This window comes from Escherichia sp. WS1450, from assembly GCF_046487395.1.
In the GTDB taxonomy this organism is placed as follows: Bacteria; Pseudomonadota; Gammaproteobacteria; order Enterobacterales; family Enterobacteriaceae; genus Escherichia; species Escherichia coli.
This window is the reverse complement of sequence record NZ_JBJQJO010000010.1, coordinates 57672-173014: the sequence shown is the minus strand read 5'-3', so window position 1 is coordinate 173014 and position 115343 is coordinate 57672. Positions and strand designations below refer to the sequence as shown.

At 49.9% G+C, this 115343-nt stretch carries 97 protein-coding genes, 1 pseudogene and 2 riboswitches (2 of these 100 cut by a window edge); of the genes and pseudogenes, 47 read left to right on the top strand and 51 right to left on the bottom strand.

Annotated features, from left to right (window positions below; translation table 11 throughout):
- The 3 genes in view from ACJHYR_RS14430 to ACJHYR_RS14420 are tightly spaced (each overlapping or abutting the next) and all read left to right on the top strand, a layout consistent with a single transcriptional unit that may run on beyond the window.
- Positions 1-1205, top strand: the 3' portion of a protein-coding gene (locus tag ACJHYR_RS14430; RefSeq protein WP_137489344.1) for a nucleoside permease. It extends 73 nt beyond the left edge of the window; the window shows 1205 of its 1278 coding nt (coding positions 74-1278); the start codon falls outside the window, past its left edge; its stop codon occupies positions 1203-1205.
- Complete coding sequence (locus tag ACJHYR_RS14425; protein WP_410233114.1) at positions 1202-2206, top strand: ADP-ribosylglycohydrolase family protein; 1005 nt, start codon at positions 1202-1204, stop codon at positions 2204-2206. The genes ACJHYR_RS14430 and ACJHYR_RS14425 overlap by 4 nt, the downstream gene beginning before the upstream one ends.
- Positions 2203-3168 carry a carbohydrate kinase family protein gene (locus ACJHYR_RS14420; protein ID WP_000011940.1) on the top strand — a complete coding sequence of 322 codons (966 nt, stop codon included), beginning with the start codon at positions 2203-2205 and terminating at the stop codon, positions 3166-3168. The genes ACJHYR_RS14425 and ACJHYR_RS14420 overlap by 4 nt, the downstream gene beginning before the upstream one ends.
- Here ACJHYR_RS14420 and ACJHYR_RS14415 read toward each other — a convergent pair.
- The 4 genes from ACJHYR_RS14415 to thiM all read right to left on the bottom strand — a co-directional run bounded on the left by ACJHYR_RS14415 (position 3142) and on the right by thiM (position 6408).
- Positions 3142-3888, bottom strand: coding sequence for a GntR family transcriptional regulator (locus ACJHYR_RS14415; protein WP_000434044.1), 747 nt, complete (start codon positions 3886-3888; stop codon positions 3142-3144). The genes ACJHYR_RS14420 and ACJHYR_RS14415 overlap by 27 nt on opposite strands.
- Positions 3889-3939: 51 nt before the next feature.
- Complete coding sequence (locus ACJHYR_RS14410) at positions 3940-4758, bottom strand: glycoside hydrolase family 25 protein (RefSeq protein ID WP_001314863.1); 819 nt, start codon at positions 4756-4758, stop codon at positions 3940-3942.
- Positions 4759-4822: 64 nt separating this feature from the next.
- Positions 4823-5623 (bottom strand): bifunctional hydroxymethylpyrimidine kinase/phosphomethylpyrimidine kinase, encoded by an 801-nt coding sequence (thiD, locus tag ACJHYR_RS14405; protein ID WP_000822274.1) that lies wholly within the window; start codon positions 5621-5623, stop codon positions 4823-4825.
- Positions 5620-6408: a hydroxyethylthiazole kinase gene (gene thiM, locus ACJHYR_RS14400; protein WP_059327987.1), complete on the bottom strand. Its 789-nt coding sequence runs from the start codon at positions 6406-6408 to the stop codon at positions 5620-5622. The genes thiD and thiM overlap by 4 nt, the downstream gene beginning before the upstream one ends.
- Before the next feature lie 34 nt (positions 6409-6442).
- A riboswitch (TPP riboswitch) is annotated at positions 6443-6539 on the bottom strand.
- A gap of 215 nt (positions 6540-6754) precedes the next feature.
- Between thiM and ACJHYR_RS14395 the strand changes: the two genes are divergently transcribed.
- On the top strand, positions 6755-6994 hold the full coding sequence (locus ACJHYR_RS14395) for a hypothetical protein (RefSeq protein WP_059327986.1): 240 nt from the start codon (positions 6755-6757) through the stop codon (positions 6992-6994).
- A gap of 195 nt (positions 6995-7189) precedes the next feature.
- Here ACJHYR_RS14395 and ACJHYR_RS14390 read toward each other — a convergent pair whose 3' ends face one another.
- The 3 genes from ACJHYR_RS14390 to ACJHYR_RS14380 are packed head-to-tail and all read right to left on the bottom strand — an operon-like array spanning position 7190 to position 8379.
- Positions 7190-7939 (bottom strand): hypothetical protein, encoded by a 750-nt coding sequence (locus ACJHYR_RS14390; RefSeq protein WP_059327985.1) that lies wholly within the window; start codon positions 7937-7939, stop codon positions 7190-7192.
- Positions 7940-7976: 37 nt separating this feature from the next.
- On the bottom strand, positions 7977-8159 hold the full coding sequence (locus ACJHYR_RS14385) for a hypothetical protein (protein WP_000894473.1): 183 nt from the start codon (positions 8157-8159) through the stop codon (positions 7977-7979).
- Between the two features lie 19 nt (positions 8160-8178).
- Positions 8179-8379: a hypothetical protein gene (locus ACJHYR_RS14380; RefSeq protein ID WP_000873437.1), complete on the bottom strand. Its 201-nt coding sequence runs from the start codon at positions 8377-8379 to the stop codon at positions 8179-8181.
- Positions 8380-10395: 2016 nt separating this feature from the next.
- Here ACJHYR_RS14380 and ACJHYR_RS14375 point away from each other — a divergent pair.
- The gene (locus ACJHYR_RS14375; protein WP_000065228.1) at positions 10396-10935 is read left to right on the top strand and encodes a recombinase family protein; all 540 of its coding nucleotides are present in this window, start codon (positions 10396-10398) and stop codon (positions 10933-10935) included.
- 166 nt (positions 10936-11101) lie between these two features.
- Here the strand turns inward: ACJHYR_RS14375 and ACJHYR_RS14370 are convergent, their stop codons facing one another.
- Complete coding sequence (locus ACJHYR_RS14370) at positions 11102-11566, bottom strand: helix-turn-helix domain-containing protein (RefSeq protein WP_024190854.1); 465 nt, start codon at positions 11564-11566, stop codon at positions 11102-11104.
- A 110-nt stretch (positions 11567-11676) separates the two neighbouring features.
- Here ACJHYR_RS14370 and ACJHYR_RS14365 point away from each other — a divergent pair, with 110 nt between their 5' ends.
- Complete coding sequence (locus ACJHYR_RS14365; RefSeq protein ID WP_000737404.1) at positions 11677-12024, top strand: hypothetical protein; 348 nt, start codon at positions 11677-11679, stop codon at positions 12022-12024.
- A gap of 388 nt (positions 12025-12412) precedes the next feature.
- Here the strand turns inward: ACJHYR_RS14365 and ACJHYR_RS14360 are convergent, their stop codons facing one another.
- The 3 genes from ACJHYR_RS14360 to rcnR form a co-directional block, all read right to left on the bottom strand.
- The gene (locus ACJHYR_RS14360; protein WP_021293132.1) at positions 12413-13984 is read right to left on the bottom strand and encodes a DUF262 domain-containing protein; all 1572 of its coding nucleotides are present in this window, start codon (positions 13982-13984) and stop codon (positions 12413-12415) included.
- Between the two features lie 99 nt (positions 13985-14083).
- Positions 14084-15391, bottom strand: a complete 1308-nt coding sequence (locus tag ACJHYR_RS14355; protein WP_059327984.1) for a tyrosine-type recombinase/integrase — start codon at positions 15389-15391, stop codon at positions 14084-14086.
- A 66-nt stretch (positions 15392-15457) separates the two neighbouring features.
- A riboswitch (TPP riboswitch) is annotated at positions 15458-15553 on the bottom strand.
- A 91-nt stretch (positions 15554-15644) separates the two neighbouring features.
- On the bottom strand, positions 15645-15917 hold the full coding sequence (gene rcnR, locus ACJHYR_RS14350) for a Ni(II)/Co(II)-binding transcriptional repressor RcnR (RefSeq protein ID WP_000019944.1): 273 nt from the start codon (positions 15915-15917) through the stop codon (positions 15645-15647).
- Positions 15918-16037: 120 nt separating this feature from the next.
- Between rcnR and rcnA the strand changes: the two genes are divergently transcribed.
- A complete protein-coding gene (gene rcnA, locus ACJHYR_RS14345) occupies positions 16038-16862 on the top strand; it encodes a nickel/cobalt efflux protein RcnA (protein WP_000134572.1) in 825 nt (274 codons plus the stop codon).
- A gap of 218 nt (positions 16863-17080) precedes the next feature.
- Positions 17081-17419, top strand: coding sequence for a Ni(II)/Co(II) efflux transporter accessory subunit RcnB (rcnB, locus tag ACJHYR_RS14340; RefSeq protein WP_001587198.1), 339 nt, complete (start codon positions 17081-17083; stop codon positions 17417-17419).
- Between the two features lie 80 nt (positions 17420-17499).
- Here rcnB and ACJHYR_RS14335 read toward each other — a convergent pair whose 3' ends face one another.
- The 6 genes from ACJHYR_RS14335 to apbC form a co-directional block, all read right to left on the bottom strand.
- Complete coding sequence (locus tag ACJHYR_RS14335; protein ID WP_000702202.1) at positions 17500-18534, bottom strand: putative fimbrial-like adhesin protein; 1035 nt, start codon at positions 18532-18534, stop codon at positions 17500-17502.
- A 15-nt stretch (positions 18535-18549) separates the two neighbouring features.
- Entirely contained in the window at positions 18550-21030 is a 2481-nt protein-coding gene (locus ACJHYR_RS14330) for a fimbrial biogenesis outer membrane usher protein (protein WP_072837465.1), read from the bottom strand.
- Between the two features lie 15 nt (positions 21031-21045).
- Positions 21046-21720 carry a fimbria/pilus periplasmic chaperone gene (locus ACJHYR_RS14325; RefSeq protein WP_000677328.1) on the bottom strand — a complete coding sequence of 225 codons (675 nt, stop codon included), beginning with the start codon at positions 21718-21720 and terminating at the stop codon, positions 21046-21048.
- A gap of 80 nt (positions 21721-21800) precedes the next feature.
- Positions 21801-22343 (bottom strand): fimbrial protein, encoded by a 543-nt coding sequence (locus ACJHYR_RS14320; RefSeq protein ID WP_000830468.1) that lies wholly within the window; start codon positions 22341-22343, stop codon positions 21801-21803.
- A gap of 294 nt (positions 22344-22637) precedes the next feature.
- Positions 22638-22919 (bottom strand): YehE family protein, encoded by a 282-nt coding sequence (locus tag ACJHYR_RS14315; RefSeq protein ID WP_001046488.1) that lies wholly within the window; start codon positions 22917-22919, stop codon positions 22638-22640.
- A gap of 262 nt (positions 22920-23181) precedes the next feature.
- Positions 23182-24291: an iron-sulfur cluster carrier protein ApbC gene (gene apbC, locus ACJHYR_RS14310; RefSeq protein ID WP_001005448.1), complete on the bottom strand. Its 1110-nt coding sequence runs from the start codon at positions 24289-24291 to the stop codon at positions 23182-23184.
- A 131-nt stretch (positions 24292-24422) separates the two neighbouring features.
- On the opposite strand from apbC, the gene metG reads away from it, so the two are divergent.
- The 10 genes and pseudogenes from metG to ACJHYR_RS14260 all read left to right on the top strand — a co-directional run bounded on the left by metG (position 24423) and on the right by ACJHYR_RS14260 (position 46449).
- Entirely contained in the window at positions 24423-26456 is a 2034-nt protein-coding gene (gene metG / locus ACJHYR_RS14305) for a methionine--tRNA ligase (protein WP_001306372.1), read from the top strand.
- A 140-nt stretch (positions 26457-26596) separates the two neighbouring features.
- Positions 26597-30394, top strand: coding sequence for a DUF4132 domain-containing protein (locus ACJHYR_RS14300; protein ID WP_072837466.1), 3798 nt, complete (start codon positions 26597-26599; stop codon positions 30392-30394).
- A 12-nt stretch (positions 30395-30406) separates the two neighbouring features.
- Positions 30407-34168 (top strand): DUF4132 domain-containing protein, encoded by a 3762-nt coding sequence (locus ACJHYR_RS14295; protein ID WP_001587200.1) that lies wholly within the window; start codon positions 30407-30409, stop codon positions 34166-34168.
- Between the two features lie 9 nt (positions 34169-34177).
- Positions 34178-37809: pseudogene (locus ACJHYR_RS14290) on the top strand (DUF4132 domain-containing protein).
- A 60-nt stretch (positions 37810-37869) separates the two neighbouring features.
- On the top strand, positions 37870-38175 hold the full coding sequence (locus ACJHYR_RS14285) for a hypothetical protein (RefSeq protein ID WP_000116029.1): 306 nt from the start codon (positions 37870-37872) through the stop codon (positions 38173-38175).
- Between the two features lie 1183 nt (positions 38176-39358).
- Positions 39359-40447 (top strand): ATP-binding protein, encoded by a 1089-nt coding sequence (locus ACJHYR_RS14280; RefSeq protein ID WP_072837467.1) that lies wholly within the window; start codon positions 39359-39361, stop codon positions 40445-40447.
- Positions 40448-40457: 10 nt separating this feature from the next.
- A complete protein-coding gene (locus ACJHYR_RS14275) occupies positions 40458-42737 on the top strand; it encodes a DUF5682 family protein (RefSeq protein WP_001294443.1) in 2280 nt (759 codons plus the stop codon).
- On the top strand, positions 42730-43866 hold the full coding sequence (locus ACJHYR_RS14270; protein WP_001615307.1) for a vWA domain-containing protein: 1137 nt from the start codon (positions 42730-42732) through the stop codon (positions 43864-43866). Before ACJHYR_RS14275 ends, ACJHYR_RS14270 begins: the two co-directional genes overlap by 8 nt.
- A complete protein-coding gene (locus ACJHYR_RS14265; protein WP_014639242.1) occupies positions 43863-45863 on the top strand; it encodes an SWIM zinc finger family protein in 2001 nt (666 codons plus the stop codon). Before ACJHYR_RS14270 ends, ACJHYR_RS14265 begins: the two co-directional genes overlap by 4 nt.
- Positions 45864-45987: 124 nt before the next feature.
- On the top strand, positions 45988-46449 hold the full coding sequence (locus ACJHYR_RS14260; RefSeq protein WP_001295429.1) for a YehR family lipoprotein: 462 nt from the start codon (positions 45988-45990) through the stop codon (positions 46447-46449).
- 41 nt (positions 46450-46490) lie between these two features.
- Here the strand turns inward: ACJHYR_RS14260 and ACJHYR_RS14255 are convergent, their stop codons facing one another.
- Genes ACJHYR_RS14255 through btsS form a run of 3 tightly spaced genes read right to left on the bottom strand, consistent with a single transcriptional unit; the run spans position 46491 to position 49409 of the window.
- A complete protein-coding gene (locus ACJHYR_RS14255) occupies positions 46491-46961 on the bottom strand; it encodes a DUF1456 family protein (RefSeq protein ID WP_001295430.1) in 471 nt (156 codons plus the stop codon).
- A 46-nt stretch (positions 46962-47007) separates the two neighbouring features.
- Positions 47008-47727, bottom strand: coding sequence for a two-component system response regulator BtsR (gene btsR / locus ACJHYR_RS14250; RefSeq protein ID WP_000598641.1), 720 nt, complete (start codon positions 47725-47727; stop codon positions 47008-47010).
- Complete coding sequence (gene btsS, locus ACJHYR_RS14245) at positions 47724-49409, bottom strand: two-component regulatory system sensor histidine kinase BtsS (RefSeq protein ID WP_072837468.1); 1686 nt, start codon at positions 49407-49409, stop codon at positions 47724-47726. Before btsS ends, btsR begins: the two co-directional genes overlap by 4 nt.
- A 221-nt stretch (positions 49410-49630) precedes the next feature.
- On the opposite strand from btsS, the gene mlrA reads away from it, so the two are divergent.
- Together mlrA and ACJHYR_RS14235 are read left to right on the top strand one after the other, a co-directional pair.
- Entirely contained in the window at positions 49631-50362 is a 732-nt protein-coding gene (gene mlrA / locus ACJHYR_RS14240) for an HTH-type transcriptional regulator MlrA (RefSeq protein ID WP_001240398.1), read from the top strand.
- A gap of 59 nt (positions 50363-50421) precedes the next feature.
- Positions 50422-50529 (top strand): protein YohO, encoded by a 108-nt coding sequence (locus ACJHYR_RS14235; protein WP_001216963.1) that lies wholly within the window; start codon positions 50422-50424, stop codon positions 50527-50529.
- Here ACJHYR_RS14235 and yehW read toward each other — a convergent pair.
- From yehW to bglX, 5 genes are all read right to left on the bottom strand, one after another.
- Positions 50510-51241 carry a glycine betaine ABC transporter permease YehW gene (yehW, locus tag ACJHYR_RS14230; RefSeq protein ID WP_000783137.1) on the bottom strand — a complete coding sequence of 244 codons (732 nt, stop codon included), beginning with the start codon at positions 51239-51241 and terminating at the stop codon, positions 50510-50512. The two genes, ACJHYR_RS14235 and yehW, sit on opposite strands and share 20 nt — an antisense overlap.
- 4 nt (positions 51242-51245) lie before the next feature.
- On the bottom strand, positions 51246-52172 hold the full coding sequence (yehX, locus tag ACJHYR_RS14225; RefSeq protein ID WP_000569373.1) for a glycine betaine ABC transporter ATP binding protein YehX: 927 nt from the start codon (positions 52170-52172) through the stop codon (positions 51246-51248).
- A complete protein-coding gene (yehY, locus tag ACJHYR_RS14220; protein WP_000220845.1) occupies positions 52165-53322 on the bottom strand; it encodes a glycine betaine ABC transporter permease YehY in 1158 nt (385 codons plus the stop codon). The genes yehX and yehY overlap by 8 nt, the downstream gene beginning before the upstream one ends.
- A 6-nt stretch (positions 53323-53328) precedes the next feature.
- Positions 53329-54246 (bottom strand): glycine betaine ABC transporter substrate-binding protein OsmF, encoded by a 918-nt coding sequence (osmF, locus tag ACJHYR_RS14215; RefSeq protein WP_001131232.1) that lies wholly within the window; start codon positions 54244-54246, stop codon positions 53329-53331.
- A 148-nt stretch (positions 54247-54394) separates the two neighbouring features.
- Positions 54395-56692 (bottom strand): beta-glucosidase BglX, encoded by a 2298-nt coding sequence (gene bglX, locus ACJHYR_RS14210; RefSeq protein WP_000871518.1) that lies wholly within the window; start codon positions 56690-56692, stop codon positions 54395-54397.
- Positions 56693-56887: 195 nt separating this feature from the next.
- Here bglX and dld point away from each other — a divergent pair, with 195 nt between their 5' ends.
- A complete protein-coding gene (gene dld / locus ACJHYR_RS14205; protein ID WP_000097398.1) occupies positions 56888-58603 on the top strand; it encodes a D-lactate dehydrogenase in 1716 nt (571 codons plus the stop codon).
- Positions 58604-58640: 37 nt separating this feature from the next.
- Here the strand turns inward: dld and pbpG are convergent, their stop codons facing one another.
- Together pbpG and ACJHYR_RS14195 are read right to left on the bottom strand one after the other, a co-directional pair.
- Positions 58641-59573, bottom strand: coding sequence for a D-alanyl-D-alanine endopeptidase (gene pbpG / locus ACJHYR_RS14200; RefSeq protein ID WP_001295432.1), 933 nt, complete (start codon positions 59571-59573; stop codon positions 58641-58643).
- Positions 59574-59746: 173 nt separating this feature from the next.
- Positions 59747-60334 carry a Yip1 family protein gene (locus ACJHYR_RS14195; RefSeq protein WP_001295454.1) on the bottom strand — a complete coding sequence of 196 codons (588 nt, stop codon included), beginning with the start codon at positions 60332-60334 and terminating at the stop codon, positions 59747-59749.
- Positions 60335-60503: 169 nt separating this feature from the next.
- Between ACJHYR_RS14195 and ACJHYR_RS14190 the strand changes: the two genes are divergently transcribed.
- Positions 60504-61082, top strand: a complete 579-nt coding sequence (locus tag ACJHYR_RS14190) for a DedA family protein (protein WP_000365433.1) — start codon at positions 60504-60506, stop codon at positions 61080-61082.
- 118 nt (positions 61083-61200) lie between these two features.
- On the opposite strand, the gene ACJHYR_RS14185 is transcribed toward ACJHYR_RS14190, so the two are convergent.
- Both ACJHYR_RS14185 and mdtQ read right to left on the bottom strand, forming a co-directional pair.
- A complete protein-coding gene (locus tag ACJHYR_RS14185) occupies positions 61201-61962 on the bottom strand; it encodes an SDR family oxidoreductase (protein WP_000079537.1) in 762 nt (253 codons plus the stop codon).
- A gap of 52 nt (positions 61963-62014) precedes the next feature.
- Entirely contained in the window at positions 62015-63451 is a 1437-nt protein-coding gene (gene mdtQ / locus ACJHYR_RS14180; protein ID WP_072837469.1) for a multidrug resistance outer membrane protein MdtQ, read from the bottom strand.
- Positions 63452-63674: 223 nt separating this feature from the next.
- On the opposite strand from mdtQ, the gene yohP reads away from it, so the two are divergent.
- Positions 63675-63758 carry a small membrane protein YohP gene (gene yohP / locus ACJHYR_RS14175; protein WP_000691708.1) on the top strand — a complete coding sequence of 28 codons (84 nt, stop codon included), beginning with the start codon at positions 63675-63677 and terminating at the stop codon, positions 63756-63758.
- 372 nt (positions 63759-64130) lie between these two features.
- Here the strand turns inward: yohP and dusC are convergent, their stop codons facing one another.
- Entirely contained in the window at positions 64131-65078 is a 948-nt protein-coding gene (gene dusC / locus ACJHYR_RS14170) for a tRNA dihydrouridine(16) synthase DusC (RefSeq protein ID WP_001264851.1), read from the bottom strand.
- A 238-nt stretch (positions 65079-65316) separates the two neighbouring features.
- On the opposite strand from dusC, the gene ACJHYR_RS14165 reads away from it, so the two are divergent.
- The 7 genes from ACJHYR_RS14165 (at position 65317) to preA (ending at position 71193) form a co-directional block, all read left to right on the top strand.
- Positions 65317-65715, top strand: coding sequence for a CidA/LrgA family protein (locus ACJHYR_RS14165; protein WP_001295452.1), 399 nt, complete (start codon positions 65317-65319; stop codon positions 65713-65715).
- Positions 65712-66407, top strand: a complete 696-nt coding sequence (locus tag ACJHYR_RS14160; protein WP_000968208.1) for a CidB/LrgB family autolysis modulator — start codon at positions 65712-65714, stop codon at positions 66405-66407. The genes ACJHYR_RS14165 and ACJHYR_RS14160 overlap by 4 nt, the downstream gene beginning before the upstream one ends.
- A 129-nt stretch (positions 66408-66536) precedes the next feature.
- Positions 66537-67421, top strand: a complete 885-nt coding sequence (cdd, locus tag ACJHYR_RS14155; RefSeq protein ID WP_000553553.1) for a cytidine deaminase — start codon at positions 66537-66539, stop codon at positions 67419-67421.
- Positions 67422-67570: 149 nt separating this feature from the next.
- Positions 67571-68290, top strand: coding sequence for an outer membrane permeability protein SanA (sanA, locus tag ACJHYR_RS14150; RefSeq protein ID WP_000920064.1), 720 nt, complete (start codon positions 67571-67573; stop codon positions 68288-68290).
- A 2-nt stretch (positions 68291-68292) separates the two neighbouring features.
- Positions 68293-68532 (top strand): DUF2542 family protein, encoded by a 240-nt coding sequence (locus ACJHYR_RS14145; protein WP_000383096.1) that lies wholly within the window; start codon positions 68293-68295, stop codon positions 68530-68532.
- A gap of 193 nt (positions 68533-68725) precedes the next feature.
- On the top strand, positions 68726-69964 hold the full coding sequence (preT, locus tag ACJHYR_RS14140) for an NAD-dependent dihydropyrimidine dehydrogenase subunit PreT (RefSeq protein WP_059327979.1): 1239 nt from the start codon (positions 68726-68728) through the stop codon (positions 69962-69964).
- Entirely contained in the window at positions 69958-71193 is a 1236-nt protein-coding gene (preA, locus tag ACJHYR_RS14135) for an NAD-dependent dihydropyrimidine dehydrogenase subunit PreA (protein WP_000956034.1), read from the top strand. The genes preT and preA overlap by 7 nt, the downstream gene beginning before the upstream one ends.
- A gap of 70 nt (positions 71194-71263) precedes the next feature.
- Here the strand turns inward: preA and mglC are convergent, their stop codons facing one another.
- The 6 genes from mglC to folE all read right to left on the bottom strand — a co-directional run bounded on the left by mglC (position 71264) and on the right by folE (position 78173).
- Positions 71264-72274, bottom strand: coding sequence for a galactose/methyl galactoside ABC transporter permease MglC (gene mglC, locus ACJHYR_RS14130; protein WP_001275118.1), 1011 nt, complete (start codon positions 72272-72274; stop codon positions 71264-71266).
- Between the two features lie 15 nt (positions 72275-72289).
- Entirely contained in the window at positions 72290-73810 is a 1521-nt protein-coding gene (gene mglA / locus ACJHYR_RS14125) for a galactose/methyl galactoside ABC transporter ATP-binding protein MglA (RefSeq protein ID WP_000255032.1), read from the bottom strand.
- A gap of 60 nt (positions 73811-73870) precedes the next feature.
- Positions 73871-74869: a galactose/glucose ABC transporter substrate-binding protein MglB gene (mglB, locus tag ACJHYR_RS14120; RefSeq protein ID WP_001036964.1), complete on the bottom strand. Its 999-nt coding sequence runs from the start codon at positions 74867-74869 to the stop codon at positions 73871-73873.
- A 279-nt stretch (positions 74870-75148) separates the two neighbouring features.
- Positions 75149-76189 (bottom strand): HTH-type transcriptional regulator GalS, encoded by a 1041-nt coding sequence (gene galS, locus ACJHYR_RS14115; protein WP_000628679.1) that lies wholly within the window; start codon positions 76187-76189, stop codon positions 75149-75151.
- Positions 76190-76330: 141 nt separating this feature from the next.
- On the bottom strand, positions 76331-77488 hold the full coding sequence (gene yeiB / locus ACJHYR_RS14110; protein ID WP_000440913.1) for a DUF418 domain-containing protein YeiB: 1158 nt from the start codon (positions 77486-77488) through the stop codon (positions 76331-76333).
- A 16-nt stretch (positions 77489-77504) separates the two neighbouring features.
- Positions 77505-78173 (bottom strand): GTP cyclohydrolase I FolE, encoded by a 669-nt coding sequence (gene folE, locus ACJHYR_RS14105; RefSeq protein WP_001139615.1) that lies wholly within the window; start codon positions 78171-78173, stop codon positions 77505-77507.
- A 257-nt stretch (positions 78174-78430) separates the two neighbouring features.
- Here folE and yeiG point away from each other — a divergent pair, with 257 nt between their 5' ends.
- Positions 78431-79267 (top strand): S-formylglutathione hydrolase, encoded by an 837-nt coding sequence (gene yeiG / locus ACJHYR_RS14100; RefSeq protein ID WP_000425427.1) that lies wholly within the window; start codon positions 78431-78433, stop codon positions 79265-79267.
- A 31-nt stretch (positions 79268-79298) separates the two neighbouring features.
- On the opposite strand, the gene cirA is transcribed toward yeiG, so the two are convergent.
- The 3 genes from cirA to yieE form a co-directional block, all read right to left on the bottom strand.
- Positions 79299-81290 (bottom strand): catecholate siderophore receptor CirA, encoded by a 1992-nt coding sequence (gene cirA, locus ACJHYR_RS14095; protein ID WP_000489293.1) that lies wholly within the window; start codon positions 81288-81290, stop codon positions 79299-79301.
- Between the two features lie 291 nt (positions 81291-81581).
- Entirely contained in the window at positions 81582-83051 is a 1470-nt protein-coding gene (lysP, locus tag ACJHYR_RS14090) for a lysine-specific permease (RefSeq protein WP_000534384.1), read from the bottom strand.
- A gap of 204 nt (positions 83052-83255) precedes the next feature.
- On the bottom strand, positions 83256-84137 hold the full coding sequence (yieE, locus tag ACJHYR_RS14085) for a DNA-binding transcriptional regulator YeiE (RefSeq protein ID WP_000548286.1): 882 nt from the start codon (positions 84135-84137) through the stop codon (positions 83256-83258).
- 98 nt (positions 84138-84235) lie between these two features.
- Here yieE and ACJHYR_RS14080 point away from each other — a divergent pair, with 98 nt between their 5' ends.
- From ACJHYR_RS14080 to ACJHYR_RS14070, 3 genes are all read left to right on the top strand, one after another.
- Complete coding sequence (locus ACJHYR_RS14080) at positions 84236-85285, top strand: YeiH family protein (protein ID WP_000182053.1); 1050 nt, start codon at positions 84236-84238, stop codon at positions 85283-85285.
- Positions 85286-85358: 73 nt separating this feature from the next.
- The gene (gene nfo / locus ACJHYR_RS14075; RefSeq protein ID WP_000873880.1) at positions 85359-86216 is read left to right on the top strand and encodes a deoxyribonuclease IV; all 858 of its coding nucleotides are present in this window, start codon (positions 85359-85361) and stop codon (positions 86214-86216) included.
- A gap of 2 nt (positions 86217-86218) precedes the next feature.
- Positions 86219-87307, top strand: a complete 1089-nt coding sequence (locus ACJHYR_RS14070; RefSeq protein ID WP_001615318.1) for a sugar kinase — start codon at positions 86219-86221, stop codon at positions 87305-87307.
- Positions 87308-87362: 55 nt separating this feature from the next.
- Here ACJHYR_RS14070 and ACJHYR_RS14065 read toward each other — a convergent pair whose 3' ends face one another.
- Together ACJHYR_RS14065 and rihB are read right to left on the bottom strand one after the other, a co-directional pair.
- Positions 87363-88613: a NupC/NupG family nucleoside CNT transporter gene (locus tag ACJHYR_RS14065; RefSeq protein ID WP_072837470.1), complete on the bottom strand. Its 1251-nt coding sequence runs from the start codon at positions 88611-88613 to the stop codon at positions 87363-87365.
- 99 nt (positions 88614-88712) lie between these two features.
- The gene (gene rihB / locus ACJHYR_RS14060) at positions 88713-89654 is read right to left on the bottom strand and encodes a ribosylpyrimidine nucleosidase (RefSeq protein WP_000415473.1); all 942 of its coding nucleotides are present in this window, start codon (positions 89652-89654) and stop codon (positions 88713-88715) included.
- 129 nt (positions 89655-89783) lie between these two features.
- Between rihB and ACJHYR_RS14055 the strand changes: the two genes are divergently transcribed.
- Positions 89784-90482 carry a transcriptional regulator YeiL gene (locus ACJHYR_RS14055; RefSeq protein WP_000658596.1) on the top strand — a complete coding sequence of 233 codons (699 nt, stop codon included), beginning with the start codon at positions 89784-89786 and terminating at the stop codon, positions 90480-90482.
- Between the two features lie 67 nt (positions 90483-90549).
- Here ACJHYR_RS14055 and ACJHYR_RS14050 read toward each other — a convergent pair whose 3' ends face one another.
- From ACJHYR_RS14050 to fruB, 6 genes are all read right to left on the bottom strand, one after another.
- Complete coding sequence (locus ACJHYR_RS14050; protein ID WP_000353878.1) at positions 90550-91800, bottom strand: NupC/NupG family nucleoside CNT transporter; 1251 nt, start codon at positions 91798-91800, stop codon at positions 90550-90552.
- A 93-nt stretch (positions 91801-91893) separates the two neighbouring features.
- Entirely contained in the window at positions 91894-92832 is a 939-nt protein-coding gene (gene psuG, locus ACJHYR_RS14045) for a pseudouridine-5'-phosphate glycosidase (RefSeq protein WP_001292477.1), read from the bottom strand.
- A complete protein-coding gene (locus ACJHYR_RS14040) occupies positions 92820-93761 on the bottom strand; it encodes a pseudouridine kinase (protein ID WP_001587220.1) in 942 nt (313 codons plus the stop codon). Before ACJHYR_RS14040 ends, psuG begins: the two co-directional genes overlap by 13 nt.
- 423 nt (positions 93762-94184) lie before the next feature.
- Positions 94185-95876, bottom strand: a complete 1692-nt coding sequence (gene fruA, locus ACJHYR_RS14035; protein ID WP_000854453.1) for a PTS fructose transporter subunit IIBC — start codon at positions 95874-95876, stop codon at positions 94185-94187.
- Positions 95877-95892: 16 nt separating this feature from the next.
- Positions 95893-96831, bottom strand: a complete 939-nt coding sequence (gene fruK / locus ACJHYR_RS14030; RefSeq protein WP_000091263.1) for a 1-phosphofructokinase — start codon at positions 96829-96831, stop codon at positions 95893-95895.
- Positions 96831-97961, bottom strand: a complete 1131-nt coding sequence (gene fruB / locus ACJHYR_RS14025) for a fused PTS fructose transporter subunit IIA/HPr protein (RefSeq protein WP_000487246.1) — start codon at positions 97959-97961, stop codon at positions 96831-96833. The genes fruK and fruB overlap by 1 nt, the downstream gene beginning before the upstream one ends.
- Before the next feature lie 367 nt (positions 97962-98328).
- Here fruB and setB point away from each other — a divergent pair, with 367 nt between their 5' ends.
- Positions 98329-99510 carry a sugar efflux transporter SetB gene (gene setB, locus ACJHYR_RS14020; RefSeq protein WP_000551977.1) on the top strand — a complete coding sequence of 394 codons (1182 nt, stop codon included), beginning with the start codon at positions 98329-98331 and terminating at the stop codon, positions 99508-99510.
- Here setB and ACJHYR_RS14015 read toward each other — a convergent pair.
- Positions 99507-99761, bottom strand: a complete 255-nt coding sequence (locus ACJHYR_RS14015) for a YkgJ family cysteine cluster protein (protein ID WP_000389030.1) — start codon at positions 99759-99761, stop codon at positions 99507-99509. The genes setB and ACJHYR_RS14015 overlap by 4 nt on opposite strands.
- Before the next feature lie 154 nt (positions 99762-99915).
- On the opposite strand from ACJHYR_RS14015, the gene yeiP reads away from it, so the two are divergent.
- The 10 genes from yeiP to yejF all read left to right on the top strand — a co-directional run bounded on the left by yeiP (position 99916) and on the right by yejF (position 112355).
- Positions 99916-100488: an elongation factor P-like protein YeiP gene (gene yeiP / locus ACJHYR_RS14010; protein ID WP_001136827.1), complete on the top strand. Its 573-nt coding sequence runs from the start codon at positions 99916-99918 to the stop codon at positions 100486-100488.
- Positions 100489-100710: 222 nt separating this feature from the next.
- Positions 100711-102177, top strand: coding sequence for a mannitol dehydrogenase family protein (locus tag ACJHYR_RS14005; RefSeq protein WP_021564471.1), 1467 nt, complete (start codon positions 100711-100713; stop codon positions 102175-102177).
- 117 nt (positions 102178-102294) lie between these two features.
- Positions 102295-103281, top strand: coding sequence for a zinc-binding GTPase YeiR (yeiR, locus tag ACJHYR_RS14000; protein WP_072837471.1), 987 nt, complete (start codon positions 102295-102297; stop codon positions 103279-103281).
- 38 nt (positions 103282-103319) lie between these two features.
- Positions 103320-104033 (top strand): Kdo(2)-lipid A phosphotransferase, encoded by a 714-nt coding sequence (lpxT, locus tag ACJHYR_RS13995; RefSeq protein WP_001297918.1) that lies wholly within the window; start codon positions 103320-103322, stop codon positions 104031-104033.
- Between the two features lie 411 nt (positions 104034-104444).
- Positions 104445-105011 (top strand): bifunctional murein DD-endopeptidase/murein LD-carboxypeptidase, encoded by a 567-nt coding sequence (mepS, locus tag ACJHYR_RS13990; RefSeq protein ID WP_000241011.1) that lies wholly within the window; start codon positions 104445-104447, stop codon positions 105009-105011.
- A 180-nt stretch (positions 105012-105191) separates the two neighbouring features.
- The gene (locus tag ACJHYR_RS13985; RefSeq protein WP_039720150.1) at positions 105192-106748 is read left to right on the top strand and encodes a cyclic di-GMP phosphodiesterase; all 1557 of its coding nucleotides are present in this window, start codon (positions 105192-105194) and stop codon (positions 106746-106748) included.
- A gap of 81 nt (positions 106749-106829) precedes the next feature.
- Positions 106830-108644, top strand: a complete 1815-nt coding sequence (locus ACJHYR_RS13980; protein WP_059327975.1) for an extracellular solute-binding protein — start codon at positions 106830-106832, stop codon at positions 108642-108644.
- Positions 108645-109739, top strand: a complete 1095-nt coding sequence (locus tag ACJHYR_RS13975) for a microcin C ABC transporter permease YejB (RefSeq protein ID WP_000501604.1) — start codon at positions 108645-108647, stop codon at positions 109737-109739.
- A complete protein-coding gene (locus ACJHYR_RS13970; protein ID WP_001590366.1) occupies positions 109739-110764 on the top strand; it encodes an ABC transporter permease in 1026 nt (341 codons plus the stop codon). Before ACJHYR_RS13975 ends, ACJHYR_RS13970 begins: the two co-directional genes overlap by 1 nt.
- 1 nt (position 110765) lies before the next feature.
- Positions 110766-112355 carry a microcin C ABC transporter ATP-binding protein YejF gene (gene yejF, locus ACJHYR_RS13965; protein ID WP_000194914.1) on the top strand — a complete coding sequence of 530 codons (1590 nt, stop codon included), beginning with the start codon at positions 110766-110768 and terminating at the stop codon, positions 112353-112355.
- 3 nt (positions 112356-112358) lie between these two features.
- Here the strand turns inward: yejF and ACJHYR_RS13960 are convergent, their stop codons facing one another.
- From ACJHYR_RS13960 to rsuA, 3 genes are all read right to left on the bottom strand, one after another.
- A complete protein-coding gene (locus tag ACJHYR_RS13960) occupies positions 112359-112703 on the bottom strand; it encodes a YejG family protein (RefSeq protein WP_000202798.1) in 345 nt (114 codons plus the stop codon).
- A gap of 332 nt (positions 112704-113035) precedes the next feature.
- The gene (gene bcr / locus ACJHYR_RS13955) at positions 113036-114226 is read right to left on the bottom strand and encodes a multidrug efflux MFS transporter Bcr (RefSeq protein WP_000213361.1); all 1191 of its coding nucleotides are present in this window, start codon (positions 114224-114226) and stop codon (positions 113036-113038) included.
- 27 nt (positions 114227-114253) lie between these two features.
- Positions 114254-114949, bottom strand: coding sequence for a 16S rRNA pseudouridine(516) synthase RsuA (rsuA, locus tag ACJHYR_RS13950; RefSeq protein ID WP_001234850.1), 696 nt, complete (start codon positions 114947-114949; stop codon positions 114254-114256).
- 148 nt (positions 114950-115097) lie between these two features.
- Between rsuA and ACJHYR_RS13945 the strand changes: the two genes are divergently transcribed.
- Positions 115098-115343, top strand: partial view of a DEAD/DEAH box helicase gene (locus ACJHYR_RS13945; RefSeq protein WP_000578075.1) — the 5' end (the start) only. It continues 1515 nt past the right edge of the window; only the first 246 of its 1761 coding nucleotides appear in the window; it begins with the start codon at positions 115098-115100; its stop codon lies beyond the right edge, outside the window.

Below are 115343 nucleotides of genomic sequence, written 5' to 3'. Positions count from 1 at the left end.
TGTGGTTGTGGTTAAGTAAAAGCGGTTTTAGTGCCGGAGAAATTGGCTGGTCGTATGCCTGTACCGCCATTGCGGCGATCCTGTCGCCAATTCTGGTTGGCTCCATCACTGACCGCTTTTTCTCGGCGCAGAAAGTGCTGGCGGTATTGATGTTCGCTGGTGCGGCGCTGATGTATTTCGCTGCGCAACAGACCACTTTTGCCGGGTTCTTCCCGTTACTGCTGGCCTACTCGCTAACCTATATGCCGACCATTGCGCTGACTAACAGTATCGCTTTTGCCAACGTGCCGGATGTGGAGCGTGATTTCCCACGCATTCGTGTGATGGGCACTATCGGCTGGATTGCCTCTGGTCTGGCATGTGGATTTTTGCCGCAAATGCTGGGTTATGCCGATATCTCTCCGACTAACATCCCGCTGCTGATTACTGCCGGAAGTTCTGCTCTGCTCGGTGTGTTTGCGTTTTTCCTGCCCGACACGCCGCCAAAAAGCACCGGCAAAATGGACATTAAAGTCATGCTCGGCCTGGATGCGCTGATCCTGCTGCGCGATAAAAACTTCCTCGTCTTTTTCTTCTGTTCATTCCTGTTTGCGATGCCACTGGCGTTCTATTACATCTTTGCCAACGGTTATCTGACCGAAGTCGGTATGAAAAACGCCACTGGCTGGATGACGCTCGGCCAGTTCTCTGAAATCTTCTTTATGCTGGCATTGCCGTTTTTCACCAAACGCTTTGGTATCAAAAAGGTATTATTACTTGGTCTGGTCACCGCTGCGATCCGCTATGGCTTCTTTATTTACGGTAGTGCGGATGAATATTTCACCTACGCGTTACTGTTCCTCGGTATTTTGCTTCACGGCGTAAGTTACGATTTTTACTACGTTACCGCTTACATCTATGTCGATAAAAAAGCCCCCGTGCATATGCGTACCGCCGCGCAGGGGCTGATCACGCTCTGCTGCCAGGGCTTCGGCAGTTTGCTCGGCTATCGTCTTGGCGGTGTGATGATGGAAAAGATGTTCGCTTATCAGGAACCGGTAAACGGACTGACTTTCAACTGGTCCGGGATGTGGATTTTTGGCGCGGTGATGATTGCCATTATCGCCGTGCTGTTCATGATTTTTTTCCGCGAATCCGACAACGAAATTACGGCTATCAAGGTCGATGATCGCGATATTGCGTTGACACAAGGGGAAGTTAAATGAAAACAGAACGTATTCTCGGTGCTCTTTATGGGCAGGCGTTAGGGGATGCGATGGGGATGCCCTCCGAGCTTTGGCCACGCAGCCGCGTTAAAGCACACTTTGGCTGGATTGATCGTTTTCTGCCTGGACCAAAGGAGAATAACGCAGCCTGTTATTTTAACCGCGCCGAATTCACCGACGATACCTCGATGGCGCTGTGTCTGGCGGATGCGTTACTGGAACGTGAAGGCAAGATCGATCCAGATCTGATTGGGCGTAATATTCTCGACTGGGCGCTGCGTTTCGACGCCTTTAACAAAAACGTACTAGGTCCGACCTCGAAGATTGCGCTTAACGCCATTCGCGACGGTAAACCCGTTGCTGAACTGGAAAATAACGGCGTGACCAACGGCGCAGCGATGCGCGTCTCGCCATTAGGTTGTTTGCTTCCAGCGCGTGATGTTGATTCCTTTATTGATGATGTGGCGCTGGCCTCCAGCCCGACACATAAATCCGATCTGGCGGTTGCGGGGGCGGTAGTCATCGCATGGGCGATTTCTCGTGCCATTGACGGAGAAAGCTGGTCAGCAATTGTTGATTCACTGCCTTCAATTGCGCGACATGCTCAACAAAAACGCATCACTACCTTCAGCGCCTCACTGGCAGCACGTCTGGAGATTGCGCTGAAAATTGTGCGCAATGCCGACGGCATCGAATCCGCCAGCGAACAGCTTTACCAGGTCGTTGGCGCAGGTACCAGCACTATTGAGTCCGTTCCGTGCGCCATTGCGCTGGTTGAACTGGCACAAACCGACCCGAACCGTTGCGCCGTCCTGTGCGCTAACCTTGGCGGCGACACAGACACCATCGGTGCTATGGCGACGGCAATTTGCGGCGCATTGCATGGCGTTAACGCAATCGATCCTGCGTTAAAGACGGAACTGGATGCGGTAAATCAGCTTGATTTCAACCGCTATGCCACGGCGCTGGCGAAGTATCGCCAACAACAGGAGGCGATATGAGCGGCGCTCGATTACACACGCTGCTGCCTGAATTAGCCACGCGTCAGCCGGTGATGGTCGTCGGCGCGGCGGTCATTGATGTGATCGCCGACGCTTATGCCCTCCCCTGGCGTGGGTGCGATATCGAACTGAAACAGCAGAGCGTTAACGTTGGCGGCTGCGCACTGAATATTGCCGTGGCGTTAAAGCGCCTCGGCATCGAAGCGGGTAATGCCTTGCCGCTCGGTCAGGGCGTGTGGGCGGAGATTATTCGCAACCGGATGGCGAAAGAGGGGTTAATCAGCCTGATCGATAACGCCGAAGGCGATAACGGCTGGTGTCTGGCGCTGGTTGAGCCGGATGGCGAACGCACTTTTATGTCATTCAGCGGTGTGGAAAATCAATGGAATCGCCAATGGTTGGCACGATTAACCGTTGCGCCTGGCAGCCTGCTCTATTTTTCCGGTTATCAACTGGCCTCGCCCTGCGGCGAATTGTTAGTGGAATGGCTGGAAGAGCTGCAAGACGTGACGCCGTTTATCGATTTTGGCCCACGTATTGGCGATATCCCGGACGCATTACTGGCGCGGATCATGGCCTGTCGACCTTTAGTGTCACTCAATCGTCAGGAGGCTGAGATTGCCGCCGAACGTTTTGCTTTATCCGCAGAGATAACAACACTTGGCAAGCAATGGCAGGAGAAATTTGCCGCGCCGTTGATCGTTCGTCTCGATAAAGAGGGCGCATGGTATTTCAGCAACGACGCTTCTGGCTGCATTCCGGCATTTCCAACGCAAGTTGTAGACACCATTGGGGCGGGCGACAGTCATGCAGGTGGCGTACTTGCCGGGCTGGCCTCTGGTCTGCCACTGGCGGATGCCGTATTACTGGGCAATGCAGTGGCGTCGTGGGTTGTCGGGCATCGGGGCGGTGATTGTGCGCCAACGCGCGAGGAACTACTCCTCGCACACAAAAACGTATAGATCGCTGCGACAGTGGCTGATGCTGTACTCAATAGGCCGTTGCTGTTGGTCAAGCGCCACTTGCTTGATCACCAGCACCGGTATTTTGCTATCTAACTGAATATGTGACTGAAACTCGGCATCCGGCATCCGGGCGCTAACGCGGGAACGCGTACGTTGTGGGTAAATGTGCTGGCTGCGGAAGTAGTCATAAAGAGAAATTCCGATGGCATCAACATCATGAATTAAATGCGCTGGAACCCACGATTCCTCAATTGATACCGCTTCTTCATCGACATAGCGAATACGCTTAAGCAAAAAGACATTACTTCCTGCTTCGACCGCTAGCTGCTGCGCGACTTCTTCGGGACATTTCACGACACGCTTGTTAACCCATAGCGTATCGGGCTTTTTCCCGCGCAATACCACCTGCTGAGAAAAACCTCGCGCTTCTTTCAACGAGTATTCGAAGATGTTGTTGATCTGCGTACCGTAACCGCGCGAACGCGTCACCACGCCCTCTTCTTCCAGCGCCTGCATCGCCTTGCGCACCGTAATGCGCGAAACGCCGGTTAACTGACTTAAATCACGCTCACCGGGCAAAATATTGCCATGCTCCAGCACCCCGCTGCGCACGGCATTTTTTACCGTTTCGGCAAACTTAATATAAAGCGGCGTGTTATCAGCCGCTAAAATACGTTCGTTCAGTTGGGCAATCAGCTGGGTATGCGCTTGTTCCATTTGTCTTTTTCCTGCCAGGGAGTCTGGTGGGAGTATATCACTGCTTCTTATTTAAGGCGTTTCTTTAATCCCATCAACGAATGCCTGCAACTCCTCCACCGTGCCATTAAACACATTAAAATCCACCGGACCATTAATGCCATCTACCTGTCCACGGTCGGAATGCTGCCAGAAGCGCCAGGCCATGCCGTCATTGTCCGGACGACGTTGATAATAGTGAGCCACCCACCATGGATATTCATTAAAATAGCCCGCCAGATTCGAGTGATAAAAAACGGCTCCTGAGTAAATAACCGGCTTTTTTCCCGTGCGTTTTTCGACCATTTTTAGCCACTGACTTACCCGCTTGCGTAATTCTTTTGCCGATAATTTTCCCCGTTCTTCTACGTCCAGCACGGCAGGAAGATCGCCGTGGGCAAAATCCACCGTTTGCAGAAATAATCGCGCCTGAACTGAAGCGGATACCGACGGGGAGAAATAATGATACGCCCCGCGCAGCAGGCCATTTTCGCGGCTTAGTTGCCAGTTACGCGAAAAATAGGGGTCCACCAGCTTTTCGCCTTCCGTCGCCTTGATAAAGGCAAACTGCAAGCGAATACCGTTATCGCGCATTTTTGCCACCCGCTGCCAGTCGATCCGTTCCTGCCAGCGTGAAACATCAATACCATGAATGGTGTAACTGGCAGGAATGCGAATAGCAAAAGATTTGACCGGACGATAACCGTAGAAGTGGATGTAGTCTTTAATCTGAATTGCTGTCGAATAGAAAAAATTCACCGTCTGACGCGGATAAATTGCAACGATGGAAATTAGCCCAAGAGCGCATAATAAAACGGTGAATTTTTTTCGACTGGTGATTCTCAACTGCATTGGTTTCATCCCTGAATGTCAGCGCCAAAGGCTGACAATAACCAAAGCAGCTATAGTACGGTGCTCACCACCAGGCGTGGAAGTGGTGAACCGGACCAATACCGTGACCAACTTCCAGCGTGTCGGCCTGGGCTAACGCCGATGAAAGCCAGCTTTTTGCCTCCTGTACGGTGTCAGCCCAGTTTGTATGGCGCGGGCGTAGTGCAGCCAACGCCGCAGAGAGTGTACAACCAGTGCCGTGGGTGTTTTTGGTCATAATGCGCGGTGCGGTAAACCGTTGTTCACCCTCGCGGGTAAACAGCCAGTCCGGGCTTTGCTCATCATCCAGATGACCACCTTTCATTAGCACTGCGCCACAGCCCATCGCCAACAGCGATCGCCCTTGTTCCAGCATTTCCTGTTCGGTGCGCGCGTGTGGCGCGTCGAGCAAGGCGGCAGCTTCGGGCAAGTTTGGCGTTATTAATGAAACCTGTGGCAATAATCGACTGCGCAGCGTAGCAACCGCCGAAGGTGAAAGCAGCGGGTCGCCGCTTTTTGCCAGCATAACGGTGTCGAGTACCACGTTTTGGATCTGATAACGTTGCAACCTTTCTGCCACCGCTTCAACAATATCGGTTTCCGCCAACATACCGATTTTAGTGGTGTCGATTCGCACATCGCTGAACACCGAATCGAGCTGGGCGGCGACAAAATCAGGCTCAATGCGATACACCGACTGTACGCCACGGGTATTTTGCGCCACCAGTGCAGTAATCACTGAGCAACCATAAGCGCCAAGTGCCGAGAAGGTTTTAAGATCGGCCTGAATCCCCGCACCACCACTCGGATCAGTACCGGCAATCGTCAGAGCGTTAATTCGTTTCATGCCTGCACCTCCGGCGTCAATTGCCAGAGCGCATCAAGGAAATGTGGAACAAAACTGCCTGGCCCCTCGCTACTGGCGACTGCGCGTTCTCCGGCTTGTTTCATCCAGTGACAGGCAGATGCGATATTTTCCAGCGTATCGCCTGGTAGCGTACAACAGGCAGCGACAACCGCCGATAATGCACAGCCAGTTCCTACCACTTTGGTCATTAGCGGATCGCCACCGTGAATGACAACGGTGCGACGACCATCGGTAACATAATCCACCTCGCCTGTGACCACGACGATTGCGCCAGTTTCCCGTGCCAGTGTTTGTGCAGCGGGTATCGCATTAGCTGCGGCGTCAGTGGTATCCACTCCCCGTCCGCCATTAGCAATGCCAGCTAATGCCATGATTTCCGAAGCATTACCACGTATGGCGGTTGGCTTATGAGACAGAAGTTCCAGACAAAAACGGAGGCGATAGTCGAGTGCACCAACCGCTACTGGATCAAGCGTCCAGGGTGTTTGAGAGCGTTTTGCCTGTTCAACGGCGGCACGCATCGCCTGTGCGCGTGGCTGCGTCAGCGTGCCAACGTTAATCAGCAACGCACTGGCGATAGCCGCAAACTGACTGGCCTCTTCGGTTTCGATAACCATCGCTGGCGATGCACCGAGCGCCAGCAAGGTATTGGCAGTAAAGGTTTGCACCACATCGTTGGTCATGCAGTGCACAAGAGGGGAATGTTGGTGAAAAAGGTGTAACGCGTGCGCAGATTGCGCGGAACTCAGCAGGTCGACTTGCATAGTTTGCTCCTGCCATAACGTGAAGAAGCAATGACCTGGTGGTCCGTGACTTCCCTACGCTGGCATTATCCAGATCAGGTGATACGGGTATTTCTCAGCCTTCACGCAGAAGGGCACCCCGAGTCGTTTGGTTGAATCTCTATATTTTGTGCCAGCTTAGGGGAAGTGGCTTGCAGATGCAAGCTCGCCTCCATTAATTGCTTCTTCTCTGTGTACCCCATTTTGTACCCCATAGAAGGAATGAAAAAGAAACAATTAACGACTATCATTCAGATGGTGAAAACCATTGATAATATTAATTAGCTAATTAATATTATTTTTCTAAATTTGATAGGTGAGATAAAAAATGACAGAAACCCAGATCTACGAGAACATTAAGCAAGCCATTAGCTGCGCACCACGAAATAGCCAAACGATGGAAATGCACCTCCAGATGATCAAATATGCTGACCATCTGAAAAAGGTTATGGCAAAAGAGTTTTGTGAAGGTGTAGGATTTAAAGCCAGCTTTGGTACAGAGTTCAGCAAAATGAGAAATCTTACCGAGCGACTCAAAGCTGCTGGACTTGACACCACGAAGTTATAACAAACAAATCATCAATATATTACTTTCGTTTTCCAGACTTACTTGCATATGTTTCTAAGGCCAGAAAGAACAATAACCAATACATAGCTAATACCATAATATTTTCATTTTATATTACACAGAGAGATTTTTAGAGAGTGGAATAGATGAATTCTATTTTATTTTTCACTAAATATTGAATCATAACCCTCCTTATTAAAATGGAATATCAAAGTCTTCATATACTTTGGGATGTTTCTTAGCAAAATATGCCTCAATACCATTTGGTAGCTTTAACCTGTGCTTATAGGCTAACGATGTTGCAAATTCTATAAATGATGCTCCTCCTGTTCTTGTATGCTTCTGCTTGATAATAAGAGAGGCAAAATTTTCTAACACATCCTCCCTATCATTCGTTACCTTTTCATCAAATATTGGTGAAACAGGAGTTTCTTCCGTCTCCCACGGTAAAGGCGCATCCAACCAATCATCAAGAACATCAAAAGAAGGCTGTTTATGGCCTTTAGGTTGTTCCTGTGCTTCTTCTGCCTCAGAAAGATCAGAGAGTGATGATTCTCCTGGGGGAGTAATATGTGCATCTGTGAGAGGTAGCGCACGTAATTTTAAAGGACGTTTTGGAATTCGTTCTCCGACCTCTTCTAAAAGACCGATTTTAATCATAATACCAATCAATTCATTAACTGTCTTACGGCTACAGCTACAAACTTTACTTAACTTCGTTTGTGTTTCAAAACATATTCCCCCTGATTTATCCCAATCTGAAACATAGCAATATAATTTTTGCATTTCTGCACTAAACTTAACTTTTCCACCACCAACACTTGAGGAGTAGATAAACTCAATCTCACAAAAGTAATGAGGTATATTCAAAGTTCGGTCTTTAATTTCTCCTGTTTGTTTATCAACATACTGGTATTTTTCACGAATCAATTTAATTTTAGACATTAGAATAATCTCCTTATAAATCACGCTTAATGCGCTACTAAAGTGAATGAGGATCATTTACCTTTTTTTGTTTGATATTCTCTGCTGCTTCAGTAATGATTCCTAACATCAAATCACTGACCATAATTTGCCTTTTCTTGGCTTCAGCAAATAAAACCTTGAAGGTTTCAGGGTCAACGTGTAGGTAAGTGCGCGGAATTGGTTTCTTAGTTTCGAGCATAGTTTTCTCCTTCTCTTCTTTACTCTGTTTCAGATTCTTTTTCAGATCCTTTTTCATTTTTTCGCAGTTCATCAATAATTTTTAGTGCTGCATCGAAACATTTTTCACGCTCTGGATAACCACAACGGCGAGCGGTGTTCCTGTACATCCTTACTTTAAAGCGGTTGATCTCACCACGTTTCCAGGCTTCCACTACATCCTGTGGAGTGAAATATTTCATTAATTAACCTCCTTATTCTATTTGGTTAAAAGAAAAAACACCTTGCAAACCTGACGGCTTCAAAGTGCATTGATTTTGATTATTTATAGGAAAGGAAACTATTCTTATCCCTCTAATACCTATTATTACATAGAAAGAGACATTTGTCAATATCTTTTCATAAAAAAATTGATATTTTTAATATAGTTACATTTTTTCTTAGCAATTCGTGCTTTCATATGTAATGCTATTCTTTATTACCAGCCAAAATGCGCTAAAACGCGTTCTAACGAAGTTTTGATAAAAGCAATACATTCCCTTATGTAATGGCTGTTTAGCTCGCCAGAAGCTTATTTAAGGGGCTTAATTTGTATTTGTCAGGTATATGAAAAGGTGATGCTAGATATAAGATAGAGAGTTCTTAGATTAGTTACTTTATAAAACATTCTGTAAAGCCCTGTAGTGAGTTTATATATGTAGACAATGCGTTTCCATTCCCTACCCTGCTAAATGCTGTTAGAGAAGCATTTAGACCCCTTATTTTTAATTAACTAAAGTATCCTCTATACCTTGTGTTATGAAAGACCTCTGAATCCTTCATAAAACACATTATGACGCAAAGAACACTTTTCTAAGGTGATTCCCTTCCTGAATGCTGTTTCTTGCGTCAGAGAGCTACACAGAGAGCTTATAAAGCTATTATTAATAATAAAGTAGATAAAGTAAGAAGATTAACTAAGATAGATAAGATTAATAAGATCAGAATTCTCTTTCGGTGTAGCCTCTGGCTTTTCCACCGAAAACAATTACACGACTACAGAATGTAGGAAGTGAAATTGTATTGAGGCTTAGTGAAATTACACGAGGAAAGCAGAGTGTAATTGAGCTTTAGCCGCTCTCTCTTCGAAATAACTACACAACTACACGAATAACAGCGTTATTAAATGTAGGAGGGTAATTAAGAGTTAGAGAGAGTTAACACGTAAGCAATCAGTATGATTGTTTAGGTGATTACTCTTACTGCGCACAGCGCAATAGTATTTCTTCGTGGGCGTTACCGCTAACGATAGTTACACGAAGAAAGAGTAACACTTTGCTTTCGGTGTGAGCGTAACGGTCCAGCCACGAAGCCCAAAGGTAGCGGAGTAAGGCTGCTTGCCAGAGAGTGAAGCAAACGCCGGAAGGCAAAAAGATCATATATATAGATATAAAGAATATTATTATGATCTAATTAATAATATAATATAGTTTTATTTAGTATTATAAATAATATATCTTATTGTGTAACCTTTCGTTACATCCAATCATCTTCCGATGTAACGTATCGTTACTACCGATGTGTAATATCGTTACACTCAATAATTAGTCTATGTAACGTATCGTTACTACCAACTTTCTTACAGAGAGCATTTCAGATAGCTGAATGTAACCTCTCGTTACATCCATTTATCACATAGCACTCACTCTGTGTAATGCCTTTCTATGTGTGTGCCATCATCCCCTATATTCCCTGTGTAAATCATAGAATAATGCTCTCTATTCCCTGTGTAATTCCCTACTAAAAAATCCAATGAAAAATGGCTTCAAAGTGCAATGTTAGCTTTCTTCACTTTTACATCACTTTCGCAAAGCCTTGTGTAATGCGGTTTACAGAGCACCATCAGAAATTGTCGATTAAAAATTAATCTATTATTTATCGAACGAGTTTTCTCGTTTTTGTGCAAATTTTAAAATTTATTTTGTTTTTATAGCCTTATTTCGTGTAATGCGTTCATAGCAAGCCATTTTCTTGTGTTGTCAAGGCATTTGGCAACGTTCAAACATCTGTTTAGAAATGCCAACTTGTTGATCTAGCAAATAAACCTGTATAAACAGAACACCATTTAATCTATTCCCCTGTGTATCCATTAGGTATACCAAATGAATACAGCTAAATCGTGTAATATTCCGTACCCATAAGGCTTGAAACAGACCAAATGAATACAATACACTCATTTGCATTGGAGTGGTGCCAAATCGATACATCAAGGGGATTTTATGAGCAATATCGGCTATAAGCGTGTGAGCACTGTAGATCAAAATACTGATCGCCAGCTTGCAGGACTAACTCTCGATAAAGTCTTTGAAGATAAGCTGTCTGGTAAAGACACTAACCGCCCAGGCTTACAAGCGTGTTTAGCCTATCTGAGAGAAGGCGACACCTTACACGTCCACTCTCTTGATCGTTTAGGGCGTAACACCTTAGACATTCTTGCCTTAGTGGAACAACTTAATAATCGTGGTGTAATTGTTCGCTTTCACAAAGAAGGGATCATTGCAGACATTACAAGCGCGATGGGAAAAATGATGCTTACTATGTTGTCGGCAGTGGCAACGTGTGAACGTGAACTGATGTTAGAACGTAAACGAGAAGCGCAAGCCGTCAATCCTAGAAAGCGTGGTAAAGGTAAGGCAGTGGATCGAGAAGGTATAAAGAAAGCCCTTTCTGATGGCGTGTCAGTGCGTAAAACCGCCGAGATCTTTAATGTTGCTCCTTCGACGGTACAGCGAATTAAGAAGGAAGAAGAGGAGGCGTAATGCCTCCTTGATATTTGACAGGGACGGTCGGCAGAAATCGGGGCTTGCTGATCTCAGCGTTGAGCGGTTCTTGCAATGGTGCCTAGGTGCTCGCTTGTATTCCCCTTCGATAATCACCACTAAGCCACTTATTGCCTTGTGGAGTGGCCCGAAAATTACTGATATCTTATTGATTCAGTCGATCCCATTTAACCGCAGATACAATTCCCCAATTACCACTAGCATTAGGCCTACGCCACTTCGCGGTTTCCATTCCACGAAGGTATTCGAGAGCGTCATTGAACGAACTGAAACGTTTCTGGGCTGATTTTTCCCCTACTCTAAACGAACCATCGCGAGTACTTGCCAATCCTGGATGAAAACACGACCCATCTGCAGCATAAGGAACAAGTACCTCCTGATCATCAGGTTTCCTTGAATCAGAAGCTAGTAACTGCCAAGGCTCAATACGCAAAGCGTCAGCCAGAACCTCAATTGCATCAAGAGATGCATTAGAGCAACCACGCTCAATTCGACTCATATAACTACGAGCAAAACCACACCGATCTGCAAAGGCCTCTTGGCTTAAGCCAATAGCTATACGGAACTCTTTTACTCGTTGTCCAAAAAGGTATCTCAGATTCTTTCGCATGGCACAAAGATGCAATTTGACGCACCAATTAACCACGCACTAATCGTGACATTTTGAATCAATCATGTATTATTAGCATCACCATCCATTTGACACATCAAGGGAGACAAATGAAAAAACTAGTATTTGCCGCTTTGTTAATTCCAGTGATGGGCCACGCCACAACCTTTTCCTGTAAAGCAATACAGGAAGGTCATATTGACTCGGGAAGTCAGAAAGTTTCTGTAGATTCAACTTTTGATATACAAGATAAAAAAATGACCATACATCTTGGTGGTAAGACTTGGAGACTTGATTTTATAGGTCAAAAAAGCATCGCAAAAATGTATGCCACACCTGATGGAGGGGTTGCAGTCACATACATTGATAATGGGAGTCAGCCTGTTTTCGTTATGAGACCGACTAACAATGATGGGCAAACTGCTGTCTATACGCTTAGCCTATGTTCTGAAATTTAAAATCTGGCGTGAGTAATCACGCCAATTCATTCTTCAGAAAAAGGCTTTGATACATCAACCAACTTAGACAAATTATATTATAAAATTGTTCAACTAAGTTACTACAACGTTAAAGAGAGAGTGCTCCGCTTGCTATTTGGCAATGAACTGAATATTCAATGGGATATATGAAAAGTATTGTATTAATTTTCAGTATATTACTGACTTTTAATGTTATGGCAAGCAAAGCCACAATTAGCCCCCCGACAAGCAAAAATTGCAGAGCGGAAAGCGGCGACAGTGGGCTTACGAAAACAGTATTTATCTGTTTACGCTGGTAACTCGCTCGCAATCCTGCCCTTTCTCAAAAACGTTCGATACAAATGACAACGAAAAGTGAAACGTGATTTTAACACTTCACTGACTGGTTACAGTAAGGGTGTGTCAACTGTACATTGTCAGAATTACCATCTCCTCCCTCACGGACACGTACGATATGATCATAAGAAACTGACTTTTCAGTATCAAGGTAACCTTGGCAAATCGGACATTTCAAAGCGTTGCGCAGAGCCACATCAATGAACACCTTACTTTTTTGTTCATCGCTGATTTTTGCTGATGTTCTCTTAAAATCTCCAGAGAGTATTCTCCCCTCCAATTCGGCCAGCTCGATAAGCTTACTCTCATCAATATTCTCTCCCTGCTTGAGTGATTTGATCACCGCATTTAAAAAATCACAGTAGCGAGCCACTCGGACATTACTACCTGGTTTTTGTACTATCATTGCGATCAAGTCCTTAAATTCGATCATTATTCTCTCAAGCCTAGATCTGATTGTTGTGAAGTCTTTAAAGAATTGACCATTATTGTTAGAGAGTTGTTTTGCCACCAGTAGCACAGTTCCTAGAAACATTGGCGTTGAGTGGATTCCAGTCGGACCATAAAAATAAATCGCTGGATGAAGCCCCAAGCTACCATCGCCATTGCCTGTAATTCTATTGCTTAATGATGTGGCTTTGGAAAGGATTCTTAACGTATCAGCACCCGACGCATCATCAGGGTAGGCTTCGATTTTTTTCAAAACACCATTCTGGTTGCAATCAGTGATCAGTAAGAAATCTTTCAAAACTTGGATCGCTGTCCTGACCCCCCTAGAACCGCCTAATGGAAGATCAAGAGTTTTAATAGGGCGATCAACTTCAGGTTCGAACAGCAAACGATGCAGCTTTGCAGATTTATCTTCAAGTTGCTGGGCAATGCTCTGATCAAACCCCGACCAATAGCGATGACCTCTACCGGCACGAATAATTGCTCGGGTTGCTATCGGAATACTTTTCTTGCGATTTTTTAGAAGCATCTCTTCGATAGCATCAAGAGGAGTTCCCTTCATATTGATGTTAAAAAATGAAGTTTCTGCCTTATCTACATCACCCACTACCCATTGGACTGAGATTCCACGAGATGTTAATACGCTGATTCTTCTCTGCTGTTCCTCGGTCAATGAAGCATCATCGGCAAGCAACTTCTGATAATATTCCCAGCTACCGACCCTCTCCTTCACAAGCTTTCTCGTTCTATCTGCAGCGCGGCGTTGTTCACGAGGAATATCATGCCCAAAAAGTTGATGGGATATATGACCGTCGCCATAATCATCTTCAACCCAAGCACGTAACGCACTTAAACGATGACCACCATCGATCACAAAAAGATGGGTTGAAGACCGCCAAAGAATAACGGAAGGTATCAAATCACCATTGATGTAGCATTCGAGAAGCGATACAACCTGCTCAGGCCCCCAATGATTTGTTTCACGCTGGAAATCTGGTTTTCTCAGAAGCGCAGCAATTCCACTTCCTGATTTCAATTCTCTTGCAGGAATACTGTTTAGCGTTTCAAATGAAGAGTTATCTTGGATCTTTAAACCTAAATCAGCACGCTTAATCAGTGCATCTAAATTTACAAGGTTAGAACGAGCAACCATACTTTTGTTCCTCAAGATGACAATATGGTCATTATATCCCCTGCCAATGAGGTAACAACTTGATTTTCTCTATTTATTCCCTTTCTCACGAGGCTCACATCAATTTAACCAGTCCAAACCATCAATCACGTAACAAATTGAACGTAAAGGAAAAGAGTGCAAATAGCGTCTGGTAATCCCTAAACCGCTTTTCTCATGACCTACCACCTGTTGCAGATGCGCCAAATTACTCACCCAACCAGCTAAACAAGTAGAAATCATAGTATGCCGGAAACTATGCACCAAGCGCCGCTGCCCATAATCATCAAGATAAGGAATATCAAGCTGATCACGAACATCTGAAAGAACTTTACCTATCTTTGACATATTTCGACCTGAGACTTCCGAAAAGATTTTCTCTTTCCATTGGCGGTTAACAAAATCCAGAAACCCCCACTCAATCAGTTTGGGATGAATCACTACCTGTCTTGTAGCATTCTCAGTTTTACCCAGCCTTCTTTCCGCGATCAGAAGATAGTGCCGCTGGCTATCTTCATCAAATTTGATCTGCGACTTCTCCAGTTTAGCAATCTCACCTCTTCTGGCTCCTGTGTACGCCAACAACAAAGTGATCCACTTCTGCCATCCATCAGGCTGCTTTATTGCCCATCCTACAAATTTTTTCATTTCTGCTGCACTGTATGCACCAAACCTAGCTTTGGATGGTGCCGCTACTATTCCATCAGTCGGAGACTTAGATAGAATATCTTTGTTTTCAGTCAGAAATGTTTTGAATAACGATTTGTAGATTTTAAGGTGCTTATGTACAGCCTCAGCACCAACTAAATCCTCTGGCAGCACATCATCACATTCGATTAGTTGCTGAATAGTCATTGACCTATACGGTTGCACTACACGCTTTGGTAAGTTTTCGACAGTTTCCATTACTCGCTTAATATCTTGTTTGGTGATTGCCGTTACGTCTGTTTCTTTTCCCAAGACAACAAGCAATACCTCCATATAACGCTCATTTGCCATTGAGATCGATTTTGTCCAATTTCGACCTCTTTCCTCCTTGTACATAGCCCACGCATCAGCAAGTGTTAGCACCTTTTCCGGTTTGGCTGGTGGTTGAAGCTGCAAAACTTCTTTAGAAATATTGTTCAATTGCTGAGGGAGTGGCAACGGAATCATTACGTTACGTGACGAAGCGATCAAGTTTGAAACAAACTTATTAAATTGCAGCAACGGAGTAGCGAGTGATTTAACGAAAGGAATGTGCGGAGTAAGGCCAATCATCAACGCCGATGCTTCGCGATAACTGTCAGTAAAAAGTGATTTTTTGTATATCCGACCATCCGAAAGCCGGATTTGTAGATAGTAATTACCGTTTCGCTGAAATGTGTATGGGAGAGTTCTTGACCTCATAAACGACCCCTTTTTGTACCTTAACAGCATGATTTATGGTCAAAAAGAGATGCAACCACATAATTTTCAAGACTATTTTGGCCCCCTACGCTGGCATTATCCAGATCAGGTGATACGGGTATTTCTCAGCCTTCACGCAGAAGGGCCCCCCGAGTCGTTTGGTTGCGATGATAAATCGCAGAGGAGGATGGTAATGTCCAGCGCACGCGTTGTAAACGAGTAAAAACCGCAGTTTTACAATCGCGTTAATAAATTATTTGATATAAGAATCCAGCACCTTCAGAACGACATCCAGATCTTCTTCACGTTTTAGCTCATCCCCCTGGTGAACGATGTGTTCCGTCAGATGACCTTTAATCACTTCCCGCATCAGACCGTTTACCGCGCCACGGATAGCAGCAATCTGTTGTAAAACTGCAGCGCATTCGTGCGGCTCGTCGAGCATTTTCTTGAGCGCCACGACCTGGCCCTGAATCTTACTGGCACGCGCTTTCAGTTTCTGTTTATCACGGATTGTATGAGACATGGCAACACCTGGTTAACAAGAATATGAAAAATCATAGCACTATTAATCTACTGGGGGGTAGTATCAGGTACTGGGGGGGAGTAGAATCAGATTGCCGAATTAATACTAAGAATTATTATCATGACCGAATTTACCACTCTTCTTCAGCAAGGAAACGCCTGGTTCTTCATCCCCAGCGCCATCTTACTTGGTGCGCTTCATGGCCTGGAACCAGGGCATTCAAAAACGATGATGGCGGCGTTTATCATCGCCATCAAAGGCACCATTAAACAGGCGGTGATGCTCGGACTGGCAGCAACCATTTCGCATACCGCAGTGGTCTGGTTGATTGCCTTTGGCGGGATGGTGATCAGCAAACGCTTTACTGCTCAATCAGCAGAACCGTGGCTCCAGTTGATTTCCGCAGTGATCATTATTGGCACCGCGTTCTGGATGTTCTGGCGTACCTGGCGCGGCGAACGCAACTGGCTGGAGAATATGCACGAGCATGATCATGAGCATCATCACCACGATCACGAAGATCACCACGACCATGGACATCATCACCATCACGAACATGGCGAGTATCAGGATGCCCATGCACGAGCCCATGCCAATGACATTAAACGACGCTTTGATGGTAGAGAGGTCACCAACTGGCAAATTTTGCTATTTGGCTTAACCGGTGGCCTTATCCCCTGCCCGGCAGCAATTACCGTGCTGTTGATATGCATTCAGTTGAAAGCCCTGACACTGGGCGCAACACTGGTCGTCAGTTTCAGCATTGGCCTGGCGTTAACGCTGGTCACCGTAGGCGTTGGCGCAGCAATCAGCGTTCAGCAGGTCGCAAAACGCTGGAGCGGATTTAACACTCTCGCTAAACGCGCCCCCTATTTTTCCAGTCTGTTGATTGGCTTAGTTGGTGTGTATATGGGCGTACATGGCTTCATGGGCATAATGCGATAACTCAATCCTTTAGGCTTGCATGTTATCTTCAGCCCAGGATGATTCTTAAATCAGCTATTTCCGCTGACTCTCTGCTCGCTAAGGATGCTTTTAGGGCATCCTTTCATTTACACTTTTTACGAAATCATGGGATCACTAACAAAATATCGCTTGTCAGTTATATTGTATGGCAGGAAAGATATGCGACTGATATTACAGATCCCCAAAGTGGAGAGTTTATGACCATTAAAAATAAGATGTTGCTGGGTGCGCTTTTGCTGGTTACCAGTGCCGCCTGGGCCGCACCAGCCACCGCGGGTTCGACCAATACCTCGGGAATTTCTAAGTATGAGTTAAGCAGTTTCATTGCTGACTTTAAGCATTTCAAACTAGGCGATACCGTCCCAGAGATGTACCGCACCGATGAGTACAACATTAAGCAGTGGCAGTTACGTAACCTGCCCGCGCCTGATGCCGGGACACACTGGACCTATATGGGTGGCGCGTACGTGTTGATCAACGACACCGACGGTAAAATCATTAAAGCCTACGACGGTGAGATTTTTTATCATCGCTGAAAAAAGCCCCCTCGAAGAGAGGGGGAAATGCAGACACCTTATTATTTTTATTATTAGCCACTTGCTCGTCTTGCTTGTTATTAGTCGTATTTCACGTTGATTAATGCGGTTGCCTCCAGTGCGCCAGATTTAACTTTGTTTGTATCGTAGACGTAGTAACTGGCAGTTATCGGAATTGAAATCGTTGTATCTGTAAGTTTTGACTTCGCAGCAACTTCCTTTAAATTTGTATATCCTTTACTGCTGTTAGTGATATTTAAAAGTGTGACTGGCGAACCATTACTTTCAAGAATAAATCCTACGCCATTATCTTCCGCACCTTTCAGGATCGTGTTACTACTGCCCCACAAGTCAGAACTTGATAAATACACCTGCATTTTCCGTGATGTTTGATTTTGTTGACCTAATAAGTTTTTACAACGCAGAACAATATCCCCTTTGTTACTATTTATTGTTGCTTTGTTACCTTTGGCTGGTAATTGTGAAACGGGAATACTCTCTAAAGTAATTAATAAATCGTCCGGTTTGCAGGTTGTGGTTATCGGGTTGTATGACAATGTCAGATTAAAGGAATAGACACCTGCATTTTGTGCCAATGCATTTCTGTAGCTATTTACACATGCATCCCATGACTTGCCACCGAATAAACACAGTAAAAATTGTACTGCAGCACTCCCGCGTGTCGATGATGAAGCACTGGATAATGTTGCAACACCATTAATCATTACTGAACCGCCGCCCCCCGCAGAAACATTCACTTTTGCATTACTGGCCGCAGGTGTCACCGTTACCGAATAACCACTGGTGAAACTGGTCTGATTATTTGACAACGTGATGTTGTTTTTATTGGTCCATTCAAAATGTAAATTTAATTTAATGGTATCGTTATAAAGTCCAACAATAATATCCGACGGGCTCATAGGGGTGATAGTATTTGTACTCACGCATGACGAATCATTAAAATTATGCTCATATGTCGCTATTTGTGTTTGACTAAGTGCAAAATCCCCCTGAACAACCAAATTGTGCTGAACAGATAACTCACTATAACATGCTGCATAGCTCACTGGCATAACCATCATCATTAATATAAATAGCATTATGCGAATTTTCATAGAACCACCTGACTATTACTGGCAAATATAATTTCTACTTTCATCAATCTCTTTACCGAAGGTGATTGTGCATGAAAGTCCTTGTTGCTTATCAATTGCTACATTAACCGATGGCGGAACTTCATTGGTGCGAATAAATAACTGGCTTCCCTGGCCGACAACGCTAATATTATGACCATGGATATCATTGACTTCATAACCAAACGTTAATGGTTGCCCATCCGTTCTTAACGCTTTTATAAACCAGGGCTTGCGCTGATCGGTATCAAAATTAACCAGTACAACCGCGCCGCGATAAGGTGCGGCAATTTTCCGGTTACCGCGCAATTCTGCTTCGCTATCGCTTTGCGACACATCCAGCATCAGGTGATTTTCCCGATAAGGTGTCATTCCGTCGTATACCACCACTCCATTACGGTTTGTTGTGCGATATTTTTGCCCATTGACATAAGCATCTTTAATTCCTGGCGCATTCATCACTGCAAACGTTTCGGAAAGACGGTTCGCCAGATTAACGCCACCCGACCAGGCGACAATGCCCCCTGAAACACTGGCTCCAGCCTGTCGATAAGTACTCGACTGACTATAACTGCCATTCACCGTTGCCACCGGCGCGTTCCAGGTTAAATTCGCTCCAGCTGTTGTTTCATTTCCCTGATGCTGATGACTCAGGTTGACCCCATAGTTAAATTGATCCCGGTTTCCAACGGTTCCCGATAATCCCGTATTATTTGAGGCAAAACCCTGATCATCAAACGTCGTTGAGTTAGACATATATATTTGCCGACGAGGCGTCGTAACGTCATCACCCCAATCAAAGGGAATCGATATAAAAATATTAAAACGTTTCTCTTCATGATGATTCTCGTCATAAGCCTGGCTTGCCGCGAGGGTATAGCTTATCCGTCGCAGGTTGTTGGAATAACTCAACTGATAATCCTTACTGCTGCCGCTACGCCCCCAGTAATCTCGCCATAACGTACTTAAGGACACAGAACCCCAGCCTTCTGGCAATGACTGGCTCATATTGGCAGAAAAGCTATTTTTACGGCCAAAATCGTTCTGGTAATAATCGGCAATGTCATAGATATCGTTTTCATCACGGCGATAATTATCTTTATTGTTTGCCCAAACGTGATCGTTAAATGTCCGGTAATCACGCGACGAATAACGCCAGGCCGCCAGACCAAAACGCGTCGACGTTTGGCTCACAAATTTGTTGTAGGCAATTTGATAACTTTGCCCGTCAAACACATCGCCGTTGTCTTGTTTACTATGCGACTTCGTGGCATCGACGGAAATGGCACCAATGCGTGTATTCCAGCTAGTCCCCAAAGTGAACGCGTAATAATTATTCGCGACCATCGATCCGCCATACAGCGTCAATAAGTTATTAAAACCATACTGATAACCCGCCTGGACAAAATCACTTTGTTTGCTCGCCCCTTCAATATGGCTACGACCCGCCGCAAAATCATATTTCGACACGCCAGGTTGCAGCATATTCGGCACCGCTGCATAAGGCACCAGATAGGTGGTTACCGAACCGTCCGCCTCTTTCACGCTGACATCAAGATCTGCTCCACCACCGGCCAACTGCAAATCTGTAATCGCAAACGGGCCAGGAGGAACCTCTTTCTGATAAACCACAAAACCGTTCTGTTCAATAGTTACCAGCGCGTTACTCTGAGCAATCCCCTGCACCCGTGGAGTAAAATTCTGTTTCGAGTTAGGCAACATCTGCATATCACGAAACAACCGCACACCGCTGAAGCGAACAGAATCAAAAATATCGCTTGATGTGTACATATCACCCACGCGAAGCGTGCCAAGAAGTTGGGCAAATCCACGTTCCAGATACAGGGTATTGCTTTTCCACACCCCTGGATTGCTATTTGTTTTACTGAAACTGGCATCAGAATGCAGTTGCCACCCCAGTAAGTTTAACCCGCTGTTAAAACGTACATATGTACTCTTGCTATTACCCGACGCTTTATAGTCGCTGTAATACTGACTCACATAATAAGAGGTATAAAACGCATTAATACCTCGCTCCCAGTTTTCCGGTGGAACATAGCCACTTTCCAGTTCTTCCACCCACGCCTGCGGGACACTGAAATCGAGACGAAAAACTCCGATATCCCAGGTATAGCTCCCACCCTGAACAAGTTGCTCAAATGTTAAACATTGCTTACCGCTGGCAAAGTTATCGGTATTAATGCCTAACCGCTTGATAATTTCCCTTGATAAACATGTTTCTTGCGGGTTGTCTTTAACAATGATCTCATATTTCCCGCGCCATTGCTTATTGACATAAATATCGATGTCATACTGCCCCGGCAAGGGTTGATTATCATCAAGACGAATATTTGCAACCTGCTGGTCTTTCATTCCACCTATCATAAAATGGGTATCAAAGGTTTCTTCAGCTGCATAAGCTTCAATGCCGAGCAATAACGCTACGATTGCTGATGCAAGTGGGGTCATTCTCAACATAGGCAGCTCCTGCAATTAAATTTTGTCACTAATATAGTTGCCATGGTCATCGATAATGGTCAGATACCAGTTATTCGCATTATTACTTTTGACATTAATACTCTGACTTTCTAAGGGGGCAATCATAATAGTTTCATAATTGACTTTGACATTATTAGCTTTGACATCCGAAATCGTTACCCAATTTGCTGAGTCATTTTTTATCACCAATCCATTGCCACTGCGATTTACCAGTAACTTTTTAAATGTCGCTTTATTTACCGGTGCAATACCCGCAGGCCGGTAAAACAATTTGATTCTGTTTTGCATTGCAAATTTCAGTGCATTCTTGCCCTCTTGCTCTGGACTATTTGGTGGAATATCCAGAACATTCAGATAAAAAATGCTCTCTTTATTAGTGGGCAGTTTATTCGGCATAATTTTGATTTTTACTTGCTGCCCGGAATTTTCCCCTATTTTTGCCACTGGTGGCGTTAACATGAAAGGAACCTGAATTTTTTCTGGTGGTAACGACGTATCACCATCATCAATCCACGCCTGCAGCAGCGAAGAACGGTTTCCCTGGTTCATCAACTGCACCATCACTTCTTTGTGCTCTGCCGGGTAAATAATACGCGTCCCGTAGATAACAATACCGGCATGTGCAGGAAGGACCATAGAAGAAATGAGTAAAGCTAATAATCCTTTCATCTTAATGCCTCTTAAATTAAAAGGCCGCCATGGGGATAGCGGCCATGTTTATTAACTGGAGAAACTTGAAATTTTATTTATTAATCCTGCGCCACACGCATAACCAGAGAAGATAACACATCACCTGATTGCACTGAATTATCTGTCAGCTTCAGGTATTTTGCTTTAAACGGAATAGCATATTGACCTTCCGCTGTTTTATAACTCTCAATGTTAAAAGGTGCAGAAACATCCAGGACATCGCTGTTATCACCTAAATAGAGATAGTACCCCACGGTATCGTTGCTACTGGCTATCGCCTTATCGTTTCCGGTTATTTTATCGTTGGTAATCAACGAGAGTTTTACACCAGCAACTTCTTTCGGACAGCTAATTTTTAACATGCTGCTGGTTACACCGACTGCATCATCATAGGTCGAGTATTTAGCTTTACCTTCAAAGACAGTGGTTGGTACAGTTGGCATATTAATACTTACTGAATCGCCACCCGCTTCGAATTTACACGGAGATTCTGCAATATTCCCTTTAATGGTTAATGTTCCGGTATCAACGTCTGCGGCAAATACCCCAGCGCTCATAAAAAAAGAAGAAAAGACAGCGGCAGCAATAATTGAACGTTTCATAATATGTTCCTTAATAAAATTTATTTTTGGTTGTTAAGAGTCTGTGTCTCTTGGAAACAAATTTCTCACATCAAAAAAGTTGCCGCAATGTAAACACATTGTTTTATTGATTTAAAACAAATTAACCATTGCAATATAAATACAACAAATACTTAAGCATATTAAATATTTATCACATCTATTAATTAATGCAGATTTTTGTAAATGGTATTATTGATATCAATAAAAAAGCTGAAATCATTCACACGAATGATTTCAGCTTTCTAAATCCGATTAAAAAACCAGGGTGGCAAATTAATCGTAGCGATTTAACACGATTCGACGTTTGCTATCGCTACCTGCAACAACCACTTCTGTCGTTACACCTTTGACTGGCGAAGAAACCTGATGACGGGTATCAACATCATACGTTAACTGACCACAATGCTGTTGAGGTTGACCATTAACCATAGCCATACTGCATGTTGGGGGACTGATCCTGCCATTAATCGTTAATGTGGCAGTCTGTGAAGAGAACGCGGGAGAAGCCATTCCATAGGCAAGAAAAATAATTCCTGACAGCCAGTACTTATTCATTGAACGTTATCCCTGTAGTAAAGGTTATGCCTGGATAGAATGAGTGCATAACAAACTATAGCTGTACATCCACTACACAGCCACGAAGGATGATAATGAAGCATTGCCTGTACGATCAATCGACTTTATAGAGTTTCGGACGAAGGTCCGCAGAATATTCGCAGCATTAAATAAGTGTTCATTAATGCGGCAAAAACAAATACACCGCATCAATGTAACATCTCTGCGGTGTATGAAAAGCAACCAAAAAGGTTAATACGCGTTAGACCGCGCGGAAGGAAATCTCGCCAGGAATGACTTCTCCCTGCCAATAAAGCTGGGCTGCAACGCGGTCAGCCAGCTGGCGGTAGATAGCGGTAAATTCGCTCTCCGGACGGCTGATAACCGTTGGCGTGCCTTTATCGAGATCTTCACGTAAGGAGATGTGTAACGGCATCTGCCCCAGCAACTGCGTGTGGTATTTCTCGGCCAGTTTCTCTGCACCACCGGTACCGAAAATCGGTTCATGGTGACCACAGTTACTGCAAATATGCACACTCATGTTCTCGACAATACCGAGCACCGGAACCTCGACTTTCTCGAACATCACAATGCCTTTTTTCGCATCGATCAACGCAATGTCCTGCGGGGTGGTGACCACTACCGCGCCAGTTACTGGAATGTTTTGTGCCAGTGTCAATTGAATGTCACCGGTGCCTGGCGGCATATCAAGCACCAGATAGTCGAGATCCGGCCACAAGGTTTCCTGCAACATCTGCATTAACGCCTTGCTCGCCATCGGACCACGCCACACCATCGCATTGTCGTCAGTGACCAGATAACCAATTGAATTGGTTGCCAGTCCATGAGACATAATCGGTGCCATATGGGTACCGTCCGGCGAAGTTGGACGCTGATTTTCTGCGCCCAGCATGGTGGGTATTGATGGGCCGTAGATATCGGCGTCCAGAATGCCGACTTTCGCCCCTTCCGCCGCCAGTGCCAGCGCCAGGTTTACCGCCGTGGAGGATTTACCCACGCCGCCTTTACCGGAGCTGACCGCAATGATGTTCTTCACGCCGTTAATTCCCGGCTGATTCTTCACGCGTTTTAAGGTGGCGATATTGTGCGACAGTTTCCAGTCGATAGCTTTCGCCCCGGTGATGCGCAGCAGTTCGGCGCTACATTGCTCTTTTAACTCTTCGAACGCGCTATGCCAGACGAATGGCATAACCAGTTCCACATGCAACGTGTCGTCCATCCAGGCGACATGGTGCAACGCTTTCAGCGTGGTGAGGTTATGCTTCAGGGTTGGGTGCTGAAAATTGGCCAGTGTCCCGGCGACCATTGCGCGCAAGGCTTCTGGTGATTTGGCCTGGGATTGTTCGTTCATCCCGACTCCTTTTTTGTATAGATAAACCATCAGCTGATAGTTTACCTGAAGAATATAGAGAAGTACTTACTTAACATTTTCCCATTTGGTACTATCTAACCCCTTTTCACTATTAAGAAGTAATGCCTACTATGACTCAAGTCGCGAAGAAAATTCTGGTGACGTGCGCACTGCCGTACGCTAACGGCTCAATCCACCTCGGCCATATGCTGGAGCACATCCAGGCTGATGTCTGGGTCCGTTACCAGCGAATGCGCGGCCACGAGGTCAACTTCATCTGCGCCGACGATGCCCACGGCACACCGATCATGCTGAAAGCTCAGCAGCTTGGTATCACTCCGGAGCAGATGATTGGCGAAATGAGTCAGGAGCATCAGACTGATTTCGCAGGCTTTAACATCAGCTACGACAACTATCACTCGACGCACAGCGAAGAGAACCGCCAGTTGTCAGAACTTATTTATTCTCGCCTGAAAGAGAACGGTTTTATTAAAAACCGCACCATCTCTCAGCTTTACGATCCGGAAAAAGGCATGTTCCTGCCGGACCGTTTTGTAAAAGGCACCTGCCCGAAATGTAAATCCCCGGATCAATACGGCGATAACTGCGAAGTCTGCGGCGCGACCTACAGCCCGACTGAACTGATCGAGCCGAAATCGGTGGTTTCTGGCGCTACGCCGGTAATGCGTGATTCCGAACACTTCTTCTTTGATCTGCCCTCTTTCAGCGAAATGTTGCAGGCATGGACCCGCAGCGGTGCGTTGCAGGAGCAGGTGGCAAACAAAATGCAGGAGTGGTTTGAATCCGGCCTGCAACAGTGGGATATCTCCCGCGATGCGCCGTACTTCGGTTTTGAAATTCCGAACGCACCGGGCAAATATTTCTACGTCTGGCTGGACGCGCCGATTGGCTACATGGGTTCCTTCAAGAATCTGTGCGACAAACGCGGCGACACCACCAGCTTCGATGAATACTGGAAGAAAGATTCCACCGCCGAGCTGTACCACTTCATCGGTAAAGATATCGTTTACTTCCACAGCCTGTTCTGGCCTGCCATGCTGGAAGGCAGCAACTTCCGCAAGCCGACTAACCTGTTTGTTCATGGCTATGTGACGGTGAACGGCGCGAAGATGTCCAAGTCTCGCGGCACCTTTATTAAAGCCAGCACCTGGCTGAATCATTTTGACGCCGACAGCCTGCGTTACTACTACACTGCGAAACTTTCTTCGCGCATTGATGATATCGATCTCAACCTGGAAGATTTCGTTCAGCGTGTGAATGCCGATATCGTGAATAAAGTGGTTAACCTGGCCTCCCGTAACGCGGGCTTTATCAACAAGCGTTTTGACGGTGTGCTGGCAAGCGAACTGGCTGACCCGCAACTGTACAAAACCTTCACGGATGCCGCTGAAGTGATTGGTGAAGCGTGGGAAAGCCGCGAATTTGGTAAAGCGATCCGCGAAATCATGGCGCTGGCAGATCTGGCTAACCGTTATGTCGATGAACAGGCTCCGTGGGTGGTGGCGAAACAGGAAGGACGCGATGCCGACCTGCAGGCAATTTGCTCGATGGGCATAAACCTGTTCCGCGTGCTGATGACTTACCTGAAGCCGGTACTGCCGAAACTGACCGAGCGTGCAGAAGCATTCCTCAATACAGAACTGACCTGGCATGGTATCCAGCAACCGCTGCTGGGCCACAAAGTGAATCCGTTCAAGGCGCTGTATAACCGTATTGACATGAAGCAGGTTGAAGCACTGGTGGAAGCGTCTAAAGAAGAAGTGAAAGCAGCTGCCACACCAGTAACTGGCCCACTGGCAGATGATCCGATTCAGGAAACCATCACCTTTGACGACTTCGCCAAAGTTGACCTGCGCGTGGCGTTGATCGAAAACGCAGAGTTTGTTGAAGGTTCTGACAAACTGCTGCGCCTGACGCTGGATCTCGGCGGTGAAAAACGCAATGTCTTCTCCGGCATTCGTTCTGCTTACCCGGATCCGCAGGCACTGATTGGTCGTCATACCATTATGGTGGCTAACCTGGCACCACGTAAAATGCGCTTCGGTATCTCCGAAGGCATGGTGATGGCTGCCGGTCCTGGCGGGAAAGATATTTTCCTGCTAAGCCCGGATGCTGGTGCTAAACCGGGTCATCAGGTGAAATAATCCCCCTTCAAGGCGCTGCATCGACAGCGCCTTTTCTTTATAAATTCCTAAAGTTGTTTTCTTGCGATTTTGTCTCTCTCTAACCCGCATAAATACTGGTAGCATCAGCATTCAACTGGATAAAATTACAGGGATGCAGAATGAGACACTTTATCTTTCAGGACGAAAAATCACATAAATTCTGGGCGGTGGAGCAACAGGGAAACGAGCTGCATATTAACTGGGGTAAAGTCGGCACTAACGGGCAAAGTCAGGTAAAAAGCTTTGCAGATGCTGCGGCGGCGGCAAAAGCGGAGCTTAAGCTGATCGAAGAGAAAACGAAAAAAGGCTATGTGGAAAATGCTTCAGCAAACGTGCATATCCCCCCCATCACCAAAGCCACTCCTGAAGTTGAAACCTCCCTTGAGAGTAAAAACAAACGCCCATGGCTGGCTGATGATGCAGTCATTCCGGTCACTGACGATATTAATCGATTTGCTTTTCCTCATCGCTCTCGCCCCAGAGAGATCAATTATCTGTACAAAGATGGCCAAATATGGAAGCGCATCGCGAATAACACCAGGGCATATGATCCCGACAACAATTACCGCTCTTATCCAGAAAACTGGCAGCAGGCTTTTGCTGAGTTACAAATTCGAGTTAAGGGTAATCAACCGACAGGGAGTGCGCAATCTGATGCAGCATTGCTCTGGGGCTTTTGGAACTCTTACTCTCAAGATGAACTGGTCGATGACTTAGTCATTCGCTGTGGTCTGGAAAGTGCCGTTGAAATCGCCCTTCTCGCTCTTCAACTCAAATATAAACCAGTAAAAGGCGCAGTAACCACCATCATTCCACCTAATCACGAAGCAGAATCGCTACCTAGTTGGCATCAACGTCTATGTCATCATCTTTCACTCGCTTCAGAAGATGAGTGGCAACGCTGTGTAGATAAAGTACTCGCTGCTATTCCCTCGCTATCCCCAGCACGACAACCTTTTGCGGCGTTACTGCTCCCTGAACGCCCGGATATTGCCAATGCTATGGCGCTACGTTATGCAGATCAAAACGTTCCGGCGATGACCTGGTTAAGACTGGTGGTAACCGATGACGCCGCTCTGACTACAGCAGAAAAATACGACTTCCCACCGTTGTATCATGATTTTCGCGCTTATCTGGCAATGTTGCTGGCAAATAATGGGGTGCGCGGTGTAAGCCGGATACTTCTTGAGTTTACGGAAGAGCATTCTGACAATCCCACTTATCTTTTCGAGCGTATCAGCGAGACTGAAGATCTTGTCAAATGGCTATGGAAAACGAATCACCCGGATGCGATTCAAATTCTGATCCTCGGTGTGATTGGCAAGAAAAAGCACCTGGAATACTTAAGCAAAGCCTGTCAAAAACATCCCGCTGCGGCTCTTGCCGCTTATGCTACTTTGCTGGCAATACATGAAGACAAAGAGTGGCGTAAAGCGCTTGTCAAACTGATTACCGCCACGCCAGAGTTAGTCACTGACGTCATTCCCAGGGTTAATGCTAAAGCGGCAGGAATTTTATCTGAATGTCGTACTCAGTTAGTCGCTGAAGAATGTGAATACGCCACTGCGGATATGTTGCCGGAGCTGTTTGTCGCTCCACCGTGGGTAATAAATAAGAAAACGAATGTAATACCCGTATTTGATTTACCGGTGCTTCCCATCCCTGCCGTCACTGACATCACGCCAGGAATTACAGAGTTAATCAGTCATACTGACATATCCAGATTCAGTGAAATCGCGCAATTTCAGTCATCACAGCAAACCTTATTTACCGACCTGCCACTAATTGAAAAAGAAAGCTGGGAGACATCTTTCATTCCTTTTACACCAGAACAACAAATCCTTTGGCAATTAGGTTTTAATGAATGGCTGCATTGCGAAGATGACTTACATGAAAAAAAATATATACCGCAAAGCGCTGTTGATGCGTTGTTGCGCTTTGATTTTCCAGCACTAAAAGCTGAGTTTGCGAAATATCACAACAATGCCAACAAAAGCTGGAATCTATCTGCGCTTTGTTACTTACCGGGACAACAGGCGATTTCATTTCTCAACCAAATAATCATTGAGGAGCGATATTCAGGTGAGAAAGAGATTCTGGCGGTTTTTGGTAGTACAGCCATTCCTGCGTTTATGACCTGCTTGCAACGAGATCATCAACGACTGTGGATATTCACCCTCTTTATTGGGGCCAGTGAACTAGCCTTACCAATGGCGCAGCGGTTACAGAAAAAAATGGCTTACAAGGATGCCGTTAATTGGCTGGCAAATAACCCGCGCCATGCCACCGCCGGGCTACTGCCTTTGGCGCTGGGCAAACCGTGCCAAAATCGGGAATATGCCCGCCAGGCACTCCGCCTGCTAGTGAAATTAAACCAGCGAGAAACGATTGAAGAAATCGCCCGGAGATACAACCAACCTGATGTTTTAGCTGCGCTGGCAACATTGTTCGATAGCGATCCGCTGGAAGAATATCCCGCTAAAATCGCCCCACCGCCCGGCTTTTATCAGTTCACCTTATGGCGCAGACCACGGCTTAAAAGTAACAACCTGCCTCTGCCAGATGACGCTATGCGCCACCTGGGCACAATGTTGAGCTTTCCACGCGACATTACCGCCTACGCTGGGCTGGCGACCATCAAAGAGACCTTCACCCGCGAATCACTGGCTGACTTTGGCTGGGATCTGTATACCGCATGGACAGAAGCTGGCGCACCCGCAAAAGAAAACTGGGCATTTACTTCGCTGGGGATTTTAGGCAATGACGACACCGCGCGTAAGTTAACCCCGCTTATCCGCGCCTGGCCTGGGGAATCCCAGCATAAACGGGCGGTGTCCGGGCTGGATGTATTAGCTGATATTGGCAGCGATGTTGCGCTAATGCTACTTAATGGCATTGCGAAAAAGATTAAATTCGTTGCATTACAGGAACATGCCCGCGAGAAAATCAACATAGTTGCTGAAAACCGTGGGCTGACTATGGCTGAACTGGAAGACCGCCTGGCTCCAGATTTAGGGCTTGATAGCAGTGGCTCGCTGACACTTGATTTCGGCCCACGCCAATTCACCGTTGGTTTTGACGAAACCTTAAAACCTGTAGTGCGCGATGCAAACGGAAAGGTCCTGAAAGATTTACCCAAACAAAACCAGAGCGATGATAAAACACTGGCAACTGACGCCGTTAACCTCTTTAAACAATTGAAGAAAGATGTGCGCGCCATTGCCAGCCAGCAGGTTGATCGTCTGGAGCAGGCTATGTGCCAGCGCAGACGCTGGACGGCAGAACAGTTCCGCCTGTTCCTGGTGGAGCATCCGCTGGTACGTCACTTAACCCGACGGCTGTTATGGGGGGTATATACTGAGGAAAACACGCTGATTGCCTGCTTCCGGGTCGCAGAAGACAGCACTTACAGCGATGCGCAGGATGAGTTATTCACGCTGCCAGCAGGAAACATCGGTATACCGCATGTGCTGGAAATCCCCCCTGAATCCGCCGCTGCATTCAGGCAAATTTACGTTGATTACGAACTGCTTCCCCCTTTCCAACAGCTCGAACGTGGTAGTTACCACCTTGCTGATAACGAACGTAATGTCCATGAATTGTCACGCTGGGACGGACGGCTCTGCCAGGCTGGTCGCATTGTCGGGCTGGAACGCAGAGGCTGGCAACGTCTGGAAGAAAGCGGCAGCGTCTATGCGATGCGCAAATCTACCCCTTATGGCGCTCTCGAACTTGAAACAGAACATTTTTCATTAATTTATGGCGAAACGGGGTATAGCGACCTGCTGCCTGTCGAAAGCGTAAAAATCACTGCCTCTTATGATCGCTACGGTAAACAATCCTCCCCCACTTTCTCCGTGCTCGACAACATCACCGCTAGCGAGCTGATTAACGATATTGAATCACTGTTTGATTAAAAGGATTTAGCAATGAAAACCTATATTTATCAGGACGAAAAATCACATAAATTCTGGGCGGTGGAGCAGCAGGGAAACGAGCTGCATATTAGCTGGGGTAAAGTCAGCACCAACGGGCAAAGTCAGGTAAAAAGCTTTGCTGATGCTGCGGCGGCGGAAAAAGCGGAACTGAAGTTGATTGCGGAGAAAACAAAAAAGGGCTACGTAGAAGAAGTATCCGTGATAACACCGACATCTGTCCCCGTCCAGGTTATCGAATGCCCCGAAATAGCCCCTTTGCCACAAGACAAACCAGTATTTGTTGGAGACAACCTCCCCTGGCTGGCAGACGACGCCCAAATCATTTTACCGACAGAGGTTGCGCCAACCACACTAAGTCATCGACGCTGGCCTGGCGATCCTGTGCCACAGGAGAATGAATTAACTCTGCTACGCTCCGTCGCCGCGAATACTCACCGACGTTTTAAAAAGGTGATCACCTTCGATTACAGCACCTGTTCACTGGACTGGCAGCAGGCGATAACACAAGCAGTGGGCCTTATCGACTCGCCGATTAGCACCACGCTACCACCGATGGTTCTGGCGGTACTGGTTGCGCTGGAACAAGGCTTCAATCGTAACGATCACGAAGAGTTAATGGATCAAATTGTCCAGGAAGGTGGTCTGGAATATGCCACTGAGGTTGTCATTGCACTGCAATTCATCCGCTTCGACTGGGATTATGATGCCCATCTTATTACGTTCACCCCGGATGACAGGCAGCCTGGCTATCTGTTGCGCTTTGCCTCGGTTGAAATGCGCCTGCGTAAGCATTTCTCACTTGCAAATGACGATGTATGGCAGCGCTGCGCCGACAAACTGATTGCCGCTCTCGGAAACATGCCCGCCTGGCACCAGCCGCTGGTTGCACTATTGTTGCCGGAAAAACCAGAAGTAGCTCATGAGATTGCCAGACATTTTTGCGGGCAAAAAGGGTTATATGCGCTGGAATGGCTAAAACTGACGGTCACCGATGCTCAGGTATTAGCAGACCTGGAAAAATACTATCCAGGACAGCCTGGGCAGGTATTTGATGATTACTATGGCGGTAACATCTGGTGTGCGACAGCACTCCAGGAGCAAGGAGTCACTGCGCTGGCCCGTTTTGCCCATTACGCTACTGGTGACACATGTGGTGAAGTGTTGATGCATATCAACCACCCGCAGGCACTTACACTACTTATCCATGCAAGCGAGCAAGGAAAGCGTTGCCACGATCGCATGACAAAGGCTTTCGTTCGCTTCCCACACGCAGCGCTGGCGGCATTAGCAGAACTTCTGGCACAAAAAGATGAAAAGCGCTGGCGCATGATGCTAATGACGATGCTTATCTCGCAACCGATACTAGCAGAACAGGTCATTCCCTGGCTCTCGACACCCGCAGTTGCCGTACTGAAATCATGCCAGCAACAACTGAAACAGCCCTCAAACCATGCCAGCGCCGATATGCTGCCAGCCATATTAGTCTCACCGCCCTGGCTTTCGAAAAAGAAAAAATCTGTAATGCCGGTATTGGATTTAACGCCATTACCGCTGGAGTCATGCTGCACATTGACCGAGACGGCAGAAAAAGAGATTCATGCAAGGCATCGCTGGCACGCACATCAAATAGACATCGGCCAAAAAGAGGATATTCAGAACTACCTGACACGTCTGGGTTTCAATCGCTGGAATAATGGCCAGTATATGAAAGCGTCTGATGCTGTTGTAGAACTCTGGCAGAGGGGAGATTATTCTGCGCTAATCAGCGAATTTAAAACCTTCTGGCACTCCTATCAACGGGAATGGCAACTTTACATGTTAGCCGCCCTGCCTATCGAAAAAACAGCGCAGGCGTGGAATGTCCTCAGTAAAGAGCCACACGTCGGTGTCGAGTTTGTCATGACGCACCTGCAACTCGCTGGGTTACAGGGTTTTATTCACTCCTTTTCACGCTATCCACAAGAAGCTCTGCCTGTAGCACAATATTTTGCGGCTATCGAATTAGCGCCACTGATCGCCCGCGCCTTCAACAAACTCAAAACCCTACGACAAGACGCCCGTAGCTGGCTGCTGAAATACCCGGAACACGCCATTACCGGCCTGCTGCCCGCGGCGCTCGGCAAAGCCGGTGAAGCCCAGGATAACGCCCGCGCTGCCTTGCGTATGCTTACCGAAAACGGTCATCAGCCATTACTGCAAGAAATCGCCCGGCGTTATAACCAGCCGGAAGTAACCGATGCGGTGAACGCTCTGCTTGCGCTCGATGCCTTAGATAATCACCCGACAAAAATCCCCACTCTTCCGGCCTTTTATCAGCCATCGCTCTGGACCCGCCCGGTATTAAAAGCAAATGCCCAATCACTGCCAGATAGCGCCCTCCTACGCCTCGGTGAAATGCTCCGCTTCCCTCAGGAAGAGGCACTGTATCCGGGATTATTGCAGGTGAAAGCCGCCTGTACCGCCGACTCACTGGCTGAATTTGCCTGGGATCTGTTTACCGCCTGGCAGACCGCTGGCGCACCGTCTAAAGAAAGCTGGGCATTCACTGCGTTAGGTGTTCTCGGCAACGATGACACCGCCCGCAAACTGACGCCTTTGATTCGCGCCTGGCCTGGCGAATCCCAGCATAAACGCGCCACCGTCGGGCTTGATATCCTCGCCGCTATCAGCAGCGATATCGCCCTGATGCAGCTTAACGGCATCGCCCAGAAACTGAAATTCAAAGCCTTACAGGAGCGGGCGAAAGAGAAAATTGCCGACATTGCCGAAAGCCGCGAACTCACGGTAGCGGAGCTTGAAGATCGCCTGGCCCCGGATCTGGGACTGGATGATAACGGTTCGCTGCTGCTGGATTTTGGCCCACGTCAGTTCACCGTCAGCTTTGATGAAACCTTAAAACCGTTTGTGCGCGATGCTTCCGGCAGCCGCCTGAAAGACCTGCCCAAACCAAACAAAAGCGATGATGAATCGCGGGCTGATGAGGCGGTAAACCGCTACAAACTCCTGAAAAAAGATACGCGTACCGTCGCCGCCCAGCAGGTGACAAGGCTTGAATCCGCCATGTGCCTGCGCCGCCGCTGGTCGCCGGAAAACTTTCAGCTCTTCCTGGTTGAACACCCGCTGGTTCGCCACTTAACCCGCCGTCTGATTTGGGGCGTTTATAGCGCCGAAAACAAGCTACTGGCTTGCTTTCGGGTGGCGGAAGATAACAGCTACAGCACCGCTGACGATGATCTTTTCACCCTGCCAGAAGGCGATATCTCTGTTGGCATTCCTCACGTTCTGGAAATATCACCCACGGATGCCGCTGCCTTTGGTCAGCTTTTTGCCGACTACGAACTGTTACCGCCGTTCCGCCAGCTCGACCGTAACAGTTACGCCCTGACAGAAACCGAGCGCAATGCCAGCGAATTGATCCGCTGGGCAGGCAGAAAATGCCCGAGCGGTCGGGTAATGGGGCTGGCGAATAAAGGCTGGATGCGTGGTGAACCGCAGGACGGTGGCTGGATCGGCTGGATGATCAAACCTCTGGGCCGCTGGTCGTTAATCATGGAAATCGATGAAGGTTTTGCGGTCGGCATGTCGCCAGCCGAACTCAGTGCCGAGCAACTCTTAAGCAAGCTGTGGCTATGGGAAGGCAAAGCGGAAAGCTATGGCTGGGGGAGTAATTCAACACAGGAAGCGCAGTTCTCCGTACTCGATGCCATCACCGCCAGCGAACTCATTAACGATATTGAAGCCCTGTTTGAATAAGGAAAGAGCATGGACAAGGAATTACCGTGGCTGGCGGATAACGCCCAAGTGGAACTGAAATATAAAAGCTCAGCCATCGCAGTTGGCCGGGCGAACCGGTGCCTGTTATCACTGAAAGCCTCATCCAGACACTGGGTGATGAATTGCTACAAAAAGCTGAGAAGAAAAAAAACATTGTCTGGCGTTATGAAAATTTTTCACTGGAGTGGCAGTCGGCCATTACGCAGGCCATCAACTTGATCGGAGAACACAAACCCTCAGTTCCGGCCCGGACAATGGCGGCGCTAGCCTGTATCGCGCAAAATGATAGCCAACAGTTGCTCGACGAAATCGTCCAACAAGAGGGACTGGAATATGCGACTGAGGTGGTGATTGCACGCCAGTTTATTGCACGGTGTTATGAGAGTGATCCTCTGCTAGTGACATTGCAGTATCAGAACGAGGATTATGGCTATGGTTATCGATCAGAAACCTATAACGAATTCGATCTCCGACTGCGTAAGCATCTCTCTCTGGCAGAGGAAAGCAGCTGGCAGCGTTGCGCCGACAAACTCATTGCCGCACTGCCAGGAATAACCAAAGTTCGCCGCCCTTTTATTGCGCTGATCCTCCCGGAAAAACCAGAAATCGCCAATGAGTTGGTAGGCCTTGAATGCCCGCGGACTCATTTTCATTCTAAGGAGTGGTTAAAAGTTGTTGCTAATGACCCCAGAGCGGTGAAAAAACTCGAACGCTACTGGAGCCAGGATATATTTAGCGATCGGGAAGCCAGCTACATGTCGCATGAAAACCACTTCGGCTACGCGGCCTGCGCCGCCCTTTTGCGCGAACAAGGACTGGCAGCCGTTCCACGCCTGGCAATGTATGCCCATAAAGAAGATTGCGGCAGTCTGCTGGTACAAATTAACCATCCGCAGGTCATCCGCACCCTGCTGTTAGTTGCTGATAAAAACAAACCCAGCCTGCAACGTGTAGCTAAATACAGTAAAAATTTCCCCCATGCGACGCTTGCCGCACTGGCAGAGCTTCTGGCGTTAAAAGAACCGCCTGCACGCCCTGGTTATCCAATCATCGAAGACAAAAAGCTGCCTGCACAGCAAAAAGCACGTGATGAATACTGGCGTACGCTGTTACAAACGCTGATGGCATCGCAGCCACAACTGGCAGAAGAGGTGATGCCGTGGTTAAGTACTCAAGCCCGGGCAGTGGTGAAGAGTTATTTATCGGCATCGTCAAAACCGGTTATAGATTGCACCGATAACAGCAGTCTGCCTGAAATCCTCGTTTCACCACCGTGGCGTGGCAGGAAAAAGACTTCCATACCTCACTTTTCGCTGCCTGAACTTACACTTGCAACGCAAGCGTGCAGGTCGTCCCAGGAACACTGGACGCCGGAACAGCAAACTGCAATTGACCATTTTAGCGCCATGTCTTTTGACGAACGTCTTGCTAAGAGAGGAGCGGATACATTCTTGCGGGAATTAGGCTTTGACGTTCATAGCCTGGAATTTAATAAGCGTCTTCTTAATGGACAGTTGGATGCCTTTGATGCTCAGCAACTGCAAGAATACACATCAATAGGACTATTGCGTACTTATTACGCGCATCAGGCCAAATCTAAACAGTACCGGGAAGAAGCCACCAAAGCATTATTGGTACAAGATAGCATTGCGTTGATGGAAGGGTGGCGAACTTTTCAGCACGGATTTTACTATGGTAATGAAAAGCGTTGGGGGATATGGAATCTGTACCTTATCGCGCAAATGCCGCGCGAAATGGCGGTATCGTGCTGGCAACAAATTGTTGCGGCTGATTTTCATTACACCGGGGTGGAATATCTGTTAAGTGTGCTGGGCACTGATGCTTTGCCTGGATTAAACACCGCCTTTGCCCGACATCCAAAAGAGATATTTCCGCTGCTAATTCATTTCGGCGCAACCGAACTGGCCCTGCCCGTTGCCCGCGTCTGGCGACGTTTCGCGGCGCAGCGTGATCTGGCCCGCCAGTGGATTTTACAGTGGCCGGAACATACGGCTACTGCACTTATCCCTCTTGTCTTCACCAAATCCAGCGATAATAGCGAAGCTGCATTACTTGCCCTGCGTTTACTTTACGAACAGGGACATGGCGAGTTACTGCAAACCGTGGCAAACCGCTGGCAGCGTACAGATGTATGGCCTGCCCTGGAGCAATTACTTAAACAGAGTCCAATAGAGATTTACCCGACACGCATTCCAAAAGCCCCTGATTTCTGGCAGCCGGCAATGTGGTCCAGGCCGCGCCTTATCACGAATAATCAACCAGTTACTGATGACGCTCTGGAAATTATCGGCGAAATGCTGCGCTTTACCCAGGGCGGACGTTTTTATAGCGGACTGGAACAGCTGAAAACGTTTTGCCAGCCGCAAACGCTGGCAGCCTTTGCCTGGGATCTTTTCACCGCGTGGCAACAAGCTGGTGCTCCCGCAAAAGACAACTGGGCATTTCTGGCGTTAAGTCTCTTTGGCGACGAAAGCACGGCACGGGATCTGACGACACAGATCCTTGCCTGGCCACAGGAAGGCAAATCTGCCCGTGCCGTCAGCGGCCTGAACATCCTTACTCAGATGAATAATGATATGGCACTGATACAGCTGCATCATATATCGCAACGGGCGAAATCCCGCCCCTTACGTGATAACGCGGCGGAATTTCTTCAGGTGGTCGCAGAAAATCGCGGGCTAAGCCAGGAACAGTTAGCGGACAGATTAGTCCCAACACTGGGTCTTGATGATCCGCAGGCGTTGATTTTTGATTTTGGTCCACGGCAATTTACCGTTCGCTTCGATGAAAACCTTAACCCGGTTATCTTTGATCAGCAAAACGTTCGCCAGAAAAGCGTTCCCCGGTTGCGCGCCGATGACGATCAACTGAAAGCACCCGAGGCACTGGCCCGACTAAAAGGGCTAAAAAAAGATGCCACTCAGGTGAGCAAAAACCTGCTCCCGCGTCTTGAAACTGCCCTGCGCACCACCCGACGCTGGTCGCTGGCAGATTTTCATTCTCTGTTTGTTAATCATCCCTTTACCCGCCTGGTTACTCAGCGATTGATATGGGGTGTTTATCCGGCAAATGAACCGCGTCGTTTACTCAACGCCTTTCGTGTGGCCGCTGAGGGGGAGTTCTGCAATGCGCAAGATGAGCCAATTGACTTGCCTGCCGATGCTCTGATTGGCATTGCCCACCCGTTAGAAATGGCAGCAGAAATGCGCAGTGAATTTGCACAGCTTTTTGACGATTACGAAATTATGCCGCCTTTTCGCCAGTTGGCACGGCGTACGGTGCTGCTCACACCTGACGAGTCAGCCAGTAATAGTTTGAATCGCTGGGAAGGTAAATCCGCTACCGTTGGGCAACTGATGGGAATGCGATACAAAGGCTGGGAGTCAGGCTATGAGGACGCATTTGTCTATGACCTGGGTGCGTACCGGCTGGTCCTTAAGTTTTCACCCGGTTTTAACCACTACAATGTTGATAGCAAAGCGCTAATGAGCTTCCGTTCTCTTCATGTATACCGTGACAATAAATCTGTCACTTTTGCCGAACTTGATGTGTTTGATTTGAGTGAGGCGTTAAGCGCACCCGACGTCATTTTCCATTAAAACACAACGGGCAGTGATGCGACTGCCCGTTATCAACACGACTTACCATCGGGAAAAGCGATGAGCGTGCAAAAAGAGCTGGTCGCTATTTACAATTATGAGGTCCCTGTACCTGAAGATCCGTTTTCCTTCAGACTTGAGATCCATAAATGCTCTGAATTATTTACAGGTTCCGTCTACCGACTGGAACGGTTCCAGCTACATCCAACATTTAATGATGCCGACCCGCTAATAAATGATGCGTTGATTTATATAAGAGATGAGTTTATTGATGAGCGGAAATTACGAGGTGAATCACCTGAAACGGTAATAGCAATTTTTAATCGCGAACTACAGAATATATTCAACCAAGAAATAGAAAAATAGCTTTATTAAAGGGGGAAACGGTATTCCCCCTTAGATGCGTTTCAATTTGCCCGTTACTTCAACAAATCAATCAACCGTAACAGAGCCACTAATAACTCCAGTACGGCAATGAGCACGGTTAACTTTTGTGTCAGCGTGTCCATCCGCTCTCCTTATTAAGGAGCGCAACACCAGCACCTTACCCTTACGCTGCCTGTCGATACTGGTTTACGTATGTTGAGTCGCCATGTTGCACTCCGGATCAGAGCACTACCTGCGGCACCACCCGTCCGGTAGCCAGGACTTGAAATGGGTTCGATCCGGCGCAACTTCCCAACAGTCAGGATTATAAATCTCATTATCTTAATTGCAACACTGTCCAGAGGTGGTTATAATTCGTTCGTTGAGATGCCATGTTGCACTATCAGTAACTTAACATCAAAGTAGTAAATAAAAGAACCTGCCTCACCAGCAGGTTTTTTTATTTTCTGCGATCTACTTTCCAGATATTTTTTGCCAATAGCCCACCATAAATATTCACATCCCGGTTAAACGGTACGTTGAATATAAAATCGATGAATTTATAAATAAAAATGAGTTATATGATGAATTAATAAAAACAGTAATCATTTTATTAAAGGGGGAAGCGGTTTTCCCCCTTAGATGCGTTTCAATTTGCCCGTTACTTCAACAAATCAATCAACCGTAACAGAGCCACTAATAGCTCCAGTACAGCAATGAGCACGGTTAACTTTTGTGTCAGCGTGTCCATTCGCTCTCCTTATTAAGGAGCGCAACACCAGCACCTTACCCTTACACTGCCTGTCGATACTGGTTTACGTATGTTGGACCACGATGTTGCACTCCGGATCAGGGCACCACCTGCAGCACCACCCGTCCGGTAGCCAGGACTTAAAATTGGTCCGATCCGGCGCAACGTCCCAACCGTCTGGATTATAAATCTCATTATCTTAATTGCAACGGGGTCCACCGATGGTTATGATTCGTTCGTTGGAACACGATGTTGCACAGGCTGCGGTGTTGGGCCTGAAAATAGTAAATAAAAGAACCTGCCTCACCAGCAGGTTTTTTTATGTACTGTGATCTGCTTTCCAGATATTTTTCGCTCAAACAACTAATGCGGCAAACATTTATTGCGCGTAAAATATCGTTTATTTCATTAATACATTTCAGGGATGAATATATGTCACCGCAGAATAATCATCTGCAGCGTCCACCTGCTGCTGTGTTATACGCCGATGAACTGGCAAAATTAAAACAAAATGATAACGCACCTTGCCCGCCCGGTTGGCAGTTAAGTTTGCCTGCGGCCCGTGCTTTTATCCTTGGCGACGAAGCGCAAAATATTAGCCGTAAAGTCGTGATCAGTCCCTCCGCTGTCGAACGCATGTTAGTCACTCTCGCTACCGGGCGCGGTTTGATGTTGGTGGGGGAACCTGGCACCGCAAAATCTCTCCTGTCTGAATTACTGGCAACCGCTATTAGCGGCGATGCCGGGTTAACCATCCAGGGCGGCGCATCTACCACTGAAGATCAAATCAAGTACGGCTGGAACTACGCTCTGCTTATCAACCATGGTCCGTCAACGGAAGCGCTGGTCCCTGCCCCGCTTTACCAGGGAATGCGCGACGGCAAAATCGTCCGTTTTGAAGAGATAACGCGTACACCGCTGGAAGTGCAAGACTGTCTGTTAGGTATGCTTTCTGACAGGGTGATGACGGTGCCGGAACTCACTGGTGAAGCCAGTCAACTCTATGCGCGAGAAGGCTTTAATATTATTGCCACTGCCAATACCCGCGATCGCGGCGTCAATGAAATGAGTGCTGCGCTAAAGCGTCGCTTCGATTTTGAAACTGTCTTTCCGATTATGGATTTCGCCCAGGAGCTGGAACTGGTCGCCAGTACTTCTGCGCGTTTGTTGGCCCATAGCGGTATTCCGCATAAAGTGCCTGACGCGGTACTTGAGTTACTGGTACGCACCTTCCGCGATCTGCGTGCCAACGGCGAAAAGAAAACGTCAATGGATACACTGACAGCGATTATGTCCACCGCTGAAGCCGTGAACGTGGCCCACGCTGTGGGCGTCCGCGCCTGGTTTTTAGCGAATCGCGCGGGGGAGCCAGCCGACCTGGTGGACTGTATTGCCGGAACCATCGTCAAAGATAACGAAGAAGATCGCGCACGTCTGCGCCGTTACTTCGAACAACGTGTCGCTACACATAAAGAAGCTCACTGGCAGGCTTATTATCAAGCTCGCCACCGCCTGCCGTGAGGAAATATGCATGAGTGAGCCGTTAATTGTCGGCATCCGGCATCATAGTCCGGCCTGCGCCCGGCTGGTGAAATCGTTAATCGAAAGCCAGCGGCCACGATACGTGTTGATTGAAGGCCCGGCTGATTTTAATGACCGGGTAGACGAACTGTTGTTAGCCCACCAGCTTCCGGTAGCTATTTACAGTTATTGCCAGTATCAGGACGGTGCGGCCCCCGGGCGTGGTGCCTGGACGCCATTTGCTGAATTTTCGCCGGAGTGGCAGGCGCTACAAGCCGCACGTCGTATTCAGGCACAAACTTACTTCATCGATTTGCCTTGCTGGGCACAAAGTGAAGAAGAGGACGATTCGCCTGATACGCAAGAGGAAAGCCAGGCCTTGCTGCTGCGTGCCACCCGCATGGATAACAGCGACACCCTGTGGGATCACTTGTTCGAAGATGAAAGCCAGCAAACTATATTACCCTCTGCACTGGCGCACTATTTTGCACAACTGCGGGGCGACGCCTCCGGCGATGCACTCAATCGTCAGCGCGAAGCCTTTATGGCCCGCTGGATTGCATGGGCGATGCAGCAAAATAATGGCGACGTATTAGTCGTCTGCGGAGGCTGGCACGCTCCGGCACTGGCAAAAATGTGGCGCGAATGCCCGCAAGAAATTAACACGCCAGAATTGCTCTCACTGGATGATGCCGTTACAGGTTGCTATCTCACGCCATACAGTGAAAAGCGCCTTGATGTGCTGGCAGGATACCTTTCAGGAATGCCTGCCCCGGTCTGGCAAAACTGGTGCTGGCGGTGGGGCTTGCAGCAGGCAGGTGAACAACTGCTGAAAACGGTTCTTACCCGTTTGCGCCAGCACCACTTGCCTGCTTCAACAGCGGATATGGCTGCCGCTCATCTACATGCGATGGCACTGGCACAGTTGCGCGGTCATACACTACCGTTACGCACTGACTGGCTGGATGCCATAGCAGGCTCGCTGATTAAAGAAGCCCTGAATGCGCCGTTGCCGTGGAGCTATCGCGGCGTTATTCATCCCGATACCGATCCGATTCTGCTAACGTTGATAGACACATTAGCGGGTGACGGATTCGGTAAACTTGCCCCCTCTACGCCACAGCCGCCTCTGCCAAAAGATGTCACCTGCGAACTGGAACGTACAGGAATCTCTTTTCCGGCGGAGCTTACCTTAAATCGCTTTACCCCCGAAGGACTGACGCAAAGTCAGGTGTTACATCGGCTGGTAATACTGGAGATCCCAGGGGTTGTGCGCCAGCAGGGAAGTACACTGACACTTGCAGGCAACGGTGAAGAACGCTGGAAATTAACCCGCCCGCTTAGCCAACATGCGGCATTAATTGAGGCCGCCTGCTTTGGTGCCACACTCCAGGAAGCCGCACGCAATAAATTAGAAGCCGATATGCTGGACGCGGGTGGAATCGGCAGTATCACCACATGTCTTAGCCAGGCGGCGTTAGCGGGTCTGGCGTCCTTCAGTCAACAATTACTGGAGCAACTTACATTATTAATCGCCCAGGAAAATCAATTTGCCGAAATGGGCCAGGCGCTGGAAGTGCTATTTGCCTTATGGCGGTTAGATGAAATCAGCGGTATGCAAGGCGCGCAAATATTGCAGACGACGTTATGCGCGGCTATCGATCGCACGCTGTGGCTGTGTGAATCCAACGGCAGACCGGATGAAAAGGAGTTTCACGCTCACCTGCATAGCTGGCAGGCGCTTTGCCATATCCTGCGCGATCTACATAGCGGCGTTAATTTACCCGGCGTTTCGCTTTCTGCGGCGGTAGCCTTACTGGAGCGCCGCAGTCAGGCGATTCATGCCCCGGCGCTGGATCGCGGCGCGGCTCTTGGCGCGCTGATGCGTCTGGAACATCCCAACGCCAGTGCCGAAGCGGCGCTGGCAATGCTGGCGCAATTATCCCCGGCACAATCCGGCGAGGCGCTGCACGGTTTGCTGGCGCTGGCCCGCCATCAACTGGCCTGTCAGCCGGCATTTATCGCCGGTTTCAGTAGTCATTTAAATCAACTGAGTGACGACGATTTTATTAACGCCCTGCCCGATTTACGCGCGGCGATGGCCTGGCTACCACCACGAGAACGCGGGACGCTGGCGCATCAGGTGCTTGAGCATTACCAGCTCGCACAGCTTCCCGTTTCAGCGCTGCAAATGCCGTTGCATTGTCCACCGCAAGCCATTGCACATCATCAACAACTCGAACAGCAGGCACTGGCATCGCTGCAACACTGGGGAGTTTTCCATGTCTGAACTGAACGATCTTCTGATCACCCGTGAGCTACAACGCTGGCGATTAATTCTTGGCGAAGCGGCAGAAACGACCCTTTGTGGGCTGGATGACAACGCCCGGCAGATAGACCACGCGCTGGAGTGGCTGTATGGGCGCGATCCTGAACGGCTCCAGCGTGGTGAACGCTCTGGTGGATTAGGTGGCTCAAATCTCACCACTCCTGAGTGGATCAACAGTATTCACACGCTGTTTCCGCAACAGGTGATTGAGCGGCTGGAAAGCGATGCCGTACTGCGCTACGGCATTGAAGATGTGGTGACGAATCTCGACGTGCTGGAACGTATGCAGCCTTCTGAAAGCCTGCTACGCGCCGTTTTGCACACCAAACATCTGATGAATCCCGAAGTACTGGCTGCCGCCCGCCGGATAGTACGCCAGGTTGTTGAAGAAATTATGGCTCGACTGACAAAGGAAGTTCGTCAGGCTTTTTCTGGTGTCCGCGATCGCCGCCGTCGCTCATTTATTCCACTGGCGCGTAATTTCGATTTCAAAAGTACGCTGCGTGCCAACCTGCAACACTGGCATCCGCAACACAGCAAGTTGTATATCGAATCCCCCCGCTTTAACAGCCGTATTAAACGCCACAGTGAACAATGGCAACTGGTCTTACTGGTTGATCAAAGCGGATCGATGGTTGACTCGGTGATCCACTCAGCGGTGATGGCGGCCTGTTTATGGCAGTTACCCGGCATTCGTACCCATCTGGTGGCGTTTGACACCAGCGTCGTTGATCTCACCGCAGACGTTGCTGATCCGGTAGAGTTATTAATGAAAGTACAACTGGGCGGCGGGACCAATATCGCCAGTGCCGTGGAGTATGGTCGGCAACTTATTGAACAACCAGCGAAAAGCGTCATTATCCTCGTGAGCGATTTCTATGAAGGGGGTTCATCATCATTGCTGACGCATCAGGTGAAAAAGTGTGTCCAGAGCGGCGTCAAAGTGCTGGGACTGGCGGCGCTCGATAGCACCGCAACACCTTGCTATGACCGCGATATGGCCCAGGCGCTGGTTAATGTCGGCGCACAAATAGCTGCCATGACACCGGGCGAACTGGCGACCTGGCTTGCGGAGAATCTTCAGTCATGAATTCACTACGTCCGGAATTATTAGAACTGACACCACAAGCTTTGACGGCGTTAAGCAATGCCGGTTTTGTTAAGCGCAGCCTTAAAGAACTGGAAAATGGCAACGTCCCGGAAATCAGCCATGAGAACGGCGCTTTAATCGCCACCTTCAGTGACGGTGTCCGCACCCAGCTGGCGAACGGTCAGGCACTGAAAGAGGCTCAGTGCAGCTGCGGGGCCAGCGGCATGTGCCGTCATCGCGTGATGCTGGTGTTAAGTTATCAACGACTTTGTGCCAACGCCCAGCCTACGGAAAAGGAAGAAGAGTGGGATCCGGCAATCTGGCTGGAAGAACTGGCTACCCTGCCCGATGCCACCCGTAAACGCGCACAGGCGCTGGTCGCTAAAGGCATCACCATTGAGTTGTTCTGTACGCCGGGCGAAATTCCCTCTGCCCGCTTACCGATGAGCGATGTACGTTTTTATTCCCGCAGCAGCATTCGCTTCGCACGCTGTGATTGTATTGAAGGAACACTTTGCGAACATGTCGTACTGGCAGTACAGGCCTTTGTCCAGGCCAAAGCGCAGCAAGCGGAATTTACTCATTTAATCTGGCAGATGCGCAGCGAACACGTCACATCATCTGACGATCCGTTTGCCAACGATGAGGGCGACGCGTGTCGTCAATATGTTCAGCAATTAAGCCAGGCGTTATGGCTTGGCGGCATCAGCCAGCCGCTTATTCATTACGAGGCTGCTTTCAGCCGCGCGCAGCAAGCGGCGGAACGCTGCAACTGGCGCTGGGTAAGTGAATCACTACGACAGCTACGGGCAAGCGTTGATGCCTTCCACGCCCGCGCCAGTCACTATCATGCCGGAGAATGCTTACGTCAGCTTGCGGCATTAAACAGTCGATTAAATTGCGCACAAGAGATGGCGCGGCGCGACAGTGTTGGTGAAGTTCCTCCTGTGCCGTGGCGCACGGTCGTTGGTGCTGGCATTGCCGGAGAAGCAAAGCTTGATCATCTGCGGCTGGTGTCTTTAGGTATGCGTTGCTGGCAGGATATTGAGCAGTATGGTTTACGCATCTGGTTTACCGATCCCGACACCGGCAGTATTTTGCATCTTTCACGTAGTTGGCCGAGAAGCGAACAGGAAAACTCACCGGCAGCGACGCGTCGGCTTTTTAGCTTTCAGGCTGGCGCACTGGCTGGTGGGCAAATTGTTTCACAAGCAGCAAAACGCAGTGCCGATGGCGAGCTGCTGTTAGCTACCCGCAACCGCTTGAGTAGTGTTGTTCCACTGTCGCCAGACGCCTGGCAAATGTTGAGCGCGCCGTTGCGCCAGCCGGGCATTGTGGCTTTGCGGGAATATTTACGCCAGCGTCCCCCCGCCTGCATACGACCACTCAACCAGGTCGATAACTTATTTATTCTGCCGGTAGCGGAGTGTATTTCGCTTGGTTGGGATAGCAGCCGCCAGACACTGGATGCGCAGGTCATTAGCGGCGAAGGGGAAGATAATGTGCTGACGTTATCCCTTCCGGCATCTGCCTGTTCTCCTTTTGCCGTTGAACGCATGGCGGCGCTTTTGCAACAAACAGACGACCCCGTGAGTCTGGTTTCTGGCTTTGTCAGCTTTGTAGAGGGGCAATTGACACTGGAACCACGGGTGATGATGACAAAAACTCGCGCCTGGGCGCTGGACGCAGAAACTGCGCCTGTGGCACCGCTACCTTCTGCCAGCGTCTTGCCTGTGCCGTCTACCGCTCATCAGTTGCTGATGCGCTGCCAGGCGTTACTTATTCAACTGCTCCATAACGGCTGGCGCTATCAGGAACAGAGTGCTATTGGTCAGGCAGAGTTGCTGGCGAATGACCTCTCCGCGGTGGGTTTTTATCGGCTGGCACATGTGTTGGCACAATTTCGTAATACAGAAAGCGAGGCACGGGTAGAAGCAATGAATAACGGTGTTTTACTTTGCGAACAATTATTCCCCATGCTTCAGCAACAAGGATGAAATAGTGCTTTTTACTAAGAGTTCTACTCCAGTTCCGGACTGCTCACGCCACAGTATTAGGCATATCCTATATAGCCCCTGGTGAGAGTCACCAGTTCCTTGATTAAATAAAATGGAGTTTTACATGAAGGCTTTCAATAAGCTGTTTTCCCTCGTTGTTGCATCTGTTCTGGTTTTCTCTCTTGCTGGCTGCGGTGACAAAGAAGAATCGAAAAAATTCAGCGCCAATCTGAACGGTACTGAAATTGCCATTACCTATGTCTACAAAGGTGACAAGGTGCTTAAGCAATCTTCTGAAACCAAAATTCAATTTGCCTCCATTGGTGCAACCACCAAAGAAGACGCTGCCAAGACACTTGAGCCGTTAAGCGCCAAATACAAAAACATTGCGGGTGTTGAAGAAAAATTAACCTATACCGATACCTACGCGCAGGAAAACGTGACTATCGATATGGAAAAAGTGGATTTCAAAGCCCTGCAGGGTATTTCAGGAATCAACGTTTCTGCTGAAGATGCCAAAAAAGGTATCACTATGGCGCAAATGGAACTGGTGATGAAAGCCGCTGGTTTTAAAGAAGTGAAATAATCTGTCGGCGGCCATGTTTTTACATGGCCGCCATACCCGTCTTAGCTTTTCTTCACATGCTGGCGCGCTGCCAGTCCACGCAGAAAATAACGTAAAAATTGATCGCCGCATTCGCGGAAGTTTTTATGATCCGGTGCACGCATCATCGCCGTAATTTCCGGCATCGAAACGCGGAACTGCTGTTCTGTAAGGATCGCCAGAATGTCATCGGTTTTCAGCGAAAACGCGATGCGTAATTTTTTCAGCACGATGTTGTTATTAATGCGACGTTCCGGCTCCAGTGCCGGAGCAGACTCATCCTTGCCGCGTTTTTCATAAATCAGGCCATTGAGGAATGACGACAAAACAATGTCCGGACAACGCTGAAAACCCTCTTCGTCTTCTTTACGTAGCCAGACGGCGATCTGTTCCGCGGTGGCTTCGACATTACCCAGCGCCAGAATACGCACCAGGTCATTATTATTGGCTTTCAAAATGTAGCGCACGCTGCGCAGAATATCGTTACTTAGCATGAGGCCTTCAGGTGTTGATGAGGCAAAAAGCCATTTTAGCAGTCTTTTACAGGCCAATCGCCTCTTTTAAGCTTTTCAGATAACGGCGGCTGACCGGCACGGTTAAGCCATTACGCAAAATCAACTCGGCCTGGCCGTTATCTTCCAGACGAATCTCCTGTAAATGCGCGAGGTTAACCAGATACTGACGATGGCAGCGCAGTAGTGGTGTACGACTTTCCAGGGTACGTAATGTCAATTCGGTAAAGCCCTCTTTCCCTTCGTGGCTGGTAACGTAGACACCGCTCATCCGACTGCTGACAAATGCCACATCTTTCATTTGCAGTAAATAAATCCGACTATGCCCCGTACAAGGGATAAATTTTAGCGCCTGTTGATTTTCCGGTAACAGCGAAACATCCTGCTTACTGCGTTCCTGACGCAAACGCGCCAGCGTTTTCTCCAGTCGCGCTTCATCAATTGGCTTCAGCAGATAGTCAAAGGCATGTTCTTCAAAGGCTTTAATAGCGTATTCGTCAAACGCGGTGAGAAAAACGATATACGGTCGATGTTCGGGGTCGAGCATCCCCACCATTTCCAGACCACTGATGCGCGGCATCTGGATATCGAGAAACAGCACATCCGGGCGCAGTTTATGCACCGCGCCGATCCCTTCTACGGCGTTTGAACACTCTCCAACGATTTCAATATCGCTCTGCTCCTGCAAAAATACGCGCAGGTTCTCCCGTGCTAACGGTTCATCATCGACAATTAAGACTTTAATCATGCCTCGTCCCTCCATGGTAGTCGTAACGTTATTCGGGTGTAACTATCAGGCTCACAGGCGACGCTTATCCCATAGTCATCGCCAAACCGTTCACGTAAACGCTTATCCACCAGATTCATCCCCAGCCCACTGGCATTGGTTACCGGTTGATACAAACCGGCATTGTCTTCGATCTCCAGCATCAAATGTTGCCCCTCACGTCGGGCGCTGATTGCCACTCGCCCTGTATCGAGCAGTTGTGATGTCCCATGTTTAATGGCGTTTTCCACTATCGGTTGCAGGGTAAACGCGGGCAATTGCTGCTGGGATAATTCTTGCGGAATAGCAATGTTGACCTGCAACCACGACTGGAAGCGCGCCTTTTCAATTTGCAGATAAGCGTTCACATGTTCAATTTCGTCTGCGAGAGTAACAAACTCCGAAGGCCGCTTTAAGTTTTTGCGGAAAAAAGTGGAAAGATACTGGACCAGCTGGCTGGCCTGTTCGCTGTCGCGGCGGATCACCGCTTTAATGGTGTTAAGCGCATTAAACAAAAAATGGGGGTTCACCTGGGCGTGAAGCAGTTTGATCTCTGACTGGGTGAGCATCGCTTTTTGCCGCTCATATTGCCCGGCGAGGATCTGCGCCGAAAGCAGTTGCGCAATCCCCTCGCCCAGCGTGCGGTTGATTGAACTGAATAAACGGTTTTTGGCTTCATACAATTTGATGGTGCCCATCACCCGCTGATTTTCACCACGCAACGGAATTACCAGCGTCGACCCCAGTTTGCATTGCGGATGCAAAGAGCAACGATAAGGTACTTCGTTGCCATCAGCGTAGACCACTTCACCGGTTTCAATCGCTTTTAAGGTGTAAGTCGAAGAAATCGGTTTGCCGGGTAAATGGTGATCGTCACCAATTCCGGTAAAGGCCAGCAATTTCTCTCGATCGGTAATCGCGACTGCACCAATATCCAGCTCCTGATACAGCACCTGTGCCACTTTCATGCTGTTAACTTCGTTAAACCCCTGGCGCAAAATGCCTTCCGTCGAGGCAGCCACTTTTAGCGCAGTGGCAGAAAAAGCCGAAGTGTATTTTTCAAACATCGCGCGTTTATCGAGCAATATACGCATAAACAGCGCCGCGCCGACGGTATTGGTAACCATCATTGGCGCAGCAATATTACTCACCAGACGCACCGCATCTTCATAAGGTCGGGCGATCGCCAGGATGATCAACATTTGCACCATTTCAGCGACGAACGTGACGGCACCGGCGGTAATGGGGTTAAAGACTTTATCAGTGCGCCCGCGACGGATCAGGATGCTGTGTACCAGGCCGCCGAGCAATCCTTCAACGATGGTCGAGATCATGCAACTTAGCGCGGTCATGCCCCCCATCGAATATCGATGTAACCCGCCGGTCAGACCAACCAGCCCACCGACGACCGGACCGCCGAGCAAGCCGCCCATTACCGCGCCTATCGCACGGGTATTGGCAATAGAATCGTCAATGTGCAACCCAAACCAGGTGCCCATGATGCAGAAGATGGAAAAGACGATGTAGCAGAGAAATTTATGCGGCAGACGAACCGTGACCTGCATTAACGGTATGAATAATGGCGTTTTACTCATTAACCACGCAATGACTAAAAAAACGCACATCTGCTGAAGCAGCAGCAACACCAGATTAAAATCGTACATACCCGCAAACCACACTTCCCTTTAAAACGCGTAACATACATTGCCTGCGTTTAACTTTCTTTGAACTCTTGCAGAAAAATGAGAATTCGTGAGTACGATCACTCAAAATCGCCTGGCAAAAATAAAATCACCCTATAGATGCACAAAAAACGGGCAAAACTACCTGGTTCGCAAAACTGCGTCTAAAGTTAAACCGGGACCTCGCGAGCAAGGGTGAGACGATGGCGCTTTACACAATTGGTGAAGTGGCGTTGCTTTGTGATATTAACCCTGTCACGTTACGCGCGTGGCAGAGGCGTTACGGATTGCTGAAACCGCAACGGACAGACGGCGGTCATCGGCTGTTCAATGATGCCGATATTGACCGGATCCGCGAGATCAAACGCTGGATCGACAACGGCGTGCAGGTCAGCAAAGTAAAAATGCTGCTCAGTAATGAAAATGTTGATGTGCAGAACGGCTGGCGCGATCAGCAAGAAACATTACTGACTTACCTGCAAAGCGGCAATCTGCATAGCCTGCGAACGTGGATCAAAGAGCGCGGTCAGGATTACCCCGCCCAGACACTCACCACGCATCTGTTTATTCCTCTGCGCCGACGACTTCAGTGCCAACAACCGACCCTCCAGGCGCTGCTGGCGATCCTCGACGGCGTACTGATCAACTACATCGCCATTTGCCTGGCTTCGGCACGTAAAAAACAGGGTAAAGATGCGCTGGTGGTTGGCTGGAATATTCACGATACCACCCGTCTGTGGCTGGAGGGCTGGATTGCCAGTCAACAAGGATGGCGCATTGATGTCCTCGCCCACTCGCTCAATCAACTACGCCCTGAACTGTTCGAAGGCCGTACATTGCTGGTGTGGTGCGGTGAAAATCGAACCTCCGCCCAACAGCAGCAACTCACCAGTTGGCAGGAACAAGGCCATGATATTTTCCCACTCGGCATTTAATGATTCGTTAACAAATGCGCTTTACTGTACAATCCTTTCGTTAACATAAGGAGTGCATTATGCGCATAGCTAAAATTGGGGTCATCGCCCTGTTCCTGTTTATGGCGTTAGGCGGAATTGGTGGCGTCATGCTCGCAGGTTATACCTTTATTTTGCGTGCTGGCTAAGCGCCTGCACCAGCCTTTCAAACAGGCGGTCTGCAATGATCGCCGCCAGTGCCACCAGTAACGCCCCCTGGATCACATACGCGGTATTAAATCCGCTAAGCCCGATGATGATCGGCGTACCCAGCGTGCTGGCCCCTACCGTTGAGGCGATCGTCGCCGTACCAATGTTGATAATCACCGAAGTTCGCACGCCCGCCAGAATCACCGGAGCCGCCAGCGGTAGCTCGACCTTACGCAGTCGCTGACCACGGCTCATTCCCATACCTTTCGCAACTTCTGTCACGCTGGCATCAATCGCTCCCAGCCCGGCAAGTGTTGCCTGCAGGACGGGCAGCACGCCGTAAAGGATCAAGGCGATAATCGCGGGTTGCAGACCAAAGCCGATCACCGGAACGGCAATCGCCAGCACCGCGACGGGCGGAAAAGTCTGTCCAACGGCGGCAATAGTTTCCACCAGTGGGCGAAATTCCGCGCCCCAAGGGCGAGTGACAGCAATTCCGGCACCAGTACCAATGATCACCGCAAACAAACTCGAAATTCCCACCAGCCAGAAATGAGCCAGTGCCAGAACTGCAAAACTTTCTTGCTGATAAACGGGTCGTGGCAGTTGTGGGAACAAGGCTGCAAACAGCGGCTGGCTGTAAGGCAGCCAGAAAATCAGCGCCACAAACAGAGCAATGAGCCAGAACAGCGGATCGCGCAACATCTTCATACGTTTACGCCTCCACCAGCAGATCCTGAAAATGCAGCGTGCCGCAAGGCTCGCCCTGCGTGTTCACCACCGGCAGCACTTCACATCCCCGCGCGACAAACAGGGAGAGTGCATCGCGTAGCGTCATCTCTTCTGCCAGCGCCTCACCTTCTGCCCGTTCTTCGCGACGCACGTAATCCGCCACGCTACGTAACGAAAGCAGGCGGACACCCAGTTCACTATGCCCAAAAAACTGGCGGACAAAATCATTCGCCGGACGAGTCAGCATCGTCAGCGGATTGCCCTGCTGCACCACTTCACCGTGATCCATCAACACCAGATGTTCTGCCAGCCGTAGCGCCTCATCAATATCATGAGTGACCAGCACAATAGTGCGCCCCAGCAAACGGTGAATGCGCGTCATCTCTTGTTGCAACGCGCCGCGCGTTACCGGGTCCAGCGCGCCAAAAGGTTCATCCATCAGTAAGACTTGCGGATCGGCAGCCAGTGCGCGCGCCACTCCCACACGTTGCTGCTGACCACCGGAAAGCTGATGCGGATAACGCTCACGCAAATTTGGCTCCAGCCCCAGTAGCGCCATTAATTCGTCGATACGATCGTCGATCCGCGCCCGTGACCATTTTTGTAATTGCGGCACGGTGGCAATATTTTGCGCCACGCTCCAGTGGGGAAACAGGCCAATAGATTGAATGGCATAGCCCATCCGGCGGCGCAACTCCAGCACTGGCAGCGAGCGAATTTCTTCTCCGGCAAAGCGGATCACGCCACTGTCATGCTCCACCAGGCGGTTAATCATTTTCAGAGTGGTGGATTTACCGGAGCCTGATGTACCAATCAGCACCGAAAAACTCCCCTCCTGAAAATTGAGATTGAGATCGTTAACGGCTTTTTGTATGCCGAACAGTTTGCTGACATGGCTAAATTCAATCATTACGTTTCACCTTCAGCAGTGCGATAAGCAAATCGAACAGCGCATCGATCAGCACCGCCAGAACAATTACCGGGATCACCCCTAGCAACACTAAATCAATGGCACTGCTTAGCAGCCCCTGGAAAACCAGCGCACCAAAACCGCCTGCGCCGATTAACGCCGCAATCACCGCCATACCTACAGTTTGCACCATCACCACCCGCAGGCTGCGCAGAAATACCGGTAACGCCAGCGGTAACTGAACATGCAGGAAACGCTGCGCCCCGCTCATCCCCATCGCTCTGGCGCTCTCCAGCACATCGCGCGGGATCTGGTTCAAGCCGACTACCACGCCGCGCACCAGCGGCAGCAAGGCATAGAGCACCAGCGCAATCAGTGCGGGTGTCATTCCGGTTCCTGCTATGCCGAGCTTACCCAGCCACGGAAAGGCCGTAACCAGCGCGGCAAGCGGCGCAATCAACAGGCCAAAGAGCGCCACCGAAGGCACGGTCTGAATGACATTGAGTAGCGAAAAAATCGCCCCCTGCCGCGCAGTGGAAAAGTAGCACCAGACGCCCAACGGCACACCAATCACTAACGCAGGCAGCACCGCACCAAACAGCAACGTCAGATGTTGTGCCAGCGCGTCGTCAAACACATCCTGACGGTTGGCGTATTCTTTCATTAGCGAGAGATCGTTAAGCGCGCCGGAATACAGCAACCACAGCGGAATGATGGCAATCTGCATATGCAACAACCAGCGCCACAGCGGATGCGTGGAGATTCGGCGGATGGCATCGCTACAGGCCAGCAATGCCAGCGCCGCAGCCAGCCAGAAACCACTGCCGAGGCTGGTACGCGCCAGCGCACTGCCATTTTGTGCCAGTTGTGTCGCCGCCTTTCCTGCTCCCCACACCAGCAATACGAAGACGAATTGCGCCAGAATGAGTGCAAAAATGCTGCCTTTTTTAGCGGGAATAAAACAGGCTGTCATCCAGGCGCAACCAACGCCCACCAGCATCCAGATCGTTTGCGGCCACAGCTGCCAGAGATGACGCCCCTCACCCGAAACTAAACGATTAGGCGCGTAACTGATAAACGGCAGCGCCGCTGCGATTGCCGTCAGCAACAGCAGCAGCGCCAGAACAGGATTAATACGGAAATAAGTCACGGGAAATTACTTCGTCCACCCTTTTTGTTTCAGGTAGTCGGCAGCCACTTTTTTGGCATCCAGTCCTTCCACAGCAATGCTGGCATTCAGTTGCTGCAATGTTTTTTCATCGAGGCTGGCGAAGACTGGCTGTAGCCACTGTGCCATTTGTGGATACTCTTTCAACACCGACTCACGCACCACTGGTGCAGGCGCGTAGATAGGTTGCACGCCTTGCGGATCGCTTAAGGTTTGCAGCCCCAGCGCCGCGACCGGGCCGTCAGTGCCGTAAGCCATCGCCGCATTAACGCCAGAGGTTTGCTGGGCAGCGGCTTTGATCGTCACCGCCGTGTCGCCACCAGCCAGTGACAGCAACTGATCCTGACCGAGCTTAAAGCCATAGGCTTTTTCAAACGCGGGTAACGCATCGGCGCGTTCAATAAATTCTGCCGAGGCCGCCAGTTTGAAGGTGCCGCCCTCTTTCAGATAACGACTCAGGTCGGCAAGCGAAGTGAGTTTGTTTTTCTCTGCCACATCCTGACGCACGGCGATAGTCCAGGTGTTATTTGCAGGCGCGGGCGTCAGCCAGATTAACTTGTTTTGCTCTGCATCGAGTTTTTTGACTTTCTCGTAGCCTTGCCCGGCATTTTTCCATGCCGCATCGTTTTCATCTTTAAAGAAAAACGCGCCATTGCCGGTATATTCCGGATAGATATCCAGTTCACCGGAAGTAATCGCCCCGCGCACCACGGGAGTCGTTCCCAGTTGCACTTTATTTACCGTAGGAACACCGTGACTTTCCAGCACCTGCAAAATGATATTGCCGAGCAGCGCGCCTTCGGTATCGATTTTTGAACCGACCTTAACGGGGGAAGCCGCCTGTAGCGGCAGGCTCACGGCTGCCAACAAAACCAATGAACCTGCCCAGAGCTTTGAGAGTGGCATGATGCTTTCCTCATTCTTTTACTGTTGTTTTCAGCGAATTAAGAGAAAAGCATAGTTGATAATGACAGGGTTAGCCTGTCTGGGCAGATTCAGTTGCAGAATCAGATAAATACTTAAAGGGCGCAAACGTCGCGCCCTTACTAAAGCATTACAGCAACTCAAACTCGCCTTTCTTAACGCGTGCGGAATCAGTGCCGATGAAGACATTGAACTTGCCAGGCTCGGCGTCATATTTCATCTGTTGATTCCAGAACTTCAGCGCCTCGATATCAATCGGGAAGCTGACGGTCTGAGTTTCGCCCGGTTTCAGGGTGATTTTCTCAAAGCCTTTCAGCTGCTTCACCGGACGACTCATGGAAGCCGTCACATCCTGCAAGTACATCTGCACTACCGTCGCCCCTTCGCGCTTACCGGTGTTCGTCACCTGCACACTGGCGGTCACTTTGCCGTCACGCTTCATGGTCGGCGCAGAAAGTTTCACATCAGAGACGGTGAAAGTGGTGTAGCTCAGACCATAACCGAACGGATACAGCGCCCCGTTAGCTTCATCAAAATAACGCGAAGTGTATTTGTTCGGCTTGTCGGCATTATACGGACGCCCGGTATTCAGATGGCTGTAGTACACAGGGATCTGCCCGACAGAACGCGGGAAGGACATCGGTAGCTTACCGGACGGGTTGTAATCGCCAAACAATACATCGGCAATCGCATTACCCCCTTCCGTACCCGCAAACCAGGTTTCCAGAATCGCATCAGCCTGCTGATCTTCTTTCACCAGCGCCAGCGGACGCCCATTCATCAGCACCAGCACCAGCGGTTTACCAGTGGCTTTCAACGCCGCAATCAAGTCACGTTGGCTTTGCGGAATAGTAATATCGGTACGGCTGGAGGCCTCGTGCGCCATCCCCTGAGCTTCACCGACCACAGCCACCACCACATCAGATTGTTTCGCGGTTTGCACCGCTTCATCAATCATCTCTTGCGGCGAACGCGGATCGACTTTGACCGCCTCTTCATACTGATTCAGGAAATCGATAATGCCTTTGTCACTGGTGACGTTCGCCCCTTTGGCGTACAGCACTTTACCGTTTTCACCGACGGCATTTTTAATCCCGGTCAGTACGGTCACGGATTGATCGGCAACACCGGCTGCGGACCAGCTGCCCATCACGTCACGTTTACTGTCCGCCAGTGGCCCAACCACCGCAATGGTGGCCGATTTTTTCAGCGGTAACGTTTCGAGACGGTTTTTCAGCAACACCAGGCTTTCACGCGCCACTTCACGCGCTTCTTTGCGGTGCAGGCGGCTTTCGGCATTGGTATCCACCGGGTCAGACTCTTTCGGCCCCAAATGGCTGTATGGGTCGTTAAACAACCCCATATCATATTTAACGTTCAGTACATGACGGGTAGCGTCATCCAGCTCTTCCATCGTCACTTTGCCGGATTTGATCAACCCAGGCAGATACTTCGAGTAGTACTCGTCGCTCATACTCATGTTGATGCCGGATTTCAGCGCCACGCGCACCGCATCTTCCGGGTCTGCCGCCGTGCCATGTTTAATCAGCTCTTTGATTGCGCCGTGATCGGAAACGGTGATGCCTTTAAAGCCCCACTGGTCGCGCAGAACATCTTTCAGCAGCCATGAATCGGAGGTGGCTGGCGTGCCGTTCAGCGAGTTCAGCGCCACCATCACCGCGCCGCTGCCTGCGTCCAGCCCCGCTTTGTACGGCGGCATATAATCATTAAACAGGCGCTGCGGACTCATATCGACGGTGTTGTACTCTTTACCGCCTTCTACCGCACCGTATGCGGCAAAGTGTTTGACGCTGGTCATCACCGAGTAGCGATCTGCCGGACTTTTACCCTGCATCGCTTCCACCATGGTTTTACCCATTGTTGAAGTGAGATACGTATCTTCGCCAAAACCTTCGGAAGCACGTCCCCAGCGCGGATCGCGCGAGACATCGACCATCGGTGCCCAGGTCATATTCAGGCCATCATCTGCCGCTTCATAAGCAGAGACACGCCCGACTGTTTTCACCGCATCGAGGTTAAAAGACGAGGCCAGGCCGAGGCTAATCGGGAACACCGTGCGCTGACCGTGCAGCACGTCGTAAGCAAAGAAAAGAGGAATTTTCAGGCGGCTTAATTCCATCACCTGATCCTGCATGGCGCGGATATCCTGACGGGTTACGGTGTTGAAAATCGCCCCAACCTGACCGTCTTTGATCATCTCGCGGATCGCCTCTTTCGGATTATCCGGGCCGACGCTGATTAAGCGCAGCTGACCAATTTTCTCATCAACTGTCATTTTCTTAAGCAGTTCGGTGACGAACGCATCCCGCGCTTCGGGCGTTAATGGATGGTTGCCGAATAAATCATCTGCCAGTGCTGGCTGCAGGGCCAGACTCACCGCGATTCCTACTGAACATAGCCATTTCATATGGATTTTTCTTCCTCTGTTGCCCGACGAGGCAGCGAAAATAGTGCAAAAACCGTAGTTTGCCATAAGCATGATAGAGAGAGAAAAAGAATGCTCAGTTTATTGTCTGAATTTTCAAAATATTCACTCGCTGAATTGTCATACAAGGCGCTATTCTAGTTTGTGATATTTTTTCGCCACCACAAGGAGTGGAAAATGTCTTCCATGACAACAACTGATAATAAAGCCTTTTTGAATGAACTTGCCCGACTGGTGGGTTCTTCACACCTGCTCACCGATCCCGCAAAAACGGCCCGCTATCGCAAGGGCTTCCGTTCTGGTCAGGGCGATGCACTGGCTGTCGTTTTCCCTGGCTCACTACTGGAATTGTGGCGGGTGCTGAAAGCCTGCGTCACCGCCGACAAAATTATTCTGATGCAGGCAGCCAATACAGGTCTGACCGAAGGCTCGACGCCAAACGGTAACGACTATGATCGCGATATCGTGATCATCAGCACCCTGCGTCTCGACAAGCTGCACGTTCTTGGCAAGGGCGAACAGGTGCTGGCCTATCCGGGCACCACGCTTTATTCGCTGGAAAAAGCCCTCAAACCGCTGGGACGCGAACCGCACTCGGTGATTGGCTCATCGTGTATAGGCGCATCGGTCATCGGCGGTATTTGTAACAACTCCGGCGGCTCGCTGGTGCAGCGTGGCCCGGCGTATACCGAAATGTCATTATTCGCGCGTATAAATGAAGACGGCAAACTGACGCTGGTGAACCATCTGGGGATTGATCTGGGCGAAACGCCGGAGCAGATCCTTAGCAAGCTGGATGACGATCGCATCAAAGATGACGATGTGCGCCACGATGGTCGTCACGCCCACGATTATGACTATGTCCACCGCGTTCGTGATATTGAAGCCGACACGCCCGCACGTTATAACGCCGATCCGGATCGGTTATTTGAATCTTCTGGTTGCGCCGGGAAGCTGGCCGTCTTTGCGGTACGTCTTGATACCTTCGAAGCGGAAAAAAATCAGCAGGTGTTTTATATCGGCACCAACCAGCCAGAAGTACTGACCGAAATCCGCCGTCATATTCTGGCTAATTTCGAAAATCTGCCGGTTGCCGGGGAATATATGCACCGGGATATCTACGATATTGCGGAAAAATACGGCAAAGACACCTTCCTGATGATTGATAAGTTAGGCAGCGACAAGATGCCGTTCTTCTTTAATCTCAAGGGGCGCACCGATGCGATGCTGGAGAAAGTGAAATTCTTCCGTCCGCATTTTACCGACCGTGCGATGCAAAAATTCGGTCACCTGTTCCCCAGCCATTTACCGCCGCGCATGAAAAACTGGCGCGATAAATACGAGCATCATCTGCTGTTAAAAATGGCGGGCGATGGCGTCGGTGAAGCCAAATCGTGGCTGGTGGATTATTTCAAACAGGCCGAAGGCGATTTCTTTGTCTGTACGCCGGAGGAAGGTAGCAAAGCGTTTTTACACCGTTTCGCCGCTGCGGGCGCAGCAATTCGTTATCAGGCGGTGCATTCCGATGAAGTCGAAGACATTCTGGCACTGGATATCGCTCTGCGGCGTAACGACACCGAGTGGTATGAGCATTTACCGCCGGAAATCGACAGCCAGCTGGTGCACAAGCTCTATTACGGCCATTTTATGTGCTATGTCTTCCATCAGGATTACATCGTTAAAAAAGGCGTGGATGTGCATGCGTTGAAAGAACAGATGCTGGAACTGCTGCAGCAGCGTGGCGCGCAATATCCTGCCGAACATAACGTCGGTCATTTGTATAAAGCACCGGAGACGTTGCAGAAGTTTTATCGCGAGAACGATCCGACCAACAGTATGAATCCGGGGATCGGTAAAACCAGTAAGCGGAAAAACTGGCAGGAAGTGGAGTAAAAATTACGGATGGCAGAGTATCGCCATCCGAATTCACTTAATCGTTCTGTGCCGTCTGCCCCGCCGCCGCCATTTGGGCGGCTTTTTGTTTTTTATAGCTCAACGCTGCTGCCGGAACAGGCATCACTTTACCGGTCTCAATCCAGGTACGCAGGCGGCTGGCATCGGCAAAATGGGTATATTTGCCAAACGCGTCCATCACTACCAGCGCCACCGGTTTATTATTGATAACCGTACGCATCACCAGACAATGGCCCGCCGCATTGGTAAAGCCGGTTTTGGTTAACTGAATATTCCAGTTATCGCGATACACCAGATGGTTAGTATTGCGGAACGGCAGCGTATACGTCGGGTTAGAGAAGGTTGCCATATCTTCCCGGGTGGTACTTAACTGCCCGATCAACGGATATTGTTTGCTGGCAATGAGCAGTTTGGTTAAGTCACGGGCGGTTGAAACGTTATGCACCGACAATCCGGTCGGTTCAACAAAGCGCGTGTTGTTCATTCCGAGCGATTTCGCTTTCGCATTCATCGCCTTAATAAAGGCTTTGTAACCACCGGGATAATGGTGCGCAAGGCTTGCCGCCGCGCGGTTTTCTGAAGACATCAGCGCCAGCAACAGCATATCTTTACGGCTGATTTCGCTATTCAGTCGTACGCGCGAATAGACCCCTTTCATCTCCGGCGTCTGGCTGATATCCACTTTTAGTTTTTCATCCAGCGGCAGTCGCGCATCCAGCACGACCATCGCGGTCATTAATTTGCTGATAGACGCAATCGGACGCACCAGATCCGGGTGGTTCGAATAGATCACTTTGTTGGTATTCAGATCAACAATCATCGCGCTACCGGAGGCAATTTCCGGCTGTGAAGCGGTGGTAGCGGCTGCCGTTTTCGCAACGGCCTGCGGTGCCAAAGGCACAGCCAGCATCAGGGCCAGGCTAAATAAAGAAACTCGAAATTTCGGCATGATGAGCATTCAGATAGTGGTTCACGCGCACGGGTTGCGCACCGCCGGAGTAAGGATTTACTGAGGCTAGCGACGCCATCATAACGAGCAAAAAGTGCGATCGTCAAAGGAGAATCGTGAGGAAATGCTGCATTGCTGACATTTACGCCAGCAATGCAACACAAAAGTACTTTCTAGAACAAACGATAACCGTAGCCCCATAGTATAACGGTAAGGGCGAGCAGCACTTCCAGCACCAGCACGCCAATCGCCAGCGTCGAACTGGAGAAGCTAAGGCCTTCCTCTTTGTTGATATTCAGGAAGCTCGGAATACCGAGATAAAGCAGGTAGCCGGTGTAAAACAGCGCCACCGTGCCGACCAGCGCACACAACCAGACCAGTGGATAAAGCGCCACCAGACCGCTTAAAAACAGCGGAGTTGCAACGTAGCCCGCGAAGACCATGCAGTGCGCAAGTGATGGACGTTGCGGATAATTGCGCGCCATCCACCAGATGACCCGCCCCATCACCGCGACCCCAGCCAGCATAACGCCATAAAACAAGACAGCCAGCGCCAGTCCGGTAAACCAGGATAACTTCAGGATAGTGCCATCGCCAAAATTCCAGCCAATCTGTGTAGTGCCAATGAAGGCGCAAATCACCGGAATCGCCGCCATCAGCAAAACGTGGTGGGTGTAATGGTGAGAAATCGTTTCGTTTTCGCGATTAATCACCTGCATTTCACGATCGGGATGGGAAAACAGTCCCCAGACATGGCTCATACCGCCCCCTTGTTGTGAGTTCATGAACCTGACAGTTCAAGTATAAGTCAGCTTGTGATTATTTTTTGTTCGTTCATGTAATTTGCACCGTCTGATGTACGTCCTTTTTCAGCGTGAACTATTCACAGGGTGTATGCTTACAGGCAAGCAAAGGGAGACAGACTGGCCTATGGATCTCAATACACTCATCTCACAATATGGTTATGCCGCGCTGGTGATCGGTAGCCTGGCGGAAGGTGAAACCGTGACTTTGCTGGGAGGCGTTGCGGCACATCAGGGGCTATTAAAGTTCCCGCTGGTGGTACTTTCTGTGGCGCTTGGCGGCATGATTGGCGACCAGGTGCTTTATCTGTGCGGGCGGCGCTTTGGCGGCAAGCTATTACGCCGTTTCTCGAAACATCAGGATAAAATTGAGCGGGCGCAGAAACTTATCCAACGCCATCCGTATCTGTTTGTCATTGGTACGCGTTTTATGTATGGCTTTAGGGTGATTGGCCCGACGCTGATTGGTGCCAGCCAGCTGCCGCCGAAAATCTTTCTGCCACTGAATATCCTTGGCGCATTTGCCTGGGCGTTGATTTTTACCACTATCGGTTACGCTGGTGGTCAGGTGATTGCGCCGTGGTTGCACAATCTCGACCAGCATTTGAAGCACTGGGTCTGGTTGATTCTGGTCGTGGTTCTGGTGGTAGGCGTGCGCTGGTGGCTGAAACGGCGCGGGAAGAAAAAGCCGGATAATCAGGCATAAAGCAGTTGCCACAGATAAGCATTCACGCCACATCCGGCACCGGATGTTCCATGCCTGATGCGACGCTGGCGTGTCTTATCTGGCCTAACCCAATGAAATAACCACGCACCTCACTGCGCTATTCTGGGTTGAACTGCGGATTCGCCAACATAAAGCCGCCATCCACTATCAACGACTGCCCAGTGGTGTAATTTGCGCCCTCCGAACAAAGCCACACCACCAGGCTGGCAATCTCATGCGTTGCGCCAAAACGCCGCAAGGGAATCGAAGGCTCCGCGCCGGGCTTCACGTCGCCATCATCCATGCCGTTCATTGGCGTGGCGATCGCCCCAGGTGCAACCGCATTCACCAAAATCTTATGCCTGACCAGCTCCAGCGCCATCGCTTTGGTTAACCCGCCGAGCGCATGTTTAGCGGCTGTGTAGGCGCTGGCATCCGGCAACGGCGTATGTTCATGCACCGACGTAATGTTGATGATGCGACCACCCTGCCCTTGTTTCACCATCTGGCGGGCAGCAATTTGCGAGCATAAAAATGCACCATCGACATCAACGGTAAAAATCTTGCGCCACTCATCGAAAGCCATATCAAGAAACGGCGCTTTGGTCATTGCGCCCGCATTATTCACCAGCACATCAATACGCCCCAGCCGTTGAATGAGTTTCTCCAGCGCCAGTGCCCCTTCTGGTAGATTGCCGAGATCCAGCTGCACGATCTCCGCACGTACGCCGTGGCTAACCACCTCACGCGCGGTATCTTTTGCCCCTTCTTCATCAGAGTGCCAGGTAATACCAATATCAAACCCCTGCTGCGCCAGTAATAACGCGCACTCTTTGCCGATCCCCGAATCGGAGGCGGTAATAATCGCAACCTGTGCCATCGAGTTCTCCACTTAACGCTGAATAAACGTTAAGTATAGAAGGCGCATATCATCAGCGTTTGTAACCCCCGCCCAACGCACCAGTGAGTTGAATGGAGGCATCCAGCCACTGCCCTTGCAATAACAGGCCATTGGCCCGCTCGCGAAACGCCGGGATTCTGGCTTCGCTGACGCGGGAACCGGCAATGATGCCCGCGTTAAAGCGCGCCTGCGCAAGACCTACTACACGCAAGGCATCGCGCTCAATTTGCGCCTGATGCTGGTTTTTCTCCGCCAGTGTCTGAACCTGACTGGCTGCCCGCGCCACGTCATTCACCGCTTCAACCACCGCTTTGTTGTAGCTGGCGATAGACAAGTTACTTTCGGCTTTTGCGATATCGAGGTTGGCGTTAAGACGACCACTATCGAAAATGGGTAGCGTCAGGCCTGCCGTAACGCCCATTTGCTGCGCGGAATGACGGAACAGATCGCTTAAGTGCAACGCATCCTGTTGCAGGAAGGCCATCAGGTTGATGTCAGGATAAAATGCCGCTTTTGCCGCATCAATGGTGCTTAGCGATGACTCAACGTACCAGTGCGCCGCCTGCAAATCTGCCCGCCGGGCCAGTAAGGAGTACCCCAGTTCATCAGGAAGCTGGCTTGCCACTTTCGGCAACGCGACCGGTTTAAGCTTCAGTGACTTTGTCTGGTGATTTGTGAGTGCATTTAACCGTGCCTCAATAATTTTCATTTTCCCCGCGACATCGTTGAGCTGCTGCCGGGTTTTGCTGGCATTAATATCGGTTTCCACACCTTCAACTGAAGAAGTAATCCCGTTCTGATATAGCTGGCGATCGGTGGCGATAATGGTGTTCTGCTCTTTTTCGATTTGCTGTAAGACAGTGTTTAACGCCGCCTGGGTTTGCCACTCCCAGTACAGACGGGCTACGCTGCCAGCCAGCAATTGGCGGGTTTGCTCGCGTTCCGCCGCCCGTGCTTTAACCGTACCCAGGCGAGCAGTAACCTCCGCCCGATTCTTTCCCCAGATATCGAGATGCCAGCCCGCCGTTAAGCCAAAAGTACCGTTGGTGTACCACGGACCGGTCGTACCTGCGGCAGGATCGTTCAGAGCAAACGGCCCCATTAACCCTTCTGCCGACATTTTTTGCCGCTCCATATCCGCAGAAAAGTCGATCTGCGGACCATCCTGAGTGGCAACTGCCTTCGCCTGGGCTTCAGCCAGCTGAATGCGCTGTTCAGCCACCTGCATATCCGGTGCGTTCTGTAGTGCGTTGTTAATTAATGAAGTGAGTTGATTATCGTGATACTCCAGCCACCATTGGCTGTCTGGCCAACCATTTTTCAGCGCCGTGGGTAATGCGGTGTCAACTTGTGAAGCGGGCGTTTGCTGGCTTAACGCCTGGCGGGTTTCATGCATAGGCGCACACCCGGCCAGCATCAGTAACAGCGGAAAACAGGCGATGGCGGGATAAAAGGAATCACGATTCATGGGGGAATAATCAGGTAAGAAAAGGTGCGCGGAGATTACCGTGTGTTGCGATATATTTTTTAGTTTCGCGTGGCAATACATCAGTAGCAATAAAACGACATATCCAGAAAAATATACACTAAGTGAATGATATCTTCCGATTTATCTTAATCGTTTATGGATAACGGCAAAGGGCTTCGTTTTTTCCTATACTTATTCAGCACTCACAAATAAAGGAACGCCAATGAAAATTATACTCTGGGCTGTATTGATTATTTTCCTGATTGGGCTACTGGTGGTGACTGGCGTATTTAAGATGATATTTTAAAATTAATTAATGTCATCAGATCCGAAAATAACGAGAATATTTCAGTCTCTCATCCTGTTGCGCTCCTGTCATGTGCATTGCTTCATATAATCACTGGCGCAAGGAGCGCGCAGGGGGCGACCAATCGCCGCCGCCCCCTGCCCCCCCGGGCTCTGGCGAACAAAATCGCCGCTGCGCGGTGCCCTCGGCTTATCCCTTACGGCTACCGGGTCGGGCGCGAGGTAACATCCCTGTAAAACGCGCCCTCAGCCCACATCCATGTGGGCTGCCCCGGCCTTCGGGGAACGCCTCGGCGATTTTGACGCCACCAAACAACCGTGCGGCCTATTGATAAAGAGCTAACACATTGTCAAAAAACATCACTATGGTTTTTTAGAGTTTCTCGATATCAATTGCCTGAATAGCCCTTGCAATATCAGGGGAATTATTCAACACCCGAACATGCTGAAATAATTCCGTTGCTTCATCGTATTCTTTACGCAAATAACTCAACCACTGTTTAATCCGCGCAACGTGATATAACCCGGTATCGCCCTGCTTTTCCAGACGGGTATATTTTTGCAGCAAAGCAACTACCTCCGGCCACGGCATTCGCGGTTCGTTATATTTTACCACCCGGCTCAGGTTGGGAATATTGAGCGCCCCGCGACCAATCATCACTGCGTCACAGCCGCTGATCGCCATGCATTGTTGCGCGCTCTGCCAGTCCCAGATTTCACCGTTGGCAATCACCGGAATATTCAGCCGCTGGCGAATCTCGCCAATCGCCTGCCAGTCAATATGCTCCGCGCGGTAACCCTGCTCTTTCGTCCGCCCATGCACCACCAGCTCTGTAGCACCAGCCTGTTGAACCGCATCGGCGATTTCAAATTTCTTCTCACCGCTGTCCCAGCCCAGACGCACTTTTACGCTGACGGGCAAATGCGCCGGTACAACTTCACGCATCGCTTTTGCCCCCTGGTAGATGAGTTCAGGATCTTTGAGTAACGTCGCGCCGCCGCCGCTACCGTTAACCGTTTTCGACGGGCAGCCGCAATTGAGATCCACACCCCAGGAACCTAACTCGACCGCACGGGCGGCATTCTCTGCCAGCCATTGTGGGAACTGACCTAACAACTGCACGCGCACCAGCGTACCGGAAGGTGTCCGGCTGGCATTTTGTAGCTCAGGGCAAATGCGATGAAAGACTTTTATTGGCAGCAGTTGATCCACCACGCGGACAAACTCGGTGATGCACAGATCGTAGTCGTTAACTTCGGTCAGCAATTCACGCACCAGAGAGTCGAGTACACCCTCCATCGGAGCCAGTAACACACGCATATCATCACCCGCAAAAAAATGAGGCGCTATGTTAGCGCCTATGGTCAACGGATTAAAGGTCTGCAAAGAGGGATTGCTGCAAACTGCATTCCCTCTCTATGCTTGATGTATGCCTGAGTTCGCTGCTCATTGCGTAATGCCCGGGAGCGAAAAAATAAGCGCTGATTTCTTAATGTGATCGGTAGCACGTTTTACGAATTAATTGTATGATGAATCCATCTCATCTGGGGTGTTGATTATGAGTAAGACACTGAACATTATCTGGCAATATTTACGCGCTTTCGTCCTGATTTATGCCTGCCTGTATGCAGGCATTTTCATTGCTTCACTGCTACCGGTAACCATTCCGGGCAGCATCATCGGGATGCTAATCCTGTTTGTCCTGCTGGCCTTGCAAATACTTCCGGCGAAATGGGTCAATCCGGGGTGCTACGTACTGATTCGCTATATGGCGCTATTGTTTGTGCCGATTGGCGTAGGCGTCATGCAATATTTTGATTTGCTCCGCGCACAGTTTGGCCCGGTAGTGGTTTCCTGTGCAGTCAGTACGCTGGTGGTTTTTCTGGTGGTGAGCTGGAGTTCGCAACTGGTGCATGGTGAACGTAAAGTCGTAGGTCAGAAAGGATCAGAAGAATGATGGCGAATATCTGGTGGTCATTACCGCTGACATTGATTGTCTTTTTTGCCGCCCGCAAACTGGCGGCACGGTATAAGTTTCCCTTGCTTAACCCGTTGCTGGTAGCAATGGTGGTGATCATTCCTTTTTTAATGCTGACCGGCATCTCCTACGACAGCTACTTTAAAGGTAGCGAAGTGCTAAACGATCTGCTGCAACCGGCGGTCGTCGCGCTGGCCTATCCTTTATATGAGCAGCTACACCAGATCCGCGCGCGCTGGAAATCGATCATCACCATCTGTTTTATCGGCAGCGTGGTTGCGATGGTGACGGGGACTTCCGTGGCATTGTTGATGGGCGCTTCTCCGGAAATCGCCGCGTCAATCCTGCCGAAATCAGTCACCACGCCTATTGCAATGGCGGTTGGCGGCAGTATTGGCGGTATTCCGGCAATCAGCGCAGTTTGCGTCATTTTCGTCGGCATCCTCGGCGCTGTGTTTGGCCATACATTGCTTAATGCGATGCGTATTCGTACCAAAGCTGCGCGCGGTCTGGCGATGGGGACAGCCTCGCACGCCCTCGGTACGGCGCGCTGCGCCGAGCTGGATTATCAGGAAGGTGCGTTTAGTTCGCTGGCACTGGTGTTATGCGGGATTATTACTTCGCTGATCGCACCGTTCCTTTTCCCGATTATTCTGGCAGTAATGGGCTAAAATTTGCGATGCGTCGCGCATTTTTGATGTAAGTTTCACGCGTTGCATAATTAATGAGATTCAGATCACATATAAAGCCATAACGGGTTCGTAAACTGTTATCCCATTACATGATTATGAGGCAACGCCATGCATCCACGTTTTCAAACCGCTTTTGCCCAACTTGCGGATAACTTGCAATCTGCACTGGAACCTATTCTGGCAGACAAGTACTTCCCCGCTTTGTTGACCGGGGAGCAAGTCTCATCGCTAAAGAGCGCAACGGGGCTGGACGAAGACGCGCTGGCATTCGCACTACTTCCGCTGGCGGCGGCCTGTGCGCGTACGCCATTGTCGAATTTTAATGTTGGCGCAATTGCGCGCGGTGTGAGCGGAACCTGGTATTTTGGTGCCAATATGGAATTTATTGGTGCGACAATGCAGCAAACCGTTCATGCCGAACAAAGCGCGATCAGCCACGCCTGGTTGAGTGGTGAAAAAGCGCTTGCAGCCATCACCGTTAACTACACGCCTTGTGGTCACTGCCGTCAGTTTATGAATGAACTAAACAGCGGTCTGGATCTGCGTATTCATCTGCCGGGCCGCGAGGCACACGCGCTGCGTGACTATCTGCCGGATGCCTTTGGGCCGAAAGATCTGGAGATTAAAACGCTGCTGATGGACGAGCAGGATCACGGCTATGCGCTGACGGGTGATGCGCTTTCTCAGGCGGCGATTGCAGCGGCAAACCGTTCGCACATGCCTTACAGTAAGTCGCCAAGCGGTGTCGCGCTGGAATGTAAAGACGGTCGTATTTTCAGCGGCAGCTACGCTGAAAACGCCGCATTCAACCCGACTCTGCCACCGTTGCAGGGGGCGTTAATTCTGTTGAATCTCAAGGGTTATGATTACCCGGATATCCAGCGCGCGGTTCTGGCAGAAAAAGCCGATGCGCCGTTGATTCAGTGGGATGCCACCTCCGCAACGCTGAAAGCTCTCGGCTGTCACAATATCGACCGCGTGCTTCTCGCTTAAGCCTGGTGCCGGATGCGGCGTGAACGCCTTGTCCGGCTTGCCAGCCCTCTCCTGGTGTCGAAAATCCCGGCAAACAGTTTGCCGTTTCTTGCGCAAAACCAGCGGGTAAAGTAGCCTGATGGAAATTTTCCTTAGATCGAGTCTCCTGCATGTTAAAGCGCGTGTTCCTCAGCCTGTTAGTCCTGATCGGCTTGCTGCTGTTGACTGTGCTCGGCCTCGATCGCTGGATGAGCTGGAAAACCGCGCCTTATATCTACGACGAATTGCAGGATCTCCCCTACCGCCAGGTCGGTGTGGTGCTCGGCACAGCAAAATATTATCGTACTGGCGTAATTAATCAGTATTATCGCTACCGCATTCAAGGAGCGATTAATGCCTATAACAGCGGTAAGGTAAATTATCTATTACTGAGCGGCGATAACGCATTGCAAAGTTATAATGAGCCGATGACCATGCGCAAAGATTTAATCGCTGCTGGTGTCGACCCATCAGATATTGTTCTCGATTACGCAGGCTTTCGTACGCTGGATTCCATCGTGCGTACACGCAAAGTTTTCGATACTAATGATTTCATTATTATCACCCAACGTTTCCACTGTGAGCGGGCATTATTTATTGCGCTGCATATGGGGATTCAGGCTCAGTGTTATGCCGTACCGTCACCGAAAGATATGCTGTCAGTACGTATTCGCGAATTTGCCGCCCGTTTCGGAGCGCTGGCCGACCTTTATATTTTTAAACGTGAACCGCGTTTTTTAGGGCCGCTGGTCCCTATTCCGGCTATGCACCAGGTGCCGGAAGATGCGCAGGGGTATCCCGCCGTCACGCCCGAACAGTTACTTGAATTGCAAAAGAAACAAGGAAAGTAGTTATGGATGTACAGCAGTTTTTTGTCGTTGCCGTTTTTTTCCTTATCCCGATATTTTGTTTCCGCGAAGCATGGAAAGGCTGGCGCGCAGGCGCGATTGATAAACGGGTTAAAAATGCACCGGAACCGGTGTATGTCTGGCGAGCAAAAAATCCCGGACTCTTCTTCGCTTATATGGTGGCATATATCGGCTTCGGAATTTTATCTATCGGCATGATTGTTTATCTTATTTTCTATCGTTAATATTTTCTCTTTTCTGTTAATTATTGAGAATAATTATTACTTCACTCAATAAGCTGCGGATATAACATTCTGAACCGCAGCTATTTGTGAATCCTTTCACAGTTTAAATTTCCCCACGCGCATAGCCTTAATATCAGCACGCAATATTTATTTAGCGTTCGCCTTAATTACTCATAGCATTAAGGAAGATCACATGCCGCAACAAAATTATCTGGATGAACTCACTCCGGCTTTTACGCCTTTACTGGCGATTAAAGAAGCCTCTCGCTGTTTATTATGCCATGACGCCCCCTGTAGTCAGGCTTGCCCGGCACAGACCAATCCGGGGAAATTTATTCGCTCAATCTACTTTCGTAATTTTAAAGGCGCTGCCGAGACAATTCGCGAAAATAATGCCCTCGGTGCCGTTTGTGCCAGAGTGTGCCCGACGGAGAAATTATGCCAAAGCGGTTGTACCCGTGCCGGTGTTGATACTCCCATTGATATCGGTCGCTTACAGCGTTTTGTTACTGATTTTGAACAACAAACTGGGATGGAAATTTATCAGCCCGGTACTAAAACGCTCGGCAAAGTCGCCATTATTGGCGCTGGTCCTGCCGGATTGCAGGCCAGTGTGACACTGACAAACCAGGGTTATGACGTCACGATCTATGAGAAAGAAGCACAACCCGGTGGCTGGTTGCGTAACGGCATTCCGCAATTCCGGTTACCGCAATCAGTACTGGATGCAGAAATCGCCCGTATTGAAAAAATGGGCGTGACCATTAAGTGCAATAACGAAATCGGTAAAACACTCACCCTGGAGCAGCTGAAAGCGGAAAACCGCGCGGTACTGGTCACCGTGGGGTTATCTAGCGGTTCCGGGCTACCACTGTTTGAGCATAGCGACGTTGAGATTGCCGTCGACTTCTTGCAACGTGCACGACAGGCGCAAGGCGATATCAGCATTCCACAAAGCGCATTAATTATTGGCGGCGGTGATGTCGCGATGGACGTAGCCAGCACGCTGAAAGTTCTCGGCTGTCAGGCAGTAACTTGCGTAGCGCGTGAAGAGTTAGATGAGTTTCCGGCAAGCGAAAAAGAGTTTGCCAGCGCCCGGGAGCTGGGCGTTTCGATCATTGATGGATTCACGCCAGTAGCCGTGGAAGGCAATAAAGTCACGTTTAAGCATGTACGGTTACCGGGCGAACTGACGATGGCGGCAGATAAAATTATTCTCGCCGTCGGTCAGCATGCCAGACTGGATGCCTTTGCGGAGTTAGAGCCGCAGCGTAACACCATCAATACACAAAATTACCAGACCCGCGATCCGCAAGTCTTTGCTGCTGGCGATATTGTTGAGGGTGACAAAACCGTGGTCTATGCAGTGAAAACCGGGAAAGAAGCCGCCGGGGCGATTCATCACTATTTAGAGGGAGCTTGCTCATGTTAACGAAAGATCTTTCGATTACTTTTTGCGGCGTGAAGTTTCCCAACCCGTTCTGCCTCTCTTCTTCGCCGGTAGGCAACTGCTATGAGATGTGTGCCAAAGCCTACGACACTGGCTGGGGCGGCGTGGTGTTTAAAACGATCGGCTTTTTTATCGCCAACGAAGTCTCGCCGCGTTTTGATCATCTGGTGAAAGAAGATACCGGTTTTATCGGCTTCAAAAATATGGAGCAGATTGCTGAACATCCGTTGGAAGATAATCTGGCCGCCCTGCGTCGGCTGAAAGAAGATTACCCGGACAAAGTATTGATCGCTTCGATCATGGGGGAAAATGAGCAGCAGTGGGAAGATCTGGCGCGCCTGGTGCAAGAAGCTGGCGCGGATATGATCGAGTGTAACTTCTCCTGTCCGCAAATGACTTCTCATGCGATGGGTAGCGATGTCGGGCAAAGCCCGGAGCTGGTAGAAAAATATTGTCGGGCAGTGAAACGGGGTTCCACGCTGCCGATGCTGGCGAAGATGACGCCGAATATCGGTGATATGTGCGAAGTGGCGCTGGCGGCGAAGCGCGGCGGCGCAGATGGCATTGCGGCAATTAACACCGTTAAATCCATCACCAATATCGATCTTAATCAGAAAATCGGTATGCCGATCGTGAACGGTAAATCGAGTATTTCCGGATATTCCGGTAAAGCGGTAAAACCGATCGCCCTGCGCTTTATTCAGCAAATGCGCACCCATCCAGAACTGCGCGATTTCCCGATCAGCGGTATCGGCGGCATTGAAACCTGGGAAGATGCGGCGGAGTTTTTATTGCTCGGCGCAGCAACGTTACAGGTGACCACCGGCATTATGCAGTACGGCTATCGGATAGTGGAAGATATGGCGAGCGGGTTGTCACATTATCTTGCCGATCAGGGGTTTGATTCGTTGCAGGAAATGGTAGGTCTGGCGAATCACAATATTGTTCCGGCGGAAGATTTAGACCGCAGTTATATTGTCTATCCCCATATCAATCTTGATAAATGTGTTGGCTGTGGACGCTGTTATATTTCCTGTTACGACGGCGGTCACCAGGCGATGGAATGGAGCGAGAAAACCCGTACACCGCATTGTAATACCGAGAAATGTGTTGGTTGCCTGCTTTGTGGTCACGTCTGCCCGGTGGGTTGTATTGATCTCGGAGAAGTGAAGTTTAAGAAGGGAGAGAAAGAACACCCGGTAACGTTGTAAAACCAGAGACGCATCCGGCATTTGGCACCGATTGCCGGATGCGGCGCATCCGGCAATACCCACATTCACATCACTTCTTACGCGCGTATTTCAGTGAATCCAGTGCCACGGCGAAGATAATAATCGCCCCTTTGATGATGTACTGCCAGTATGGGTTTACGCCGATGTACGTCAGGCCATAGTTAATGACCGTAAAGATAATTACCCCGGTCACCACGCCAATCACCGTCCCCACACCGCCGCTGAACGATACACCGCCTACCACGCACGCCGCGATAGCATCCAGCTCATACATAAAGCCGAGGTTGTTGGTGGCAGAGCCGATACGTCCGGCTTCTAACATCCCGCCAAAGGCATAGAACACGCCAGACAACGCGTAGATCATCAGCAGGTTCAGGCCGACGTTGACACCAGATACTTTTGCCGCTTCCGGGTTACCGCCAATGGCAAAAATGTTCTTGCCGAAGCGGGTTTTGTTCCACAACACCCAGACGAACGCCACCGCAATCAGCGCGTAGAAGGTGATGTAAGAGAGACGGAAACTCCCCAGCGCGACAAAGCCCTGAGCAAAGGTAGAGAAGCCACTGTCGAAACCAGAAATCGGCGACGCCCCGACAAAGTCGTAATAGAGCGAGTTGATGCCATAGACGATGATCATCGTGCCGAGCGTGGTAATGAACGGCGTCACGTTGAGATAGGCGATAATCAGACCGTTGATCAAACCGATCACCGCACCAATGGCACAGACAATCAGAATAACCAGCGCAATCGGCATCGTCGCCATTTCCGGGAACACTTTGTTGGCGTTATCCATGGACTGCAATAATGTCGCTGCCACCACTGCCGCCAGCCCTACTTGACGCCCCGCAGAAAGGTCGGTCCCCTGGGTGACAATTAACCCTGCCACACCAAGCGCGATAATAATACGCACCGATGACTGGGTGAGAATATTACTTAAGTTCAACAGACTTAAAAATGTAGGATCCTGGAAAATAATAATTGCCAGCAAAACTAAAAGAACGACGTAAATACCGCCCTCTTTCAGGTAAGTAAGAAAACTTTTCTTATTTAACGCACTCATGGGAAGCCCCTAATCTTAAAGGTGCAAAGACGCAAGACGCAGAATTTCGTTTTGCGTTGTTGTTTTTGTATCGACAATTCCGGAAACGAGACCATTACTCATGACCAGAATACGGTCTGTTATCCCTAACAACTCTGGCATTTCGGAGGAGATAATAATAATCCCCTTGCCTTTCTTCGCCAGCTCGGCAATTAACTGATAGATCTCAAACTTCGCCCCGACATCAATACCGCGCGTCGGTTCATCGAGCATTAATATTTCTGGTTGCGTTAACAGCCAGCGACCAATAATCACCTTTTGCTGATTACCACCTGAGAGCGAACCAATTTGCGTCCGATGCCCCGGTGTTTTTACCCGCATCGAATCAATCACCCACTGGGTATCACTTTTCATCCGCGAGTTATCCAGTAAACCAACTTTATTTTTGTAGTTGCGAATATTGGAAATTAACGAGTTAAAACCGATATCCAGATAGGCATAAATTCCCGTTGAGCGGCGCTCTTCAGTTACCAGTGCAAATCCGTGGTTTATGGCTTCGTTGGCATTATGGTTATTGATCTTTTTGCCGTGCAACGTAATGGTGCCAGCCGATTTCTCGCGAATACCAAATAACGTCTCAACAATATCGGTACGTTTCGCCCCCACCAGACCGGCAATACCGAGGATCTCCCCTTTATGCAGATCAAACGAGACATCGCGAATCGACGGCTGGCGCAGCGACGTCAGGTTACGCACTTCAAGAATCACTTCGCCCGGCTTGTTTTCTTTGTCAGGGAAACGTTGGTTAAGAGAACGCCCAACCATCATGGCGATGATCTTGTCCATCGTCAGTCCTGCCAGCGGTTCAGTGGCGATCCACTGACCGTCGCGCAATACGGTAACTTCATCACATAACTGGAAGATTTCTTCCATTTTATGCGAGATATAAACAATACCGCAGCCGCGCTCTTTTAATTTACGAATAATAGTAAACAGATGATTAACTTCTTTTTCGGTTAACGAAGAAGTCGGTTCATCCATAATCACAATTTTCGCGTTATAGGAAAACGCTTTGGCGATTTCGATCATCTGCATTTGCGAAACGGATAATGTGCCGACGCGCGCACGCGGATCGATATCAATATCCAGTTCATCAAAAATCGCTTTGGTTTCGCGGTACATTTTGTCCTGATCGACAAACATGCCTTTGGTGGGATATCGCCCCAGCCACATGTTATCCATCACCGAACGTTGTAATACCAGGTTTAACTCCTGGTGTACCATCGAAATACCATTTTCCAGCGCTTCTTTTGCAGAATGGAAATCGATCTCTTTACCCTGGAATAAAATGGTGCCGGAGTCTTTTTGATAAATACCAAACAGGCATTTTAATAATGTTGATTTTCCTGCGCCGTTTTCCCCCATTAATGCATGGATAGAATGTGGCCGGACTTTTAAATTAACGTTATCAAGTGCCTTAACACCAGGAAAAGACTTGTTGATACCGCTCATTTCCAACAAGTATTCCCCGGAAGACGGAGTCGTTGAGCTGACCATATAATTTTACCTTGTTGGCCATACAATAAGGGCGCAGTAAACGACTGCGCCCAATCAGTCTTATTTCTTGCTGAATTCAGCCAGGTTGTCTTTATCTACGCCAACATAAGGTACGCGGACCACTTTGTTGTCGATTTTCCAGTTGGTGCCATCAGCCGCACCTTTGCCATCGGCCAGGTTTTTCGCCAAATCAAAGGTCGCTTTCGCCTGGTTGTTAGCATCGTTCAGTACGGTGCCCGCCAGTGCACCGGATTTCACCAGCGCCAGCGCTTCTGGCAGCGCATCGACGCCAAACACCGGAATGCTGGACTTGTTGTGTGCTTTCAGTGCTTCTACCGCGCCCATTGCCATCGCATCGTTGTTGGCGATAACCACTTCGATTTTGTTGGCGTTCGGGCCAGACAGCCAGGCGTCCATCTTATCTTTCGCCTGAGCGGTATCCCACATAGCGGTATCTAACTGTAACTGTTCAGTTTTGATGCCTTTGTCGTTTAATTCTTTAATCACGTAAGTGGTACGTGCTTCTGCATCCGGATGGCCCGGCTCACCTTTCAGCAGTACGAACTGAATCTGACCGTCTTTGTTCAGATCCCAACCCTGATTCGCCGCCCAGTGTTTAGCAATCAAATCGCCCTGAATAATGCCGGACTCTTTGGAGTCAGTGCCAACGTAGTAGGCTTTGTCGTAGCTATCCAGCGCCTTACGAGACGGTTCTTTGTTGAAGAAAACCACCGGCACATTTTGCCCACGCGCTTTCTCAATCACCGTACCCGCAGCTGCCGGGTCAACCAGGTTGATTGCCAGTGCCTTCACCCCTTTCGCCAGCAATACGTCGATCTGATCGTTCTGCTTGGACTGGTCATTCTGAGAATCATTCATCAGCAGCTGAACATCTGGCGCGGCTTTCGCATCTTGCTCAATAGCCTTGCGCACTACAGACATAAAGTTATCGTCGTACTTATAGATTGTTACACCAATGCGAGTATCAGCAGCGTGTGCAGCGGCACCGAATAACATGCTGGCCATCACAGCAGACAGGGTTAACACCTTCTTATTCATGGTATCTCCGGTTTTTCTTATGCAGGGTAGTGCTTGAGATAAATGCTCGGCGGGGCAGTAGAGTTAATGAAGTGTTACTGAACGCCGAAGCTCACTTTTTAAAATTCGTTCTTCCATGCCCGGTAACGCTCCAGAAAACGGCTTTAATTGTTGTTATGACGCTATTACCTCGGTGAAAGTGATTATTCACTGTTACATACGGGTTACAACGTTAAAACGGTTCAATCATAGCTATCACATTGTTAAGATACTGTGAAATCACTCACAGATTGAAAGCGGTTACATCGCCTGATTTGTTGAGTTAGTGATCGCCGCCGCATTCTGGCGCGTTGCGACAGAATGGCGACGCACTAACGTCGGCATAAAACAGTGGCTAGCACGAGGATCAATATTGCCTGCTGCCCCCTGCAAGGCCAGTTCGGTGGCTAATTTAGCCATTGAAGCAATGGGATAACGCACAGTCGTTAATTGCGGGTCGGTGTAACGGGCGATGGGAATATCATCGAAACCGATGATTGAGAGATGTAACGGAATCGCAATGCCATTATCTTTTAATGCTGTCAGTGCGCCAGCGGCCATATTGTCGTTATAAGCAAATACAGCGGTAAGTTGTAGATTGCGCCCCAGCAGTTCAACCATCGCCGCCTCACCACCCGGCATGTCCGGCGTGCCAGTGCCAATCCAGCTTTCCGGCGGAATAAGATCCTGCTCTTTCAACGCACTCATCCAGCCTGCTTTACGCATGGCGTCATCTTCAATGCCGTGACTGGAAGAAAGATAACCAATACGTTGATGACCGTTATTCAGCAACATGCGCGTCGCCATTCGGGCACCGCTGAGATTATCCAGGCAAACGCAACGATGGGCGTACCCCGGCACAACGCGGTTGATTAACACCATACCGGGAATGTTATCCATAAATTGTGCCAGTTCATCGTCACTCAATGCTTTTGAGTGAACAATCAATGCATTACAACGCTGGCGAATTAACACCTCAATGGCGTGACGCTCTTTTTCCGCTTCATGATAGCTATTGCCGATTAGCACGTATTTCTGATGCTGCTGGGCGACCAGATCCACCGCTTTTACCAGCGCGCCGAAAAACGCATCAGAAACGTCCATCACCACCACGCCAATGGTGTCGCTAACCTGAGTTGCCAGCGCCTGGGCATTGGCATTTGGTCGATAATCCAGCTTACTCACGGCTTTCATTACTGCTTCACGCGTGTCGGCACTGACCAGCGTGCTGTTATTGAGCACTCGGGAAACCGTTGCCACAGAGACGCCAGCCTGACGCGCTACATCACGAATGGTGATCATATTCACTACCTGTTATGAGATTGCAGTAAATGACTGCTTGCTGGCGGCTATTTTGTCAGCACTGAATACAGGACTTCGTGAATCGAGTCACAGCAATGGAAACGGTTACAGCCGTTTTGTTAACGAATGTGATCCAGATCGTTATCTTGATGTTTTAGATATTGCCGGTCCGGCAGCACGCAAAGTTAACTGACGCCAGAGCCATTCCACCGGCCCCTGGCGGAAGTAACGCAGCCAGATAACAGAGAAGAGGATATTCGCCAGCCATACCGGAATAACAAACGCCAGCAGCTCCAGACGGTCAAAATGCATAAACAAACCGAGGTGGTAAAAAAGCGTGGTACAAATCAGCGTTTGCAATAGATAGTTGGTCAGCGCCATCCGTCCGACGCAGGCGATCGCAAGCACCAGCTTAAAGCGGCTCAATTGCGGCCAGAAGCCATAAAACAGCGACGCATAGCCAATCGCCTGAAACGGCGCACTCAGTTCCCGCGGCATTTGAAGTAAGAAGGCACACCAGCGATACGCCCAGTCCAGCTGCCATTGCAGGGCGATGGCAGGAAGGTTAATGATCACCCCAATCGCCACCAGCACAAAACCAGTACGACGATAGTGACGTAAGCTGAACTGCCCTTTCAGCCAGCCGCTGCGCATCAGCGCCGCACCAATGAGCATCATCCCTGCCAGTTGCCAGCCATACTGTGCGCCCAGTGCCAGTAAACTGTTACCAACACCATCGGCACGATTACTGATCGCTTCAACGCCGCCGTGAAGCTTCCAGTATTTTTCATACAAAATAGCCGATGCATCCGGCGTCCAGGCGCGGCTGGTCTGGCTGTCGGAAATCAGCCCCAATAACATCAAAACGCCAAGCCCCACCAGATAAAGCATGACGCCTGTATTAAACAGGCTTTTTACCGATGGCGCATCGCGCACCAGCCGCCAGCAGATTAAGCCCACCAGCCCGTAAGCCAGCAGAATATCGCCGTCCCAGAACAATAAACCGTGAATAAAGCCCAGCAAGACTAACAGCGTTAACCGCGACTGGATCCAGCGTCTGCCACGGGGCAGCAACATTTGCAGGCCAGCACCAAACAGCAGCGCAAAAAGCGTGAGGAATTTCACCTGGCCGATGAGATCGAGAAATGCCCAGGTCCATGCATCCTGCGGCGTAATAGCGCCGTACCAGGCGGGATTGAGATAAGCCGCCTTTGGTAGCCCAAAGGCGCTGATGTTTAATAGCAGGATCCCCAGAATGGCGACGCCGCGAACAAAATCGAGCGTGACGTTGCGCTCCATGGTTCCTGCCTTTTAATCAGTTGTGATGACGCACAGCGCGCAGAAATTCGTGGCGCGTATTCTGACTGGATTTGAACAATCCACCAAGAGAGGTCGTTGTTGTGGCACTGGTTGCGTCGCGGATGCCACGCGCTTTCACGCAGTAATGCACCGCGTCGATAGAGACAGCCACGTTATTGGTGCCCAGCAGCGTTTGTAGCGCAATGAGAATTTGCTGGGTCAGACGTTCCTGCACCTGCGGACGCTGGGCAAAGAACTGCACAATACGGTTAATTTTTGACAGACCGATCACCGAATCTTTCGGGATATAAGCCACCGTCGCTTTGCCATCGATGGTAACAAAATGGTGTTCACAGGTGCTGGTCAGGGTGATATCGCGCACGGTGACCATTTCATCGACCTTCATTTTGTTTTCAATGAGGGTGATTTTCGGGAAATTGACGTAATCCAGACCGGAGAAAATTTCATCGACATACATTTTAGCGATGCGATGCGGCGTTTCCATCAAACTGTCATCAGCCAGGTCGAGATTCAGCAGCTGCATGATTTCGGTCATATGACCAGCAATAAGGCTTTTGCGCGTTTCGTTATCCATTTCATGCACGGGCGGGCGCAGCGGTGTTTCCAGTCCTCGCGCAACTAACGCTTCATGAACCAGGGCCGCTTCTTTACTGAGTGATGGCATTTATGATTTCTCCTGCAGGTGTGACGCCTCCGCCCTGCGTGGGGGCAAAGTTATTAAGCTGATTTACAGCCTGATTATTGTGCGTGAGGCGGCGCACATAATCCAGTATTCACAGCGATAATTATTGTAATTGCCGCTGCCTTTCATCAGCAGATGTTAAAACATCGTTATGCAAATACGGAAGTGAAAGTTACTCACAGCACATTGAATAAACGGTATGATGAAGAAATTGCAAACAACACAACAAGGAGCCACGCATGGAAATGCTCGAAGAGCACCGCTGTTTTGAAGGCTGGCAGCAACGCTGGCGACACGACTCCAGTACCTTAAACTGCCCGATGACGTTCAGTATCTTCCTCCCACCACCTCGTGATCACACCCCGCCACCAGTGCTGTACTGGCTTTCCGGATTAACCTGCAATGACGAGAACTTCACCATCAAGGCGGGTGCCCAGCGCGTGGCGGCAGAACTGGGGATTGTACTGGTGATGCCAGACACCAGCCCGCGCGGCGAACAGGTTGCCAACGATGATGGCTACGATTTAGGCCAGGGCGCAGGCTTTTATCTTAATGCCACGCAACCGCCTTGGGCGACGCATTACCGGATGTATGATTATCTGCGCGATGAATTACCGGCGCTGATTCAGTCGCAATTTAATGTCAGCGACCGCTGCGCTATTAGCGGTCATTCAATGGGTGGTCACGGTGCATTGATTATGGCGCTGAAAAACCCGGGCAAATACACCAGCGTTTCCGCCTTTGCGCCGATTGTGAATCCATGCAGCGTACCCTGGGGCATTAAAGCGTTTAGCAGCTATTTAGGTGAGGACAAAAATGCATGGCTGGAATGGGACAGTTGTGCGCTGATGTATGCCAGTAACGCGCAGGATGCGATCCCGACGCTTATCGATCAGGGTGATAATGATCAGTTTCTTGCCGACCAGCTGCAACCCGCAGTGCTGGCAGAAGCCGCGCGCCAGAAAGCGTGGCCGATGACGCTGCGTATTCAGCCGGGATATGATCACAGTTACTACTTCATCGCCTCTTTTATAGAGGATCACCTGCGCTTCCATGCGCAGTATTTACTGAAGTGAAAGTCCGCCCGGTTCGCCGGGCATCTTCTCATCAGAAGCGATAATCCACTGCCATAAAGTAACGACGTCCGTCTTCGTTATAGCTGTAGTCGTCACGACTGAGATCCTTGTCGCCAAGGTTCAGCACGCCTGCGCGCAGTTTGACGTCTTTAGTCACCTTCCAGGCCGCGCCGGTATTCCAGATGGTATAACCGCCCGGTGTTTTAGCCGTCGCGCTGTCGGCGCGTTTCTGCCCGGTATAGTGTCCGGAAACATAGAATGACCAGTCTTCCAGTGCCAGCGGTTTCCAGTCCAGCGTACCGTTAGCAGTATGGAACGGCAGATCGGATAGCGGTTTGTTTTCGCCGTTGCTGACATCACGACCATCGTTGTAGGTGTAGTTGATCGACAGTTTCCATTCATCGTTGAACGGAATTTTCAGTTCGGTTTCCACGCCCTGAATACGAGCTTTGTTAACGTTGTAGTAGCTAAATACCGGTATGCGCCGTCCGTTAGCGCCCGTCTCAAAACCGACAAAGTTTTGGTAGCCCGGTGCAGCGTTGACGTCAGACGTACGGCTAATGCTGATACGATCTTTCACATCGTTACGGAAAACGGTCACGCTGGATTCAACCCCTTCCAGCCAGCCTTCTTCACCCATGTAGTAAAGCCCCAGCTCCCAACTTTCGCTGGTTTCAGGTTTCAGATCCGGGCTACCCACAATCTTACATGCGCCACGGCAGGAATTGCTCGTCCAGTCAGGGCTAAGTTGCAACAGAGAAGGCGCTTTAAATGCCGTCGCCCAGCCCCCTTTCACCGTTACGGTGTCGGTGGCGTTATAAACCAGGTAGGCACGCGGACTCCAGTGTTCACCGTAGGTTTCATGATCGTCCATACGTACGCCGGTCGTCAGCGCCAGCGGCTCGAAGATCCGCCATTCATCTTCCACAAATAGCGCGTACTGGCTGGCAGACGTTTTGGAGCTGGTTCCCCCGGTCAGGTTCACCGCATCACTAAGTTTGTCGTGACGCCATTCACCGCCAACCGTGAGAAACTGATTAATCGCCGTCAGCGGCAACGTGTATTTACCGTCGACCGTATTGCTTTCGGAAGTTATCGGGCTGCTGTTGCCAGGGTTTTTGTTCTCGACTTTCTCACCGTAGTATTTCAGTTCGCTGGTGCCGTAATCCCAACGCCCATTATGGCTGACGGAGTAGTTCTGGCGTTCCAGACGGTTTTTGTCCAGCGAGTCGGAATCACGATCCTGACGGTCGAAACCGTATCCGGCAGTAAAATCGTGATTTTGATTCGGTGTCCAGGCAAATTCGACATTGCCGTCGCGGCTGGAGAATCCTTCAATACGCGGCGTTTCTCCGGTATCGGTGGTCGTTGAGTTTTGCGGGTCATCCTTTTCACGTTTTGCCAGGCTGCCGTAAGCTTTCATTCCCAGCACACCATCAATTAATGGTCCACTGGTAAAGAACTGACCGTTATAGGTATCACCGCGATCGCGATGTTCCTGAATGGTGGTATCGACGGTAACGGTACCCGACCATTTCTGACCGATTTTTTTGGTGATGATATTCACTACACCGCCGAGCGCATCGGAGCCGTACAGCGACGACATCGGGCCACGAACCACTTCAATACGTTCGATGGAATCGACCGGGATCCAGTTCAGATCGAAATCATTGTGGCGGAAGACGGCATTGCGGGAGTTAACGCGTTTACCGTCGACGAGAATCAGGGTGTAGCTGCTGTCCAGACCACGAATACTAACGCCCTTACGGTTATCCCCTTCGTTCGTCAGTTGTACGCCAGGCACTTCTTTGAGGACATCCTTCAGATTCTGTACCGGTTTTCGCTGCAGGTCTTCCTGGGTAATGACGCTGATACTGGCAGGTGCATCTTTAAGGTTTTGTTCAACGGAAGATGCAGTGACAACCATCGTTTCGCTATCATCATCGACCGCTAACACAGGCCATGCACAAGAAATAGCGGACAAACACAGCCCGACCCGTACGAAAGGGTTCAACCTAAACATTCCATATTTCCATGAGGTAACTACGAAAATAAAATGGGTATCGCTCACATCTTCTTTACGTCCCCTTGCGTACGGCAGCATCGCGGTGGACTTATTTGTATGCAGGTGATCATCCCAGAAAGCCGGAACAGCCTCTGATTTGTCAGCCTTTTTTGATTGCGGCGTAACGATAATGCAAACGATAACAATTATCAATCCAAATGTTAAATTTTATATCCGCATGATTTGTCAGGGAAATGGAATTGAAAAAGCCCTCTCGGTTGAGAGGGCTTAGCAAGGAAGGGAGGAAACTTATTTCTTATCGTTCTGCGGGAACTTCATTTCGCTGTAGCGTACGAAGTGAGTTCCTTTAATCAGCTTGTAGCCGAACCAAATAATCAGGAACAGCGGGATACCAATATACGTTGCCGCTACGCCGCCCCAGTCAATGGTATCTTTCAGGAACGCTTCGTAGTTCTGGCCCAAAGTGATAATCAGACACAGAATGAATGCGAAGATCGGCCCCAGTGGGAAGAAACCTGAACGGTACGGCAGATCGTTAATGTCGTGTCCCTGCAATACGTAACCGCGACGGAAGCGATAGTGGCTAATGGCAATCCCCAGCCAGGCGATAAAACCGGTCATCCCGGAGGTGTTCAGCAGCCACAGGTATACCGTCTGGTTGCCAAACATGGAGGTCAGGAAGCACAGACCGGCAATCACCGTCGTCGCATACAGCGCATTACGCGGCACGCCACCACGCGACAGTTTAGCGAAAATGCGCGGCGCTTTACCGTCACACGCCAGGGTGTACAGCATACGAGTAGACGCATACATACCGGAGTTACCCGCTGACAGCACCGCCGTCAGAATAACTGCGTTCATCACCGCCGCCGCAGAGAGCAGACCCGCGTGCTGGAACACCAGGGTGAACGGACTAACGCTGATGTCTTTAACATCGTTACGCAGCAGGCTCGGATCGGTGTACGGAATAATCAGGCTGATAATCAGGATCGCGAACACATAGAACAACAGGATTCGCCAGAACACCTGACGTACCGCGCGTGGAATGTTTTTCGCCGGATCTTCGGACTCGCCTGCAGCAATACCGATCAGCTCGGTTCCCTGGAAAGAGAAGCCGACAATCATAGCTACGCCGATCATCGCCGCAAAACCACCAGCAAACGGCGCTTCGCCGATTGTCCAGTTGCTCCAGCCCGCAGGCTGCGCGCCTTTGAAGATACCGATAATCATCAGCACGCCAACGATGATAAAGACAATAACTGTCGTGACTTTGATCAGTGAGAACCAGTATTCCGCTTCACCAAAGCCACGAACTGAGATGTAGTTCAGCAGGAAGATAACGCCGAGGAACAGCGCACTCCAGATCCAGCCCGGTGTATCCGGGAACCACCAGCTCATGACCAGCTGAGCTGCAACCAGGTCAACGGCGATAGTCACCGCCCAGTTGTACCAGTAGTTCCAGCCCAGCGCGAAGCCAAAGCCTTCTTCAACATAGTTCTGACCATAAGTGGCAAACGAACCGGAAACCGGCATATATGCAGCCAGTTCACCGAGACTGGTCATCAGGAAGTAAACCATCAGGCCAATCAACATATACGAGAGCAATGCCCCGCCCGGACCTGCCTGAGAAATCGTTGCGCCAGAGGCAACAAAAAGACCTGTACCGATGGAACCGCCAATGGCAATCATCGTCAGGTGACGCGCCTTTAATTCACGGCGTAAGCCCGGCGCTTCTGTAGTTTTAGTTTCGGAACCCATACAAAAATGCTATCCATCTTAAAAATGAGGCGCGATTGTAGCAGACGATTGGCAATCCTTCCGGCAGAAATACACGGTTATAAGACACCTTCATGATCGCCCAGGGATTATAAGTAAAGCAGCCAATCTCTTTTCTGGCGAATGCATGCTGAGGGCGCTGCGTCACGAAATCGACACAGCACCAGCATGTTCTTGTACAGCAACTTAACGCGGTACATTCGCGGGATCGCAATAGTCCAGAAAGCGCCGTAGCGCGTTGGAAAGGTGTTTTTGCCGATGATGTATACGCCACAACGTACGCATCAGGCGCGGCAGAGGGACCGCAACTTCACTTAATGTGCCTGCCTGCAATTGATCTTCAATCACCCGCCGCGACAGGCAACTAATTCCCAACCCATGACGCACCGCATGTTTGATTGCCTCGGAGTTACCTAATTCCATCGCCATCTCAAACTTCGGTAAATGTGACAGCAACAGATAATCGACAATCTCCCGCGTGCCGGAGCCGCGTTCACGCAGGATCCACGGCGCAGCGGCCAGCTGTTCTAAGGTGACCGGACCACGAGCCAATGGCGAAGTCGGCGCGGCGAAAACCACCAGCTCGTCTTCCAGCCACGGTTCAGAAATGATTTCAGTGCTGTGGCACGGTCCTTCAATAAAGCCAATATCAACACGGAAATCCAGCACCGCTTGCATCACGTCCTGGCTGTTCCCAACGCTAAGTTCAATCGGCAACTGCGGATAATCATGGCGATAACGGGCGATAACTGCAGGCAGAATGTAGTTACCGATGGTACTACTGGCATAGATACGAATCGCACCGTTGTCTTCGCGAAACAGTTGTTCGATTTCGATCGCCTGTTCAAGCAGTGCCAACGCACGCGGATAGAGCAGTCGCCCGTGTTCATTAACTACCAGTCTTTTCCCCACGCGATCAAACAGTTGCACGCCAAGCTGCCCTTCCAGGTCGGTCAAGGCTGCGCTCACTGCTGATTGCGACAACGCCAGCATCACCGACGCCTGGGTGGTTGATCCACTTTTCAATACTTCTGCAAAAACTTCCAACTGCCGGAGGGTGATGTGCATAGTCGCTTACCACTTATAAAGATTAATTATAAATATATAATCAATTTTATTTTTAAACCAGTTAGTCGTAACCTTATGCCCGGTTAAAGGAGAGGGTTATGACGAATATCACCTTACAGAAACAACATCGTACACTGTGGCATTTTATTCCGGGGTTAGCCCTGAGTGCAGTTATCACCGGGGTCGCCCTGTGGGGTGGTTCCATTCCCGCGGTTGCGGGTGCCGGGTTTAGTGCCCTCACCCTCGCAATCTTGTTGGGGATGGTTTTAGGCAACACCATCTATCCGCACATCTGGAAAAGCTGTGACGGTGGTGTGCTGTTTGCCAAGCAATATTTATTACGTCTGGGTATCATTCTTTATGGCTTCCGTCTGACGTTCTCGCAAATTGCCGATGTCGGTATCAGTGGGATCATCATTGACGTGTTGACGCTGTCCAGTACCTTCCTGCTGGCTTGCTTCCTGGGGCAGAAAGTGTTTGGTCTGGATAAGCACACCAGCTGGTTGATCGGTGCCGGTAGCAGTATCTGTGGTGCTGCCGCGGTACTGGCGACTGAGCCGGTAGTGAAAGCGGAAGCCAGTAAAGTAACCGTGGCTGTTGCAACCGTTGTTATCTTCGGGACCGTCGCGATTTTCCTCTACCCGGCGATATATCCGCTGATGTCTCAATGGTTTAGTCCGGAAACTTTCGGTATCTACATTGGTTCTACTGTGCACGAAGTGGCGCAGGTGGTGGCGGCAGGTCATGCCATCAGCCCGGATGCAGAAAACGCAGCAGTTATTTCCAAAATGCTGCGCGTGATGATGCTGGCTCCGTTCCTCATCCTGCTGGCGGCGCGTGTTAAACAGCTGTCTGGGGCGAACAGCGGCGAGAAAAGCAAAATCACTATTCCGTGGTTTGCCATCTTGTTCATCGTAGTTGCCATCTTTAACTCGTTCCACCTGTTACCGCAGAGCGTGGTGAACATGCTGGTAACGCTGGATACCTTCCTGCTGGCAATGGCGATGGCGGCGCTGGGTCTGACCACTCACGTCAGCGCACTGAAAAAAGCCGGGGCGAAACCTCTGCTGATGGCACTGGTACTGTTTGCCTGGCTGATTGTTGGTGGTGGTGCGATTAACTATGTGATTCAAAGCGTCATCGCATAAACCACTACATCTTGCTCCTGTTAACCCGCTATCATTACCGTTTTCCTCCAGCGGGTTTAACAGGAGTCCTCGCATGAAATACATTGGAGCGCACGTTAGTGCTGCTGGCGGTCTGGCAAATGCCGCAATTCGCGCCGCCGAAATCGACGCAACCGCGTTTGCCTTGTTCACCAAAAACCAACGTCAGTGGCGTGCCGCACCGCTCACGACGCAAACCATCGATGAATTCAAAGCCGCCTGTGAAAAATATCACTACACATCGGCGCAAATTCTTCCCCACGACAGTTATCTGATTAACCTCGGACATCCGGTCGCTGAAGCTCTGGAAAAATCGCGCGATGCGTTTATAGATGAAATGCAGCGTTGCGAACAGCTGGGGCTTTCTTTGCTCAACTTCCACCCTGGCAGCCATCTGATGCAGATTTCAGAAGAGGATTGCCTTGCGCGTATTGCCGAATCCATCAACATTGCGCTGGATAAAACTCAAGGTGTGACAGCGGTGATTGAAAACACCGCCGGTCAGGGCAGCAACTTAGGGTTTAAATTCGAACATCTCGCGGCGATTATCGACGGCGTGGAAGATAAATCCCGCGTCGGCGTCTGCATTGATACCTGCCATGCTTTCGCTGCCGGGTATGATTTGCGTACTCCAGCCGAATGCGAGAAAACGTTCGCGGATTTTGCCCGTATTGTCGGCTTTAAGTATCTGCGCGGGATGCACCTTAACGATGCGAAAAGCACCTTTGGCAGCCGCGTTGACCGCCATCATAGCCTTGGTGAAGGCAATATCGGTCATGATGCGTTCCGCTGGATCATGCAGGACGACCGTTTCGACGGCATTCCGCTGATCCTTGAAACCATCAACCCGGATATCTGGGCAGAAGAGATCGCCTGGCTGAAAGCGCAACAAACTGAAAAAGCGGTAGCCTGAAGATGAATAACCGGGAAAAGGAGATCCTTGCAATTTTACGGCGTAACCCGCTGATTCAGCAGAACGAAATTGCGGATATGCTGCAAATCAGCCGTTCGCGTGTTGCGGCGCATATTATGGATTTAATGCGCAAAGGTCGGATTAAAGGCAAAGGTTACATTCTCACCGAGCAGGAATACTGCGTAGTGGTGGGGACAATCAATATGGATATTCGCGGGATGGCGGATATCCGTTACCCGCAAGCGGCTTCTCATCCCGGTACAATTCATTGCTCGGCAGGCGGCGTTGGACGCAATATCGCCCACAATCTGGCGCTGTTAGGCCGCGACGTCCATTTGCTTTCAGTGATTGGCGATGACTTTTATGGCGAAATGCTCCTGGAAGAAACGCGCCGCGCCGGCGTGAATGTCTCCGGCTGCGTTCGTTTACATGGTCAAAGCACATCGACGTATCTGGCAATTGCCAATCGAGACGATCAAACCGTGCTGGCGATTAACGATACCCATCTGCTGGAACAGTTGACACCGCAACTACTGAACGGGTCGCGCGATTTACTTCGTCATGCGGGCGTGGTACTGGCTGATTGCAACCTGACAGCCGAGGCGCTGGAGTGGGTCTTTACCCTCGCTGATGAAATCCCGGTGTTTGTCGATACCGTTTCAGAATTCAAAGCGGGCAAAATCAAACACTGGCTGGCGCATATTCACACCCTGAAACCCACTTTACCGGAGCTGGAAATTTTATGGGGACAGGCGATCACCAGCGATGCTGACCGTAATGCCGCAGTGAATGCGTTGCATCAGCAAGGCGTTCAGCAACTGTTTGTTTATTTGCCCGATGAGTCAGTTTATTGCAGCGAAAAGGATGGAGAACAATTTTTGCTGACCGCACCAGCGCATACGACAGTAGACAGTTTTGGTGCTGACGATGGTTTTATGGCGGGTCTGGTATATAGCTTTCTGGAAGGAAACAATTTCCGTGACAGCGCCCGTTTTGCGATGGCCTGCGCGGCAATTTCACGCGCCAGCGGCAGCTTAAACAACCCTACCCTGTCTGCCGAAAACGCGCTTTCATTAGTGCCGATGGTGTAACAATGTTGCCGGATTCGACGCTTGACCGCGTCTTATCCGGCTCATAACTCGCGCACTACGCTAAGCCAATAAAAAATCCGGCAATGGTAGCGCTCATCAGGTTAGAAAGTGTCGCCGCTGCCAGCGCCCGTAAACCAAGCTGGGCGATTTCCGGTGCACGGTGTGGCGCAACCGCAGAAAACGCCCCCACCACCACCCCGATAGAACCAAAGTTAGCGAAACCGCACAACGCGAAAGAAATAATCGCCACGGTTTTAGCATCCAGAGTGCCAGCTGTTTGCAGATAAGGTGAGAAATTGAGGTAAGCGACAAATTCATTAATCGCCAGTTTCTGTCCAATCAAACTCCCGGCAAGATTCGCATCAGTCCAGTCAACACCCATTACCCACGCCAGTGGGGCCAGCAGGTAACCTAAAATGGACTCCAGCGAGGCATGTTCAAAACCAAACCAGCCGCCAACGCCGCTGATAATACCGTTAATTAACGCAATGATGGCGACAAATGCCATCACTACTGTCGCCACACCTGCGGCGATTTTCAGTCCGGTCATTGCCCCTGTAGCGGCGGCTTCAATAATGCTTTTTGGCGGTGTTTCGGTGAAAGAGAGGTTATTAAAGGAAACCTGCGAAGATTCGGTAGCCGGGCTTAACAGGCGGGCAAACAAGATCCCGCCGGGGATCGCCATTAACGATGCCGCTAGCAGATATTCCACAGGCACGCCCAGTGCGGCGTAACCAATCATTGTCGAACCAGCAATCGAGGCCATGCCACTACAAATAGCCGTAAATAATTCATTGCGATTCAGACGATCGATAAAGGGTTTGACGATTGCCGGAATTTCGTTTTGCCCGAGGAAAATGGTAGTGACAGCGACGAATGACTCAATCTTGCTGATATTCAATGCTTTCTGGAATATACCGCCGAGAATGCGAATTAAGATCCCCATCACACCGATGTAGTAGAGAATACTCACCAGTGCTGTAACGAAGATAATTGCCGGTAATACCCTGAAACCAAAGATAAATCCTGCGCCATCAAACAGCGTGTCCATTTTCGGCCCGACCAGCGAACCGAAGATAAATGCGCTACCCGCGTCGCTGTACGCCATCACTTTATGCACGCCAAAAGCGACTTTTTCAGCGACCCAACGCCCTGGCGGTAACCAAAGCATAATGCCGCCAATCACGACCTGTAACACTAACCCCGCGCCAACGGTACGCAGGCTGATCTTCTTCTTGTTTACTGACAGCAAAAACGCAATTGCCAGCAATACCACCATTCCCAGAACACTTCTCATGACATCCATAGTTATTATCTCTTCATGTCATTTTGGGCGACGGCTTTCTGCCCATCAGAAATAGCCGGGCCTGCATCTTGCGATACTGACCCGGCTTGTTATCAACACTTAATGGGTTTTGATGTAGCCGCGCACGCACTCTTCGACTAATCCCCAGAACCAGTCAGTATCAATAGTGATGCCGACTTTGGTATTGGCGGGCTTGCCAAGAACGCCCAGTTCGTCGCAGACCGTACGCCCATAGCAAGGGCCGCTGTTGACGTCCACTTCGACGTACATATCCTGGGTTTTAATGCCATCAGGGTTGATCAGATAACCGATGCAGGTGGCGTCGTGCACCGGGCCGCCAGCCAGGCCATAGTTTTCGAACTGGGTTTTGAGAGTGAAGTTCATGATGTCGCTGAACAGCTCTCCGGCAGGGCCGCCTGCCCTTTCCATCCGAGCAATCACGTCCGGGGTGCAAACGGTCTGGTTGGTGAGATCGAGGCCCATCATCACCAACGGAACGCCGGAGGTGAACACCACGCGTGCGGCTTCCGGGTCAGCAAAGATGTTGAACTCGGCAGATGGGGTGAAGTTGCCAGTACCGTAAGCGCCGCCCATCAGCACAATTTCACGGATTTTCGGCAGGATCGCGGGTTGCATACGCATTGCCACCGCGATGTTTGAAAGTGGGCCAACCGGCACCAGAGTGATATCGCCATCGCTTGCCATCAGGGTATCAATGATGTATTTCACCGCATGGGTACTTTCTGCCTGGCGGGTCAGCGGCTCGAATACCGGGCCATCAAGTCCGGTTTCACCGTGAATATTATCGGCAACGATTTGTTGCCGCATAATGGGCTGAGGCATCCCCGCATAAACCGGAACATTAATCTCCAGTTTCTGGCAAACATTCAGGCCATTAATTAATGTTTTATCAAGCGTCTGATTACCCGCCACAATGGTGATGCCTAATAAATCAATCACCGGATGTTTCGCGGCCATCATTATGGCAATAGCATCATCATGACCCGGATCACAATCCAGAATATTTTTTCTCTTTTCCATTGTTTATTTCCTCTGTTTCCAGTTGCGTTATTTTTTCTACAGCAAAGAAAATTCGACCGGGCCGATGATTGAATCTTAACAACAGCGTAAGTATGCTAAATATGAGAAATCTCATAGCGGATAAACATCGTGAAAGAAATCCACAATAATGACCTTAAGCAGCAATTGATGAGTGAATCTGCGTTTAAGGATTGCTTTTCAACGGATGTTTCAGCCGATACGCGGCTGTTTCATTTTTTAGCGCGTGACTACATTGTGCAGGAAGGGCAACAGCCGTCATGGCTGTTTTATCTGACGCGAGGCCGCGCCAGGCTTTACGCCACGCTTGCTAATGGTCGCGTGTCGCTGATCGATTTCTTTGCCGCCCCCTGTTTTATTGGTGAGATTGAGTTAATCGATAAAGACCATGAACCGCGTGCGGTGCAGGCTATTGAAGAGTGTTGGTGCCTTGCGCTCCCTATGAAACATTACCGTCCACTGTTATTAAACGACACCCTATTTTTACGAAAACTTTGCGTCACCTTAAGTCATAAAAATTATCGTAATATTGTTTCTTTAACTCAGAATCAATTATTTCCGTTAGTGAATCGCCTGGCAGCATTTATATTACTCTCGCAGGAAGGTGATCTTTATCACGAAAAGCATACGCAAGCGGCAGAGTATTTAGGCGTTTCTTATCGACATCTTTTATATGTTCTCGCGCAATTCATTCACGACGGTTTATTAATTAAAAGCAAGAAAGGGTATCTAATTAAAAACAGAAAGCAGTTATCAGGACTGGCACTGGAGTTGGACCCGGAAAATAAATTCTCAGGGATGATGCAGTAAAAATTATTTGCAATAGAGCGATTGCCGGATGTGACGCTAAATAAGCGCGTACATCCGGCAATGAAACTCAAGCTAAACCAATAAAGAACCCGGCAATGGTCGCGCTCATCAGGTTGGAAAGCGTTGCTGCTGCCAGCGCCCGTAAACCAAGCTGGGCGATTTCCGGTGCGCGTTTTGGCGAAATAGCCGAAAATGCCCCAACGACAACACCGATAGAACCAAAGTTAGCAAAACCACAAAGCGCAAAGGAGATAATCGCAATGGTTTTCACTTCCAGCGTGCCGCCCGTTTGCAGGTATGGGGAGAAGCTCAGGTAAGCGACGAATTCGTTAATCGCCAGTTTCTGCCCAATCAGGCTACCCGCCAGGTTGGCATCACTCCAGTCCACACCCATGATCCACGCCAGCGGTGCCAGCACATAGCCAAAAATACTTTCCAGAGAAGCATTGGCAAAACCAAACCAGCCGCCAATTCCGCCGATAATGCCATTAATCAGCGCAATAATTGCGACAAACGCCATTACCACCGTCGCCACACCAGCGGCGATTTTCAACCCGGTCATCGCACCGCTCGCCGCTGCTTCGATAAAGCTTTTTGGCGGTGTTTCGCTGAACGACAGATTTTCAAATGTGACCTGCGAAGGCTCGGTTGCCGGGCTAAGAATACGTGCAAACAAAATCCCGCCAGGGATCGCCATCAGCGATGCCGCTAACAGGTAGTCAATTGGTACGCCCATTCCGGCATAACCAATCATCATCGAACCAGCAATGGACGCCATCCCGCTACAAATTGCGGTAAACAACTCGTTGCGATTCATGCGATCGATAAACGGTTTAACGATCGCCGGGATCTCATTTTGCCCGAGGAAAATAGTGGTAACCGCAACAAAAGATTCGATTTTGCTGATGTTGAGGGCTTTCTGGAAAATGCTGCCAAGGATGCGGATTAGCAGCCCCATCACGCCAATGTAGTACAGCAGGCTGATGAGCGCAGTGACGAAGATAATCGCCGGGAGTACGCGAAAGGCGAAGATAAAGCCCGCGCCATCAAACAGGACATCCATTTTCGGCCCGACCAATGAACCAAAAATAAAGGCACTACCGGCATCACTGTAAGACATCACTTTATGAACGCCTAATGCCGCCTGCTCTACCGCCCATTTTCCTGGTGGAAAATAGAGCATGATGCCGCCAATGGCGATTTGTAGCAGCAGCGCGGCTCCAACCGTGCGCAAACTGATGCTCTTTTTATTCACTGACAACAAAAATGCTATTGCCAGTAACACCACCATCCCCACAACACTTCTCATTATATCCATAATGATTTTCCCTTCATGCCAGTAAACCCGGCGTCAGCGCCAGGTTTTGGTATGTATGATCAGTACGGGCGACGGCTTTCTGCCCGTCAGAAATTAACCCGCGAGACGCTGGTATTCTTTGGCAATTTCACTCGCCAGAATGGCGTTGTTGAACACCAGTTGGATGTTGGATTTCAGGCTGTCACCGCCAGTCAGTTCAGCAACACGAGCCAGCAGGAACGGTGTGCTTTCTTTACCAATAACGCCCTGCTCTTCGGCTTCGGCAACGGCTTGATCTATGGCTGCATTGATAGATTCCTCCGGCATCGCAAACTGTTCCGGGATCGGATTTGCCACCACCAGGCCACCGTTCAGCCCGCTTTGCCATTTCACCGCCATTGCATGGGCAATTTCACTGGCGCTGTCGAGACGAATACTGACGTCAAACGGGCTGGTACGGCAGAAAAACGCAGGCAGCGCTTTGGTCTGATAGCCAATTAACGGCACACCGAAGGTTTCTAAATACTCAGTGGTTAATCCTAAATCGAGAATAGATTTCGCCCCGGCACAAACAACGGTGACATTAGTATTTGCCAGTTCTTGCAAATCGGCAGAAATATCGAAGGTATGTTCCGCCCCGCGATGCACACCACCAATTCCCCCTGTGGCAAATACTTTAATTCCGGCAAGCGCCGCAATAATCATCGTTGAAGCAACGGTAGTTGCGCCATTTTTTCCGGCGGCAACAACAAAAGGTAAATCGCGACGACTAACTTTGGTCACGTTATGCCCTTCACTACCCAGCAATTCAATTTCTTCTTTGCTTAAACCCACTTTCATCACGCCGCCAATAATGGCGATAGTGGCAGGTACAGCGCCCTGTTTACGAATAGTTTCTTCAACTTCAATTGCGGTCTGGGCATTTTGTGGGAACGGCATCCCGTGAGAAATAATGGTCGATTCCAGCGCCACAACCGGTTTTTTGTTTTTTAAAGCGTCCTGCACTTCCGGGGAAATTTGTAATAATTCAGGGGAAATTTTTAATTCAGACATTCTGCGTTCTCCACTAACGATATAACGTTGGCAATCGATAAATCGGGGTTATTGGTGTATTCACAGGAGAGCGCCATTGACGAACATCCCTGTGCGAAACGAACAGATTCGGCAAACGGCATTCCGTCTACCCAACACGAAGCAAGCCCAGCCATCATGGCATCGCCCGCTCCGGTAACATTAATGACATTGGTTTTGATCGGCGCAGACCAACCACTTTCACCGCTGATATCACTGTAATAAACGCCGTCGCCGCCCATGCTCATTACCAGTCGGTTCAGGCCATGTTGATGGAACCAGGCAGCAACTTTTGCCACATCTTCACGCCCTGACAAAGCAATCCCACTCAGGGTTTCCGCTTCAAGGCGGTTTGGCTTGAGAGTGTGGATTTGATTTAGACGGTCGCGCACTTTGACACATTTCCACGCGGAAACAGGATCGACAAATACGGGTACGTTGGCGGCATTATCCAGAATCCATGCCAGTGCCTCTTCACTGATATTACAGTCCGCGACAATGACCTTTGCCCTCTGAATAAATTCACCGTGCTGTGCGAGATATTCAGCTGTAATAGCGTTGCTAATATTCATGTCATTTATAGCAACCAGCATTTCACCGGTATTATCGAGTAATGATAAATAGCTCGACGTATTTTCTCCCGGCACAATCAGGCATTTATCGACATAAACACCAGATTGATTGGTTTGCGTTAGCAACGATTGACCATAAAAATCACTGCCTACTGCGCTCAGTAGCCAGACTTTATTCCCCAGCAACGCCAGGTTTTGTGCAATATTGCGCCCTACTCCACCAGGCGTAAACTTTATTTTACCTGGATTTGAATCCGCATAATTTAATGATTCATGTGAATATCCGGCGACATCAATATTCGCCGAACCTATAATTACGACATAATCCTTTTCGCGCATAGCACGTCCTCTGGTAAAAAATTACCAACCCTGTCAATCCACAAGAATATTGATACTGCAAAGACGGTTTAAACATGTGTTCATATTTAAACATGTGCTCATAGTATGCATGTTTTACGTAAAGTAAATTACCGCCAGAGAGGCAAAATGGGCAGATTTGAGCAGGCTCACAAAACGCGATTAAATACCTGAATTATAAAAAGGGGGAATTTGTGACGGGATGCACAGAACAGGAACACTAAAAAAGGGCAGAAATTAATCTGCCCTTGAGGAAATAACCTTAGTGTTTGATGAAAGTTTCAGGTTTCCACTAAAAGATAAAACCATTTAAATTCATAAAATTACATTCACAAACCGGTCATTCTCTTTGCGCGCATCAAATGTTACAGGGCAGGAAATTTCTGCCCTGTAACACACCTTTTATTACGCTGCTTTCGCTACTGCGTCCACTTCCGGACGTTTCAGGAAGGCATAGGCCAGACCCGCCACCAGCGTACCGGCAATAATGGCTACCAGGTAACCCAGTACCGGCGTAATAGCGCCAGGGATCAGCAGAACAAACAGACCACCGTGCGGTGCCATCAGTTTCGCACCAATCGCCATTGAGATTGCGCCAGTCAGCGCCCCACCCACGATACAGCACGGCAGCACACGCATCGGATCACGAGCAGCAAACGGAATTGCACCTTCCGAAATGAAGCACAGTCCCAGTACCAGAGCAGCTTTGCCCCCTTCCTGCTGCGCTTTGTCGAATTTGCGACGCGCCACCATTGTTGCCAGGCCCATTGCCAGCGGTGGCACCATACCTGCCGCCATAATCGCCGCCATCGGGCCATAGGTTTGAGTACTCAGCAGACCCACACCGAATGCGTACGCTGCTTTGTTTACCGGACCGCCCATGTCAGTACACATCATGCCACCGAGGATCGCCCCCAGCAGAACCGCATTCGCAGTCCCCATGGTCTGCAGCCAGTGAGTCAACCCTTCGAGAATGCCAGCAACCGGTTTACCGATCAGGTAGATCATCGCCAGACCGACCACCAGACTGGAAATTAGCGGAATGATCAGAATCGGTTTCAGCGCCTCCATACTCTGTGGCAGTTTCAATTGCGTACTGATTAACTTCGCAATGTAACCAGCCAGGAAGCCCGCAATAATACCGCCAATGAAGCCAGAACCAGTGCTGACCGCCAGCATACCGCCAATCAGACCCGGCGTGAGGCCCGGACGATCGGCAATGGAGAAGGCAATATAACCTGCCAGTACCGGCACCATCAGCGCAAAGGCTGAACCACCACCAATCTGCATCAGCGCCGCTGCCAACGTACCCGGCTCTTTAAACGCTTCGATACCAAAAGCAAAAGAAAGCGCGATACACAGACCACCTGCAACGACCATCGGCAGCATGTAAGAGACGCCCGTCAGCAAGTGACGATAAGCGCCTGCACTCTCTTTCTTACCTTCAGTGGTCGCTGTTTGAGTTTTGCCCGCCGGTTCATACGGCGTTGCTTCAGCAACCGCTTTATCCAGTTCCTGCGCGGTTTTCTTCAGCGCCAGACCGGTAGAGGTGCGATACATCGGTTTACCAGCAAATTTCGCCAGATCCACTTCAATATCTGCCGCCACAATCACCAGATCCGCTGCGGCTACTTCTTCAGGGGTGATTGCATTACCCGCGCCAACCGAACCACGGGTTTCAACTTTCACCCACCAGCCACGTTTTTTCGCTTCGGTTTCAATGGCTTCAGCCGCCATAAAGGTGTGTGCTACGCCAGTCGGGCAAGCAGTCACCGCAACTACGCGTTTCGGACCGCTGGCGGCAACCGGTGCTGTCGCAGCGACCGGCGCAGTGTAAGGTTTCGCATGGCCTTTGGCTTCACTCAGGAACAGCTCAGGGTGCGCAACTGCCCGGGAAATATCGCCCAGCCAGACATTTTTACCGTTCAGCGCGCTGTCGTTCGGGATGGAATCACCGAGAACAATCGCCATTTCAGCGTCGTTCGGATTGTCGATGATTTCCAGTTTTGCTTTTCGCGCCGCCGCGCCCAGCAGGGTCTTCGCCATATAGGCGCGTGCCTGACCGAGATTAGCGTCAATAATCAGCAGCGTTTTCATTATGCCTCTCCTGCTGTCAGTTAAAAGGTTGTAAGTCGACGCGCGCCATCATTGCGGCCAACTGCGGACGATCGGTAATACCCACATTGCTTTGACTTACCGCCAGGGCTGCAACAGCTGTCGCCAGACGCAGTGTGTGTTCACTGGATTCACGCATCAGCAAGCCATAAATCAGGCCACCAACCATAGAATCCCCTGCGCCAACGGTGCTTACGACATCGACTGACGGTGGTTTGGCGATCCATTCGCCGGAGGCATTAACCCAAAGCGCGCCTTCGGCACCCAGTGAAATAACGACATGCGCGATACCTTGTTCACGCAGCGCATGCGCAGCTTCAATCACATCTTTCATTTCAGGCAGTTTACGGCCCGCCCAGATTTCCAGCTCGCGGCGGTTAGGTTTCACCAGCCACGGTGCCGCTTTCAAACCTGCTACTAACGCTTCACGGCTACTATCAAAGATAATGCAAGGACACTGACTACGCAGGCGAGTCATCCAGTCGGTGAACGCTTCCGGGCTGACGCCTGACGGTAAGCTTCCGCTGACACAGACCATATCGAACTGACCGAGCCAGCTCAGAGAATCAGTCACAAAGCGTTCCCAGTCGGCGGGGGTGACTTCAAAACCCGAGAAGTTGAAGTCGGTCACTTCGCCGTCTTTTTCCGTCAGCTTAACGTTAATTCGGGTGCGCCCCTGTACAACCTGGAAACGGTTGGCAATGCCCAGCTCGCTGAACAGTTGCTGAAAACCATCCTGATTGTCTTTACCGAGGAAGCCGCCAACGGTGACATCAATTCCCAGGTCTTTTAATACTTTGGCCACGTTGATGCCTTTACCCGCCGCATGCAGACCGGTGGTTTTCACCAGGTTCACTTCGCCGCGTTCAATTTCCGGGCAGAAACCAACAAGGTCATAAGCCGGATTAAGGGTGATAGTAGCAACACGTCTGCTCATTATGCGCCCTCCCCAAGACCAGCAGCGATAGCGTCGCCAATGGCTTTCAGCGCCTGTTCAGCATCTGCACCCTGGGCGGTAAAGCGTAGGCGATGACCTTTCTTAACGCCAAGTGCCACAACTTTCATCAGACTACGTCCGTTTGCCGGTTTGCCGGTGCCATCAAGGTTTGTCACGGTAATATCACTGTTAAATTGTTTAATGGTATTGACCAGCATGGTACCTGGACGAGCATGCAGGCCGTGTTCATTGCGCACCACAAACTCCGCGCTTAACACGTCGTCGGTCGGCGCATCATCGCTGGTCAGCAACGCCAGCAACGTTGCCGCATCCGCTTTCAGCAAGCGGTCAGCTTTATTGTCGAGTAACAAATCAGCGAGACGCTTTAGAACCGCAATGGGCTGATCGTCATTCATCGCCACACTCACCAGCATGGCTGCCGTTTCGCCGTCCACATCAAAAGCATTTGCCGCACGGCTTACCGCAATCGCGCTACGCAGATTGCCTTCGGCACTATCGCTCAGCCAGATACCCTGTCCGAGGTTCAGCGGTTGTTCATTGATGGCTTTGGTGACGAAAGTGGCGTCAACTGCCCCCGCCTCTTTCAGACGAGCAGCGTTCAGCGCCTGAAGAGTCAGCAGATCGCTGGCGACGATATCCAGCGTCAGCATTTCGTTGTCGAGCTTCAGCTGCTCACTCTGCTTTTCGCCCATCAGCAATGCGCGAAGTTCTTCTGCTGTTGTTGCTGACTTCAGTTGTTCAGCAACGGAATCATCGCTCAGTACGTGGGTCAGCTGGCGTAGCAGGCCCAGATGTTCATCCGAGCTGGCAGCAATACCGATCGCCACGTACGCTACCTGGCCGTCACCCCAGGTGACGCCTTCCGGGAACTGAAATACCTGAACGCCGGTTTTCAGCACCTGATCGCGGGTGTCGGTAGTGCCGTGTGGAATAGCAATACCATTGCCGAGGAACGTAGAGGTTTGCTGTTCGCGCGCCAGCATGCCATTGACGTAGCCTTCAGCTACATTACCGGCCTGCACCAGCGCCGCAGCGACCTGGCGAATCGCCTCTTCTTTGTCTCCGGCCTTTTCGCCCGGATGGATGTCCTGTACGGATAACTGGAACATAGTTCTCCTCTCTTGCTGAATTGAAACGATTCAGCTTCTATGAGAAAAAAAGCGCCAACCTGGCTTAGGGTTAAAGACAAGATCGCGCTGAAACGTTTCAAGAAAGCATAATACTTCTGTTTCAGCACGCAAGGAAAGCCGTAAAGTTATGAGCAAAAGTTTGATGTGCTGCACAATTTTTTGTCATTTTTCCTAATTGCTGATGGGAAAATCCGTTATCAGCAATTTCATTTCAGCAGCGTCAGCAGCCAATCAGCAACAGTGAAATGGCATTTTGATTATTCGTGGCGCTTTTGATTTCGCTGTCTGTTTATTTTCTGACAAGCAGCGTAAACTCCGCGTCTTCCTCTTCCAGTGATCGACCAGCATGCATAACTCCCCCGCAGTCTCCAGCGCGAAATCGTTTGATCTGACCTCGACGGCGTTTTTAATCGTTGCCTTTCTCACCGGTATTGCGGGCGCTCTGCAAACCCCGACACTCAGTATTTTTCTTACCGATGAAGTACATGCCCGTCCGGCGATGGTGGGATTCTTCTTTACCGGCAGCGCTGTCATTGGGATTCTGGTGAGTCAGTTTCTCGCCGGGCGCTCTGATAAGCGCGGCGATCGCAAATCGCTGATTGTCTTTTGCTGCCTGTTAGGCGTGCTGGCCTGCACTCTTTTTGCCTGGAATCGCAACTACTTTGTTTTGCTATTCGTTGGCGTCTTTCTTAGCAGCTTTGGCTCGACTGCTAACCCGCAAATGTTTGCCCTCGCCCGTGAACATGCTGACAAAACCGGACGTGAAGCGGTGATGTTCAGCTCTTTTTTACGCGCTCAGGTTTCACTGGCATGGGTCATTGGCCCGCCGCTGGCTTATGCCTTAGCGATGGGTTTCAGCTTTACAGTAATGTATCTGAGCGCAGCGGTAGCGTTTATTGTTTGCGGCGTGATGGTGTGGCTGTTTTTACCGTCGATGCAAAAAGAACTTCCACTGGCGACCGGCACGGTTGAAGCGCCGCGCCGTAACCGTCGCGATACGCTGCTGCTGTTTGTCATTTGTACATTGATGTGGGGCTCGAACAGCCTGTACATCATCAACATGCCGCTATTTATTATCAACGAACTGCATCTTCCCGAGAAACTGGCCGGTGTGATGATGGGAACCGCCGCCGGGCTGGAAATCCCGACCATGTTGATTGCCGGATATTTCGCCAAACGTCTGGGTAAGCGTTTCTTAATGCGCGTTGCTGCCGTGGGTGGCGTCTGTTTTTACGCAGGAATGCTGATGGCGCATTCACCTGTCATTCTGTTGGGCTTGCAGCTGCTTAATGCTATTTTTATTGGCATTCTGGGCGGCATCGGGATGCTCTATTTTCAGGATTTGATGCCCGGTCAGGCAGGTTCAGCCACCACGCTCTATACCAACACTTCGCGCGTGGGCTGGATCATCGCAGGATCAGTGGCGGGCATCGTCGCCGAGATCTGGAATTATCACGCTGTGTTCTGGTTCGCGATGGTGATGATTATCGCCACTCTGTTTTGCTTACTGCGGATTAAAGATGTTTAAGGCGCGGTCAGCATTTCCAGATCGATAAGCCAGGTCATTGCCTGCTGACGCGAGTTACCGCACATTTCAGCGCTGGCTTGTAAGCCCGCACAAACTTTCGGTCGCAGTGGCGAGGTGAAAATTTTACAGCGTTGCTGTTCATCAAGCTGAATGCAGGGCGTATTGGCGGGCTTGCCATCTGGCATACCGGGAATAGGGCTGGAAATTGAAGGGGCAGTGCAACACGCCCCGCAACCCGGACGGCATTCCATACGTTGTTCTCTTAAGGTTAACCACCGGATTGATGAGCGCGCACAGTACCACCTTTTTTGCACCAGCAAAAGTGCGAATACCACTTGCCCGAAAGGCCCGTCGCGAGTACTTTGTCGCGATATTTTTGACATTTTCGACTACAGGAATTTTTCGATGCCAAGAGCGAACGAAATTAAAAAAGGTATGGTACTGAATTACAACGGCAAACTGCTGCTGGTTAAGGACATTGATATTCAGTCGCCCACTGCCCGCGGTGCCGCTACGCTGTACAAAATGCGTTTTTCTGATGTCCGTACCGGGCTGAAAGTAGAAGAGCGTTTCAAAGGAGATGATATCGTTGACACCGTGACTCTGACCCGCCGTTACGTTGACTTCTCCTATGTCGATGGTAACGAATATGTCTTTATGGATAAAGAAGACTATACCCCGTATACCTTCACCAAAGATCAGATTGAAGAAGAGTTGCTGTTTATGCCAGAGGGCGGCATGCCGGACATGCAGGTGCTGACCTGGGACGGTCAACTGCTGGCGCTTGAGCTGCCGCAGACCGTTGATCTGGAAATCGTTGAAACCGCACCTGGCATCAAAGGGGCATCTGCCAGCGCCCGTAACAAACCGGCGACATTGAGCACTGGTCTGGTGATTCAGGTACCAGAATACTTAAGCCCGGGCGAAAAAATTCGTATCCATATCGAAGAACGCCGTTATATGGGGCGTGCTGACTAACTTCAGCCGCATGCAGAAAAGGGATAGCTCAGGCTGTCCCTTTTTTAATTTATTATACCAATCTTCTATTTTGCGCTTCCTGAACACCTTACGCCCGCAATATTCACTCGTTGATTGATCGCCCTCACACTTCATCGCATTAACAATCCAGACCAATTTCAATTGCTGTCATATAACTTTACACTGTCATTGTTAATTAATCGTTACTAAGACGTGACTCCTATGAATACAATCGCCTCCGTTACGCTCCCGCATCATGTACACGCTCCACGCTACGATCGCCAGCAGTTGCAATCACGTATCGTTCATTTTGGCTTTGGTGCCTTTCACCGCGCACATCAGGCATTACTGACCGATCGTGTGCTGAATGCCCAGGGCGGCGACTGGGGGATCTGTGAAATCAGCTTGTTCAGCGGCGATCAACTGATGAGCCAGCTCCGCGCACAGAACCATTTATATACCGTGCTGGAGAAAGGGGCGGACGGCAATCAGGCGATAATTGTCGGTGCCGTTCACGAATGCCTGAATGCAAAACTGGATTCCTTAGCGGCAATTATTGAGAAGTTTTGCGAGCCACAGGTGGCAATTGTTTCCCTGACGATTACCGAAAAAGGCTATTGTATTGACCCGGCCACCGGTGCACTCGACACCAGCAATCCGCGGATTATTCACGATCTACAAACCCCTGAAGAACCTCACTCCGCACCGGGTATTCTCGTCGAAGCACTGAAACGCCGCCGTGAGCGCGGCCTTACACCGTTTACCGTACTCTCCTGCGACAATATTCCCGACAATGGCCATGTGGTGAAAAACGCGGTGCTGGGAATGGCAGAAAAACGTTCGCCAGAACTCGCCGGGTGGATAAAAGAACACGTCAGTTTTCCGGGAACCATGGTCGACCGTATTGTTCCGGCAGCAACCGACGAATCACTGGCGGAAATCAGTCAGCATCTGGGGGTGAATGATCCCTGCGCGATTAGCTGCGAACCGTTTATCCAGTGGGTGGTGGAAGATAACTTCGTCGCTGGGCGTCCTGCCTGGGAAGTCGCAGGTGTACAAATGGTGAATGATGTCCTGCCATGGGAAGAGATGAAACTGCGTATGCTTAATGGCAGCCACTCTTTTCTCGCTTATCTGGGTTACCTCTCAGGATTCGCCCACATCAGTGATTGCATGCAGGATCGCGCATTTCGCCATGCCGCCAGAACATTAATGCTGGATGAGCAAGCGCCGACACTGCGAATTAAAGATGTCGATTTAACACAATATGCGGATAAGTTAATTGCACGTTTTGCTAACTCGGCGCTGAAACATAAGACCTGGCAAATCGCAATGGATGGTAGCCAGAAATTACCGCAACGTATGCTGGCAGGTATTCGCATACATCTGGCGCGCGAAACGGACTGGTCGTTGCTGGCATTAGGCGTTGCAGGCTGGATGCGTTACGTCAGCGGCGTTGATGATGCCGGAAATGCCATTGATGTTCGCGATCCGCTTAGCGATAAAATTCGCGAACTTGTTGCGGGCAGTAGCAGTGAACAACGCGTCACCGCCCTGCTTTCCCTGCGTGAAGTTTTCGGTGATGATCTGCCAGATAACCCGCATTTTGTGCAGACCATCGAACAAGCCTGGCAACAAATCTCACAATTCGGCGCGCATCAGGCGCTATTAAACACCCTCAAAATTTAACGATTTCTGCGGTTAAAGCGGATGAAGCTCGCCTTCGTCCGCTCTCCCCTTCTCTTTTCTGCCTTTTTTAGCCAGGATTAACGCTCAGTTAACTTACCAGAGTATTGCGGAGCCGTTGTGACCAGGACCAACCTCATCACCGGTTTTCTCGGCAGCGGGAAAACCACGTCGATTCTTCATCTGTTAGCCCATAAAGATCCCAACGAAAAATGGGCGGTACTGGTTAATGAATTTGGGGAAGTCGGAATTGATGGTGCTTTGCTCGCCGATAGCGGCGCACTGCTGAAAGAGATCCCCGGCGGCTGCATGTGCTGCGTTAATGGTTTACCCATGCAGGTAGGGTTGAATACCTTACTGCGTCAGGGAAAACCAGACCGCTTGTTGATAGAGCCGACCGGGCTGGGCCATCCGAAACAGATCCTCGATCTCTTAACCGCGCCAGTCTATGAACCGTGGATAGATCTGCGCGCCACCTTGTGCATTCTCGATCCACGCCTGCTGCTGGACGAAAAAAGCGCCAGCAATGAAAACTTCCGTGACCAGTTGGCTGCCGCAGACATCATTGTCGCCAATAAATCCGACCATGCGACGCCCGAAAGTGAGCAAGCGCTACAGCGCTGGTGGCAGCAAAATGGTGGCGATCGGCAATTAATTCACAGTGAGCATGGGAAAGTTGACGGTCATCTTCTGGATTTGCCGCGTCGCAATTTAGCCGAGTTGCCCGCCAGCGCCGCGCATTCTCATCAGCATGGCGTGAAAAAAGGGTTAGCAGCGTTAAGCCTGCCAGAGCATCAACGCTGGCGTCGCAGTCTGAACAGCGGGCAAGGATATCAGGCCTGTGGCTGGATATTCGACGCTGATACGGTATTCGACACCATTGGCATTCTGGAATGGGCGCGACTTGCACCGGTGGAACGCGTCAAAGGCGTGATGCGTATTCCCGAAGGGCTGGTGCGAATCAACCGTCAGGGCGATGACCTGCACATTGAAACGCAAAACGTTGCGCCACCGGACAGTCGTATTGAGCTGATTTCCAGCAGCGAAGCTGACTGGAATGCCTTGCAGAGCGCGCTGTTGAAGCTTCGTTTAGCGACTACCGCGTAAGGTTGCCTGCGTTTTTCAGTAAGATAATTAGAGAAAATATGATTAAAAATTTGCCGCAAATAGTGTTGTTGAATATTGTCGGCCTCGCGCTGTTTCTTTCCTGGTATATTCCCGTTAATCATGGATTCTGGTTGCCGATTGATGCGGATATTTTTTATTTCTTTAATCAGAAACTGGTCGAAAGTAAGGCCTTTTTGTGGCTGGTTGCATTGACCAACAATCGCGCTTTCGACGGTTGTTCTCTGCTGGCGATGGGAATGTTGATGCTGAGTTTCTGGCTGAAAGAAAACGCCCCTGGCAGACGACGTATCGTGATTATTGGTCTGGTCATGCTATTAACTGCAGTGGTATTAAACCAGCTGGGTCAGGCATTAATTCCTGTAAAACGGGCCAGCCCAACATTGACTTTTACCAATATTAACCGCGTCAGCGAACTGCTCTCTGTCCCCACGAAAGATGCCTCACGAGATAGCTTTCCCGGCGATCACGGTATGATGCTGCTTATTTTTTCGGCATTCATGTGGCGTTATTTCGGCAAAGTTGCAGGCCTTATCGCCCTTATTATTTTTGTGGTTTTTGCATTTCCCAGAGTAATGATTGGCGCACACTGGTTTACTGACATCATTGTAGGTTCGATGACCGTGATATTGATCGGTTTGCCCTGGGTGTTGCTGACGCCATTAAGTGATCGATTAATCACCTTTTTTGACAAATCACTACCGGGAAAAAACAAACATTTCCAAAACAAATAACTCACAGTAATTAACATCATCAGGGTTATTTTTATAGTGAGGATAATCCTGATGATGCGCACCGTGCTTTCATCCATCGCGCGCAAAAATCATTCTCTAAGTAAATGAATGGATTGCATGCGTTTCACTCAATCGTACTTTAATTGACCAATCCCGCTTATTAACTTTCTGTATCACTTTTTCTTATAAAAAATCATGTAAAACCGCTCGCCAAGACCGCACCAATCGGGTAATCTCGAACTCGTTTTGCCTCGGCGGTAGATTATCCTCACAGCATATAATTTTGTGCGTTAGTCCACAGATTTGGCCTTAAGGAATTGTTTCAACATGCCCAGGTAATTAGTCTCGTGTCGCTTGGCATTTTTTTATAACGATATTTGTCGTTAAGGACTTCAAGGGAAAACAAACAACATGGTCAAATCTCAACCGATTTTGAGATATATCTTGCGCGGGATCCCCGCGATTGCAGTAGCGGTTCTGCTTTCTGCATGTAGTGCAAATAACACCGCAAAGAATATGCATCCTGAGACACGTGCAGTGGGTAGTGAAACATCATCACTGCAAGCTTCTCAGGATGAATTTGAAAACCTGGTTCGTAATGTCGACGTAAAATCGCGAATTATGGATCAGTATGCTGACTGGAAAGGCGTACGCTATCGTCTGGGCGGCAGCACTAAAAAAGGTATCGATTGTTCTGGTTTCGTACAGCGTACATTCCGTGAGCAATTTGGCTTAGAACTTCCGCGTTCGACTTACGAACAGCAGGAAATGGGTAAATCTGTTTCCCGCAGTAATTTGCGTACGGGTGATTTAGTTCTGTTCCGTGCCGGTTCAACGGGACGCCATGTCGGTATTTATATCGGCAACAATCAGTTTGTCCATGCTTCCACCAGCAGTGGTGTTATTATTTCCAGCATGAATGAACCGTACTGGAAGAAGCGTTACAACGAAGCACGCCGGGTTCTCAGCCGCAGCTAATAAACCGTTTGGATGCAATCCCTTGGCTATCCTGACGAGTTAACTGAAAGCACTGCTTAGGCAGTGCTTTTTTGTTTTCATTCATCAGAGAAAATGATGTTTCCGCGTCTTGATCCAGGCTATAGTCCGGTCATTGTTATCTTTTAAATGTTGTCGTAATTTCAGGAAATTAACGGAATCATGTTCATACGCGCTCCCAATTCTGGACGTAAGCTCCTGCTTACCTGCATTGTTGCAGGCGTGATGATTGCGATACTGGTGAGCTGCCTTCAGTTTTTAGTGGCCTGGCATAAGCACGAAGTCAAATACGACACACTGATTACCGACGTACAAAAGTATCTCGATACCTATTTTGCCGACCTGAAATCCACTACTGACCGGCTCCAGCCGCTGACCTTAGATACCTGCCAGCAGGCTAACCCCGAACTGACTGCCCGCGCGGCGTTTAGCATGAATGTCCGTACGTTTGTGCTGGTAAAAGATAAAAAAACATTCTGTTCATCTGCGACTGGTGAGATGGACATTCCACTCAATGAATTGATTCCGGCGCTCGACATTAATAAAAACGTCGATATGGCGATCTTACCCGGCACGCCGATGGTGCCGAACAAACCCGCAATCGTCATTTGGTATCGCAACCCGTTGTTGAAAAATAGTGGCGTGTTTGCCGCGCTGAATCTCAATCTGACACCTTCACTCTTCTATAGCTCACGGCAGGAAGATTACGATGGTGTCGCCCTCATTATTGGTAATACTGCGCTATCTACCTTTTCGTCACGTTTGATGAATGTTAATGAATTAACCGACATGCCGGTCCGTGAAACTAAAATTGCGGGCATTCCTCTGACCGTTCGGCTTTATGCAGATGACTGGACATGGAACGATGTGTGGTACGCATTTTTACTGGGCGGCATGAGTGGAACTGTCGTTGGCCTGCTTTGCTATTACCTGATGAGCGTACGTATGCGCCCCGGCAGAGAAATCATGGCCGCCATCAAGCGCGAACAATTTTACGTGGCGTATCAACCGGTGGTGGATACACAATCTTTGCGAGTAACGGGCCTGGAAGTACTGCTACGCTGGCGGCATCCTGTCGCGGGAGAAATTCCCCCGGATGCCTTCATTAACTTTGCCGAATCGCAAAAGATGATTGTGCCGCTGACTCAGCACCTGTTTGAGTTAATTGCCCGCGATGCCGCAGAATTAGAAAAAGTACTGCCGGTAGGCGTCAAATTTGGCATTAACATTGCGCCGGACCATCTGCACAGCGAAAGCTTTAAAGCAGATATCCAGAAACTGCTCACTTCCCTACCCGCGCACCACTTCCAGATTGTGCTGGAAATTACCGAGCGCGATATGCTGAAAGAGCAAGAAGCCACGCAACTCTTTGCCTGGCTACACTCGGTCGGCATAGAAATTGCTATTGATGACTTCGGTACCGGGCACAGCGCGCTTATCTACCTTGAGCGTTTTACGCTCGATTATCTGAAAATTGACCGTGGATTTATCAACGCCATCGGTACGGAAACGATCACTTCACCCGTACTTGACGCGGTGCTGACGCTGGCGAAACGTCTCAATATGCTTACGGTTGCTGAAGGGGTCGAAACGCCGGAACAGGCGCGATGGCTAAGCGAACGCGGCGTTAATTTCATGCAAGGCTACTGGATTAGTCGCCCGTTACCGCTGGACGATTTTGTCCGCTGGCTGAAGAAACCGTATACGCCGCAGTGGTAAGGTGTGCTTACGTCCCTTATTATTCATAGTGAAAGCATGCCGGATTGCGGCTAATGATGAGTAAAAGGAAATCCGTTGCAGATGATTGTGCGCATACTGCTGCTGTTTATCGCTCTGTTCACCTTCGGTGCGCAGGCGCAGGCTATCAAGGAAAGCTATGCCTTTGCCGTGCTGGGCGAACCCCGGTACGCCTTTAATTTCAACCATTTTGATTATGTGAACCCCGCCGCGCCAAAAGGGGGGCAGATAACGTTGTCAGCCCTCGGCACCTTCGATAATTTCAACCGCTATGCACTGCGCGGCAACCCGGGCGCACGCACCGAGCAGCTGTACGACACGCTATTTACGACTTCCGATGACGAACCAGGCAGTTATTACCCGCTGATTGCTGAAAGTGCACGCTATGCTGACGATTATTCCTGGGTGGAGGTCGCTATTAATCCGCGCGCCCGTTTTCATGATGGTTCGCCCATTACTGCCCGCGATGTAGAGTTTACTTTTCAAAAATTTATGACCGAAGGCGTGCCGCAATTTCGTCTGGTCTACAAAGGCACCACCGTCAAAGCCATTGCACCATTAACCGTGCGTATTGAGTTAGCTAAACCCGGCAAAGAAGATATGCTGAGTCTGTTTTCGCTGCCGGTATTTCCAGAAAAGTACTGGAAGAATCACAAACTTAGCGACCCGCTCGCCACGCCTCCGCTTGCCAGTGGTCCGTACCGAATTACGTCCTGGAAAATGGGGCAAAATATTGTCTATTCCCGCGTGAAAGATTACTGGGCAGCAAACTTACCGGTAAACCGTGGACGCTGGAATTTCGACACCATTCGCTACGATTATTACCTCGATGATAATGTCGCCTTTGAAGCGTTTAAAGCCGGTGCCTTTGATTTGCGTATGGAAAACGACGCCAAAAACTGGGCCACGCGCTATACCGGTAAAAATTTCGATAAGAAATACATCATCAAAGATGAGCAAAAGAACGAATCAGCCCAGGATACGCGCTGGCTGGCGTTTAATATCCAACGTCCGGTATTCAGCGATCGCCGGGTGCGGGAAGCGATCACTCTCGCCTTTGACTTTGAATGGATGAACAAAGCGTTGTTTTACAATGCCTGGAGTCGCACGAACAGTTATTTTCAGAATACCGAATACGCGGCCAGAAATTACCCCGACGCCGCGGAGCTGGTGCTTCTGGCACCAATGAAAAAAGATCTACCGCCAGAAGTCTTCACGCAAATCTACCAGCCGCCGGTATCCAAAGGCGATGGCTACGATCGTGACAACCTGTTAAAAGCCGACAAACTTCTCAACGAAGCGGGCTGGGTGCTGAAGGGTCAGCAACGCGTAAATGCCACAACGGGTCAGCCGCTCAGATTTGAGTTATTGCTACCTTCGAGCAGCAATAGTCAGTGGGTATTGCCGTTCCAGCACAGCCTGCAACGGCTGGGTATCAACATGGACATTCGCAAAGTGGATAACTCGCAAATCACCAACCGCATGCGCAGTCGCGACTATGACATGATGCCGCGCGTATGGCGGGCGATGCCGTGGCCCAGTTCCGATTTACAGATTTCCTGGTCATCGGAATATATCAATTCCACTTATAATGCCCCCGGCGTGCAAAGCCCGGTTATCGACTCGCTGATCAACCAAATTATTGCCGCGCAGGGAAATAAAGAAAAATTACTGCCGTTGGGGCGAGCACTGGATCGCGTATTAACGTGGAATTATTACATGCTGCCAATGTGGTATATGGCGGAAGACCGTCTCGCCTGGTGGGATAAATTCTCTCAACCCGCAGTGCGCCCTGTTTACAGCCTGGGTATCGATACCTGGTGGTATGACGTTAATAAAGCGGCCAAACTGCCGTCAGCCAGACTACAGGGAGAGTAGATGGGCGCTTATCTGATTCGCCGTCTGTTGCTGGTGATCCCAACGTTATGGGCGATTATCACTATCAACTTTTTCATCGTGCAAATTGCGCCTGGCGGTCCGGTCGACCAGGCTATCGCCGCCATTGAGTTTGGTAATGCCGGAGTATTACCCGGCGCAGGCGGTGAAGGTGTTCGCGCCAGCCATGCGCAAACGGGCGTCGGCAATATCAGCGACAGTAATTACCGTGGCGGACGAGGATTAGATCCAGAAGTGATCGCCGAGATCACTCATCGCTACGGTTTCGATAAGCCGATCCACGAACGTTACTTCAAAATGCTCTGGGACTACATCCGCTTTGATTTTGGCGATAGCCTGTTTCGCAGCGCCTCAGTGCTGACGCTGATTAAAGACAGTCTGCCGGTTTCCATCACCCTCGGATTGTGGAGCACGCTGATTATCTATCTGGTGTCGATTCCGTTAGGCATTCGCAAAGCTGTTTATAATGGTAGCCGCTTTGACGTCTGGAGTAGCGCATTTATCATCATCGGCTACGCCATTCCGGCCTTTTTGTTTGCCATCCTGCTGATTGTCTTCTTCGCAGGCGGCAGCTATTTCGACCTGTTCCCTCTACGCGGCCTGGTTTCCGCTAACTTTGATTCGCTGCCGTGGTATCAGAAAATCACCGATTATCTGTGGCATATCACGCTGCCGGTGCTGGCGACAGTGATTGGCGGCTTTGCGGCGCTGACCATGCTGACAAAAAACTCATTCCTTGATGAAGTGCGCAAGCAATACGTGGTGACCGCCCGTGCGAAAGGGGTAAGTGAAAAAAATATTCTCTGGAAACATGTGTTCCGCAACGCCATGCTGCTGGTGATTGCCGGTTTTCCGGCGACGTTTATCAGCATGTTTTTTACCGGCTCGCTGCTGATTGAGGTGATGTTTTCACTCAATGGTCTTGGCTTACTGGGCTACGAAGCGACCGTCTCGCGCGATTATCCTGTAATGTTTGGTACCTTGTATATTTTCACCCTGATTGGCCTGCTGCTGAATATTGTCAGTGATATCAGCTATACGCTGGTCGATCCGCGTATAGATTTTGAGGGACGTTAATGTCGCGACTCAGCCCCGTCAATCAGGCCCGTTGGGCGCGTTTTCGTCATAACCGTCGCGGCTACTGGTCGTTATGGATTTTCCTCGTTTTGTTTGGTTTGAGTTTGTGTTCTGAACTGATCGCCAACGATAAACCGTTGCTGGTGCGTTATGACGGCAGTTGGTATTTCCCGTTGTTGAAAAACTACAGCGAAAGCGATTTTGGCGGCCCGCTGGCAAGCCAGGCTGATTATCAGGACCCGTGGCTGAAACAGCGGTTGGAAGATAAAGGCTGGGTACTGTGGGCACCGATTCGCTTTGGCGCTACCAGTATCAACTTTTCTACCGACAAGCCCTTCCCCTCCCCACCCTCCCGGCAAAACTGGCTGGGAACGGATGCCAATGGCGGCGATGTGCTGGCACGTATTCTCTATGGCACGCGGATCTCAGTTCTGTTTGGCCTGATGCTGACCCTCTGCTCCAGCGTGATGGGCGTGCTGGCGGGGGCGCTACAAGGCTATTACGGCGGTAAAGTCGATCTCTGGGGGCAACGTTTTATTGAAGTATGGTCGGGGATGCCGACGCTGTTTTTGATTATTTTACTTTCCAGCGTCGTACAGCCTAACTTCTGGTGGCTGCTGGTAATTACCGTCTTGTTTGGCTGGATGAGTCTGGTCGGCGTGGTGCGGGCGGAGTTTTTACGTACCCGTAATTTCGACTACATCCGCGCGGCGCAGGCGCTTGGCGTCAGCGATCGCAGTATCATCCTGCGTCATATGTTGCCAAATGCCATGGTCGCTACCCTCACCTTTTTACCGTTTATTTTATGTAGTTCGATCACCACCCTGACCTCACTCGATTTCCTCGGCTTCGGTCTGCCGCTCGGTTCACCGTCACTCGGCGAACTGCTGTTACAAGGGAAAAATAACCTTCAGGCCCCGTGGCTTGGGATCACCGCCTTCTTGTCGGTGGCGATATTGTTGTCTTTGCTGATCTTTATTGGTGAAGCCGTCCGCGACGCATTTGATCCTAATAAGGCGGTGTAGCATGACGCAAACTCTGTTAGCGATTGAAAATTTGTCGGTGGGTTTTCGCCATCAGCAAACCGTACGTACAGTAGTCAATGATGTTTCACTTCAGATTGAGGCTGGCGAAACGCTGGCGCTGGTGGGTGAGTCTGGTTCAGGTAAGAGCGTTACCGCGCTGTCAATTTTACGCCTGCTCCCTTCCCCGCCGGTTGAATATCTCTCCGGCGATATTCGTTTTCATGGCGAATCGCTGCTTCATGCCAGCGATCAAACGTTGCGCGGTGTACGCGGTAATAAGATCGCCATGATTTTTCAGGAGCCGATGGTGTCATTAAATCCATTGCATACCCTGGAAAAACAGCTTTATGAAGTGCTTTCACTCCACCGCGGGATGCGTCGGGAAGCGGCTCGTGGCGAAATTCTTAACTGCCTTGATCGCGTCGGTATCCGCCAGGCGGCAAAACGGCTGACAGATTATCCGCATCAGCTCTCCGGCGGCGAACGCCAGCGGGTGATGATTGCGATGGCGCTGTTAACGCGACCGGAATTATTAATTGCCGATGAACCAACCACCGCACTGGACGTCTCTGTTCAGGCGCAGATTTTACAGCTGTTGCGCGAACTGCAAGGCGAGCTGAATATGGGTATGCTGTTTATTACTCATAACCTCAGCATTGTCAGAAAACTGGCCCATCGCGTGGCGGTAATGCAAAACGGTCGCTGTGTCGAGCAAAATAACGCCGCTACGCTATTTGCCTCACCCACTCATCCTTACACACAAAAGCTACTCAACAGTGAACCGTCAGGCGACCCGGTACCATTGCCAGAACCTGCCTCAACGTTGCTGGATGTTGAACAGCTGCAGGTTGCCTTCCCCATTCGCAAAGGGATTTTGAAGCGCATTGTGGATCATAATGTGGTGGTGAAAAACATCAGTTTTACGCTACGGGCGGGTGAAACACTGGGTTTAGTGGGCGAGTCCGGTTCCGGGAAAAGCACGACGGGACTGGCGCTGCTGAGACTGATTAACTCTCAGGGCAGCATTATCTTTGACGGTCAGCCACTGCAAAATTTAAATCGCCGCCAGCTGTTACCTATTCGTCATCGCATTCAGGTGGTATTTCAGGATCCAAACTCCTCGCTCAACCCACGGCTCAACGTTTTGCAGATTATTGAGGAAGGCTTACGGGTTCACCAGCCGACGCTTTCCGCCGCACAACGCGAACAACAAGTGATAGCCGTGATGCATGAAGTGGGATTAGATCCTGAAACACGCCACCGTTATCCGGCGGAGTTCTCTGGTGGTCAGCGGCAACGTATTGCGATTGCCAGGGCGTTAATTCTTAAGCCCTCGCTGATCATTCTTGATGAACCAACATCATCGCTCGACAAAACGGTACAGGCGCAAATATTGACGCTATTGAAATCATTGCAACAGAAGCATCAATTGGCCTATTTGTTTATCAGTCACGATTTGCACGTTGTCCGCGCGTTATGTCATCAGGTTATCGTACTGCGACAAGGGGAAGTAGTGGAACAAGGACCGTGCGCGCGCGTGTTTGCCGCACCGCAGCAGGAGTATACGCGTCAGCTACTGGCGTTGAGCTGACGCTTAAAAAGGATTGTAGTTTGAAAAGGGTTCGGCAATTGCCACACCAAAATTTTTCAATCGGCATGTTGCTGCAAACTCGTCCTGGCGATTTACAAACAGGCACGGCTCACCTTCACACTCCAGCACCGAGCATGGAACTTCGATGTCGCTTAACGCCTGGCTTAGTTTGTACATCACCGACCATGCATTATCACCATCCGGGCTAAGCAATTTAAGCGCCACCAGGCTGTTGTCACCGCACGGTCCATTTTGCGGAATCGGTTCAACCTTCGAACCTGCGAAACCAGCAGACCAGCGATAGTTCTGCGGCAGTCGATGGACGATTGAGAGTTGTAATGAAGTCACTTATTTTCCCCGGAAGCACATTTACTTCACAATTTGTTTACATCAATTTTAACACATCATCAACAATCCGTCTTTATACAGATCGTAAAGATTGATGCCTCGCCAGCGTGGCCTCTATGGCTCTGATTTAAATAATATCTGCGGGCGTGGTCACGTTTGCGGGGCTATATGTACCCGTTTCTGCGATCTAACTCAACCTTTTTAACTACAATGATGTGACTTTTTACATAAATTGATTTTACATAAAATAAACATATATCGGGGGAATGATGGATTTATGGTTGACATGCATCAACAAAGGAAGCCTTTTAGCTTCCTCGTTGTGCAATAGATCACCGTTTTTTCGGCCGACTGGCGTACAGACAGAAGAGAATGGAGCTGGTTGCGCAGAATGCAATTGACCAAATCATCGGCCATGCAGAGTTAAAGGTCGCAAGAGAAAGCAATGCGCCAACAATTGCCCCTATGCCGAAACGGAAGGTTCCTGCCAGCGAAGATGCCGTTCCCGCCATATGGGGAAACTCATCCAGAATGACCGCCATCGCATTGGATGACACCATCGACACGCAGCCCACAAACGCCGCAACGCCAACCACCAGCGACCAGAATCCCAGCCCCAGCAGCGCACTGATGACCATCCACGCCGCCATAATAAACTGTATCCACAACCCCGAGCGGAACATATTTAACGCGCCAATTCGGCGGACGAAGCGGCTGTTAAAGATAGTCATCACGAACAGAAAAACAATGTTTAGCGCAAAGTAATAACCAAAGTTTTCCGGCGCGACGTGGTTAATTTCAATGTAGACAAACGGTCCGGCGCTCAGGAACGAGAACATCCCGGCAAAGCTGAAACCGCTGGCCAGCATATAACTCAGGACACGCTTATGACGGAACAGCGCCGCAAAGTTACCAATAGTGGTACGAATGTGAAAAGGCTGGCGACGCTCCGGTGGTAAGGTTTCTTTGATCAGAAAGAAGATCATTGCCGAAGCCAGAATCGCCGCTAATGCCAGGATCCAGAAGATGTAATGCCAGCTCAGCCACACTAGCACCCAACCGCCGACAATCGGTGCCATCAGCGGTGCAATGGTCGTCACCAGCATGACAAACGACATCATCCGCGAGAACTCTTCTTTCGGGTAGATATCACGCATCAAAGCGTTGATAACCACGCTGGCCGCAGCCGCAGCCAGCCCGTGGAAGAAACGCATCACAATCAGCTGATCGATGGTGTTTGCCAACGCACACGCCACCGCGGCGGCGGCAAACACCAGCGTACCGCCGAGCACCACCGGCTTACGCCCGAAACTGTCTGCCATCGGCCCGTAGATTAACTGCCCCAACGCAAAGCCCAGAATATAAGTACTGAGGGTCATCTGCGTACTGCCTGCCGGTACGCCAAACTGCGCTGAAATTACCGGTAGCGCGGGCAGATACATATCAATCGACAGCGGCATCAACATGGCCAGCAGGCCAAGGATAAAAACAATAGCAAACGACGAATGCTGTCGGGTGGTCACAACGGGCTCCTGAAAGTCATTGAAAAGTTAGACGACGCTGGCAATTTCTTCTTCAGTTAACGGACGATATTCACCGGGGGCTAAATCAGCATCCAGCGTAATGCCGCCAATACGTTCACGATGCAGCTCAACCACATGGTTACCCACGGCGGCGAACATACGTTTCACCTGATGATAACGCCCTTCGCTGATGGTCAGACGAACCTGCGTTGGGGTAATCACTTCCAGCACCGCCGGCTTAGTGAGATCTTTTTCGTTATGCAGCTGCACGCCTTTAGCAAATTGCTCTGCCGTATCGTCAGCTACGGGTGATTCCAGCGTCACCAGATAGGTCTTCTCGCAATGATGGCGCGGGGAAGTAATGCGGTGCGACCACTGACCATCATCTGTCATTAGTACCAGACCGGTGGTATCGATATCCAGACGCCCTGCGGCATGCAGTTTCCACGCTACCGGTTCATCCAGAAAATAGAGCACCGTTGGGTGATCCGGGTCGTCCGTGGAGCAAACATAGCCCTGAGGCTTATTGAGCATGAAGTAACGTGGACCGTGTTGCTGCGCCAGCGGGTTGCCATCGTAAGCGACATCATGTTCAGGAAGCAGTTTGAACGCTGCATTACGAACGATTTCGCCATCGACGGTGACACGATTGCCGCGGATTTCACGCCCGGCAATAGCACGGCTAACGCCGAGTTGCTGTGCGATAAATTTATCAAGTCGCATGTGTGTGATTTTGCCTGTAAAAACGGAGGTCGGGCATTGACCCGAAAATCTGAACTGTTGTCTGCCCAGTATAGCGGTCTAATAACTTCCCTCAAGGGAAAAAGATCCGTGGCATACTATTAGCAGAATAATCTACCTACGCGAGACCATGATTTTTACACTCCGCCCATATCAGCAAGAAGCCGTGGATGCCACGCTCAACCATTTTCGTCGTCATAAAACCCCTGCCGTTATCGTGCTGCCCACCGGTGCAGGTAAAAGCCTGGTGATAGCGGAACTGGCACGGCTGGCTCGTGGTCGCGTGCTGGTGCTGGCACACGTTAAAGAACTGGTGGCGCAAAACCATGCAAAATATCAGGCGCTGGGGCTGGAAGCCGATATTTTTGCCGCCGGG

Bases quoted from the DNA above. Each gene is read 5' to 3' on its own strand.
- ACJHYR_RS14425 (WP_410233114.1), top strand. From the start codon at position 1,202: ATGAAAACAGAACGTATTCTCGGTGCTCTTTATGGGCAGGCGTTAGGG.
- ACJHYR_RS14420 (WP_000011940.1), top strand. From the start codon at position 2,203: ATGAGCGGCGCTCGATTACACACGCTGCTGCCTGAATTAGCCACGCGT.
- ACJHYR_RS14415 (WP_000434044.1), bottom strand. From the start codon at position 3,888: ATGGAACAAGCGCATACCCAGCTGATTGCCCAACTGAACGAACGTATT.
- ACJHYR_RS14410 (WP_001314863.1), bottom strand. From the start codon at position 4,758: ATGCAGTTGAGAATCACCAGTCGAAAAAAATTCACCGTTTTATTATGC.
- thiD (WP_000822274.1), bottom strand. From the start codon at position 5,623: ATGAAACGAATTAACGCTCTGACGATTGCCGGTACTGATCCGAGTGGT.
- thiM (WP_059327987.1), bottom strand. From the start codon at position 6,408: ATGCAAGTCGACCTGCTGAGTTCCGCGCAATCTGCGCACGCGTTACAC.
- ACJHYR_RS14395 (WP_059327986.1), top strand. From the start codon at position 6,755: ATGACAGAAACCCAGATCTACGAGAACATTAAGCAAGCCATTAGCTGC.
- ACJHYR_RS14390 (WP_059327985.1), bottom strand. From the start codon at position 7,939: ATGTCTAAAATTAAATTGATTCGTGAAAAATACCAGTATGTTGATAAA.
- ACJHYR_RS14385 (WP_000894473.1), bottom strand. From the start codon at position 8,159: ATGCTCGAAACTAAGAAACCAATTCCGCGCACTTACCTACACGTTGAC.
- ACJHYR_RS14380 (WP_000873437.1), bottom strand. From the start codon at position 8,379: ATGAAATATTTCACTCCACAGGATGTAGTGGAAGCCTGGAAACGTGGT.
- ACJHYR_RS14375 (WP_000065228.1), top strand. From the start codon at position 10,396: ATGAGCAATATCGGCTATAAGCGTGTGAGCACTGTAGATCAAAATACT.
- ACJHYR_RS14370 (WP_024190854.1), bottom strand. From the start codon at position 11,566: ATGCGAAAGAATCTGAGATACCTTTTTGGACAACGAGTAAAAGAGTTC.
- ACJHYR_RS14365 (WP_000737404.1), top strand. From the start codon at position 11,677: ATGAAAAAACTAGTATTTGCCGCTTTGTTAATTCCAGTGATGGGCCAC.
- ACJHYR_RS14360 (WP_021293132.1), bottom strand. From the start codon at position 13,984: ATGGTTGCTCGTTCTAACCTTGTAAATTTAGATGCACTGATTAAGCGT.
- ACJHYR_RS14355 (WP_059327984.1), bottom strand. From the start codon at position 15,391: ATGAGGTCAAGAACTCTCCCATACACATTTCAGCGAAACGGTAATTAC.
- rcnR (WP_000019944.1), bottom strand. From the start codon at position 15,917: ATGTCTCATACAATCCGTGATAAACAGAAACTGAAAGCGCGTGCCAGT.
- rcnA (WP_000134572.1), top strand. From the start codon at position 16,038: ATGACCGAATTTACCACTCTTCTTCAGCAAGGAAACGCCTGGTTCTTC.
- rcnB (WP_001587198.1), top strand. From the start codon at position 17,081: ATGACCATTAAAAATAAGATGTTGCTGGGTGCGCTTTTGCTGGTTACC.
- ACJHYR_RS14335 (WP_000702202.1), bottom strand. From the start codon at position 18,534: ATGAAAATTCGCATAATGCTATTTATATTAATGATGATGGTTATGCCA.
- ACJHYR_RS14330 (WP_072837465.1), bottom strand. From the start codon at position 21,030: ATGTTGAGAATGACCCCACTTGCATCAGCAATCGTAGCGTTATTGCTC.
- ACJHYR_RS14325 (WP_000677328.1), bottom strand. From the start codon at position 21,720: ATGAAAGGATTATTAGCTTTACTCATTTCTTCTATGGTCCTTCCTGCA.
- ACJHYR_RS14320 (WP_000830468.1), bottom strand. From the start codon at position 22,343: ATGAAACGTTCAATTATTGCTGCCGCTGTCTTTTCTTCTTTTTTTATG.
- ACJHYR_RS14315 (WP_001046488.1), bottom strand. From the start codon at position 22,919: ATGAATAAGTACTGGCTGTCAGGAATTATTTTTCTTGCCTATGGAATG.
- apbC (WP_001005448.1), bottom strand. From the start codon at position 24,291: ATGAACGAACAATCCCAGGCCAAATCACCAGAAGCCTTGCGCGCAATG.
- metG (WP_001306372.1), top strand. From the start codon at position 24,423: ATGACTCAAGTCGCGAAGAAAATTCTGGTGACGTGCGCACTGCCGTAC.
- ACJHYR_RS14300 (WP_072837466.1), top strand. From the start codon at position 26,597: ATGAGACACTTTATCTTTCAGGACGAAAAATCACATAAATTCTGGGCG.
- ACJHYR_RS14295 (WP_001587200.1), top strand. From the start codon at position 30,407: ATGAAAACCTATATTTATCAGGACGAAAAATCACATAAATTCTGGGCG.
- ACJHYR_RS14285 (WP_000116029.1), top strand. From the start codon at position 37,870: ATGAGCGTGCAAAAAGAGCTGGTCGCTATTTACAATTATGAGGTCCCT.
- ACJHYR_RS14280 (WP_072837467.1), top strand. From the start codon at position 39,359: ATGTCACCGCAGAATAATCATCTGCAGCGTCCACCTGCTGCTGTGTTA.
- ACJHYR_RS14275 (WP_001294443.1), top strand. From the start codon at position 40,458: ATGAGTGAGCCGTTAATTGTCGGCATCCGGCATCATAGTCCGGCCTGC.
- ACJHYR_RS14270 (WP_001615307.1), top strand. From the start codon at position 42,730: ATGTCTGAACTGAACGATCTTCTGATCACCCGTGAGCTACAACGCTGG.
- ACJHYR_RS14265 (WP_014639242.1), top strand. From the start codon at position 43,863: ATGAATTCACTACGTCCGGAATTATTAGAACTGACACCACAAGCTTTG.
- ACJHYR_RS14260 (WP_001295429.1), top strand. From the start codon at position 45,988: ATGAAGGCTTTCAATAAGCTGTTTTCCCTCGTTGTTGCATCTGTTCTG.
- ACJHYR_RS14255 (WP_001295430.1), bottom strand. From the start codon at position 46,961: ATGCTAAGTAACGATATTCTGCGCAGCGTGCGCTACATTTTGAAAGCC.
- btsR (WP_000598641.1), bottom strand. From the start codon at position 47,727: ATGATTAAAGTCTTAATTGTCGATGATGAACCGTTAGCACGGGAGAAC.
- btsS (WP_072837468.1), bottom strand. From the start codon at position 49,409: ATGTACGATTTTAATCTGGTGTTGCTGCTGCTTCAGCAGATGTGCGTT.
- mlrA (WP_001240398.1), top strand. From the start codon at position 49,631: ATGGCGCTTTACACAATTGGTGAAGTGGCGTTGCTTTGTGATATTAAC.
- ACJHYR_RS14235 (WP_001216963.1), top strand. From the start codon at position 50,422: ATGCGCATAGCTAAAATTGGGGTCATCGCCCTGTTCCTGTTTATGGCG.
- yehW (WP_000783137.1), bottom strand. From the start codon at position 51,241: ATGAAGATGTTGCGCGATCCGCTGTTCTGGCTCATTGCTCTGTTTGTG.
- yehX (WP_000569373.1), bottom strand. From the start codon at position 52,172: ATGATTGAATTTAGCCATGTCAGCAAACTGTTCGGCATACAAAAAGCC.
- osmF (WP_001131232.1), bottom strand. From the start codon at position 54,246: ATGCCACTCTCAAAGCTCTGGGCAGGTTCATTGGTTTTGTTGGCAGCC.
- bglX (WP_000871518.1), bottom strand. From the start codon at position 56,692: ATGAAATGGCTATGTTCAGTAGGAATCGCGGTGAGTCTGGCCCTGCAG.
- dld (WP_000097398.1), top strand. From the start codon at position 56,888: ATGTCTTCCATGACAACAACTGATAATAAAGCCTTTTTGAATGAACTT.
- pbpG (WP_001295432.1), bottom strand. From the start codon at position 59,573: ATGCCGAAATTTCGAGTTTCTTTATTTAGCCTGGCCCTGATGCTGGCT.
- ACJHYR_RS14195 (WP_001295454.1), bottom strand. From the start codon at position 60,334: ATGAGCCATGTCTGGGGACTGTTTTCCCATCCCGATCGTGAAATGCAG.
- ACJHYR_RS14190 (WP_000365433.1), top strand. From the start codon at position 60,504: ATGGATCTCAATACACTCATCTCACAATATGGTTATGCCGCGCTGGTG.
- ACJHYR_RS14185 (WP_000079537.1), bottom strand. From the start codon at position 61,962: ATGGCACAGGTTGCGATTATTACCGCCTCCGATTCGGGGATCGGCAAA.
- mdtQ (WP_072837469.1), bottom strand. From the start codon at position 63,451: ATGAATCGTGATTCCTTTTATCCCGCCATCGCCTGTTTTCCGCTGTTA.
- yohP (WP_000691708.1), top strand. From the start codon at position 63,675: ATGAAAATTATACTCTGGGCTGTATTGATTATTTTCCTGATTGGGCTA.
- dusC (WP_001264851.1), bottom strand. From the start codon at position 65,078: ATGCGTGTGTTACTGGCTCCGATGGAGGGTGTACTCGACTCTCTGGTG.
- ACJHYR_RS14165 (WP_001295452.1), top strand. From the start codon at position 65,317: ATGAGTAAGACACTGAACATTATCTGGCAATATTTACGCGCTTTCGTC.
- ACJHYR_RS14160 (WP_000968208.1), top strand. From the start codon at position 65,712: ATGATGGCGAATATCTGGTGGTCATTACCGCTGACATTGATTGTCTTT.
- cdd (WP_000553553.1), top strand. From the start codon at position 66,537: ATGCATCCACGTTTTCAAACCGCTTTTGCCCAACTTGCGGATAACTTG.
- sanA (WP_000920064.1), top strand. From the start codon at position 67,571: ATGTTAAAGCGCGTGTTCCTCAGCCTGTTAGTCCTGATCGGCTTGCTG.
- ACJHYR_RS14145 (WP_000383096.1), top strand. From the start codon at position 68,293: ATGGATGTACAGCAGTTTTTTGTCGTTGCCGTTTTTTTCCTTATCCCG.
- preT (WP_059327979.1), top strand. From the start codon at position 68,726: ATGCCGCAACAAAATTATCTGGATGAACTCACTCCGGCTTTTACGCCT.
- preA (WP_000956034.1), top strand. From the start codon at position 69,958: ATGTTAACGAAAGATCTTTCGATTACTTTTTGCGGCGTGAAGTTTCCC.
- mglC (WP_001275118.1), bottom strand. From the start codon at position 72,274: ATGAGTGCGTTAAATAAGAAAAGTTTTCTTACTTACCTGAAAGAGGGC.
- mglA (WP_000255032.1), bottom strand. From the start codon at position 73,810: ATGGTCAGCTCAACGACTCCGTCTTCCGGGGAATACTTGTTGGAAATG.
- mglB (WP_001036964.1), bottom strand. From the start codon at position 74,869: ATGAATAAGAAGGTGTTAACCCTGTCTGCTGTGATGGCCAGCATGTTA.
- galS (WP_000628679.1), bottom strand. From the start codon at position 76,189: ATGATCACCATTCGTGATGTAGCGCGTCAGGCTGGCGTCTCTGTGGCA.
- yeiB (WP_000440913.1), bottom strand. From the start codon at position 77,488: ATGGAGCGCAACGTCACGCTCGATTTTGTTCGCGGCGTCGCCATTCTG.
- folE (WP_001139615.1), bottom strand. From the start codon at position 78,173: ATGCCATCACTCAGTAAAGAAGCGGCCCTGGTTCATGAAGCGTTAGTT.
- yeiG (WP_000425427.1), top strand. From the start codon at position 78,431: ATGGAAATGCTCGAAGAGCACCGCTGTTTTGAAGGCTGGCAGCAACGC.
- cirA (WP_000489293.1), bottom strand. From the start codon at position 81,290: ATGTTTAGGTTGAACCCTTTCGTACGGGTCGGGCTGTGTTTGTCCGCT.
- lysP (WP_000534384.1), bottom strand. From the start codon at position 83,051: ATGGGTTCCGAAACTAAAACTACAGAAGCGCCGGGCTTACGCCGTGAA.
- yieE (WP_000548286.1), bottom strand. From the start codon at position 84,137: ATGCACATCACCCTCCGGCAGTTGGAAGTTTTTGCAGAAGTATTGAAA.
- ACJHYR_RS14080 (WP_000182053.1), top strand. From the start codon at position 84,236: ATGACGAATATCACCTTACAGAAACAACATCGTACACTGTGGCATTTT.
- nfo (WP_000873880.1), top strand. From the start codon at position 85,359: ATGAAATACATTGGAGCGCACGTTAGTGCTGCTGGCGGTCTGGCAAAT.
- ACJHYR_RS14070 (WP_001615318.1), top strand. From the start codon at position 86,219: ATGAATAACCGGGAAAAGGAGATCCTTGCAATTTTACGGCGTAACCCG.
- ACJHYR_RS14065 (WP_072837470.1), bottom strand. From the start codon at position 88,613: ATGGATGTCATGAGAAGTGTTCTGGGAATGGTGGTATTGCTGGCAATT.
- rihB (WP_000415473.1), bottom strand. From the start codon at position 89,654: ATGGAAAAGAGAAAAAATATTCTGGATTGTGATCCGGGTCATGATGAT.
- ACJHYR_RS14050 (WP_000353878.1), bottom strand. From the start codon at position 91,800: ATGGATATAATGAGAAGTGTTGTGGGGATGGTGGTGTTACTGGCAATA.
- psuG (WP_001292477.1), bottom strand. From the start codon at position 92,832: ATGTCTGAATTAAAAATTTCCCCTGAATTATTACAAATTTCCCCGGAA.
- ACJHYR_RS14040 (WP_001587220.1), bottom strand. From the start codon at position 93,761: ATGCGCGAAAAGGATTATGTCGTAATTATAGGTTCGGCGAATATTGAT.
- fruA (WP_000854453.1), bottom strand. From the start codon at position 95,876: ATGAAAACGCTGCTGATTATTGACGCTAATCTCGGTCAGGCACGCGCC.
- fruK (WP_000091263.1), bottom strand. From the start codon at position 96,831: ATGAGCAGACGTGTTGCTACTATCACCCTTAATCCGGCTTATGACCTT.
- fruB (WP_000487246.1), bottom strand. From the start codon at position 97,961: ATGTTCCAGTTATCCGTACAGGACATCCATCCGGGCGAAAAGGCCGGA.
- setB (WP_000551977.1), top strand. From the start codon at position 98,329: ATGCATAACTCCCCCGCAGTCTCCAGCGCGAAATCGTTTGATCTGACC.
- ACJHYR_RS14015 (WP_000389030.1), bottom strand. From the start codon at position 99,761: ATGGAATGCCGTCCGGGTTGCGGGGCGTGTTGCACTGCCCCTTCAATT.
- yeiP (WP_001136827.1), top strand. From the start codon at position 99,916: ATGCCAAGAGCGAACGAAATTAAAAAAGGTATGGTACTGAATTACAAC.
- ACJHYR_RS14005 (WP_021564471.1), top strand. From the start codon at position 100,711: ATGAATACAATCGCCTCCGTTACGCTCCCGCATCATGTACACGCTCCA.
- lpxT (WP_001297918.1), top strand. From the start codon at position 103,320: ATGATTAAAAATTTGCCGCAAATAGTGTTGTTGAATATTGTCGGCCTC.
- mepS (WP_000241011.1), top strand. From the start codon at position 104,445: ATGGTCAAATCTCAACCGATTTTGAGATATATCTTGCGCGGGATCCCC.
- ACJHYR_RS13985 (WP_039720150.1), top strand. From the start codon at position 105,192: ATGTTCATACGCGCTCCCAATTCTGGACGTAAGCTCCTGCTTACCTGC.
- ACJHYR_RS13980 (WP_059327975.1), top strand. From the start codon at position 106,830: ATGATTGTGCGCATACTGCTGCTGTTTATCGCTCTGTTCACCTTCGGT.
- ACJHYR_RS13975 (WP_000501604.1), top strand. From the start codon at position 108,645: ATGGGCGCTTATCTGATTCGCCGTCTGTTGCTGGTGATCCCAACGTTA.
- ACJHYR_RS13970 (WP_001590366.1), top strand. From the start codon at position 109,739: ATGTCGCGACTCAGCCCCGTCAATCAGGCCCGTTGGGCGCGTTTTCGT.
- yejF (WP_000194914.1), top strand. From the start codon at position 110,766: ATGACGCAAACTCTGTTAGCGATTGAAAATTTGTCGGTGGGTTTTCGC.
- rsuA (WP_001234850.1), bottom strand. From the start codon at position 114,949: ATGCGACTTGATAAATTTATCGCACAGCAACTCGGCGTTAGCCGTGCT.